Origin of the sequence: Pseudomonas sp. DC1.2 (genome assembly GCF_034351645.1) — a bacterium.
In the GTDB taxonomy this organism is placed as follows: Bacteria; Pseudomonadota; Gammaproteobacteria; order Pseudomonadales; family Pseudomonadaceae; genus Aquipseudomonas.
Genome location: NZ_CP133782.1, coordinates 1,671,753 through 1,786,716 on the forward strand (window position 1 = coordinate 1,671,753; position 114,964 = coordinate 1,786,716).

Below are 114,964 nucleotides of genomic sequence, written 5' to 3' on the forward strand. Positions count from 1 at the left end.
TTCGAGGCGATTGCCGGCGTGTTCGGCGTCAAGCGTGTAGGGCTGATGCCCAGTGAACGTCGGCACATGGAGCTCAATGCGTTGCTTGGTGCTCTGGAGTTTCCGGTGCTGTCCATCGACATGGGCGGCTCCATCGTTGCTGCCAACCGCGCGGCGGCACAGTTGCTTGGGGTGCGCGTGGACGAGGTGCCGGGGATTCCATTGTCCCGGTACGCCGAAGATTTCGACGTGCCGGAGTTGGTGCGCGCCAACAAATCGCGGATCAACGGGTTGCGGGTGAAAGTCAAAGGCGACGTATTTTTGGCTGACATCGCGCCGCTGCAATCGGAACACGACGACAGTGAGGCCATGGCCGGCGCAGTGCTGACGTTGCATCGGGCTGACCGGGTAGGTGAGCGTATCTACAACGTGCGCAAGCAAGAACTGCGAGGGTTTGACAGCATCTTCCAGAGTTCGAAGGTGATGGCCGCGGTAGTGCGCGAAGCCCGACGCATGGCGCCGCTGGATGCGCCGTTATTGATCGAAGGTGAGACCGGCACCGGCAAAGAGCTGTTGGCTCGCGCCTGTCATCTGGCCAGCCCGCGCGGTCAATCGCCGCTGATGGCGCTCAATTGCGCCGGGCTGCCTGAGTCCATGGCCGAGACTGAGTTGTTCGGCTACGGCCCCGGCGCTTTTGCCGGAGCGCGGGCCGAAGGTAAGCTTGGGCTGCTGGAGCTGACGGCGGGCGGCACGTTATTTCTCGACGGTGTTGGTGAAATGAGCCCGCGCCTACAGGTGAAATTGCTGCGCTTTCTGCAGGACGGATGCTTCCGTCGTGTCGGCAGTGATGAAGAGGTTTATCTGGATGTGCGGGTGATCTGCGCGACGCAGGTTGACCTTTCGGAGCTGTGCGCCCGAGGCGAGTTTCGTCAGGATTTGTATCACCGTTTAAACGTGCTCTCGCTACACATTCCGCCGTTGCGCGAATGCCTGGACGGTTTGACGCCGCTGGTGGAGCACTTCCTCGATCAAGCCAGTCGGCAGATCGGTTGCCCGTTGCCAAAACTGGCGCCCGCCGCCATGGAACGTCTCAGTCACTACCATTGGCCGGGTAATGTGCGGCAGTTGGAGAACGTGTTGTTTCAGGCGGTTTCTCTGTGCGAAGGCGGCACGGTCAAGGCCGAGCATATCCGCTTGCCGGATTACGGCGTGCGCCAGCCGTTGGGCGATTTTTCGCTGGAGGGTGGGTTGGAGGCGATTGTCGGGCGTTTCGAGAAAGCGGTGCTGGAGCGTTTGTATTCCGAGCATCCCAGCAGCCGGCAGTTGGGCAAGCGGTTGGGGGTTTCGCACACGACCATTGCCAATAAATTGCGCGAGTACGATGTCGGCAAAGCGTAGAGCGCCGATCCCACAATGTTTGTGTCGGCTGCAAAGGCCGGCACTTGCCACTTACCGGCATAACACCGCCGGTTTTTCGACTTCGACACAATGCCCTTATTCCCTCTGAGCCCCTCAAGCCCTTTGTTTGCCGGGTTACGGGCCGTCATAAAAAAGTTGGTCTGCAAATTGCTTAAAGCTCAGCAGTACAGCGGTGGGCGGCAAACGTCCGGCATGCAGAGGAAAGAGTGTGGACAAGTACCTTTATGTGGCAATGACCGGCGCCAGCCAGAATGCACTGGCGCAGAAGGCTCATGCGAACAACCTGGCGAACATCTCCACCAACGGTTTTCAGAAGGACCTGGAGCAGGCGCGTTCGATGCCGGTGTTCGGCGACAGCTTTCCGTCGCGTGCCTATGCGATGACCGAACGTCCGGCCACTGACTTCTCTCCGGGTTCGATGGTGCAGACCGGTCGAGACCTCGACGTAGCGGTGACGGGCAATGGCTGGATCGCCGTGCAGAGCCCTGATGGCAGCGAAAGCTACGTGCGCACCGGCAGTCTGAACGTGGACGCGTTGGGCGTGCTGCGGGCTGGCAACGGGATGCCGGTGATGGGCAATGGTGGTCCAATTGCCGTGCCGCCCGAGCAGCAAGTCGAAGTCGGCGAAGACGGCACTATCAGCATCCGTGCGATGGGGGAAGGCCCGCGTGTGATGGCCGAAGTCGACCGCATCAAGCTGGTCAACCCTGACCTGAAGAACATGACCAAAGGCCTGGATGGTTCGATCCACACCAAAGATGGCAAGCCGGCGCAAGCCGATGCGAGCGTCAAACTGGTGTCCGGGTTCCTTGAGTCGAGCAACGTCAATGCCGTGGAAGAAATGACCTCGGTACTGTCTTTGTCCAAGCAGTTCGAGCTGCACATCAAAATGATGAACACCGCCAAAGACGATGACCAGGCCATGGCTCGGGTCTTGCAGATCAGCTAATTATTAGTACGTCGCGCCGTAAAACAGGCGCACGAGGAGAATCGAATGCTTCCGGCTCTATGGGTTGCCAAAACAGGTCTGTCCGCTCAGGACACTAACCTCACCACCATTTCCAACAACCTGGCGAACGTTTCGACCACGGGTTTCAAACGTGATCGCGCCGAGTTCCAGGACTTGCTGTATCAGATCAAGCGTCAGCCAGGCGCCCAGTCGACCCAGGACAGCGAATTGCCGTCGGGTCTGCAAGTGGGCACCGGTGTGCGCATCGTCGGTACGCAGAAAAACTTCACCGCTGGCAGCCTGCAAACCACCGAACAGCCGTTGGACTTGGCAGTCGATGGTCGCGGTTTCTTTCAGATTCTGCAGCCGGACGGCACCACGTCCTACACCCGTGACGGCACGTTTCACCTCAGTTCCACTGGTCAGGTGGTGAACGCCAGCGGCTTCGCCCTGGAGCCGGCCGTTATCATTCCGGCCAACGCCCAGACCTTTACGGTCGGTCGCGACGGCACTGTGTCCATCACTGTTGCCGGCACCGCCGCTTCCCAGGTGATTGGTAACCTGCAAACTGCCGATTTCATCAACCCGGCGGGTCTGCAAGCAGTGGGTAACAACCTGTTCCTTGAAACTGCCGCCAGCGGAGCGCCACAAATCGGTACGCCAGGCCTGAATGGTTTTGGCACCACGCTGCAGAACACGCTGGAAACGTCCAACGTCAGCACCGTTGAAGAGATGGTCAACATGATCACCACGCAACGCGCTTATGAGATGAACTCCAAGGTGATCTCCACCGCCGACCAGATGCTCTCGTTCGTAACGCAGAATCTGTAATCAAGTCTACGAGGCGGCATGAAGCCGCCAGCAACACCGTGAGGTAGGGTCATGAAACGCTTTGTATCTGTTCTGGCACTGAGTGGGGTCGCCGTGCTTGCGGGCTGCGTCGCCCCGACGCCTAAGCCCAATGACCCTTACTACGCGCCGGTGTTGCCGCGCACGCCTTTACCGGCGGCTGCCAATAATGGCTCGATCTATCAGGCCGGCTTCGAACAGAACCTGTATGGCGACCGCAAGGCGTTCCGGGTCGGTGACATCATCACCATCACCTTGAACGAGAAGACCCAGGCCAGTAAGGGCGCCAACTCGCAGATCGGCAAGACTAGCAAGACCACTATTGGTCTTACGTCTTTGTTCGGCGGTGTTCCCAATACCAATAACCCGCTGGGCAGCGGCGACCTGAGTCTGGATGCCGGTTACAGCGGCGACCGTGCCACTAACGGGACCAGCAAGTCCGGTCAGAGCAACAGCCTGACCGGTTCGATCACTGTGACCGTCGCTGATGTCTTGCCTAACGGCATCATTGCCGTGCGCGGCGAGAAGTGGATGACCCTCAACTCTGGCGATGAGCTGGTCCGGATCGCCGGGCTGGTGCGTGCCGATGACATCGCCACCGACAACACCGTTTCGTCGACTCGCGTCGCTGATGCGCGCATCACCTACTCGGGCACCGGTGCGTTTGCCGATGCGAGTCAGCCAGGCTGGTTCGACCGTTTCTTCCTCAGTCCGCTGTTCCCTTTCTAGGTGGCTACGTTGAACCTCAAAAGTCTCATGGTGGCCGCCCTATTGCTGTCCGCAGCCTTCAACGCTCAAGGCGAGCGGTTGAAGGACATCGCCAGTATTTCTGGCGTGCGGACCAACCAATTGATCGGTTATGGCCTGGTGGTTGGGCTTAACGGTACCGGTGACCAGACGACCCAGACCCCGTTCACCCTGCAGACTTTCAACAACATGCTTTCGCAGTTCGGTATCAAGGTGCCGGCGGGTTCGGGCAACGTGCAGTTGAAAAACGTGGCGGCGGTGTCGATCAGTGCCGACTTGCCGGCATTCGCCAAACCGGGCCAATTGGTGGACATCACGGTGTCGTCCATCGGTAACTCCAAGAGCCTGCGCGGCGGCACCCTGTTGATGACGCCGCTCAAAGGTATCGACGGTAACGTCTACGCCATCGCCCAGGGCAACCTGGTAGTGGGTGGTTTTGATGCCGAAGGGCGTGACGGTTCGAAGATTACCGTCAACGTTCCATCGGCCGGCCGTATTCCGGGCGGTGCTTCCGTCGAGCGTTCGGTGCCGAGCGGTTTTAACCAAGGCAACAGCTTGACCCTGAACCTCAACCGCTCGGACTTCACGACCGCCAAGCGTGTTGTCGACAAGATCAATGACATGCTCGGCCCTGGCGTCGCACAGGCCATCGACGGTGGTTCGATCCGTGTCACTGCACCACTGGATCCGAGCCAGCGGGTCGACTACCTGTCGATCCTCGAAAACCTTGAAGTCGATCCGGGTCAGGCGGTGGCGAAAGTCATCATCAACTCGCGCACCGGCACTATTGTGATCGGCCAGAACGTGAAAGTGTCCCCGGCCGCCGTGACCCACGGCAGCCTGACGGTGACCATCACTGAAGACCCGATCGTCAGCCAGCCAGGTCCTCTGTCCAATGGGCAGACAGCGGTTGTGCCACGCTCGAGGGTCAACGCTCAGCAGGAAGCCAAGCCGATGTTCAAATTCGGCCCGGGCACTACGCTCGACGAAATTGTGCGTGCGGTGAACCAGGTCGGCGCGGCGCCGGGTGACTTGATGGCGATCCTCGAAGCGCTGAAACAGGCCGGCGCGTTGCAAGCCGATCTGATCGTGATCTGAGGACGGCGACCATGGACATGCACAAGAGCGGTGCCGTCAGCAGCAGCGACTCGGGTTCCTATTCGGACCTCAATCGCCTGAACCAGCTCAAGGTCGGCGACAAAAACAGTGACTCGAACATGCGCAAAGTGGCGCAGGAGTTTGAGTCGCTGTTCCTCGGTGAAATGCTCAAGTCCATGCGTTCGGCTACTGAAGCGCTGGGCAAGGACAACCCGCTCAATACGCCGGCGGCCAAGCAGTATCAGGAAATGTACGACCAGCAGTTGGCCGTTTCCCTGTCCCGTCAGGGCCGCGGTATTGGTCTGGCAGACGTGTTGATGCGTCAGATGTCGAAAAACAAACCGCTGGCGCCGGGTGAGGCCGAGGCGATGTCTGTCGCTAAGCAAGAAGCCGCGAAAGCGGCGAAAACCGGGGTTCCGACCCCGGTGGCTGCCGGCACCACGGCGACCAATGGTCCGCTTTCGCGGCTCAATGGAGAGCGTCCGTTGTGGGCTTCGCGCTCGGTCAAGGGATCGCAAGCGGTCAGTGATCACAGCAATGACGTGGCGTTGCTTAACCAGCGCCGACTGGCATTGCCGCCGAAACTGGCGGATCGCTTGCTCGCGGGGCTGGTCCCCTCGACATCGGCCCGTGCTGCAACCACGACGGTCGCCACCACTGCGCTCAACAACGTTCAGGTGCCAGAAAACACCAAAACCGGTGTCGGTCCGCTGTTCAACGGCGACTGGCTGGCCTCACAAACGGATACTGCGTCCAGCGGGCAGATGCAGATTTACGGTCGTGCCATGGCGCAGATCCCTCTTGCGCCGGCGAAAAAAACCTTCAGCTCGGCAGACGAATTCGTCAACACCATGATGCCGATGGCCAAAGAAGCAGCCGACCGTATCGGCGTCGATCCGCGTTACCTGGTGGCCCAGGCTGCTCTGGAAACCGGTTGGGGCAAATCGGTCATGCGCGCTCAGGATGGCTCCAATAGCCACAACCTGTTCGGTATCAAGGCCACCAGCAGTTGGAAGGGCGATTCGGCGCGAGCGATCACCAGCGAGTTCAGAAATGGCGCGATGGTCAAGGAGACGGCGGAGTTCCGTTCCTACGACTCCTACAAGGACAGCTTTCATGACCTTGTGACGTTGCTGCAAACCAACAATCGCTATCAAGATGTTGTGAAGTCGGCCGATAACCCAGAACAGTTTGTACGCGAGTTGCAAAAGGCCGGTTACGCAACCGACCCGGACTACGCAAGCAAGATTTCGCAGATAGCCAAGCAGATGACGAGTTATCAAAACTACGCTGCGGCGGGCGTTTCCACCACGCCTTTATAGGCACAAGGCATAAGGTCTGAACCATGAGTTTGCTCAATATCGGGATGTCGGGTCTGGCAGCAAGCCAATCCTCTTTGGCGACGACGGGTAACAACATTGCCAACGTCGACACCGCCGGTTATTCGCGTCAGCAAACCGTGCAGGGCACCAACGCTTCGCAACAGTACGGTAGCGTCTTCATCGGCACCGGTACGACACTGGCCGATGTTCGCCGGGTGTATAACTCCTACCTCGATGCGCAGTTGCGGACCGCCACCTCGCTCAATAGTGAATCCACTTCGTATTCGGCTCAGGCAACCCCGCTGGACGCTACGCTTTCGGACACCAACACCGGTTTGACCGGTGTCTTGCAGAAATTTTTCACGTCGATGCAAGGTGTCTCGACGTCGGCGACTGACGACACCTCTCGCCAGTCGGTGTTGACCGGTTCCCAGGCCCTGACCAGTCGTTTCAACAGCATTGCCAAGCAACTGAACGATCAGAACACCACCCTCAACGGCAGCCTGTCGGACATGGCGACGCAAGTGAACAAACTTGCTACCACCATTGCCACGCTCAACCAGAGGATTTCCGAGGTCAGCTCTGGCGGCGGCCAGCCGAACGATCTGCTCGACAACCGTAACGAAGCAGTGCGCCAATTGTCCGACATGGTCGGCGCGCAGGTGGTTGAGCGCGGCAGCAACTACGACGTTTACGTAGGCAGCGGTCAGCCGTTGGTCGTCGGCAACACCACCAATACCCTGGAAACCGTCCCGAGCAAGGATGATCCGTCGCGCATGGCGCTGCAGATGAACCGTGGCTCCAGCACCATCGACATTACCTCGGTGGTCAGTGGTGGCCAAATTGGTGGTTTGCTCAGCTATCGCAAGGAAGTGCTCGACCCTTCGCTTAATGAGCTGGGGCGTGTAGCGCTGGTGGTGGCGGATCAGGTCAATCGGCAGCAGGCGCAAGGCATCGATAAGAATGGTGACTTTGGTGCGGCGATTTTCAACAACATCAACAGTGCTGCACTGATCAGCCAGCGCAGTATTGCCAAGGCCGGCAACAGCAGCGGTTCGGGCAATCTCGATGTCACGATCCAAGACACCGGCAAGCTGACTTCCCGCGACTACCAGGTCACGTTCAGCAGCGCGACCGATTACAGCGTCAAGCGCTCCGACGGCACCGACATGGGCGCTTTCAGTACCACGACCACGCCGCCTCCGGTGATCGACGGGTTCACCCTCGCGCTGAATGGCGGTGCCCTGAGTGCCGGCGATTCTTTCAAGGTAACCCCGACTCGTGGCGCGGCGACCAGCATCCAGACGGTGCTCACCGACCCGAAAAAAATTGCCGCAGCGGCGCCGTTGACCGGTGTCACCAGCGCTAACAACACCGGTACTTACACCCAGCCGACGCTGACCAGCACCATCAATATCTACAACCCGGCGTCGCAGGCCGAAATGCAGACCGCGCTCAAGTATTCGACGCCGGTCAAAATGGTCTTCGGTGCCGCCAGCGGTGGTAGCCAGAGCTACAACCTGGTGGATGCCAAGGGCAACTCCATGGGCACCGGGAACATTGTTCCGGGGCAGAGCAACACCGTGAACCTGAACGTGAACATGGTCGATGCCAACGGCAATGCGGTCATGGACAACAGCGTCGTCCCGCCGGTCCAGAAAACCTTCACCGTGCAGACCACCGTGGGCGGAACACCGGCGACCAATGAAAGCTTCACGATTTCCCTGACCGGCGCGGCGTCCTCGGACAACCGCAACGCTCAGGCTCTGGTGGCGCTGCAAACCAAGCAGACGGTGGACACCGGTTCGGCGAGCAAGGGCATCAGCCTGACTGACGCCTACAACACGCTGGTCACTAACGTCGGTGCCAAGGCGGCGCAGGGCAAGTCTGACAGTACCGCTACCACGGCGATTCTGACCCAGGCCAAAGGTGCTCGTGATTCAGTCTCCGGGGTCGACCTGGATGAGGAAACGGGTAACCTCGTCAAATACCAGCAGTACTACACCGCCTCTTCGCAGATCATCAAAGCTGCGCAGGAAACTTTCAGCACGCTGATCAACAGCCTTTAAGGAGTCGTAATTCATGCGCATATCCACCGCTCAGTATTACGAAACAACCGCTGCCAACTATCAGCGCAACTTCAACAAGGCTGTCGCCACCAGTGCCGAAGCCAGCAGCCTGACGCGCATCAACACCGCCTCCGATGATCCGATCGGTGCCGGGCGTTTGCTGCAACTGGGTCAGCAAAGTGCGCTGCTTGATCAGTACAACGGCAACATCAGTTCGATCAAGAGTGGGTTGAGTTTGCAGGAAACCACCCTGACGTCGATTGGCACCGCTTTGCAGCGGGCCAAGGAAGTCGCCCTGAGCGCTAGCAGCGGCAATGCTACCGACGCTGACCGCAAAGCCTATGCGTCGGAATTGGGTCAGATTCAACAGCAAGTCCTGGGCTTAATGAACTCCAAGGATTCAGCCGGTAGCTATCTGTTCTCCGGTTCGAAAACCGACACCCCACCGTACTCGCAAAATTCCGACGGCACCTACACTTATAGCGGTGACCAGACCAGCATCAACCTGGGCATCGGCGATGGACTGTCGGTGGCAACCAACACCACCGGCTGGGATGCTTTTCAGCAGTCCATCAATACCAGTCGTACCCAAGTCAGCATGACGGCACCGGCAACGGATGATGGTCGGGTGACGTTGTCCAACGGCGAAGTCAACAGCAGTACGACCTTTAACGCCAAATTTGCCTCAGGACAGCCGTATACCGTGAGTTTCGTCAGCAGCACTCAGTTGAAAATCACTGATGGCTTGGGCAATGACGTGACAGCCGAGGCGAGCCAGGGCGGCGTGGTCAGCAACGCCAATGGTTCGAACCAGGCGGTTAGCTTCCGCGGTATCAACATGAATCTGAACATCAACCTCGGCGCCAGCGATACCAATCCGGATGCGGTGATTGCCGGGCACAGTTTTCAGTTGTCGGCCAAACCTGACAGCTTCAACACCTCGCGCAGTCCTGGCAACGGTTCGACAGCGGTCGTCACCGCAACGAGCGTTACTAATTCGACGGCCTATAACAATGCATTTCCGGCGGGCGGGGCGATTCTCAAGTTCACCAGCGCCACCAACTATGATCTGTACGCTGCCCCGGTCACCACTGACAGCAAGCCGGTATCTTCGGGGACCATGGTCGGCAGTAATGCGACTGCCGCTGGCGTCACGTTTACCCTGGGCGGCGCACCGGCAGCGGGCGATCAGTTCACTGTTCAGTCCAACAATCATCAGACCCAGAACGTCCTCGACACACTGGGCCAGATGGTCAACGCCATGAACGTGCCGATCGATAATAATGCGGTGGCCAAACAGAAGTTTCAGGCCGCGATTGATTCGGGTATCAACAACCTGGGCAGTGCCACCGACCAATTGGGCACCGCCATTACGTCTATCGGTGCGCGGGGCAACTCGCTCGATGATCAGTCCGCGACTAACCAGAGCTTGACCTTGGCGAACACGACGACTCAATCGTCGATTCGCGACTCCGATCCGGCTGAAGTCATGACCCGTCTGACCTTGCAGCAAACCATGTTGCAAGCCGCGCAACTGGCGTTCAGCAAGATCACGTCGCTGGGCCTGTTCAACAAGATTTGACGGTGTCCGGGCGTCTTGGCGCCCGATTGCCCTGACCTTTCAATATTTATTGTCTTTTTTTGCGGTTTCAGAGCGCTCGCTGTCCTGGGCGGGCTCCCGCCGCTTGCGAGCCCGTCTTGAACTCATTGCCCCTTGTCAGCCTTGTCATTCCCGCCTTCAATCCGCGCTTTTTCAGTCGCGCATTGCTTTCTGCGGTCGGGCAGGGTTATGGCAATCTTGAAATCATTGTCTGCGATGACAGTCGCGGTGACGAGATCAAGATCCTTGTTGATCAGGTGGTTGAACAGGGCGGTGTCGCCGTCCGCTATGTGCGTAATTCGAAAACACTCGGTCTGGTGGGTAACCTGCATGCCTGTCTTGAGCAGGCCCAAGGCGAATTCATCAAATTCCTTTGCGACGATGATCAACTGTTTGCTTCGTGTATCGAGCGCCAGGCTTACATATTGAGTGAGCGCGCCGAAGTCAATTTGGTGCTGGCCCAGCGTTTGTTCTGGGATGCCGATGATATGCAGCTGCCTTCGAGACTCGAGAATACACCGCTGTCACCGTTGTGCGGGCTGTTCAAAGGTGATGACCTGCTGGCGATTTTTGAGCGTTTTCCGGCCAATATTCTCGGTGGTTTCAGCAACGCTCTGTTCCGTCGTGCGGACGTACAGGCCTTGCTTCCGGCTCTGACTCAGGTGGGCCATTGTTTTGTGGCGACCCTCGATTTTGCATTGTTCGTATGCTTGATGCGCCGTGGCAATACGGTCGTTCTCAATCATGTGCTGAGCGTCGAGCGGCTGTATCCGGAGCGTCTGAGCGGTCAGCAGGCGATGAAAGACGCTGTAGAGGCCGAGCGCGAGTGGTTGTTGCAGATGCTCAAGGCGCGCAGTGGAGAATCGGCGCCGGCGTCCGGCTGGGTTCGCTACCTACCGGTGACGCGGCTCGACGAGTCACCCAGGGTCTGGGAAGAGCTGCCGCTCATTCGAACGCTGGGGACCAAGCAAAGCACCCAGGAATGGCACGTAGGTATCAATAGCGTCAGCTTTTGCGAGTTGTACGCGCAGTGGCTTGCGTGTCGCACGCTGACTCAGCCGCAGCGATTGCTGTTGCCGGATACATTGGCGAGGTGGTCCTGGCAGCCGAAGATCGTGCCGATCATCATCGATGAGCAAGGCAGCCGTTCTACGCTGGACCTGACCCTGGAAAGTCTCGCCGGGCAGCTCTATGCGCCTGAGTTGATCTTGGTGTTATCCAGCGCTTGTGAAGAGGCTGAGCTGGATGGACGGGTTTTTCGTCTACCGTTGCAGGGCGATTGGCAGCAGCAGATCAATGAACTGTTGCCACAACTGGACGGGGCTGACTGGTTCTACTTGCTGCGGGCCGGTGATCGTCTGGTGGAGCCGGCTTTACTGGTCATGGCGGAGCGCATAGCCGTCTCGGCAAGCGTGTCCTGTCTTTATAGCGATGAAGGTGGTTTGTTTCAGGGCGAATCGACGGAGCCGGCCTTCAAGCCCGACTTTAACCTGGACCTCTTGCGCAGTTATCCCTATGTCGGCCGAGCGCTGGCATTCGAGCGTAAACGTTTCCTGGCACTGGGCGGTCTGGATTCGCTTTACGGCGAACTCGCGCCTCACGATGTGCTCTGGCGCATGGTCGAGGAGGAGGGCGCCAATGTTGTGGGGCACATTGCGGAAATCTTGCTGGAGTCGGCGCAGAGCCTGTCGAAATGGCTCGCATCGCCGGAGGTGGTGGAAGGCAACGCGCCGTTAGTGCAAGGGCATCTTCTGCGCATGGGGATTGCCCATGAGATTCAGGCGGGCAGTGCGCCGCTGCTCAATCGTATCGACTACCGGCATGATCGTCGTCCGCTGGTCTCGATCATCATCGTCAGCAAGGACCAAACAGTTGCTTTGCAACGTTGTGTCGAGAGCCTGCTGGAGAAAACCGCCTACAGCGAATATGAGCTGCTGCTAGTCGATCATGGCAGTGAGAGTGTCGAGGCCCGTACCTGGCTGGCCGGTATGGCGCAACTGGGCAGTGACCGGGTACGCGTGCTGGAATATGCGCAGCAAGGCAATGCAGCGGCGGTGCGCAACTTCGCCATCGGACAGGCCCGTGGCGAGTATGTGTTGATGCTCAACCCTTACGCGGTGATTACGCAGGGAGACTGGCTGCACGAGATGCTCAATCATGGTCAGCGGCCTGAAGTCGGTGTGGTGGGTGCCAAACTGTTCAATCCTGACGGTCGTGTATTGCACGCCGGTCTGATTCTTGGCTTGCGCGGCCCTGCCGGGTTGCCGTTTTACGGCGAGCCCCTGCATTGCGCCGGCTATATGTTCCGGTTGCAGGTGGTTCAGGATTTAAGTGCCGTCGGCGCCGATTGCCTGATGGTTCGAAAAGCGGTTTTTGACAGTGTTGGTGGTCTGGATGAACAAGATCTTGCCAGCACCCTGCATGAGGTCGATCTGTGCCTTAAGATCGGTCAAAACGGCTATCTGGTGGTTTGGACTCCTTATGCACAGCTGGCGCTCGGCGCGCAACCGGATGTCAGTGATCACGCCGATACGCAGGCTTTGCAGGGCAAAGAACAAGAGGTGTTCTACACGCGGTGGTTGCCGATCGTGGCGCGTGATCCGGCCTACAACACCAACCTGGCGTTGCAGGCGCTCAGTGGTTCGAGTTTCAATCTGGAGCCGGGCTTACGCGCCGGTTGGAGTCCTTTTTCCAAGCCGCAGTTGCCGACAATTCTCGCATTGCCTGTCAACGCTTCCGCTATTGGACATTACCGGGTGACTCAGCCGCTGATTGAGCTGGAGGCTGCCGGCAGGGCGCAAGGGCGCATTCACTACAACCTGCCGACCATGATTGAAGTCGAGCGTCAGTCGCCTGACGTGATCATTTTGCAGGGGCGTTATTCCGAAGGTCCGATCAATGAAATTCCAGGTCTGCAAAAGTATTCCAGTGCCCGTCGAATCTATGAACTGGATGATTTTGTGATCAACGTTCCCCATCGTAATGCGCATATCCGCAACATGCCGGGCAAGGACGAGATGGAAAAACTGGTTCGGCGTGCGATTGGCATGTGTGACCGGGTAGTGGTGTCTACTGAGCCCCTGGGTAACGCCTTGTCTGACATGCATCACGACATCCGCGTCGTACCGAACATGCTGGCCAAGCACCTCTGGAGCGATTTGCGCAGCCAGCGCCGAACCTCTAAAAAGCCTCGGGTCGGCTGGGGTGGCGGTACCAGTCACCACGGCGATCTGGCGGTCATTGCCGACGTGGTCCGCGAGCTGGCCAATGAAGTCGACTGGGTGTTCTTCGGCATGTGCCCGGATGATTTACGTCCGTATATGCATGAGTTTCATGGCGTCATCGACCTGGACATCTACCCGGCGAAGCTGGCCAGCCTGAATCTGGACCTGGCCCTTGCCCCACTGGAGTTCCACATCTTCAACGACTGCAAGAGCAACCTGCGGCTGCTGGAGTACGGTGCTTGTGGTTATCCGGTGATTTGCACTGATACCGAGGCGTATCGCGGGTACTTGCCATGCACCCGAGTCAAGACCAACTCCACTGATGAATGGTTGCAAGCTATTCGTATGCATTTGGCTGACGCCGATGCCAGCTATCGAATGGGTGACGAGCTACGTGAGATCGTTCTGCGCGATTACATGTTGCGCGGCGATAACCTGCGTTATTGGGAGAACGGTTGGTTGGCGGATTGATCGTTTCACGCTTCCCCCCCCCTCCCTGAACAGGCGACCTTGAGTCGCCTTTTTTTCGCACGCACGTGGCAGCTTGGCGGACTTAAATAGCTGGCGCGTTTCCTGCAAGTCCTCCTTTATATCGCCATAAAACGAGCACTGGTGTCGTCAGGCGTGTCATGAACCGCGTCGCGTTTTATCCAGATGGCCCGTAAAGCTTTGTACAGCTTGGCTGAGCCCTGTGAAGAACAAGAGGGGAAGAGGATGAAGGCAGTTATTTTGGCGGGTGGTCTGGGCACGCGAATCAGCGAAGAGTCGCACCTCAAGCCAAAGCCCATGATTGAAATTGGCGGCAAGCCAATTCTCTGGCACATCATGAAGCAGTACTCCGCCCACGGAATCCACGATTTCGTGATTTGTCTTGGCTATAAGGGTTATGCGATCAAGGATTTTTTCGCCAACTACTTTCTGCACACCTCTGATGTCACCTTTGACATGTGTAACAACCGCATGGACGTGCATCAGAACTACAGCGAACCCTGGCGTGTCACGCTTATTGATACCGGTGAAGAGACCATGACCGGTGGGCGTTTGCGGCGCGCCAGCCGTTACGTTGAAGACGAAGAAGCCTTCTGTTTTACCTACGGTGACGGCGTGTCGGACTTGAACATCGGCGCATTGGTGGATTTTCATCTGGAACACGGCAAGTTGGCGACGGTGACTGCCGTTCAGCCGCCCGGTCGATACGGTGCGTTGAATCGCGATGGCGATCAGGTCCTGGGTTTCACCGAAAAGCCTCGTGGCGATGGTGGATGGATCAACGGAGGGTTCTTTGTCTTGTCACCCAAAGTGTTGTCCTTGATCGAGGGTGACAGCACCTCCTGGGAGTCCGGACCGCTTGATGGGCTTGCCGAACGCGGTGAACTTATGGCCTTCCAGCACGATGGCTTCTGGCAGCCGATGGACACCCTGCGCGATAAGAATCACCTCGAAGCCCTTTGGCAGAGCGGGGAGGCCCCATGGAAACAATGGGACTGAGCACCGCGTTCTGGCGCGGCAAACGGGTTCTGGTCACCGGCCATACCGGTTTCAAAGGCAGTTGGCTGACGTTGTGGTTGCAAAGCCTCGGCGCTGAAGTCAGCGGGTTTTCCCTTGACCCGTCCACTGATCCGAGCTTGTTCGAGCTGGCGCGTGTGCATGAAGGCATCAACGATCAGCGCGGTGACTTGCGTGACTTGGGCGCCTTGCTGGAGGTCATCGCCGACACCGAGCCGGAGATCGTTTTGCACCTGGCGGCGCAACCGCTGGTGCGTGAAGGTTATCGCGACCCGCTAGGCACCTACTCCAGCAACGTCATGGGCACCCTCAACGTGTTGGAGGCCATCCGTCAGGTCGGTTGCGTGCGCGCCTGCGTGCTGGTGACCACCGACAAGGTCTACGCCAACAAGGAATGGCTGTGGCCGTACCGCGAGAACGAAGCCCTTGGCGGGCACGATCCTTACAGCAGCAGTAAGGCCTGCTGCGAGTTGCTTGCGCAATCCTATGCGGCTTCATTCTTCTCGGCCGAACGCTACGACGAACATGGGCTGGCCCTGGCGACTGCGCGTGCCGGTAACGTGCTGGGCGGCGGAGACTTTGCCCCGGAACGGTTGATCCCGGACGTGCTCAAGGCGTGGTCGGCTGATGCGCCAGTGACCTTGCGCTGTCCACAGGCCGTGCGCCCCTGGCAGCATGCGTTGGAGCCGCTGGCCGGTTATCTGCAACTGGCTGCCGGCCTTTACGAGCAAGGCCCGGAATACGCCGGTGCGTGGAATTTCGGGCCGAGCGAGGCCGACATGTGCAGCGTCGGCGAAGTGGTCGCGCTGCTGGCTAGCCGCTGGCCGCAAGCGCCGGGATTGCTCATCGAACCGAGTGAACTGCATGAGGCCGGCCTGTTACGCCTGGACAGCAGTCGCGCACGTCAACTGTTGGCCTGGCAGCCACGCTGGTCGTTGCAACAGTGCCTGGCTCAGACCCTCGACTGGCACCTGGCGTGGCAAAACGGCGATGACATGCGTGCCGTCACCCTTGGGCAGTTGAACCTGTACCGAGGCGCGCTGTGAGCGAATTTTTGCTGAAAGCGTTGCCGCTCAATGGCCTGTTCAGCGTGCAGCACAAACGCGCCGAAGACGATCGTGGGCATTTCGCGCGGCTGTTCTGCGAAGGCAGCCTGAGTGCTTTCGACCAGCCATTTCATATTCGTCAGATCAATCACTCTTGCACCCGCGAACGCGGGACGGTCCGTGGCTTGCATTACCAGAATGCCAGCGCCCCGGAAGCCAAATTGATTACCTGCCTGCGCGGTGAAGTCTGGGACGTGGCAGTAGACTTGCGCCCCGAGTCCGAAACTTTCCTGCACTGGCACGCCGAACACCTGCGGGCCGGCGACGGGCGCAGTCTGTTGATCCCGGCCGGGTTCGCCCATGGTTTCCAGACCCTGACCGACGATGCCGAGTTGCTCTACCTGCACAGCACCGATTACACCCCGGCGCATGAGGGCGGTTTGTCGGTGAACGAGCCACGGCTGGCCATTGCCTGGCCGTTGCCTGTCAATAATCTGTCGGCCCGGGACGCCAGTCATCCCTTGCTCGATGAACACTTCGCCGGAGTGCGTCTATGAACTGTCGTGGTTGCGCTGCGCCGCTGGCCTTGCCACTGATCGACCTCGGTACTTCGCCGCCGTCCAACGCCTATGTCCGCGTCGATCAATTGGAACAGGCCGAGCAATGGGTGCCATTGAAGGTGGCGGTATGTCAGCAATGCTGGCTGGTGCAGACCGAGGACTACAGCAGCGCCGAGAGTCTGTTCGACGCCGAGTACGCCTATTTCAGCTCCTTCTCGAGCACCTGGCTGGCGCATGCCGAGCGTTATGTGGCCGAGATGGTCGAGCGCTTCGGCCTGACGTCCGAAAGCCGCGTGGTGGAAATTGCTGCCAATGACGGTTACTTGTTGCAGTACGTGGCCGCGCGCAGCATTCCTTGCCTGGGCGTCGAACCGACCCGCAGCACTGCCCAGGCGGCGCGGGAAAAAGGCCTGGAGATTCGTGAACTGTTCTTTGGTCGAGAAACGGCATCGCAGTTGGTGGCTGAAGGCTGGTCTGCCGACCTGATGGCCGCCAACAACGTGCTGGCCCACGTGCCGGACATCAATGATTTCCTCGGTGGTTTTGCAACCCTGCTCAAACCAACGGGCGCGGCGACCTTCGAGTTTCCGCAACTGCTGACGTTGATGGCTGGTCAGCAGTTCGACACGCTGTATCACGAGCACTACTCCTACCTGTCCCTGACCGCCGTGCAAACCTTGTGCGAGCGCAATGGTCTGGAAGTGTTCGACGTCACTCATTTGCCGACCCACGGCGGCTCGCTGCGCGTCTTCGTTCAGCGCACTGACGGCGTTCGCCGCGACGTACAGCCCGCGGTCATGCAGCAGTTGCACGCAGAACTCGCTGCGGGTGTGAAAACCCCTGAGTACTACGCGACCCTGGCCCCGGCGGCTGAACGCATCAAGCACGACTTGTTGCGCTTCCTGTTGCAGGCCAAGGCTGATGGCAAGCGTGTCGTGGGGTATGGCGCGGCGGCCAAGGGCAACACTTTGCTCAACTATGCTGGCGTCAAACCGGACCTGCTGGCTTGGGTCGCCGATGCCAACCCACACAAACAGGGCAAGTACCTGCCGGGCAGCCGCATTCCAATTGTGTCGCCCGAACGCATTGCGATAGAGAAACCTGACTACGTGCTGGTGTTGCCGTGGAACCTGCTGGATGAGATCACCCAGGCCTTCACCGGTATTCGTGCATGGGACGGTCGTTTTGTGATCGCCATTCCTGAGTTGATTATTCGATGAGCAGAATTCATTACACCAAACCCAGTGTCGGTGAACTGGAAGCGCGTTACGCCCTCGATGCTGTACAGAACGGCTGGGGTGAACGCTGCTACGAATACCTCACGCGTTTCGAAAAATCTTTCGCCGAGCACGTGGGCACGTCCTACGCGATCGCGACCTCCAGTTGCACTGGGGCGCTGCACATGGGGATGGCTGCGCTGGGTATCGGCGCCGGCGACGAGGTGATCCTCGCCGACACTAACTGGATCGCCTCCGCCGCGCCCATTACTTATCTCGGTGCGACCCCTGTGTTTGTTGACGTGCTGGCGGACAGCTGGTGCCTCGACCCGCATCAGGTTCGACGAGCAATCACGTCGCGGACCAAAGCCATTCTCGCGGTACACATTTACGGCAACCTCTGTGACATGGACGAGTTGTTGGCCATCGGCCGCGAGTTTGGTTTACCGGTCATCGAAGATGCGGCCGAAGCGATTGGCTCGCAGTGGCGGGGCCATGCCGCTGGATCGCTGGGCACGTTCGGGGCATTTTCCTTCCACGGCACCAAGACGATGACTACGGGTGAGGGCGGTATTTTCGTCACCTCGGACAAAGCGTTGTATGAGCGGGTATTGACCCTGTCCAACCATGGTCGGGTGGCCGGCAGCAGCAAGCAGTTCTGGCCGGATTTCATTGGCTTCAAATACAAGATGAGCAACCTGCAAGCGGCCGTCGGCTGTGCCCAGGTTGAGCGGATAGAGACACTGATCGAGCGTAAGCGAGCGATCTTCGCCTACTACGCCCAAGCGTTGGCAGGCTTGCCGGGTGTGTCGATGAACCCTGAGCCCGAGCACGGGCGTAACGGCTATTGGATGCCGACCGTAGTGTTTGACCGCGAACTGGGGATCACGCGGGAGATCTTGATGGCCGCGTTCCAGGCCGCCGACATCGATGCGCGGGTGTTCTTTTGGCCGCTGTCTTCCTTGCCGATGTTCAGTGACGTCAAGGCCGACTCGCCAGTGGCGTATGCGCTGCCCGAGCGGGCGATCAATCTGCCGAGTTACCACGACATGACTGATGACGATCAGCAACGTGTCATCGAAGTGCTGAGTGCCCTGTTGCACAAAAGGACGCAGCTATGAAGGTGTACTTGCTGGGCGCGGCCAATCCTGAAGCGGTACGGATGATCCTGACCCTGCAACGCCGCCAGCCGGATGTGCAGTTCGCGTTCCTTGATAACGATCCGGCGAAACAAGGCACGCTGTTTCATGGCGTGCCGGTGGTGGGCGGCACCGACAAAGTGGCCGAGCTGAAAGGCCCCGATACGCGGTTCGTCAACCTGATCACCGGCAGCACGGCGCTGCGGTATCAGACCACCTGCGAGATCGTCGAGGCCGGTGGCACCCTGGGCAACTTTATCCATCCTGGGGTCGACCTGACGATGATCAGCATGGGCGTCGGCACCTATTTGCAAGAGGGCGTGATCATGCAGGCGCAAGTTAGCCTGGGTGATAACACCAGTATCAGCGCCGGTAGCGTGGTCGGCCATGAGGGGCAGATCGGTCACTCGGTGTTCATGGCTCCTGGGGTCTGCATCGCTGGTTGTGTCGAGATCGGCGACGGCACCTTCATCGGCACCAACGCCACGATCCTGCCGCGTTTACGCATCGGTCGCTGGGTCACCATCGGCGCAGGTGCCGTGGTGATCAACGATATTCCTGACTACGCGGTCGTGGTGGGCAGTCCCGCCAGGACCATCAAGACCAACCCTGTTTCCTTTCAAGACGGTCGGGTTTTCAAGTAACCACCGCGGCTATTTTCTGGAGAGTGTGTGATGAATCCTCATGAGCAGTTTCGTGAAGAAGTAAAAGAAAATATCGAAGGCTTGCAACAGGACAAAGCCCTGCAAGCCACGTCGCTGGACTGGGTTGGCACAACCGCCCGGCACAAATACACCTATAACTTCAGCTGGATGGGGCGCCCGATTATTCAGTTCCCCCAGGACATGGTTGCCATGCAGGAGATCATTTGGTCACTGCGTCCGGACATCATCGTTGAAACCGGTATCGCCCACGGCGGCTCCCTGGTGTTCTACGCGTCGATGCTGGAGTTGGCCGGCCATGGTGAGGTGTTGGGCATCGATATCGATATTCGTCAGCACAACCGTGAGGCGATCGAAGCACACCCTATGAGCAAGCGGATTGAAATGATTCAAGGGTCGAGTATTGATCCGGCAATCGTCGATCAGGTTCGCCAGCGCATTGCGGGCAAGAAAGTGCTGGTCGTCCTGGACTCCAACCACACGCATGAGCATGTACTCGAAGAGCTCCGGGCGTATGCGCCAATGGTCTCGGTGGGTAGTTACTGCGTGGTCATGGACACGGTGGTTGAAGACATGCCCGAAGATGCGTTTCCGGATCGTCCCTGGGGCAAGGGTGATAACCCAAAAACTGCGGTATGGGCCTATCTGAAAGAAAATAGTGATTTCGAAATCGACCAGGCCATTCACAGCAAACTACTCATCACCGTCGCGCCGGACGGTTATCTGCGTCGTGTGCGTTAAGCAACAACATTGTTGAGTTCATTCGGCTACGGGCCGGTTGTGGGGAAATATATGCAAGGCAAGTCCAGTTCTGAACACGGGTCGGCACTCAACGAACAGTTGACCGTGGTGCTGATTTCTCACGAGCGGCCAGCGTTTCTGCGACGGGCGGTACGTTTTTACAGCAGCTTGCCGTGCAAAATTTTAGTGCTGGACTCATCGGTTGATCCTCAGCCGGGTATGAGTGGTCAGTTCCCTAACGTGGATTATCAGCACCTGCCGCAGTTCGGTTACTGGGGAATCCGTGCCAAGTTGGCCCATGGCATTGAGCAAGTCACGACACCTTTCATGGTGTTCGCTGCTGACGATGACTTCCTTGTACATGACGCTTTGCACGAAGCCGTGGCGTTCATGGGTGCCAACCCCGATTACAGCATGTGTCATGGCTACAGCATGATGTATCTGGCATTGGTCAACAGCGTGAGTTACTACCGACGCGATAAGAAAGTCTGTGAAGACTATTCGTCAGAGCACGTCCAGGACCGCGTGCAGGACTATATGCAGCAGTACATCCCGCCGTTTTATGCCGTACAACGCACTGCACTTTTGCGTGACTGGTATCACGTCATGCCTCACGACACGATCTTTCAATGGCAGGAAGTCGGTCACACGTATTACATGCTGGCTCGGGGCAAAGTACGGATTCTGCCGATCGCTTATGTGGTGCGTGAAATCAACTACGTGGAATCCGATCACAAGACCGAGATTTATCACTCCCTTGCTTTTACCGATGCCAAATCAGTCGCCGAACGCGAAGCCTTTGCCGGTTTTCTGGCCGGGCTGCCGACTCAAATTCGTGACCTCGATGCGGAGCAGGGCAAACAGTTCGTGCTCCAAAGCTTTGAGGCACTGGCCGATAGCTTGCGCACGGGCCGGGCGCTGTGCGCCGAGCTGATTTTTGAATCGTCCTGGACGAATGCTCAAGGGGGGCCGCAGCGCCGGTTCGGTCCCAAGCAATACGTCGAAATGCCTTTTTATAACCAGGCATTTTTTGATCAGTTGACCCAATTCGAGTTTCTGCTGCATGCCATGCCGGCCGGACGTGTTCAGTTGCAAGGGCTGGAAGGTATCTGGACGCGTCAACAGGACTTGATGCGGCCGCACAATAACGACACGCCTGAAAGCATCGTCGACCGTTTGTGGCTGGCTCACGAGCGCAATGCGTTCAACCGCACGGTGGTCAAGCGTCTGGCGGCGCAACTGGCGCTGCTTGGCCAAGACGAAGAGGCGCAGGCGATGCATGACTGGATCGCTCGTCTTGAGGCGGTGTCGCTCCTGGACCATCACCCAACGTTCGACAAAATGCTCAGTGGCCGTCTGCTCAATTGGTTGGCGTCGCGCGAACCCACTCCCCAGGAGGCCGAGTCGATTACCCAGTATCTGGCGGCCAATGGCGGTGGTCCGCAGTTCGGTATCTTCTTACTCGACCTCGACAACAACATCGACAAGTTGCAAGTCACCCTCGACAGTCTGCTCGAAGGTCACAGCAAGGCGTTCAAAATCGTAGTCTTTACCACTGGCGAAGCACCCGCGGCCACCACGGCGCAAAACACCCTGCACTTTGTTCGTGTCACGCCAAGCAACGTTGTCGACAAGCTGAACCTGAGCGCGCGTCAATCGCCTTGCGATTGGCTGCTACTGGCTGAAGCGGGTGATGAATTCACTGCCGCCGGCCTGTTACGTGCGAGCCTGGAGTTGATGTCGGCGCCTGATTGCCGCGCGGTAGCCACCGACGAAATTCAGCGCACGGCTGAAGGCGCACTGGTGAATATGTTTCGTCCGGGCCTCAACCTTGACCTGCTGCAAAGCCTGCCAGCAATGATGGCGCGGCACTGGCTGATCCGTCGCGAGGTCATGCTCGAGGTGGGCGGTTATCAGGCCGACTTCAGCAAGGCCCTGGAATTCGATTTGCTGCTCCGCATCATCGAGCAGGGCGGCCTTAATGGGCTGGCGCACCTGGACGAACCGTTGCTGATCACCCCGGCGCCGCGGCTGGAGGAAAACGCCCATGAGCGCCAGGCGTTGTTGCGTCACTTGGGTAACCGTGGTTACAAGGCTCAAATCACCTCGACGGTGCCTGGCACCTACCAGGTCGATTACCGTCACGTCGAGCGTCCGCTGGTCTCAATCATCGTGCCGGCCGGAGACGATCTACCCGTGCTGCAACGTTGTTTGGACGGGATGCTGCTCAGAACCCGCTACACCCGCTATGAAGTGCTGATCGCTGCCAACCCGAATCAGTCTGCCGCTGTTAACGATTGGCTTGGCACGTTGCAGAACGCCAGGGTGCGTGTGTTGTATGCCGAGCAACCGCTGAGCGACGTGGCCTTGTGCAACGCCGTCAGCCAGGAGGCTCAGGGCGAGTACCTGGTGCTGCTGGCTGCCGACAGTGAAGTGGTCAATCCGAACTGGATCGAATCGCTGCTCAATCACGCTCAGCGTCCTGAAGTCGGCGTCGTGGGGGCCAAGTTGGTCGATCGTGACGGCAACATCACGCATGCCGGCTTGATCCTGGGGATGAATGGCGGTGTCGGCTCGGCCTTTGTGGGCGAGCGGCATGATGCCAGCGTGCCGCTGCATCGCCTGAGCCTGGAGCAGAATTACTCTGCGGTGTCGAAGGCCTGCCTGATGGTGCGTAAAGCGCTGTTCGATGACATCGGTGGTCTGGATGACGTCGTGTTTGCCGAAGGCTTGAGTGATGTTGATCTGTGCCTGAAGGCCAGTCAGGCCGGTTACCTCACCGTATGGACGCCGCTGGTTCAGGTCATTCATTCGGGTGAGTTGCCGCCAGTGCCACAGGCGCTCGATGCCTTGCGTGAAAAATGGGCTGCTGCGTTTGCTCAGGATCCGTCCTACAACGCCAACCTGGCGTTGAATGGCAAGGGTTTTACCCTGGGTGAAAGCGCCCCGGTGAACTGGGCGCAGTTGCTCGCATAAGCCTGGCTGACAGGTAAAAGGACTCACGGTATGTTCAACGGCAAATCGATTTTTATCTCCGGTGGCACCGGTTCGTTCGGGCGCAACTTCATCCGCCGCTTGCTGGAGCAATACCAGCCCAAGCGTGTCGTGGTGTTCTCGCGCGATGAACTCAAGCAATACGAAATGCAGCAAACGTTCAACGCGCCGTGCATGCGCTACTTCCTGGGTGATGTGCGCGATGCTGAGCGTTTGCGTCAAGCCATGCGTGGCATCGATTACGTGGTGCATGCTGCCGCCCTGAAGCAAGTGCCGGCGGCGGAATACAACCCCACCGAATGCATTCGTACCAACGTCAACGGCGCGGAAAACATCATCGCTGCCGCTATCGACAACGGCGTCAAACAAGTGGTCGCGCTGTCCACCGACAAGGCGGCCAGCCCGATCAATCTGTACGGCGCCACCAAGCTGCTGTCGGACAAACTGTTTGTGGCTGCCAACAACATTGCTGGCGAACAGCAGACCCGTTTTGCCGTGGTTCGATACGGTAACGTCGCCGGTTCGCGAGGATCGGTTGTGCCCTTTTTCAGCAAGCTGATTGCCGAGGGCGCCACGGAGCTGCCGATCACTGACGAGCGCATGACCCGTTTCTGGATCACCCTCGATCATGGCGTGCAATTTGTGCTGGACAGCTTTGCCCGGATGCACGGTGGTGAAGTGTTTGTGCCGAAGATTCCGTCGATCCGCATTGTCGATCTTGCGCGTGGCATGGCCGCGCATCTGCCACACAAAAACGTCGGTATTCGTCCGGGGGAAAAACTCCATGAGTTGATGGTGCCGCTGGACGATGCACGCATGACCCTGGAATTTACCGACCACTACACCATCCAGCCGTCGATCCGCTTCACCAGCGTCGATGTGGATTTCGCCGTGGACAAACTGGGCGAGCAGGGCAAGCCCGTCAGCGAAGACTTTGAGTACCGTTCCGACACCAACCCGCAGTTCCTTTCGGTCGGCCAGATCACCGACCTGCACGCGGAACTGTCGGCATGATTCCCTACGGTCGGCAGAGTCTCGATCAGGCGGACATTGACGCCGTGGTCGCCGTGTTGCAGTCCGACTGGCTGACCCAGGGGCCGACCATCGAGCGTTTCGAGCAGGCCATGGCTGAACGTTGTCAGGCCGATTTCGCGGTCGCGGTGTGTAACGCCACGGCGGCATTGCACATTGCCTGCCTGGCAGCCGGACTCGGGCCGGGCGATCGCCTGTGGACCACGCCAAATACCTTTCTGGCCTCGGCCAACTGCGGTCGCTACTGTGGCGCCGACGTCGATTTTGTCGACATCGATCCGCTGACCTGGAACCTCGATGCCTATGCCCTGAAGGCCAAGCTGGAAGTTGCCGAGGACAACGGCACGCTACCCAAAGTGCTGGTGGCGGTGGCGTTTGCCGGACAGAGTTGCGATATGCGGATGATCGCCGAGTTGGCCGAACGCTATGGTTTCACGGTCATCGAGGATGCCTCCCATGCGGTCGGCGCGAGCTATGCCGGGCGTGCGGTGGGCTGTGGTGATTTTGCGGCGATGACGGTGTTCAGCTTTCACCCGGTGAAAATCATTACCAGTGCTGAGGGCGGCATGGTCCTGACCAATCGCCGTGACCTGGCCGAGCGCCTGCAACGCCTGCGCAGCCATGGCATGACCCGCGACCCGGAGCAGATGACCGAGTCCAGTCATGGGCCCTGGTACTACCAACAGGTTGAGCTGGGCTTCAATTACCGCATCACCGATCTGCAAGCGGCCCTCGGTTTGTCGCAACTGAACAAACTGGATGAGTTTGTTGCGCGTCGGCGTGAGCTGGCTGCGCGTTATGACCGATTGCTGGCGTATTTGCCGCTGACGCTGCCCAGCGCACAGCCTGAAGCTGAATCGGCGTGGCACCTGTACGTGGTGCGCTTGCAGCTCGACCGGATCAATCGCAGTCATCGACAGGTGTTCGAAGGGTTGCGGTCCGCCGGGGTCGGGGTGAATCTGCACTATATTCCACTGCATTTGCAGCCTTACTACCGAGACTTGGGCTTCGCCGAGGGCGACTTTGCCCAGGCCGAGCGCTACTACGCTGAGGCCATCAGCCTGCCGCTGTTTCCGTTGCTCAGCAATGAACAACAGGATTACGTGGTCGAGCAACTGCAACGGCTGATTGAATAAACGCTGCTACAGGCGGCAGATGGGAATGAGCAATGCGTGAACTGAGTGAGCAGGAAAAATTCTGGCAGGGCGATTTCGGTAATCAGTACGTCGACCGTAACCTTGGGCAGCCGCTGGTGGCGGCCAACCTGGCGTTGTTTGCCAAGGCGCTGACGCGAGCAGGGCAGATTGACAGCTTGCTGGAACTGGGGACCAATGCCGGCAACAATTTGCAGGCACTGCGTCAACTATTGCCGCAGTGCGAATTGTATGGCGTAGAAATCAATAGCAGCGCACAGGCCCAGGCCCAGGCGCTGGGGATTGCCCAGGTCTGGCACGGTTCGCTGTTTGATTTTCCTTGTCTGCGAACCTTTGATTTGACCCTGAGCAAGGGGGTGCTGATTCATCTGGCGCCGACGTTGTTGCCCGCCGCCTACGCGCAGCTTTATGCGTTGAGCCAGCGCTATATTCTGCTGGCCGAGTATTACAACCCGGCGCCGGTCGAGGTGTCGTATCGCGGTAACAACGGCAAGCTGTTCAAGCGCGATTTTGCCGGTGAAATGCTTGACCGCTATCCCGACCTGCAACTGGTGGATTATGGTTTTGGTTATCACCGCGACCCGCAATTCCCGGTGGACGACATCACCTGGTTTCTTCTGGAAAAACGCCGTTGAACAACGTTGCAATCATCCCGGCTCGCGGTGGCAGCAAACGCATACCGCGCAAAAACCTCAAACCGTTCCTCGGTGTGCCAATGATTGCGCGCTCGATTCAGAGCGCTCTCGACTCAGGGTTGTTCGCCCGCGTAGTGGTCAGTACCGACGACGACGAGATCGCCGAGCTGGCTCTAGCCTGTGGCGCACAGGTGCCATTCATGCGGCCGGCCAACCTGGCCGATGACTTCACAGGCACGGCGGCGGTGATTGGTCACGCGCTGCAAGAACTGCATCGCCAGGGCCTGAGTTTTGAGTACGTCTGCTGCGTCTACGCGACCGCGCCGCTGTTGCAAACGCGGTTTTTGCAACAAGGGCTGGACGTGTTGGCGCACCACCCGGACAAGTCCTTTGCATTTTCGGTGTGTGACTTCGGTTTTCCGGTGCAGCGTGCCTTGACCCTTGACGATCAGGGCGCCTTGACCGCGTTGTACCCACAGTTCCGGGACACGCGTTCCCAAGACCTGCCGGCGGCTTATCAGGACGCCGGACAATTTTACTGGGGCCGCAGCGCGGCTTGGTTGCGCGGTGAGGCGTTGTATTCGCCGCAAAGCCTGCCGGTGATCCTGCCACGCTATCTGGTGCAAGACATCGACACTGAGGAAGACTGGAAGCGCGCCGAATATTTGTTTGCCGCGTTGAAGGCCGGCGGTGAGTTGCAATGAGAGTGTTGATCCGCGCCGACGCCTCACCGACCCTCGGCAGCGGCCACATTGCCCGCTGCCTGACGCTGGCCAAGGTTTTGCAGCAGCAGGGCGCGCACGTGGCGTTTGCCTGTCGCCAGTTGCCGGGCCATCGGCTCGACAGCCTTGCTGGCGAAGGCTTTGAAACCTTCGTGCTGCCGGATCGCTATCCCGAAGAAGACCCGCAGCAAGCCATTGAAGCCATGTTGCCTTGGCAGGCAGACATTGCCGCCTTGGGTCAGGCGCTGGAAAATCAGCAGGCTTTCGACTGGATCATCGTCGACCACTACGGACTCGATCATCACTGGCAGACTGCGGCTCGCTGCTGGGCGCCAAGGATTGCAGCGGTGGATGACCTGGCGACGCGAACCTACAGCGTCGATCTGCTACTCAACCAGAATTTGTCGGGCACGCCAGAGGCCTATGCCTCACTGCTAGCGCCACATTGTCGGCGCTTGCTGGGGCCGCGTTTTGCGCTGCTTCGGGATGAGTTCTGCTGCGCGGCGATTGAAATCAAGCCCCAGGCCAAGCGGGTGCTGGTGAATTTTGGCGGCTTTGATGCCGCGCGGCAGACTCATCACGCGATGCTCGCATTGGCGGATTTTCCTGATCTGGAGGTCGACTTCGTTGCCGGTGCCAATAACCCGGCTTGGGAGGCAATGCAGGCGCTGGCGGCCCATCGACCGAACTGGCGCTTACACGCTTTTGTCAGCGATTTTTATCGATTGATGACTGAGGCCGATGTCTTTGTCGGCGCCGGTGGCGGCACCAGTTGGGAGCGCGCGGCCATGGGGCTGCCGACAATCTGTATTGCGGTGTCGAATAACCAGCAAGCCAACGGCGAGGTCATGGCGACCTCGGGTGCGCATGTGTTTCTAGGCCCGCGCGAGCAGGTCAGCGTCGAGCAACTGCGTCAGGCCATTGGGTTTGTTGCGAGCAATCAGGGGCTGCGTCAGAGCCTGGCCGAACGCTCTCGGCAATGGGTCGATGGCCGTGGCGCGCAACGCGTAGCGGCGGCGCTGGCCGGCGCGGTGTTATCGGTTCGCAAGGCGAGCGATGAGGATGCGCGATTGTTGTTCGAGGGGCGCAATGCCGATTCGGTTCGGCGCTGGTCGCTGGACAGTCAGCTTATCGAGTGGCCCGCACATCAGGCTTGGCTGGCGGCGAGCTTGAGCAATGAGCAACGTTTACTGTTGATCGCCGAGTCCAGTGATGGCCCGGTCGGCGCGCTGCGTTACGACCTGCACGGGGCCAGCGCTGAAGTCTCTATTTATCTGTTTGAAGGCCGTTTCGGTCTCGGCTGGGGCAAGGCGCTATTGGCTCGCGGCGAGGCCTTTGTGAGCGGCCACTGGCCGCTGCTGCAAACCATTACCGCTCAAGTATTGCCTGCCAACCAGCCGTCGCTGAGCTTGTTTCGCGAAGCCGGTTTCAACCAGAGTGCTTGCGCGTTCACGCGCGTACTGAAGGATCATCGCAATGACTAGCTTCAAAATTGGCCGCCACACGATCGGTGCCGATGCGCCGCCGTTTATCATTGCCGAGATGAGCGGCAACCATAACCAGTCCCTGGACGTGGCGTTGCAAATCGTCGAAGCCGCGGCCAAGGCCGGCGCTCATGCGTTGAAACTGCAAACCTACACCGCCGAGACCATGACGCTGGACCTCGATGAGGGCGAGTTTTTTATCAAAGACCCCAATAGCCTGTGGGCAGGGTCGTCGCTGTATGCGCTGTATGAAAAGGCCCATACACCTTGGGAATGGCATGCGCCGATTTTTGCACGGGCCAAAGAGCTGGGCTTACTCGCGTTCTCAACGCCTTTTGATGACAGCGCCGTGGATTTCCTCGAAAGCCTGGACGTGCCTGCGTACAAGATCGCCAGTTTCGAGAACACCGATTTGCCGCTGATTCGTCGGGTCGCCGCCACCGGCAAACCGCTGATCATTTCCACCGGCATGGCCAGCGTCGCCGAGCTTGACGACACCGTGCGTGCCGCACGCGAGGCCGGTTGCAAGGATCTGGTCCTGCTTAAATGCACCAGCACGTACCCGGCGACCCCCGCTAACAGCAACGTGCGGACGATTCCTCACTTGCGGCAGTTATTTGGCTGTGAAGTTGGGTTGTCCGATCATTCCATGGGCGTCGGCGTGTCTGTCGCCGCGGTGGCGCTGGGCGCGACGGTGGTGGAAAAACATTTCACCCTCGACCGTGCCGCTGGAGGGGTGGACGCCAGTTTCTCCCTGGAGCCGGCAGAACTGGCCAGCTTGGTGATTGAAACCGAGCGCGCTTGGCAGGCAATGGGCCAAGTGCATTACGGCGTAACCGAGGCTGAGCGCAAGTCGCTGGTTTACCGCCGCTCGCTCTATGTCACTCTGGACATGGCCGCCGGTGAACCGTTCACGCTGGCCAATCTGCGGGCCATTCGTCCGGGGCTGGGTCTGGCGCCCAAACACGCTGAAAACCTTCTGGGCCGCCACGCTCGCCATGCCATTAAACGCGGTACGCCGCTTGACTGGTCGTTGGTCGAATAACCCTTAAGGGGCGGATTTGGCAAAATAGCGTGACCTGTGAGTCATAACGCGCATCTTCACTGTATTGTATTGACCGGGAAGATGGCGCCTGGCCCTCTGGTTGGCTCAGTTTTAGCCCTTTACGCTTCCCGTCTTCGCCTGTTGCTGGCGAGTCATAATCTCTGTTTGTCGGCGCCCCTCGATTCCTTGCGAGCGGTGGTATTGGGCTGTTTATTATTGGGAAGCCGTAATGATTGGCATAAAAAGCATTGCGAGCTACGTTCCTGTAGCCGGCGTGGACAATTACGCGCAAGGTGCAAAGTTTGAAAAGGATGAAGACTTCATTCTGGGCAAGATCGGTTCAGCCTTCCTGCCGCGTAAAGACGCTGAGCAGGAAACCTCGGACCTGTGTGTCGAAGCCGTCAATGCGCTGTTCGCCAACAACCCAGGTCTGAAACGTGAAGCGATCGACGTGCTGATCGTTGTCACTCAAAACGGTGATGAAGAAGGTCTGCCACACACTGCCGCCATTGTTCAGGACAAGCTGGGCCTGCCGACCACTGTGGCGGCGTTCGACATCTCCCTGGGTTGCTCTGGTTACGTCTACGGTATTTATGCGATCAAAGGTTTCATGGAGGCCACGGGGCTGAAAAACGGCCTGTTGGTGACGGCCGATCCCTATTCCAAAATCGTCGATCCGGAAGACCGCAACACCACTATGTTGTTTGGCGATGCGGCTACCGCGACCTGGATGGGTGAAGACGCACCGTGGCAACTGGGCAAGGCCAAGTTCGGCACTGACGGTTCCGGCGCGCCGCACCTCAAAGTTACCGATGGCGTGTTCTATATGAACGGTCGTCAAGTGTTCAACTTTGCGTTGCTCAAAGTCCCGGCGCACTTGCGTGAACTGCTGGATGAGTCGGGGCTGACGGCTGACGATGTCGATGCCTTTTGCATTCATCAGGGCAGTGCGGCGATTGTTGACGCCGTGGCGCGACGCTTTGAAGGCGAACCAGAAAAATTCATCAAGGACATGGTCGAGACCGGCAACACAGTGTCGTCGAGCATTCCGTTGCTGCTGGAAAAACACGTCCTCGACTCGAGCTGGAAGCGCGTGGCGCTGAGCGGTTTTGGCGTGGGATTGTCTTGGGGCTCAGCGATCATCTATCGTCCTTGAGCCGGGGGCTTTAAGTCAGCACAAGCCCATACAAAAAATAGCGTTCAAGGGTTAACCTTGAACGCTATTTTTTTGTCCGTAGAAAGAGCGAGGCAGCATGAGCGAGAGCTTTGAAGACAATGCTCAGGTGCTAGAACGGCGCTGGCCGGCACTGCGCGCGCGATTGATGCTCGAAGACAGTTCGTCGGTTCAGGCTGAACTGTTGCAAGGGCTGGGTTCGACGCTGAGCGTAGGCGGTATTCAGCTCACCAGCCGCCATGATCGCGTTCGCGAAGCCCGAGTACAGGCCGCGAGTCTGCCCGCTGATCAGGCGCAGTTGCATGTCTACGGCACGGGCCTCGGGGATTTACCCATGGTCCTGCTGGAGCGTCCTGAGCTGAAGCGGCTGTATGTGCATATTCTGAATGGGGCTCTGTTCGCGCTGGTGTTGCAGTTGCTCGACCAGCGGCAATGGCTTGAGGACTCTCGCGTCGAATTGCGCTATGCCGGTGATTTGCCAGACATCTGTACGCCCTTTTTTGCGCTGCCATCGGAGATGCTACTGGCGGACGATTTCAACGCCAAGATTCGAGATCGTCTGGTCAGCGAAGTGCATTTGAGTTTCAACAATCGCGAATTCGATCCGCAGTCGCCGCACATTCTGCGTCGCTTGCAGGACACTCTTGAAGTCTTGCTTGGCGATGATGATATTGCGCAACTGTTTGGTACTTGCCCCGGACAGGAAATCTACGTGATCGGCACCGGGCCCAGCCTTGAAGGGCATTTCGAGCAGTTGGCAGCGGTGCGAGGGCACGCGCAGCGGCCGCTGTTCATTTGTGTCGACACCGCCTATCGGCCGTTGCGCGAGCACGGGATCAAGCCTGACCTGGTGGTGAGCATCGATCAGCGCATCAGCTTTCGACATTTGCCTTCGGAGGAATCCGATGGCATCCCGCTGGTGTACTTTCCCATGAGCGATCCGCAGGTGCTGAAGGCCTGGAAAGGCAAACGCTACGGTGGCTACTCCGCCAGCCCGATCTACGCGGCGTTGCGCAGCCAGCATGCCAGGGCAGAACTGTACGCTGGCGGCAGCGTGATTCATCCCGCCGTGGACCTGGCGGTGAAGATGGGCGCCGAGCGTATTACCTTGTTCGGGGCCGACTTTGCCTTCCCTATGAACAAGACTCATGCCGGTTGGAACGACGGTGATTTGGGGCCAGCGGTGAGTCAGGCCAAGCATTGGGTGCGTGATGGGCACGGGCAGCAGGTCAGGACGCAGTTGAATTTTCGCAGTTACCTGTGTGATTTGGAGCGCTACATTGCCAGGCATCCAGAGGTGCGTTTCTTTAACAGCAGTCGAGCGGGGGCAATGATTGCCGGCACCCAGTTCAATCGGGAGTTCGTGCAATGAGCGCGCGGGTGCAATGTGTGAACGGCTGCCGGCAGTGTGCCGTGCTGTTTCGTCTGGGCTGCGATGTAGAGGCGGCGCTGATCATGGTTGATGTGTTCGACGAGGCGCAGCGGCTGTTACTGATGGAACCTCAAGCTGTCCAGCATGCATGGGCCCAAGTGCTCACCCAGATGCTGGCCTGTCAGGAGCGTCAGGATTGGCTGGGACTTGCCGACTTCATGGAGTACGAGCTGATTGGTTTGTTGGAAGACGGGCAGGCGTGAGCGTGGGTTTGAGGCATTGGCCAGACTGCGTGCGTGGCGGACGGTTTTATGACGTCATTTTTTTTGCTGGTGAAGGCAGGCCAGGCCTTTGTTTTCCGGGGGGTGGCAGGGTGATGGCAATATTTTTCAAAAAAGCCCTCAAGCAACCAGCAATCCCGACGATAACTATTACGAAGGTTCTCTAGGCCACACCCGGCGCTTGCCAGGGCCGGAAGCCGCAGTACCCAACTAACGAGGATTTCGTCATGGCTTTAACAGTAAACACTAACACTACATCTCTGGCCGTTCAGATGAACCTGAACCGTGCAGCTTCTGCCCTGTCGACTTCGATGACTCGTCTGTCTTCCGGCCTGAAAATCAACAGCGCTAAAGACGACGCTGCCGGCCTGCAAATCGCCACTCGCATGAGCAGCCAGATCCGCGGCCAGAACGTTGCAGTAAAAAACGCCAACGACGGCATCTCGATGGCTCAGACCGCTGAAGGCGCTCTGCAAGAATCGACCAACATTCTGCAACGTATGCGTGAACTGGCTGTACAGGCACGTAACGGCACCAACGGTACTGCTGACCAGACGGCGACTAACTCTGAATTCTCGCAGATGTCTGACGAATTGACCCGTATCTCGGCGTCGACCAACCTGAACGGCAAAAACCTGCTCGACGGTTCGGCTGGCACCATGACCCTGCAAGTAGGTTCGAACACTGGTACGGCCAACCACATCGACCTGACCCTTAGCTCCAAGTTCGACGCCGTCAGCCTGTCGGTTGGCAGCGGTACTACTGTTTTGACTGGTGCTACCAGTGCCGCCGCCGCTACCAACATCGATAACGCGATCACCGCGATCGACGCTGCAATCGCTTCCATCGGTGCAACCCGTGCAAACCTGGGTGCTTCGCAAAACCGTCTGACCAGCACCATCTCCAACCTGCAAAACATCACTGAAAACGTTACTGCTGCACAAGGTCGCGTACAAGATACCGACTTCGCCGCAGAAACCGCTAACCTGACCAAACAGCAAACTCTGCAACAAGCTTCCACCGCTGTTCTGGCCCAGGCTAACCAGCTGCCATCCGCTGTACTGAAACTGCTTCAGTAATATCGGATTGAGTTTTGGCGGGGGAGTGCGCTTGCGTGCTCTCTCGCTTTTTCAGTTTAAGAGGTGATGGTCATGGACATGAGCGTTAAGCTGAATTTGTCTTACCCGGCCGTGAAGCCGGTGGTCAGTGCTGGCGATAAAACGGCTGGAACGCCTCGAACCGATGCGACTCCGCCGGTCGCTGCAAGCAGCGGATCGGATTCGGATTCGGAAAACTCGGATAAGTTAAAGATGGCCGTTAAGGAGATCGAAAAGTTCGTTCAGTCGGTCAAGCGTAATCTGGAGTTCTCCATTGATGAAACGTCCGGCCAGGTCGTTGTCAAAGTAATCGCCAGTGAGTCCGGTGAAGTGGTGCGACAGATTCCATCAGCCGAGGCTCTGAAACTGGCTGAAAGCCTGCACAACGCAAGCAACGTCTTGTTCGACGCCAAAGCCTGACACTGGCATGAAACGTGTTTGTACGATCATTGACCGCGTTTAATGGTCAAAAGATCGTCAGCGCACAGAGAGGGAGATACACATGGCAAGTCCAATTTTACCGGGCTCCGGGCTGGGGTCAGGCCTCGACATCGGTGCGATCGTCACGGCATTGGTCAACTCTGATAAGGCTGCCAAACAGGGCCAGATCACGAGTCAGACCTCGGTCACCACGTCGAAAATTTCTGCGACGGGTGCGTTAAAATCTGCTTTGGCTGCCTTCCAGACAGCCATGGACGGTCTTAGCAAAACGGGAACGCCATCCTTTTCGGGCTTTTCGGCCACTTCAAGTGCGCCTACAACCCTGACGGTAACCTCGGACAACACCGCGGTTAACGGTAGCTACAATGTCATCGTGAATAATCTGGCCACGGGCTCGAAAGTTGCCAGTGCAGCCTTTTCCGGCGGTGCCAGCAGTGCCATTCCGACTGGTACCCTGAAAATCAGTCAAAATGGTATTGACTACCCTGTCACGATCCCATCTGGTGCGACGTTGCAGTCAACCCGAGATGCAATTAACACCACGCTGCAAACTCAAGGAATCACGGCCAACATCGTGACCGACGCGAACGGTTCGCGGCTGGTTGTGGGCTCGACTACCACCGGCGCTGGCTCTGATATTTCCCTCAGTGGTATCGCCGGGCTTGAAGTCAATGGCACTACCAAGATGGACGGCACTGCGACGGGCGCTGGCTTCATCAATAATCTGGCTGCGAGCGCCTCGTACAGCGTCGATGGTCTGGCGATGACCAGCAAAAGCAACACGATCAGTGGCGCTGTCGGTGGTCTCAACATGACCCTGCTGGCCGCCACGGCGCCTAACGTGCCGGTGGTTGTCACGGTCGGGACTAACAGCGACGGTCTGAAAGCAAATCTTCAGACATTCGTTGATGCCTACAACAAGGTGATCAACACGCTGACCAGCTACACAACGCCGAGTCTGGACAGCGCGGGTCGTCCTACCGTCTCGAATGCGATGACCGGCGATTCTTTGCCGCGTAACCTGATCGAGGCCATGCGTAATCAACTGACCAATGTGCCCTCGGGTTCCGGTGGTAGTCCGTTGGCGGTGTTGGCGCAATTGGGGATTCAGACGGATCAGAAGACCGGTGCATTGAGCATTGATAGCACCAAATTCACCAAAGCGATGGCGAGTGGCTTGAGTGGTTCGGTGCAGGCACTGTTCAGTGGCACCACGACGACTAACGGTCTGATATCGCGTATGAGTGCTGCGATCACGCCTTACTCTCAGACTGGCGGCATCCTCGATCAGCGCACCACCAGTCTGAACAAGACCCAAAGGGATTTGACCAGTCAGCAGTCGGCGCTTGACCTGCGAGTCGCCAACTTGACAGCCTCCCTAACCGCGAAATACAACGCGATGGATTTGTTGGTAGGCCAGATGAAAGCCACCTCCACCAGCATTACCAGCTTCTTTACGTCGTTGAACGCTCAGAAGTCAGGCGGCTAGTTCTGACCTGACGCCAAAAACCCGGCTACACTTTCAGGTGCGCCGGGTTTTTGTCTTCTGAACTAAAGTTTTTTAACTCCCAGGCGATACAGTGGTTATACGAGTCACTGTGACAATGAGGTAGAACATGAATCCGATGTTAGCCCTTCGGCAATATCAGAAGGTGGGGGCGCAAGCCCAGACGTCCGAAGCCAGCCCGCATCGCTTGGTGCAGATGCTGATGGAAGGTGGTCTGGATCGTATCGCTCAAGCCAAAGGCGCCATGGAGCGCAAGGACATTCCCGGCAAGGGAAGTTCTATCAGCAAGGCCATTGGGATTATTGGTGGTCTGCGCGAAGGCCTGGATCTTGAGACATCGGCCGACACGGTTGGTGAGCTGGATCGTCTCTACGCCTACATGATGAAGCGTCTCGCCGAGGCGAACATCAAGAGTGACCCGCGTATTCTCGACGAAGTTGCCGGTTTGCTTCGCACGGTGAAAGAAGGCTGGGATGCCATCGCCGCGCCAGGTCTGGAGTTTTAAGGAGGTCATCATGAGTCTTGTCTTGCAGCGAATCGAACACACCCGTGAAGCGTTGGTCGGTGCCTTAGCCGAGCGCAACTGGGAGGCTATCGGTCAATTGGACCTTGATTGCCGTTCCTGCATGGAAGACGTTTTGAGTGAGGCTTCTTTGGATGAAGTGGCGCTGCGCGACAACCTTGAGGAGTTACTGCAGGTTTATAAGCAGCTTCTTGAGGTGGCAATGGGGGAGCGGCAGGCGATAGTCGACGAGATGTCGCAGATCCACCAAGCACAGAACGCGGCAAAGGTTTACCATCTGTTTGGTTAATTGACACTCGGTTAAACCAAGCAAGTGCGCCATAAATTTGACTGTGCACGGTTTTTTGACTTAACTAGTGGCTGGTTGCAGATTTCAGGCGTCTACAGGCATATACGTGCCTGCAAGCGTCTAGCTTGCCCCATCATTTCGGGCATTGAGTTGACTAGGGAAGTTGCTATTGCATGTGGCGTGAAACCAAAATTCTGCTGATTGATGACGATAGCGTCCGCCGCCGTGACTTGGCGGTGATTTTAAATTTTCTTGGCGAAGAAAATTTACCCTGCGGTAGCCACGACTGGCAGCAGGCGGTCGGCTCTCTGTCATCAAGTCGTGAAGTGATCTGTGTGCTAATCGGCACTGTAAATGCTCCCGGCGCACTGCCAGGCTTGCTTAAGACACTCTCAACCTGGGATGAGTTCCTTCCGGTTTTGTTAATGGGCGATAATTCTTCCGTTGACTTGCCCGAAGACCAGCGTCGGCGAGTGCTTTCGACCCTGGAAATGCCCCCCAGCTACAGCAAGTTGCTCGACTCTCTGCACCGTGCCCAGGTCTATCGCGAGATGTACGACCAGGCCCGTGAGCGCGGTCGTCATCGTGAGCCTAATCTTTTCCGTAGCCTTGTCGGCACCAGTCGCGCGATTCAGCATGTGCGGCAGATGATGCAGCAAGTGGCTGATACCGATGCCAGTGTGCTAATTCTTGGCGAGTCAGGCACAGGCAAGGAAGTGGTCGCGCGTAACCTGCACTACCATTCCAAGCGCCGTGACGCGCCGTTCGTTCCAGTCAATTGCGGGGCGATCCCGGCCGAGTTGCTGGAAAGCGAGCTGTTCGGTCATGAGAAAGGTGCATTTACCGGCGCTATCACTAGCCGTGCCGGGCGTTTCGAACTGGCCAACGGCGGTACGCTGTTCCTCGATGAAATCGGCGACATGCCGCTGCCAATGCAGGTCAAGCTGCTTCGCGTGTTGCAGGAGCGCACCTTCGAGCGCGTGGGCAGCAACAAGACCCAGAGCGTTGATGTGCGGATCATCGCGGCGACCCACAAGAATCTCGAAAGCATGATTGAGATAGGTACGTTCCGCGAAGACCTTTACTACCGCCTGAACGTATTCCCGATCGAAATGGCGCCGTTGCGCGAACGTGTCGAAGACATCCCGTTGCTGATGAACGAGTTGATTTCGCGCATGGAGCACGAAAAGCGCGGTTCGATCCGTTTCAACTCTGCTGCAATTATGTCGCTGTGCCGCCACGGCTGGCCGGGCAACGTTCGCGAGCTGGCCAACCTGGTGGAGCGCATGGCAATCATGCATCCATACGGGGTGATCGGCGTGGTCGAGTTGCCGAAGAAATTCCGTTACGTCGATGACGAAGACGAGCAACTGGTCGATAGCCTGCGCAGTGATCTTGAAGAGCGGGTCGCCATTAACGGTCATGTGCCTGACTTCAGCGCGAATGCATTGCTGCCACCGGAAGGTCTTGACCTCAAAGACTACCTCGGTGGTCTGGAGCAAGGGCTGATTCAGCAGGCGCTGGACGATGCCAATGGGATTGTGGCGCGTGCCGCCGAACGCCTGCGCATTCGTCGTACCACCTTGGTGGAGAAGATGCGCAAGTACGGTATGAGTCGTCGTGACGGTGATGAACAGGCGGATGATTGACGCCTGTTTTTCAACTCTTTCATTCTTAAGCAGTTTTTTTTAGGCACGGGTATTGCTACATCCCTCGCAACGTTCCGTTTCACTGACGGTCAGCCAAGCGAGAGAGCACGATGCCCCAAGCCGCCCAGATGTCTCCTGTCCCAGACGCTTTGGGTCAATCGTCGTCCGTAGAGCAGGCAAGCCGGCTTGGTCTTGAGCAGGCGTTTGCCTTGTTCAGCCAGATGTCGAGCCAATTGACTGACTCCTACAGCATGCTTGAAGCCCGGGTCTGCGAGCTCAAGGGCGAATTGGCGGTGGTCAGCGCTCAGCGCATGCAGGAGCTGGCGGAAAAAGAACGCCTGGCCAATCGGCTGCAAAACCTCCTCGATCTATTGCCTGGCGGTGTGATCGTCATCGACGCCCAGGGGATAGTGTGCGAAGCCAACCCTGCCGCGTGCGAACTGCTCGGTCTGCCTCTCGAAGGAGAGTTGTGGCGTCACGTGATCACTCGCTGCTTCGCGCCCCGTGAAGATGACGGTCATGAAATCTCCCTCAGGGACGGGCGGCGTTTGTCCATTGCCACGCGTTCACTGGATGCCGAGCCGGGTCAGTTGGTGTTGCTCAACGACCTGACTGAAACCCGTCAGTTGCAGGGACAGCTGGCCCGCCACGAGCGCTTATCGTCCCTTGGTCGTATGGTCGCGTCCCTGGCCCACCAGATTCGTACACCGCTGTCGGCCGCGCTGCTTTACGCCAGCCATTTGACTGAGCAAGAGCTGCCGGTCGCCACCCAGCAGCGTTTTGCCGGTCGCTTGAAAGAGCGGCTGCACGAGCTGGAGCATCAGGTGCGTGACATGTTGATCTTCGCCCGTGGCGAGCTGCCGCTGACTGATCGCGTGACGCCCAAGGTATTGATGCAGTCGCTGCAAGCGGCAGCGTTGACCCATGTGCATGAGTTGCCGCTGCGCTGGCAGTGCGACAGCCATGAGGGTGAACTGCTGTGCAATCGCGACACGCTGGTCGGTGCCATCCTGAATTTGATCGAGAACGCCATCCAGGCCAGTGCTGGTGATGTGCGTTTGAAAGTCCACCTGTATACCCGTGATAACAACCTGCGCATCTGCGTCAGCGACAGCGGCAGTGGTATCGAAGCTGAAGTGCTGGCGCGTCTGGGTGAGCCGTTTTTTACCACTAAAACCACGGGTACTGGTCTCGGGCTGACCGTGGTCAAGGCGGTGGCCCGTGCTCATCAGGGAGAATTGCTATTGCGTTCACGGCTGGGTCGCGGCACTTGCGCACAGGTGATCTTGCCGCTTTTTTCTGGGGTAAAACCCGGCGCACAGGAAGCGGAGTGAGGGATATGGTAATCAAGGTTTTGCTGGTCGAGGATGACCGCGCGTTACGTGAAGCGCTGGCCGATACATTGCTGCTGGCCGGGCACGATTTCAAAGCGGTCGGCTCGGCGCAAGAGGCGCTGACGGCGGTAGGCGTCGAGGCGTTCAATCTGGTGGTCAGCGACGTCAATATGCCTGGCATGGACGGTCATCAATTGCTCGGATTGTTGCGCGCCCGGCAGCCGCAATTGCCCGTGTTGCTGATGACGGCGCACGGTGCCGTAGAGCGGGCCGTCGATGCAATGCGTCAGGGGGCGGCGGATTACCTGGTCAAGCCATTTGAGCCCAAGGCATTGCTGGAGCTGGTGGCGCGTCATGCGCTGGGCAGTCTCGGCGCGCCGGAGGCTGAAGGTCCGATAGCCTTTGAACCGGCCAGCGCGCAATTATTGGAGCTGGCGGCGAGGGTCGCGCGCAGCGATTCCACGGTACTGATCTCCGGCGAGTCTGGCACCGGCAAAGAAGTCCTGGCGCGGTACATTCATCAGCATTCAAGGCGGGCCAGTCAGCCGTTCATCGCCATCAACTGTGCGGCGATCCCTGACAACATGCTGGAAGCGACCCTGTTCGGTCACGAAAAAGGCTCGTTTACCGGTGCTATTGCCGCTCAGGCTGGCAAGTTCGAACAGGCGGACGGTGGGACCATCCTGCTCGATGAGATTTCTGAAATGCCCCTCGGCTTACAAGCCAAGTTGCTGCGTGTGCTTCAGGAGCGGGAAGTGGAGCGGGTTGGGGCGCGCAAGCCGATCACCCTCGACATACGGGTTGTGGCGACCACCAACCGTGACCTCGCCGGTGAAGTGGCAGCAGGGCGGTTTCGTGAAGACCTGTTCTATCGACTGTCGGTTTTTCCGCTCGCCTGGCGTCCGCTGCGTGAGCGCACCGCCGACATTCTGCCGCTGGCTGAGCGTCTGTTGACCAAGCACGTCAATAAAATGAAGCATGCCGCCGCCAGATTGTCGCCAGAGGCGCAGGCGTGTCTGATCGGCTATCCATGGCCCGGCAATGTCCGTGAGCTGGACAACGCTATCCAGCGCGCATTGATTCTGCAGCAGGGAGGTTTGATTCAGCCGCAGGACTTTTGCCTGTCCGGGCCGGTCGCCTGCGCGCCACTGCCCACGCTGGCGCCCGCACCGCTGCGTAGTCTCGACGTCGAGGCCGAATCGGCAGGCGCCCTGGGCGATGACCTGCGCCGCCGCGAGTTCCAGATGATCATTGATACCTTGCGCGCCGAGCGCGGCCGGCGCAAAGAGGCGGCCGAACGCCTGGGTATCAGCCCGCGTACCTTGCGCTACAAGCTGGCACAAATGCGCGACGCCGGCATGGATGTGGAAGCGTGTCTGTTCGCCACTTGATTGGTTAGCCTGCAAAGCCCTGGAAGGGCTTTTGTGAAACAAGGCCCCGGAGCTGGCACCCTTGTTGCTAACACCTCATTACCCGCCGAGTGAGTGTCAAAAAATTGCGGGTCGTCAAAGAGAGTAGTCCATGAGCCAAGGTATTGAATTTAATCGATTGATGCTGGACATGCGTTCCATGCAAATGGATGCCATGTCGGCGCCTAAATCGACTGCGGCAGTTCCCGAAATGGGTGGCAGCAGCTTTGCTGACATGCTCGGTCAGGCCGTCAATAAAGTGAACGACACCCAGCAGGCGTCCAACCAGCTGTCCAGTGCGTTCGAAATCGGCAAGAGTGGCGTAGACCTGACGGACGTGATGATTTCCTCGCAGAAGGCCAGTGTGTCTTTCCAGGCGTTGACCCAAGTACGTAACAAGCTGGTTCAGGCTTACCAAGACATCATGCAGATGCCGGTTTAAGGACGAGATTGAGTCATGGCAGAAGCAGTCGCCGATAATGTTCCGGCCAAGGGCACTCCAATAGACGGTAAACCGCCGCTGTTTGGGTTGTCTTTCCTGGAAAACCTCTCCGAGATGACCATGTTGCGTCAGGTGGGCCTGTTGGTCGGCCTGGCTGCCAGCGTGGCGATTGGCTTCGCCGTGGTGTTGTGGTCCCAGCAGCCGGACTACCGGCCTCTGTACGGCAGCCTTGCCGGTATGGACGCCAAGCAAGTTATGGAAACCTTGGCTGCCGCAGACATTCCCTACACCGTTGAACCCAATTCCGGAGCCTTGCTGGTCAAGGCCGATGATGTCGCGCGCGCGCGGCTCAAGCTTGCGGCAGCTGGTGTCACTCCCAGCGACGGCAACATCGGTTTCGAGATCCTCGACAAGGACCAGGGGCTCGGCACCAGCCAATTCATGGAAGCGACCCGTTATCGTCGCGGCCTCGAAGGCGAGCTGGCTCGCACCATCTCTAGCCTGAACAACGTCAAGGGTGCCCGTGTGCATCTGGCGATTCCGAAAAGCTCGGTGTTCGTGCGCGATGAACGCAAACCCAGCGCTTCGATTCTGGTTGAACTCTACTCCGGTCGCTCGCTGGAGCCAGGTCAGGTGCTGGCGATCATCAACCTCGTTGCCACCGCCGTACCCGAACTCAGCAAGTCGCAGATCACCGTGGTTGACCAGAAGGGCAACCTGCTGTCCGACCAGGCGGAAAACTCCGAGCTGACCATGGCGGGTAAACAGTTCGATTACAGCCGCCGCATGGAAAGCATGCTCACTCAACGTGTGCATAACATCCTGCAACCGGTGCTGGGCAATGACCGCTATAAAGCCGAAGTCTCGGCCGACGTGGATTTCAGCGCCGTCGAATCGACGTCCGAGCAGTTCAACCCGGATCAACCGGCGTTGCGCAGCGAGCAATCGACCTCTGAACAACGCACCGCCAGCAATGGCCCGCAAGGTGTGCCGGGCGCCCTGAGCAACCAGCCGCCATCGCCGGCCTCGGCGCCGCAAACCACCGGTGGCGCTACCGCGTCGGCCGGCATGATACAGCCAGGTCAGCCGTTGCTTGATGCCAATGGTCAGCAAATCATGGACCCGGCCACCGGGCAGCCTATGCTTGCTCCCTATCCGGCGGACAAGCGTCAACAATCCACCAAGAACTTCGAGCTTGATCGGTCCATCAGCCACACCAAACAGCAGCAGGGTCGTTTGAATCGCCTGTCGGTGTCGGTGGTGGTGGATGATCAGGTCAAGGTCAACGCGGCCAATGGTGAAGTCACCCGTGCGCCGTGGAACGCCGACGAATTGGCGCGTTTCACTCGTCTGGTACAAGACGCCGTCGGTTTTGACGCCAGCCGTGGTGACAGTGTCAGCGTGATCAACATGCCGTTCTCAGCTGAACGTGGTGAAGTGATCGCCGAGATCCCGTTTTACTCCCAGCCGTGGTTCTGGGACATCGTCAAGCAGGTGCTGGGTGTGTTGTTCATCCTGGTGCTGGTATTCGGTGTGCTGCGTCCGGTGCTCAACAACATCACTGGCGGCGGCAAAAGCAAGCAACTGGCCGGTCTGGGCAGCGACGTCGAGTTGGGAGGCATGGGCGGCCTGGATGGCGAACTGTCCAACGACCGCGTCAGCCTGGGCGGTCCACAAAGCATCCTGCTGCCGAGCCCAAGCGAAGGCTATGACGCACAGTTGAATGCAATCAAGAGTCTGGTGGCAGAAGATCCGGGTCGCGTGGCTCAGGTCGTGAAAGAGTGGATTAACGCAGATGAGTGATAACCGAGCCGCTGTCGCCAAACTGACCAAGGTCGATAAAGCCGCGATTCTGCTGCTGTCCCTGGGTTCTACAGATGCTGCCCAAGTGCTGCGCCACATGGGGCCTAAAGAGGTCCAACGGGTCGGCGTGGCGATGGCGCAAATGGGTAACGTACACCGCGAGCAGGTCGAGCAGGTGATGAGTGAGTTCGTCGATATCGTCGGCGACCAGACCAGCCTCGGCGTCGGCTCCGACGACTACGTGCGCAAAATGCTTACCCAGGCCTTGGGCGAAGACAAAGCCAACGGCCTCATCGACCGCATCCTGCTCGGCGGCAACACCAGCGGCCTCGATAGTCTGAAGTGGATGGAGCCGCGTGCCGTTGCCGATGTGATTCGTTTCGAGCACCCACAGATCCAGGCGATCGTGGTGGCTTACCTCGACCCGGATCAGGCCGGTGAAGTGCTCGGCAACTTCGACCATAAAGTGCGACTGGATATTATCCTGCGGGTGTCGTCGCTGAACACCGTGCAGCCGGCTGCTCTTAAAGAACTGAACCAGATTCTCGAGAAGCAGTTCTCCGGCAACTCGAACGCCTCGCGCACCACGTTGGGTGGCATCAAGCGTGCGGCAGACATCATGAACTTCCTCGACAGCTCGATCGAAGGTCAGTTGATGGACTCGATTCGCGAAGTCGACGAAGACCTGTCCGGTCAGATCGAAGACCTCATGTTCGTCTTCAACAACCTGTCCGATGTGGATGATCGCGGGATTCAGGCGTTGCTGCGCGAAGTGTCTTCCGATGTGCTGGTGCTGGCCCTCAAGGGTTCGGACGAGGGCGTCAAAGAAAAAATCTTCAAGAACATGTCCAAACGGGCGGCCGAACTGCTGCGCGACGATCTCGAGGCCAAAGGCCCGGTGCGCGTCAGCGACGTGGAAACCGCACAGAAAGAAATCCTCACCATTGCCCGCCGTATGGCCGAAGCCGGAGAAATCGTTCTCGGCGGCAAGGGCGGCGAAGAAATGATCTAAGGTCACTATGTCGTCCAAACATGATGAGTCCAATACCGACCTGATCCGTGGCAAGGGTGTCGGCGGTTTCGACGTCTGGTCGTTGCCCAGTTTCGATCCGTTTGTGCCGGAGCCCGAGCCAGAACCTGAGTCTGAGCCGCCGGAAATGGAAGAAGTGCCGCTGGACGAAGTCCAGCCACTGACCCTTGAAGAACTCGAAAGTATTCGTCAGGAGGCCTACAACGAAGGCTTCGCCACTGGCGAGAAAGAAGGCTTTCACAGTGCCACGCTCAAGGTCCGCCAGGAGGCCGAAGTGGCTCTGACGGCGAAAATTTCCGGGCTGGAACAGTTGATGGCCAATCTGTTCGAGCCGATCGCCGAGCAAGATACCCAGATTGAAAAGTCGTTGGTTGACCTTGTACAGCACATCACCAAACAGGTAATTCAGCGCGAACTGGCGATTGACTCGACGCAGATCGAACACGTCATGCGTGATGCCCTCAAGCTCCTGCCGCTGGGCGTGAACAACGTGCGGCTGTACATCCATCCGCAAGATTTTGAGCAGGTCAAAGCCCTGCGTGAGCGCCATGAAGAAACCTGGCGCATCGTCGAGGATGAGGCGCTGTTGCCCGGTGGTTGTCGTGTCGAGACTGAACACAGTCGCATTGATGCGACGGTGGAAACCCGTGTCTCCCAAGTCATGGCCAAGCTCTTCGATCAGTTGCATGAGCAGGCCCTGCATCCGGCCGAGCCTGACCTGAACCTTGATTTGCCGATCGACGCCAAGCCAGACATCGCGCCGGCCGAGCCTGCGCCGGACGCTCCTGATGCGCCTTGAACGCACCAGTTTCGCCAAGCGCCTGAGCGGTTACGCCGAGGCAACGGAACTGGCCGGCGCGCCGATCCTTGAAGGACGCCTGCTGCGCATGGTCGGTTTGACCCTCGAAGCAGAAGGCTTGCGCGCCGCGATGGGTAGCCGCTGCATGGTGATCAACGACGACAGTTATCACCCGGTGCAGGTCGAAGCAGAAGTCATGGGTTTCTCCGGCAGTAAAGTCTTCTTGATGCCCGTGGGCAGCGTCGCCGGCATCGCGCCCGGCGCCCGTGTTGTGCCGATGGCCGACACCGGCCGTCTGCCGATGGGCATGAGCATGCTGGGACGGGTACTCGACGGTGCTGGCCGTGCGCTGGACGGCAAGGGCGGCATGAAAGCCGAAGACTGGGTGCCGATGGACGGCCCCACCATCAACCCGCTCAAGCGCGACCCCATCAGCCAGCCTTTGGACGTGGGGATTCGCAGCATCAACGGTTTGTTGACGGTCGGTCGCGGTCAGCGGCTCGGCCTGTTCGCCGGTACCGGCGTGGGCAAGAGCGTGCTGCTGGGGATGATGACCCGCTTCACTGAAGCCGACATTATCGTCGTCGGCCTGATCGGCGAGCGGGGGCGAGAGGTCAAGGAATTCATCGAGCACATCCTCGGCGAAGAAGGCCTCAAGCGCTCGGTCGTGGTCGCCTCGCCAGCGGACGATGCACCGCTGATGCGTTTGCGCGCGGCCATGTATTGCACGCGCATCGCCGAATACTTTCGCGACAAGGGCAAGAATGTCCTGTTGCTGATGGACTCCCTGACCCGATTCGCCCAGGCCCAGCGCGAAATCGCCCTGGCCATCGGCGAACCGCCCGCGACCAAGGGCTACCCGCCCTCGGTGTTCGCCAAGTTGCCAAAGCTGGTGGAACGCGCCGGTAACGCCGAGAAGGGCGGCGGTTCGATTACCGCGTTCTACACCGTATTGTCCGAAGGCGACGACCAGCAGGACCCGATTGCCGATGCGGCGCGAGGCGTGCTTGACGGGCACATCGTGCTCTCGCGGCGTCTGGCCGAAGAAGGGCATTACCCGGCCATCGATATCGAAGCGTCTATCAGCCGGGTCATGCCATCGGTGGTGACGCCCGAGCACATGATGCGCGCTCAATACTTCAAACAGCTGTGGTCGCGTTACCAGCAGAGTCGCGACTTAATCAGTGTCGGCGCCTACGTGGCCGGCGGTGACCGCGAAACCGACCTGGCGATTGCGTTGCAGCCGCAGTTGGTCAAATACCTGCGTCAGGGCCTGAACGACAGCATCAGCCTGGGGGAAAGCGAGGCCTACCTCGGCACGATCTTCGCCCCTGCGGCTGGCGGCTAATTCGTCATGGCGCTGAGTCGGGCTGGGCGGCTGGCACCCGTAGTGGACATGGCCGAAAAGGTCGAAAAAGCCGCGGTCCAGCGCTTGGGGCACTTTCAGGGTCAAGTCCGTCTGGCAGAAAGCAAGCTCGCCGACCTTGAAGCGTTTCGCCTCGATTACCAGGAGCAATGGATCGTGCGCGGCAGCGGCGGCGTTTCGGGGCAGTGGTTGCTGGGCTATCAGGGTTTTCTCGCACAACTGGGCACCGCCATCGATCAGCAGCGCCAGAGCCTGGCCTGGCACCAGAACAATCTGAACAAGGGGCGCGAAACCTGGCAGCAAGCATTTGCTCGCGTCGAAGGGCTGCGTAAGCTGGTTCAGCGTTACGCGCAGGAAGCGCGGCAACTGGAGGACCGGCGCGAGCAGAAGTTGCTGGATGAGCTGTCCCAGCGCTTGCCGCGCCATGATCCTTACTAATCGAGGTCTGTCGCGTAGTCGTTCTTCGCGAGCCGGCTCGCGAAGGGCTGCACCTATTCACCGCTGCATTGGCGAACAACTGATGCTTTCTCGCCTTGCCGCGACCTCCGCCAAGTGCTAAACCTTTTGTACGTTCGTCAATGACAAGGAAGCCGATACATGTCAGTCGCTACAGAAATATCCCCCGATGGGCAAAAGCTGACGATTTCGATCAAGGGGCGCTTCGATTTCGCCAAGCATCAAGAGTTTCGTGAATCCTACGAGGACAGGAACCTCGCTTCAGTGGTGGTTGACTTAAAAGAGACGACTTACCTCGACAGCTCTGCACTGGGCATGTTGCTCTTGCTGCGTGATCACGCCGGTGGCGACAACGCCGATATTCGTGTGGTCAACAGCAGTTCTGACGTGAAAAAGATTCTCGCCATCTCTAACTTCGACAAACTGTTCGACATTAGTTGATCGCCATGCAGTCGCCATTTGAGTTGCTGACGATTCTGGTCGCTGAAGACAGTGCGGCTGATCGTATGCTGCTTTCCAGTATCGTGCGTCGCCAAGGGCATGAAGTGCTCACGGCCGCCAACGGTGCCGAGGCGGTCGACGCGTTTCGTCGGCAGCGGCCGCAGTTGGTGCTGATGGACGCCATGATGCCGGTGATGGATGGTTTCGAGGCGGCGCGGCAGATCAAGGCGCTGGCCGGAGAAACACTGGTACCGATTATCTTCCTGACCTCGTTGACCGAAACCGAAGCCCTGGTTCGTTGCCTGGAGGCCGGTGGCGATGACTTTTTGGCAAAGCCTTACAACCAGGTCATTCTCGCCGCGAAGATCAAAGCGATGGATCGTTTGCGACGTTTGCAAGCCACCGTGCTTGAGCAGCGTGACCTCATCGCCAAGCACCATGACTACTTGCTCAACGAGCAGCGGGTGGCCAAAGCGGTGTTTGACAAGGTGGCCCACTCCGGTTGCCTGAACGCGCCTAACATTCGCTACCTGCAATCGCCTTATGCGCTGTTCAACGGCGATCTGCTGCTCGCGGCCTATACCCCGGCCGGCGATATGCATGTGCTGCTCGGCGATTTCACCGGTCACGGCTTGCCGGCTGCCGTCGGCGCCATGCCCCTCGCCGAAGTGTTTTACGGCATGACCGCCAAGGGCTACGGCATGCCCGAAACCCTGCGCGAGATGAATGCCAAGCTCAAGCGTATCTTGCCGGTGGACATGTTCTGTTGCGCGACGCTGCTGTGCCTGAGCTTTCAGCGCCGTTCGGTGGAGGTCTGGAATGGCGGGATGCCGGACGGTTATTTGCACAGCCTGGCCACCGGCGAACGTACCCCCCTGACCGCGCAGCACCTGCCGTTGGGGGTGTTGAGCCCACAAACTTTTGATGACCGCACTGAAGTGTTCCCGATGGCGTTGGGCGACCGGGTGTTCCTGTTCTCCGACGGGGTTATCGATACTTGTGATGCCAACGAGCAATTATTTGGCGTGGAGCGATTGCAGCAAGTGTTTGCCGCCAATCGCAAGCCAGACTCGTTATTCCAGGAGATCGAACAGGCTCTGCGAGATTTTCGGGGTGAAGCCCGGGACGACGTGAGCATGGTCGAGGTCAGCCTGCTGGATGCGGCACAGCTGAGTCTACCGGCGGTGGTGTACTCCGACAGTGGCCAGTCGTGCCCGCTGGACTGGTCGGTGACTTTCGAGTTTCGCGCCGCCACCCTCAGACGTTTCAATCCTCTGCCGTTTCTCCTGCAATTGCTGCTTGAAGTCCATGGTCTGCGGGCTCAGAGTGGCGCGTTGTACAGCGTATTGGCGGAGCTTTACTCCAATGCCCTGGAGCATGGAGTGTTGGGCCTCGACTCAAGCCTCAAGCGAAATGCCTCGGGTTTTGCGCGTTATTATCAAGAGCGTAATGCGCGCCTGGAGCAATTGCAGGACGGCTATGTGCGCGTTCACTTAGAGGTGACGCCCGAAGGTGAAGGAGGGTGCCTGACGGTTCGGGTTGATGACAGCGGTCAGGGGTTTGATGTGGCGCGCGTGATGGACCGGCCTCTTGATGGCATCCTTCTGTCGGGGCGCGGCGTGAGCCTGATCCGCCAATTGAGTCACAATGCGAGCTGGTCTGACCAGGGGCGAAGTGCTCGCGTGGAGTTTTTTTGGGGGGCTCTGGCATAATCCCCGAATTCTTGATCAAGGAGTGAGCAAGTGGCTGACACACATCTGGACCACAATGTTTTGAGTGCGCTACAGGACGTGATGGAAGAAGAGTACCCCGTCTTGCTGGATACCTTTCTGAGTGACTCCGAAGAGCGTTTGCTGGCGTTGCGCAAGGCCGGCGATGCCGAGCAGTTGGGTGCAACGGCGCACAGTTTCAAAGGCAGCAGCAGCAATATGGGCGCGCTTAGGCTCGCCGAGTTGTGCAGTCAACTTGAGCAGCGAGCCAAGACCCTCTCGTTGGCTGATGTTGAACAACTGGTGGCAGACATTGACGGCGAGTTCGCGATTATTCGTCCCCTTTATGAGGCTGAACGCCAGCGTTCCCTTGCGCACACCGCAACCGTTCGGCGTTTTTAACGACTATTGGGTCGACATGGCTCGACCCTTGCAGCCAACTCCGCAACTGTACCCATGATCCCAGTGCAGCGGAGATCGCTTTATGCCCGTTTCGCCCAACATACTGCTTCAGGCCGCCGCGACGGCCAAGGCTCAAGCCGCCCCCGTCAATACGCCGGTGGTGGCCGCTGCGCCTGCGGACAAAGCGTCCAGCTTTGCCAGCGTCTACGCCAAGCAGGCTCAGAGCAAACCCGCGGCATTGGCTGAGGGACCGGTGAAGCCGGCCCGTGAAAAAGCGTCGGACAGCACCGGTAAAAAGGACGTTAGCAAAGACAAGTCTGCCGCCCCTGAGCCGACTGTTGCCGATAGCGGCAAATCCTTGCCCGCCGATAAACCGGCGTCCAGTGATGGTAAAACTGCCAGCGACACGGCACCGGACGCTAGTCAGGCGCCGGTAGCAGATGCCCCTCCGATCGATCCGGCACTTGATCCTGCGCTGATGCAGGCGGTGCAGCCGGTGGTGCCCACGCCTGAGCCGGCTACCCCGCCAGTGACGATTGCTACAGAATCGCCGCCACTCGCCGCGCCTGTTGCCGCTGCCGTTGCTGCGCCCGCTGTTGCTCCCGCGCCGGTCTCCGGCAGCGTTTTCGATCCTGAGGCGGACCCACTCGACGCGCTTCCGGCCCTGCGTTTGGCCATGGAGCAGGGTGGCCATGTTTCCGCTTCAAGCCAGGTCCAGACCAAAGCGGCATCGACGGATGCTCAGCCCGACGGTGAGTTGACGTCGGCACAGAATTTCACCACCGGTATGGCGAGCATGCTCGATGTCCAGGCCGACAAAGACAGCACCAGTCAGGGCGGCGACAAAGCGTTCGGTGGTCTGATCCAGGACGGTCTGAAAGATGTGAAGTCCGCCAGTAGCGATACCCGTGTCGACGATTTCGCCAACCGTCTGGCGGCACTGACCCAGGCCGCTACTCCGAAAACCGCCAACGCTACACCGGTGAATCAGCCGATCGCCATGCATCAGAGCGGCTGGACTGACGAAGTGGTAAACCGGGTCATGTACCTGTCCAGTGCCAACCTCAAATCTGCCGACATCCAATTGCAGCCGGCGGAACTCGGGCGCCTGGATATTCGGGTGAACATGGTCCCGGATCAGCAGACCCAAGTGACGTTCATGAGCGCTCATCCGAGCGTCCGTGAGGCGCTGGACGGGCAGATGCATCGTTTGCGTGACATGTTTGCGCAGCAGGGCATGGGCCAGGTCGATGTCAACGTCTCCGACCAGTCGCGTGGCTGGCAGGGGCAAGGTCAGGATCAGCAGGCACAGCAGGGGCAGGGCGGGCGAGCCGGCGCCAGTGGTGGTCGGGTTGATGGCATGGATGAAGAACTTGCACCGACGGTCGCTGAAGTAGCGGCAAGCACGACCCGGGTCATCGGCTCCAGCGCCGTAGACTATTACGCCTGATCAGACGTGTGGGAGTGAGCAGGCTCGCTCCCACCTTTGTTTTTCGCCCGCCGTTCAGTCACTGTCTCCTCTACCTTGCGCCACTTCTGGCATAACACTTGCTCTTGCCTTGCCGTGCGACTGTGAAAACCTGAATAGTGACGGATTATTGGCATGGCGAAGAGCGAAGCAGAAGTAGCAGTAAAAGACCCCGCAACCAAAGGCAAACTCAAGCTGATCATTATGATCGTGGTGGCGGTGCTGCTCGCGATCGGTCTGTCTGTGGGGGCAACCTGGTACTTCATGCACAGTGCCCAGAGTAAACCTGCCGCAGCGGCTGAAACAGCCCCGGCCGGCAAGCAGGCAGCGGTCTTCGAACCAATGGCGCCAGCCTTCGTCGCCAACTTCAACCAGAACGGCCGTCAGCGCTACCTGCAAGTGAGCATTACCCTGCAGGGCCGTAATCAGGCCGACATGGACGCGCTCAAGGTTCACATGCCGGTTATCCGCAATAACCTCGTGATGCTGTTTTCGGGCCAGGATTTCGCCACGCTGGCGACCCCGGTCGGCCAGGAAATGTTGCGTCAGAAGGCCACGGCCAGCGTTCAGGAAGTGGCGCAGAAAGAACTCGGCAAAGTGGTGATCGAACAGTTGCTTTTCACTAATTTCGTACTGCAGTAGGAACACGACATGGCCGTGCAGGACCTGCTGTCCCAGGATGAGATCGACGCGCTGTTGCATGGTGTCGATGATGGTCTGGTACAGACCGATAACGCCGCCGAGCCAGGCAGCGTCAAAAGCTACGACCTGACCAGTCAGGATCGCATCGTCCGTGGACGCATGCCGACCCTGGAAATGATCAACGAGCGTTTCGCCCGCTACACCCGCATCAGCATGTTCAACATGCTGCGCCGCTCGGCGGACGTTGCGGTCGGGGGCGTGCAGGTCATGAAGTTCGGTGAATACGTACACTCTCTGTACGTGCCGACCAGTCTCAATCTGGTCAAGATCAAACCATTACGCGGCACCGCCCTGTTCATCCTCGACGCCAAACTGGTGTTCAAACTGGTGGATAACTTTTTCGGCGGTGACGGCCGGCACGCGAAGATCGAAGGGCGTGAATTCACCCCCACTGAACTGCGTGTGGTGCGCATGGTGCTGGAGCAGGCCTTCGTTGATTTGAAAGAAGCCTGGCAAGCGATCATGGAAGTGAACTTCGAGTACATCAACTCGGAAGTGAACCCGGCCATGGCCAACATCGTCGGCCCGAGCGAAGCGATTGTGGTGTCCACATTCCACATCGAACTCGATGGCGGTGGCGGTGATCTGCACGTGACCATGCCGTACTCGATGATCGAGCCAGTACGTGAAATGCTCGATGCTGGCTTCCAGTCCGACCTCGACGACCAGGACGAACGCTGGATCAACGCCCTGCGTCAGGACGTACTCGACGTTGATGTACCGATTGGCGCCACGGTTGCCCGTCGCCAACTGCGCCTGCGGGACATCCTGCACATGCAGCCGGGGGACATTATCCCGGTGGAAATGCCGGAAGAAATGATCATGCGCGCCAACGGCGTGCCTGCGTTCAAGGTCAAGATGGGCTCGCACAAAGGCAACCTCGCGTTGCAAGTGATCGAGCCGATTGAGCGCCGTTGACCGGCGCTCCACACCTTTGACTTTTAACTGACTGCTTCTCACTGAATTTTTGCCCGCCGAGGACAAATGATGAACGATGAAATGAACGCCCAGGACGACCAGGCGCTGGCTGATGAATGGGCTGCGGCCCTGGAAGAAACCGGTGATGCCAGCCAGAGCGACATTGATGCCTTGTTGGCTGCCGATGCTGGCCACTCGTCGTCCAACCGTCTGCCGCTGGAAGAGTTTGGCAGCGTGCCGAAAAACAATAACCCGGTGACCCTGGACGGCCCTAACCTGGATGTGATCCTCGACATCCCGGTATCGATTTCCATGGAAGTGGGCAGCACCGACATCAACATCCGCAACCTGCTGCAACTCAACCAGGGTTCGGTGATTGAGCTGGACCGTCTGGCCGGCGAGCCGCTGGATGTTTTGGTCAACGGTACACTCATCGCCCACGGTGAAGTGGTGGTGGTCAACGAGAAGTTCGGTATCCGCCTGACTGACGTGATCAGCCCAAGCGAACGCATCAAGAAGCTGCGCTGAGTGAAAAGGTTACTGGGGTTTGCGCTGGCATTGCCGTTCAGCGTACTGGCTGGCGAGCCGGTCGCGACAGCCATTGTGAGTGCCACCGCCGCACCCGCTGTCAGTGCGGGTGTGGGTGGGCAGTTGACGCAACTGGTGTTCGGCCTGCTGCTGGTGCTGGGGTTGATCTTCTTCCTCGCCTGGTTGCTACGCCGTGTGCAGCAGGCCGGACCTGCCGGCAAGGGGCACGTGATCGAGATTGTCGGCGCCCGCGCACTGGGCCCGCGTGACCGCTTGATGCTGGTGCAGGTCGGCAACGAGCAGATTCTGCTTGGCCTGAGCCCTGGCACCATCACGGCGTTGCATGTGCTCAAGGAACCGGTGCAGGTGCCGAGTGGGACTGAAAAGTCGACCCCGGAGTTTGCTCAGCGCCTGATGGAGCTGATGGGCAAGGATCAGAAGGATAAGAAGTAATGGGTGCGTTACGCATCGTCTTGACGCTGGCACTGATGCTGGCCGCACCGCTGGTATTGGCTGCCGATCCGTTGTCGATTCCGGCCATCACGTTGGGCACCAATGCCAACGGTGCCCAGGAATACTCGGTCAGCCTACAGATTCTGCTGATCATGACCGCGCTGAGCTTCATTCCAGCGTTCGTCATGCTGATGACCAGTTTCACCCGGATCATCATCGTGTTTTCGATCCTGCGTCAGGCCCTGGGCCTTCAGCAGACCCCGTCGAACCAGATTCTCACCGGCATGGCGTTGTTCCTGACCATGTTCATCATGGCCCCGGTGTTTGATCGGGTGAACAACGACGCGTTGCAGCCGTACCTGGCGGAAAAGCTCACCGCCCAGGATGCCGTGGCCAAAGCTCAAGTGCCGATCAAGGACTTCATGCTGGCCCAGACCCGCACCAGCGATCTGGAGCTATTCATGCGCCTGTCCAAGCGCACGGACATAGCCACGCCGGATCAGGCGCCGCTGACCATTCTGGTGCCGGCCTTCGTCACGTCGGAGCTTAAAACCGCGTTCCAGATCGGTTTCATGATCTTCATTCCATTCCTGATCATCGACCTCGTCGTGGCCAGTGTGCTGATGGCCATGGGCATGATGATGCTCTCGCCGTTGATCATTTCCCTGCCGTTCAAAATCATGCTGTTCGTGCTGGTCGATGGCTGGGCGTTGATCATAGGCACCCTGGCGAGCAGTTTCAGCGGAGTGTCGCCATGACGCCGGAAGTTGCCGTCGATATCTTTCGTGAAGCGCTGTGGCTGACCACCATGATGGTCGCCGTGCTGGTGATCCCGAGTCTGCTGGTGGGGCTGCTGGTCGCGATGTTCCAGGCAGCGACCCAGATCAACGAACAGACGCTGAGCTTCCTGCCGCGTCTGTTGGTCATGCTGGTGACACTGATCGTGGCGGGTCCTTGGCTGGTCCAGACCTTCATGGAATATATCCTCCAGTTGTACGGCAATATTCCTATGGTCATCGGCTAAGGCATGTCACTGCTTCAGTTGACCGACACCCAGATCAGTAGCTGGGTGGCTTCGTTCATGTTGCCGCTGTTTCGCGTCGGTACGTTGCTGATGCTCATGCCGATTTTCGGCACAACCCTGGTGCCCCGGCGTGTGCGGGCGTATATGGCGCTGGCGATTACGGTGGTCATTACGCCGGCCCTGCCGCCGATGCCCCCGGTCAATCCACTGGACCTCAGCGGGCTGCTACTAATCGGCGAGCAGATCATCATCGGCGCGGTGATGGGCTTCTCCTTGCAGCTGTTCTTCCAGGCGTTCGTGGTGGCGGGACAGATCGTTGCGATTCAGATGGGCATGGGCTTCGCCTCGATGGTCGACCCCACCAACGGGGTGTCGGTGGCCGTCATCGGGCAATTCTTCACCATGCTGGTGACGTTGTTGTTCCTGTCCATGAACGGCCATCTGGTGGTCTTCGAAGTCCTCACCGAAAGCTTTACCACGCTGCCGGTCGGCAGCGGGTTTATGGTTAATCATTTCTGGGAACTGGCTGGCAAGCTCGGCTGGGTGCTGGGCGCGTCGCTGGTGTTGGTGCTGCCCGCGATCACCGCGTTGCTGGTGGTCAACATTGCGTTTGGCGTGATGACCCGGGCGGCGCCGCAACTGAACATCTTCTCCATTGGCTTTCCACTGACCCTGGTGCTCGGGATGTTCATCTTGTGGGTCAGCCTCGGCGACATCCTCAACCAGTTTCAACCCATGGCCTCTGAGGCCTTGCAGTTTTTACGTGAACTGGCACAGGCGCGCTGAGCATGGCTGAGAGCGAAAGTGGTCAAGACAAAACAGAAGACGCCACCGACAAGAAGAAAAAAGACGCCCGTGACAAGGGTGAGGTGGCGCGCTCCAAGGAACTCAACACCCTGGCGATCATGCTCGTCGGTGCCAGCGCCCTGCTGATTTTCGGCGGGGCGTTGGCTCAGGACATGATGGAGTTGATGCGCCTGAACTTCTCGCTGCCCCGTGAGGTGATTCTGGATCAGCGCTACATGAGCACCTACCTGATGCATTCGGGGCAGATTGCCCTGTGGGCAATTCAGCCGATCATGATTTCTTTGGTGCTGGCGGCAATTATCGGTCCGATTTCCCTGGGCGGCTGGCTGTTCGCGGCAGACTCCATGGCGCCCAAGTTCAGCCGAATGAACCCGCTCAGCGGCCTTAAGCGGATGTTTTCCAGCAAGGCGCTGGTGGAACTGCTCAAGGCCTTGGCCAAATTCATCATCATCCTGTTCGTGGCGCTGGCGGTGTTGTCGTCAGACATCGACGACCTGCTGCGTATCGCCCATGAACCGCTGGATCAGGCGATTATTCACAGCCTGCAAGTGGTCGGCTGGAGCACCCTGTGGATGGCCTGCGGGCTCATCATCATCGCGGCGGTGGACGTGCCGGTGCAGTTGTGGGAAAGCCACAAAAAACTGCTGATGACCAAGCAGGAAGTGCGTGACGAGCACAAGGATCAGGAAGGGCGGCCCGAGGTCAAGCAGCGCATTCGTCAGCTTCAGCGCGAAATGTCCCAGCGCCGAATGATGGCTGCGATCCCGGATGCCGACGTGATCATCACCAACCCGACCCACTACGCGGTTGCGCTCAAGTACGACCCGGAGAAGGGCGGGGCGCCGATGCTGGTTGCCAAGGGCAGCGACTTCCTGGCGTTGAAAATTCGCGAAATCGCGGTGGCCAATAACGTCATGCTCCTCGAATCGCCGGCTCTGGCGCGTTCGATTTATTACTCCACCGAACTCGATCAGGAAATCCCCGGCGGGCTGTACCTGGCGGTGGCGCAGGTACTGGCCTACGTCTACCAGATCCGCCAACACCGCGCCGGCAAGGGCAAGCGCCCGGACCCGCTCAAGGGCGACTTGCCGATCCCGCCGGATTTGCGCCGCGATTCTTGAGGGTGGTCTCGGTAATGCTGGGCGATGGCCGCTTTTTTTTACGCTGTTGTCCCGGCGCCAACAACTCGAAACCTTTGGCATCATTGAAAGACTTCACCGCCTCTCTGGACATGATCAGTGCTCCGCTGCCCGGTTTTACCGGGCCTGGTACACCCCATCGAATACCCAAAAGCTCACGCTGGCTACTGTTAGAACTAACAGGCGCTGGGGCAGTTCGGCTGCGCGTCAATCCCGATAAGACAAACCCCGCCCGATTCACCGGCAGCTCACCGAGCATGATGATCTGCGGGATCGCCGGCGTCGTGTTGTGCTGTGTGCTTTTTCAGGCGTAGAGGTGTTGCGGCCTGGCTCTCAACGAGCAGCGATGCTTCGCGCGAATCAAAAAAATATCCAGCGTCAGACTGTCGGTCTGTTCGCCCTGGCGTGACTCTATTTCGGTGGTCGGCAAAAGTTGGAAGGCTTCTTGCACTAGTCGCTTTGCGTCTGCTTCAGGCGTCAAAAGTTTTGCTTTAAAGGAACGAGGAAAGCCGGTGGATCGCTCTCAGCTAATCAACAGTGCTCGCACAAACGTCGCCGACTTGAGTCGGGGCAATCTGGGTGTGCCGCTGCTGCTGCTGGTCATGCTGGCGATGATGATGTTGCCGGTGCCGCCGTTCCTGCTGGACGTGTTTTTCACGTTCAACATCGCCTTGTCGATTGTCGTGTTGCTGGTCTGCGTCTACGCCTTGCGGCCGCTGGATTTCGCGGTGTTCCCGACGATTCTGCTGGTGGCGACGCTCATGCGCCTGGCGCTGAACGTGGCCTCCACGCGGGTCGTAATGCTCCACGGTCAGGAAGGGCACGCCGCCGCCGGCAAGGTGATTCAGGCCTTCGGTGAGGTGGTGATCGGCGGTAACTACGTGGTGGGTATCGTGGTTTTCGCGATCTTGATGATCATCAACTTCGTCGTTGTGACCAAGGGCGCCGGGCGGATTTCCGAGGTGAGCGCGCGTTTCACCCTCGATGCGATGCCCGGCAAACAAATGGCGATTGACGCCGACCTTAACGCCGGCCTGATTGATCAGCCCCAGGCCAAGCTGCGCCGCATGGAAGTGGCTCAAGAGGCCGAGTTTTATGGCTCCATGGACGGTGCCAGCAAGTTCGTGCGTGGTGACGCCATCGCCGGCCTGCTGATTCTGTTCATCAACCTGATCGGCGGCATGGCGGTGGGTATCTTCCAGCACGGCATGAGCTTCGGCGACGCCGGCAGGGTTTACGCCTTGTTGACCATCGGTGACGGTTTGGTGGCGCAATTGCCATCACTGTTGTTATCCACAGCGGCGGCGATCATGGTGACCCGTGCTTCCGGTTCGGAAGACATGGGTAAACAGATCGGTCGTCAGATGTTCGCCTCACCCAAGGCGCTGGCGGTGGCGGCAGGCTTGATGGCGGTCATGGGCCTGGTGCCCGGCATGCCGCATTTCTCCTTTCTCAGCATGGCGGCGCTGGCAGCGGGCGGCGCGTACCTGTTCTGGAAGAAACAAAACGTGGTCAAGGTGCAGGCGCTGCAAGAGGTCAAGCGTCAGCAGGAACTGTTGCCATCGCCTGCCCGTGCTCAGGAAACCAAAGAGCTGGGCTGGGACGATGTAACGCCTATCGACATGATTGGCCTGGAAGTGGGTTATCGCCTGATTCCGCTGGTGGATCGCAACCAGGGTGGTCAGTTGCTCGCGCGGATCAAGGGAGTGCGTAAAAAGCTCTCCCAGGATTTGGGCTTTTTGATGCCGACTGTGCATATCCGTGACAACCTCGACCTGGCGCCAAGCGCCTATCGCTTGACCCTGATGGGCGTGATCCTGGCCGAAGCCGAGATTTACCCGGACCGTGAGTTGGCGATCAACCCAGGGCAGGTCTACGGCACGCTCAATGGCATTACCGCCAAAGATCCGGCTTTTGGTCTGGAGGCGGTCTGGATCGAAATCAGTCAGCGTGCCCAGGCGCAATCCCTGGGTTACACCGTGGTCGATGCCAGTACGGTAGTGGCAACCCACTTGAACCAAATTTTGTACAAACACTCTAGTGAGCTGATTGGCCACGAAGAAGTGCAGCAACTCATGCAATTGCTGGCCAAAAGCTCGCCAAAACTGGCCGAAGAGCTGGTGCCAGGCGTGGTGTCGCTGTCGCAGTTGCTCAAGGTATTGCAGGCGCTGCTGGCTGAACAGGTGCCGGTTCGTGACATACGCAGCATTGCAGAAGCCATCGCTAACAATGCCGCCAAGAGTCAAGATACTGCCGCTCTGGTGGCGGCTGTGCGCGTCGGCGTATCCCGCGCAATCGTCCAAAGCATTGTAGGGACTGAGGCGGAGCTACCAGTTATCACTCTGGAGCCAAGGTTGGAACAGATATTGCTCAATAGTCTGCAGAAGGCAGGACAAGGCTCGGAAGAGGGCGTTCTGCTGGAGCCAAGCATGGCAGAGAAGCTGCAGCGCTCGTTGATCGAAGCCGCGCAGCGTCAAGAGATGCAAGGTCAACCGGTGATTCTGCTGGTGGCCGGTCCGGTTCGCGCGATGCTTTCGCGATTCGGTCGGCTGGCAGTGCCGGGTTTGCACGTGTTGGCTTATCAGGAAATTCCTGACAACAAGCAAGTGACCATCGTTGCGACAGTAGGGCCCAACGGCTGAGGTAGTGGTTTATGCAAGTTAAGCGTTTTTTCGCCGCCGATATGCGTCAGGCCATGAAACTGGTTCGTGATGAGTTGGGGGCTGATGCCGCCATCATTGGTAATCGCCGGATCGCTGGCGGTGTCGAACTAACGGCTGCCCTGGATTACAAGCTGTCGGCGCTGGCGCCGCGTGTTCCGAACATTGAACTCGAAGATGAATTGCGCAAGACGCAGTCGCGGATCGTCACTGCCCAGGCCGAGCTGAGCCTGCGTGGCGAGGGCGAAACCGAAGGCGACCAGACCACCAATCGCCAACTGTTTGCCGGTCTGCCGTTGACCGCCGCTGAGCCGCTGGTCGAGCCGACTTACACTCAGCCGCGGCGCCCTGCGCCGGCCCCGGCCTACGCCGCTGGCGGTGTCGATCCGCGAGCATTTGACTCGATGCGTTTCGAACTCAATAGCTTGCGCGAGTTGATGGAAGTACAGCTTGGCTCCCTGGCCTGGAATCAACTGCAAGGCAGTCGCCCCGCCCAGGCTAATCTCTGGCGTCGCTTGCAACGCATAGGCCTGTCTGGCCCGCTGTCGCGCGATCTGCTGGCGATGATTTCTGACATTGAAGAACCCCGTCAGGCCTGGCGCATGTTGTTGGCGCACCTGGCGCGGATGATCGCCACCCCCGAAGTCGAACCTCTGGAAGAGGGTGGCGTGATTGCGATGGTCGGCCCTGCGGGCATGGGCAAGACGACGACGCTGGCCAAACTGGCGGCCCGTTATGTACTCAAGTACGGCGCGCAGAGCATCGCGCTGGTGAGCATGGACAGCTACCGCATTGGCGCTCAGGAGCAACTCAAGACCCTGGGCCGGATTCTCAATGTGTCGGTGACCCACGTCGATCCGGGTCAGTCCCTGGCGCAGGCGCTGGATCCACTGTTGCGCAAACGCGTGGTGCTGATCGACACCGCCGGCCTCCAGGCCAGCGACCCGGCGCTGCGCATGCAACTTGAAAGCCTGGCCGGCCGTGGCATCAAATCGAAGAATTATCTAGTGCTGGCAACCACCAGCCAGAAGCAGGTCCTGGCGGCCGCTTATCACAGTTACAAGCGTTGCGGTCTGGCTGGGTGCATCCTGACTAAATTGGATGAAACGGCGAGTCTGGGCGAGGTGTTGAGCCTGGCCATCAGTCATGAATTGCCGGTGGCGTATCTCACCGACGGCCCGCGGATTCCGGATGATTTGCATCTGCCGCGTCGTCACCAGTTGGTCAGTCGCGCGGTGAGCGTGCAAATGCAGGAAGAGCCCAGCGAAGAAGCTATGGCTGATATGTTCGCTGATATCTACCACAGCCCGACCAAACAGGTCGGCTGAGGTATTCATCAACAGTTTTTGTACCTACATCGATGGCCTGCCATGCATTGTTCCGATGGTGAACGCGCAGCCAGTAATGTGGCCTCCGTCTAAGTAAGACAAGGTAAAGAAATAACATGGGCAGCATGCATCCCGTACAGGTGATCGCGGTGACCGGCGGCAAAGGTGGCGTCGGGAAGACTAACGTGTCAGTAAACTTGTCCCTGGCTCTAGCTGAGCTTGGCCGACGGGTCATGCTGCTGGACGCTGACTTGGGATTGGCCAACGTCGACGTTCTACTGGGTCTCACACCCAAACGGACGCTGGCCGACGTGATTGAAGGTCGCTGCGAGCTGCGCGACGTTTTGTTGCAGGGCCCTGGCGGTATTCGGATCGTTCCCGCGGCGTCCGGCACGCAGAGCATGGTGCATCTGACACCGGCCCAACACGCCGGCCTGATTCAGGCGTTCAGCGATATCGGTGACAACCTTGACGTCCTGGTGATCGACACGGCCGCAGGCATTGGTGACTCGGTCGTCAGTTTCGTGCGCGCTGCGCAAGAAGTGCTGCTGGTGGTCTGTGACGAGCCGACCTCGATCACGGATGCCTACGCCTTGATCAAACTGCTAAACCGCGATTACGGCATGAACCGCTTCCGGGTCCTGGCCAACATGGCACAGAGCCCGCAGGAAGGTCGCAACCTGTTCGCCAAGTTGACCAAGGTCACAGACCGTTTCCTTGACGTCGCCTTACAATACGTCGGCGCCGTGCCTTATGACGAAAGCGTGCGCAAAGCCGTGCAGAAGCAGCGCGCCGTCTACGAAGCCTTTCCGCGTTCCAAGTGCTCACTGGCGTTCAAAGCCATTGCACAAAAGGTCGACACTTGGCCGCTGCCCGCCAACCCGCGCGGCCACCTGGAGTTTTTTGTCGAGCGTCTCGTGCAACAAACCGCAGGGCCCGTCCTATGACATCAAGTGGCTACAACCTCTACAAGAAGTCTGCACGTGACTCACAATACGAGCTGATTGAGCGTTACGCGCCACTGGTCAAACGCATTGCTTACCATTTGCTGGCGCGTCTGCCGGCCAGTGTCCAGGTCGAAGACCTGATCCAGGCCGGTATGATCGGGCTACTGGAAGTCTCAACCAAATACGACGCCAGCAAAGGTGCCAGCTTTGAGACCTACGCGGGCATTCGAATCCGCGGCGCGATGCTTGATGAAGTCCGCAAGGGCGACTGGGCACCACGTTCCGTTCACCGCAATACGCGAATGGTGAGCGACGCAATTCGTTCTATTGAAGCTAAAACCGGCCGTGACGCTAAAGATCACGAGGTTGCGGCCGAACTCCAATTGAGTCTCGACGATTATTACGGGATTTTGAACGATACCTTGGGCAGTCGGCTCTTCAGTTTTGACGACCTGTTGCAGGACGGCGAACACGAAGGACTGCACGAGGATGGCGCCAGTGCTCATACGGAGCCGTCACGTGATCTGGAAGATGAACGGTTCCAGGCCGCGCTGGCGGACGCGATTGCCAATTTGCCGGAGCGTGAGCGGCTGGTGTTGGCGCTGTACTACGACGAAGAGCTGAACCTCAAGGAAATCGGTGAGGTCCTGGGGGTCAGCGAATCGCGGGTCAGCCAGTTACATAGCCAGTGCGCGGCCCGTTTGCGGGGGCGTTTGGGGGAGTGGCGAGCGCGCTGAAGGCAGTGTGGGGGACACTGCGAACGAGGCTGGTGCGGTGATGAACGGCACCGGTCTTGCTCTGTTGTGCTCCACGCAGTCATCGAGTGCTTTGCCGGATTGATTGAAATGGCGCGTCCAGGTGCTGGGCGCGTTTAAGACTGCTTGGAGGTCGAATTGGACAAGAACATGAAAATCCTCATCGTTGATGACTTCTCAACGATGCGGCGGATCATTAAAAACCTGTTGCGTGACCTTGGGTTCACCAACACGGTCGAGGCTGACGATGGCATTACTGCCATTCCGGTTCTCAACAGCGGGAGCATCGACTTTCTGGTAACGGACTGGAACATGCCTGGCATGACCGGTATCGATCTGCTGCGTCATGTACGTGCCGATGAAAAGCTCAAGCACCTGCCGGTGCTGATGGTGACCGCTGAAGCCAAGCGCGAGCAGATCATCGAAGCGGCCCAGGCCGGTGTTAACGGCTATGTGGTCAAACCCTTCACGGCCCAGGCGTTGAAAGACAAAATCGAGAAAATTTTCGAACGCATCGGTTGAGAAACTGCGCCACGGGGGAGCTATGGAGCATAACGAATCTTCACAGGGCGATTTTGAATCGACCCTGAAAAAACATGCGCGCGAACTGGTCGACAGCCTTGAAAAAGGTAAATTCGGCGATGCTGTGCAACTGATCCATGAGCTCAATCAGACCCGTGACCGAGGCCTGTATCAGGAAGTGGGTAAGCTCACTCGTGAGCTGCATAGCGCGATTGTCAATTTTCAGATCGATCCGCACATGCCGCAAGCCGAGGAAGTGTCACAGATCACGGACGCCACCGAGCGTTTGGGTTACGTGGTCAAGCTGACTGAGGCCGCCGCTAACCGCACCATGGACCTGGTGGAAAACGCCACGCCGCTGGTCAATGGTCTGAGCCAGGAAGCTCAGGCGTTGAGCACCGACTGGGGACGGTTCATGCGTCGCGAAGTCGGGGCCGAAGAGTTCCGCGAGCTGGCTCGGCGAGTCGACGGTTTCCTGACACGCAGCAGCGAAGACAATCGCGTGGTGTCGAGCAACCTCAACGACATTCTGCTGGCCCAGGATTACCAGGACCTCACCGGTCAAGTGATCAAGCGCGTCACCCAACTGGTCACCGAAGTCGAAAGTAATTTGCTCAAACTGGTGCTCATGGCAAGTCAGGTAGACCGCTTTGCGGGCATCGAACATGACCGTGATGCGATGCTGGCTGAAAAAGATCCACAAAAACATCTCTCTCAGGGTGAAGGTCCGCAGATTCATGCCGATAAAAGAGAAGACGTTGTGTCCGGTCAGGACGATGTGGACGATTTGCTTTCCAGCCTTGGATTTTAGGTTTTTAAACCTGTAGGAGCACCCCATACATGAGCTTCGGCGCCGATGAAGAGATCCTTCAGGATTTCCTGGTTGAGGCCGGCGAGATTCTAGAGCTACTGTCCGAACAACTGGTCGAACTTGAAAGCCGACCGGATGATGCAGACTTGCTCAATGCAATTTTTCGCGGTTTTCACACTGTAAAAGGGGGCGCCGGCTTCCTCCAGCTCAACGAGCTGGTGGAGTGCTGTCACATCGCCGAGAACGTGTTCGATATCCTGCGCAAGGGTGAACGTCGCGTCGACTCGGAACTGATGGATGTGGTTCTCGAAGCACTGGATGCGGTGAACGGCATGTTCACTGAAGTCCGCGAGCGCGGCCCGATCACGGCCGCCACTCCAGAGTTGCTTGCAGCGTTGGCCCGTCTGGCCGAGCCGCAAAGCGCCGACGAAGTAGCACCTGTTGCCCACGTGGCCGAAGAACCGGTGGCCGAAAGCGAATCAGGTGACATCACTGATAACGAATTCGAACAACTGCTGGACTCGCTGAACGCCGTCAAGGCCCAGGCCGAGGCCCCGACAGCTGCGCCAACCCCCGCCAGCGCCGAGGTGGGTAGCGACGAAATCACTGATGCCGAGTTCGAGTCGTTGCTCGATCAACTGCACGGTAAAGGCCAGTTCGCTGTCGATGCGGTGACCGCACCTGCTGCGCCTGTCGCCTCCGCGCCGAAAGTGGCAGGCGACAGTTCGGACATCACCGACGACGAATTCGAGGCATTGCTCGATCAGCTGCATGGCAAGGGCAACTTTGCCGTGGAGGCGCTGGAGTCGGCGATTGCTTCGGCTCCGACACCGGCTGCGCCAACCGCCAAAGCGGCGGGCGGCGATCTGATCACCGACCACGAATTCGAGTCGCTGCTCGACGAATTGCACGGTAAAGGCAAGTTCACTGAGGTAGGCACCGGTTCTGCGTCGTCTTCGGTGGCGGCTCCAGTGGCCAAGGCGCCTGCGCCGAAACCCGTGGCCAAAGCGCCTGAGCCTAAAGCCGAGGCGCCGAAACCGGCCGCTGCTGCTCCGGCACCTGCCCGCGCTCCCGCCACGCCGTCACCGGAAAAACCGGCCAGTGAAGCCGAGACCACCGTGCGGGTTGATACCGCGCGTCTCGACGAAATCATGAACATGGTTGGCGAGCTGGTACTGGTGCGTAACCGCTTGGTACGCCTGGGCCTCAACAGCGGCGACGAAGCCATGTCCAAGGCTGTGTCGAACCTTGATGTGGTCACGGCTGACCTGCAAACCGCGGTGATGAAAACCCGGATGCAACCGATCAAGAAGGTCTTCGGGCGCTTCCCGCGTCTGGTTCGCGACCTGGCCCGCCAGCTCAAGAAAGAGATCAACCTGGAGCTGGTCGGCGAAGAAACCGACCTCGACAAGAACCTCGTCGAGGCCCTGGCCGACCCGCTGGTCCACTTGGTGCGCAACGCGGTCGACCATGGCATCGAGTCGCCGGAAGAGCGCGAAGAGTCTGGCAAGGCTCGCGGTGGCAAGGTGATCCTGGCTGCCGAACAGGAAGGCGACCATATCCTGCTGTCGATTTCCGATGACGGCAAAGGCATGGACCCGCACGTCTTGCGTGCCATCGCGGTAAAACGCGGGGTGATGGACAAGGATGCGGCAGATCGGTTGAGCGATACCGAGTGCTACAACCTGATTTTCGCACCGGGCTTTTCGACCAAAACCGAGATATCCGATGTGTCCGGTCGTGGCGTGGGCATGGATGTGGTGAAAACCAAGATTTCCCAGCTCAACGGTTCGATCAACATCTACTCGACCAAGGGCCAGGGTTCGAAGATCGTCATCAAGGTGCCACTGACCCTGGCGATCATGCCGACGCTGATGGTCATGCTCGGCAACCAAGCGTTTGCGTTCCCTCTGGTGAACGTCAACGAGATCTTCCACCTCGACCTGTCACGCACCAACGTGGTGGACGGTCAGGAAGTGGTGATCGTGCGGGACAAGGCACTGCCGTTGTTCTACCTCAAACGCTGGCTGGTCAGCTCCGCGGCTCACGAAGAGCAGCGCGAGGGCCATGTGGTGATCCTTTCGGTGGGCACTCAGCGGATCGGTTTTGTCGTCGATCAACTGGTCGGCCAGGAAGAAGTGGTCATCAAGCCATTGGGCAAAATGCTCCAGGGAACCCCGGGCATGTCCGGCGCCACCATCACCGGTGACGGCCGTATTGCACTGATTCTGGATGTCCCGAGCATGCTCAAGCGTTACGCCGCACGGCGTATTTGATTCTGGTGGGGCGGGGCGACTGAGCCTCGCTCCGTCTAACGGAGTGTTTATGGTAGTCAAAGTCCTGGTGGTGGACGATTCGGGGTTTTTCCGCCGCCGCGTCTCGGAAATTCTTTCAGCGGATTCGAATATCCAGGTTGTCGGTACGGCAACCAACGGAAAAGAGGCGATCGATCAGGCGCTGGCCCTCAAGCCAGACGTGATCACCATGGACTACGAGATGCCGATGATGGATGGCATCACGGCGGTGCGGCACATCATGCAGCGCTGCCCGACACCGGTCTTGATGTTCTCTTCGCTGACGCACGAAGGCGCCCGGGTCACCCTGGATGCGCTGGACGCTGGTGCGGTGGATTTCCTGCCGAAGAATTTCGAAGACATCTCGCGTAACCCGGAGAAGGTCAAGCAACTGCTGTGCGAGAAGATTCTGAGTATTTCGCGCAGTAACCGTCGCGCCAGTACCTACAGCGCCCCGGCCCCAGCGCATGTGCCCGCTCCAGCGCCGGCGCCTTCGAGCACCAGCAGTTACGTCAGCACCGCGCCGGCACGTCCGGCACCCGCACCGATCCCGGCGCGCATGCCTGCACATGCTCCAGCGTCGTCAGGTTCCTTGTCGCACGCGCCAAAACGCAAAGCCTACAAGCTGGTCGCCATCGGCACGTCCACTGGCGGCCCGGTCGCGCTGCAACGGGTGCTGACCCAATTACCGGCCAACTTCCCGGCGCCAATTGTGTTGATCCAGCACATGCCGGCTGCTTTCACCAAGGCCTTTGCCGAGCGTCTGGACAAGCTGTGCCGCATCAGCGTCAAGGAAGCCGAGGACGGTGACATCTTGCGTCCGGGGCTGGCACTGCTGGCACCGGGTGGCAAACAGATGATGATCGATGGCCGTGGCGCGGTGAAAATCCTGCCCGGTGACGAGCGTCTGAATTACAAGCCTTGCGTAGACATCACCTTTGGCTCGGCCGCTAAATCCTACGGCGACAAAGTTCTGGCGGTGGTGTTGACCGGCATGGGCGCCGACGGTCGCGAAGGCGCGCGTCTGCTCAAGCAGGGCGGTAGCGCAATCTGGGCTCAGGATGAAGCCAGTTGCGTGATCTACGGCATGCCGATGGCCATCGTCAAAGCCGACCTCGCGGACGCGATTTACAGCCTGGACGATATCGGCAAGCACTTGGTCGAGGCGTGTCTCTGATGGATGTGCTCAGCCTTATCGGGATCATCATGGCGTTTGTCGCCATCATTGGCGGCAACTACCTTGAAGGCGGTCACCTCGGCGCTCTGGCTAATGGCCCGGCGGCGTTGATCGTACTCGGTGGGACTGTCGGTGCGGCGCTGTTGCAATCGCCGATGAGCGCTTTCAAGCGCGCCATGCAGATTCTTGCCTGGATCCTGTTTCCACCGCGTGTGGATTTGGCCGGGGGCATTGATCGGGTGGTGAACTGGAGCCTGACCGCGCGCAAGGAAGGTTTGCTTGGGCTTGAAGGCGTGGCCGATGCCGAACCTGACAGTTACTCGCGCAAAGGCCTGCAATTGCTGGTGGACGGCGCTGAACCGGAAGCGATTCGCAGCATCCTGGAAGTTGATTTCTATACCCAGGAAAGCCGCGACATCGAAGCCGCGAAAGTCTTTGAAAGCATGGGCGGTTATGCACCGACCATTGGCATCATCGGCGCCGTGATGGGCCTGATTCACGTCATGGGCAACCTCGGCGATCCGTCCCAACTGGGCAGCGGTATTGCTGTGGCGTTTGTGGCCACCATTTACGGTGTGGCCAGCGCCAACCTGGTGTTGCTGCCAGTAGCGTCCAAACTCAAGTCCATCGCGTTGCGTCAGTCGCGTTATCGCGAAATGTTGTTGGAAGGGATTCTGTCGATCGCCGAAGGTGAAAACCCTCGCTCCATTGAGTTGAAGCTTCAGGGCTTCATGGACTAAGGGAATAACCTCATGGCTCGTCGTCGCCAACCTGAAGAACACGTCAATCACGAACGCTGGCTGGTGTCCTATGCCGACTTCATCACGTTGCTGTTTGCGTTCTTCGTGGTGATGTACTCGATCTCTTCAATCAACGAAGGCAAGTACAAAGTGGTTTCGGAAGCATTGATTGGTGTATTCACTGATTCGGATCGCGCGCTCAAACCGATCCCCATTGGTGACGAACGACCGAAGACGGTGACCCCGGCCCAACCGCTGGTTCAGGACAGCGAGCAGATCGACGCGGGTATTGCCGGTGGCAGCGACCCGCTCAAAAGCATTGCCGACGACATCAGTGCCGCGTTCGGTGACCTGATCAGTTCCAATCAGATGACCGTGCGCGGCAACGAACTGTGGGTTGAAATCGAGCTCAACTCCAGTCTGTTATTCGGCAGCGGCGACGCCATGCCCAGCGACACCGCTTTTAATATCATCGACAAGGTTGCGGCGATCCTCAAACCGTTCGACAACCCGATTCACGTTGAAGGCTTTACCGACGATCAACCGATTCGTACCTCACAGTTCCCGACCAACTGGGAGCTGTCATCGGCTCGCTCGTCGAGCATTGTGCGCATGTTGGCGATGCAGGGCGTGAACCCTGGGCGTTTGGCCTCGGTCGGTTACGGGGAGTTTCAACCGGTGGCTAATAACGCCACCGCCGAAGGTCGGGCGCGCAACCGTCGCGTTGTGCTGGTGGTGTCGCGAAACCTTGATGTACGCCGCAGCCTCACGGGCACTGGGACCGCGAATGCGCGCCCGGACGCCGCATTGAAGCGTGCTGGCACACAAACTGCACCGGCACCGGTCAAGTCGCCGGGACGAGAGAGCGCCGTCAATTCTCCGTCACCCGCATTAATACGTTGAGCTATTTCTCGGTTGAGCTAATCGATCGGGAGGAACAATCCGAATGAGAGTCTGGGCAGTTGCCAATCAAAAGGGTGGTGTTGGTAAAACCACTTCCTCTATCGCTTTAGCCGGGTTGCTGGCCGAGGCGGGCAAGCGCGTGGTTGTGGTCGACCTCGATCCCCACGGCTCCATGACCAGTTATTTCGGTTACGACCCCGACAGCCTGGAACACAGCAGCTACGACCTGTTTTTGCACAAAGGCAGCGTGCCGCAGGGCTTGCCCGGTCAGTTGTTATTGCCGACCAGTCATGAACACATCTCCCTGTTGCCGTCGAGCACCGCACTGGCGACCCTTGAACGCCAGTCTCCGGGGCAGAGTGGGCTGGGTCTGGTAATCGCCAAGAGTCTGGCGCAATTGTGGCAAGACTTCGATTACGCGGTGATCGACAGCCCGCCGTTGCTCGGTGTGTTGATGGTCAACGCCTTGGCCGCAAGCCAGCAGTTGGTGATTCCGGTGCAGACCGAACACCTGGCGGTCAAAGGCCTGGAGCGCATGGTTAACACCTTGGCGATGATCAACCGCTCACGCAAACAGGCACTGCCGTTCACCATCGTGCCGACCTTGTTCGACCGCCGCACACAAGCTTCTCTCGGTACGCTGCGAGTGCTGCGTGACATGTACCCGGAGGATATCTGGCAAGGCTACATCCCCGTGGACACTCGCTTGCGCGACGCCAGCCGGGCCGGTGTCACGCCTTCGCAGTTCGACGGCAAGAGCCGTGGGGTGCTCGCGTACCGGGCGCTGCTCAAACATTTGCTGGCCGCTCAACTTGTACCGCAGGTGGCCTGACGTGAACCGCCCGGTAAAAATCACCTCGCGTCCGCAACTGGCGCTCCAGTCTTATCTGGACAGCTTGCTGCAAGACGCTACCGAAGAATTGTCGGTGGAAATCCAAGCGCGTCCTCCGGTTGTAGAGGCCGTGGCAGTTGCTGAAATTGTCGATGCTGAAGGTGCGCTGGATGAGTTCCAGGCTGCCGTGCTCGAAGAACAGGCCCGCGATGCGCGTCAGCACGCTAGCGCTGCACCAGCGGTGGTGGCGGTTACGAATTCGCCGTTGGCGGTGATCGAAGCCCCGGCGCCGATCCTGGCTTCGGTATCGACCCTCGCGCCCCTGCTGCAAGCGCTGGTGCCGCCGGTCGTTGAAGTTCACCTGCCGCCGAGTAACACACCGCCGCCGGTGGAAACCGATGGTCGGCCGTCCTGGGCGGCCGAACCGTTCGAGTGCCTGTTGTTCGACGTTGCCGGGCTGACATTGGCGGTGCCTTTGGTGTGCCTGGGCTCGATTTACTCACTGGCCGGCCATGAGCTGACGCCATTGTTCGGCCAACCGGAGTGGTTCCTCGGGATTCTGCCGAGCCAGGCCGGCAATCTGAAAGTATTGGATACCGCGCGTTGGGTCATGCCAGACCGCTACCGCGACGACTTCCGTCAGGGACTGCAATACATTATTTCGGTTCAGGGCTACGAGTGGGGGCTGGCGGTGCATCAGGTCAGCCGCTCGTTACGCCTGGACCCGAACGAAATCAAATGGCGCAGCCACCGTGGTCAACGACCCTGGTTGGCGGGCACGGTGATTGAGCACATGTGTGCTTTGCTGGACGTGTCCGAACTGGCCGAATTGATTGCCAGCGGCGGGGCCAAACACATGAACCTCGCCAAGCCGGCGCACAAACCGACATAACAGCTGCATCACAGACACGTGACGGCACATGGATTGCCGTCGCACAGAACACATACCGCCAAGGGCGGTTTTTCGAGGGGTCAGGGTATGAATGATAAGGCGTCGTCTGCAAAGGGTTCCGAAGATCCGATCCTGCAATGGGTAACCTTCAAGCTGGACAATGAAACCTACGGCATCAATGTGATGCGCGTTCAGGAAGTCCTGCGCTACACCGAAATCGCCCCGGTCCCCGGTGCCCCGAGCTACGTGCTGGGCATCATCAACCTGCGCGGTAACGTGGTCACCGTGATCGACACCCGTCAGCGCTTCGGCCTGATGAATGCCGAAATCAGCGACAACACTCGTATCGTCATCATCGAGGCCGACAAGCAAGTGGTCGGGATCATGGTCGACAGCGTGGCTGAAGTGGTTTACCTGCGTCAGTCGGAAATCGAAACCGCCCCGAACGTTGGTAACGAAGAGTCCGCCAAGTTCATTCAGGGTGTGTGCAACAAGAACAATGAACTGCTGATTCTCGTCGAGTTGGACAAGATGATGAGCGAAGAAGAGTGGTCGGATCTGGAGAGCATCTGATTGATTCTTGAGGTTGCGGTCATTGTCCTGTTCCTCTTTTGGGCAGGCACTTTGGCGATGTTCCTGGCGTACATTCGCGGCCAGCGGTTGATCGCCGCGCAGCAGGCCCAGGGCGATGCGCTGCGCGATCAGCGCATCAAAGACCTGGGCAAACGCGTCGATAACTATCAAAGCGGCAATGTGCGCATGGGTGAAGACCTGCACGAACTGCGCGCTGTGGTCGGGCCATTGCCGGACAAACTGGCTCAGCTTGAGCAACGTGACCCGTCAAGCCTGTCGTTTGCCCAAGCGGCGCGACTGGTCGGGATGGGCGCCACCGTTGATGAGCTGACTCAGGCCTGCGGGTTGACCCAGGCTGAGGCGGAGTTGATGCGCAAGTTGCACAAGAACTGACGCCTGTCAGAGATTGTTCCCACGCAGAGCGTGGGAACGATCAGTAGTCATCCCCGCGTTCTGTGATGTCTTTCTCCGGCATGACCGCCTCCGGGTCCTGCCCCGCAGGAAACTTACCCTTCAGATTCCAGGCAAACGCAATGATCTCGGCGATCGTGCGGTACAACTCTTCCGGAATACTGTCCCCAAGCTCCATCCTGGCCAGCAGTTTCACCAGCTCTGGGTTTTCGTAGATCGGTACTTCGCATTCGCGGGCAATCCGCAAAATCTCTTCCGCCAGTTCGTCGTCGCCTTTGGCGGTAAGGATCGGGGCGTGGTTGCCGTCGTATTTGAACGCTTTGTGGCAAGGCTGCAATCGAACTGAAGGTGGCAGCTTTATTGATAGCGATACGGAAGCGAAATTAATTGAAGTTCAGATTCGTTGCCCGTCATCAGACCAAAATTACACTGTCCCAGTCCATTTCCTACAGTTTTGTGGGATCTCGCCGGCTTGTGCTAGTTGCTAGTCGTCGGTAATTTAATAACTCATTGAGTAGCTCTGTTCTTCTTAGCGGACTTGGCTAATAACGCTTCTTGAATAAAAGCCTTATGTTGAGCTGTGGCTTCTAAATAAATTGGCGCGTGGCTGTTTTAGTAAGGTTGTCTGATTTTTTCTGTGTTGAACTAATATTTACTATGTAAACAGCATCCATAGCCGTGTATTGAGAAAGCAATAAGGAACGTTATGTACCTCGCCAAGGTTAAAGAAATCGCTGCGAATATACTTTTTCTAGATTCTTCAGATGATATTGAAAGTGACGCATCATTTGAAGAAATAGGCTTTTCTTCCATCGACTTCATTGATTTTTGTTATGAGGTCAAGGCGCAGATAAATCCAAATGTTGAACCACATGATATATGGCCATTTACCAGGTTGCTGAACGATCCGCAGTTTTATACTGAAGGGTGCTGGACTGAGGTTGGTAAAGAGCTTGTTAATGAGATATTGGGAGTAGACAGCAGTGTTGAGGTAAATCCCAAATCGCTGGATAAATACTGGACGCCAAAATTCTGTGCACAACGAATCGAGACGGTTCTAAATGCCTAATCTATTCATCACCGGTTATGGCATTGAACAGGCAGCGTTGAACACGTATGACTTGGTTCAATGTCTGACTGAACTCCCGGACGATTTGCCAGACAACCAGCCAGGAGAGGCGAGGTTGTTAGCGGCGATTGTTCCGTGCATCGCTCGCGAAGATCGGGCCATGCTGACCTCTCAAGCAATTTGTAGCCTTAATGTCGCTTTCTCGGCTATGAACATGGCTGAGAAAAACGTTGGCTTCACGCTGGATGAAAAAGATGCCATGTGCGTGTACACCACCTATGAAACGGTCCGTGACTTCCATGAGGTGGTCTGGCAATTCAAATCGTCCAGCGAGTGCTACACCGATAAGGCTACTTTGCTCGCCCACCTAGGGAAAATGGCCAGTGCCGTGCATCCTTTGCGGCTGTTTCGCAAGCTCCCTACCAATGGTCTCTACCATTTATCAAAGTTCTTCGGGCTTCGCGGTGGCGGCTATCCATTGCGCAAGATGTCGTTGGGCGGGCTCTCATTGCTTGAGGAGGCTTTCTATAACTTGCCGTGCAGCGAGTCGAGGGGGGCGTTGATCTGTGCTTATGGTGATATGTCCAAAGCCGATAACGCCCAGGTGTTTAAAAAAATGGGTTTGATCGATGTCAGGGAGTCACATCGCTCAAGCGTTCAGGGAACCAGTGGCGCAGTGTCGCTGGTTGTCGAAACCCCGGATCGGGTTTCACGGGAGCAAGTCCAGCCACTGGCAGAAGTATTTTTGGCGGTCAGTCGATTCTCCACCAGCATGTTCGCAACTCGGCAGGACTGGGTCGAGGCCTATGCACAACTGGAACCCTGGGTCAGAGACAGTCATCCGGTAGTGGTGCTTTACGACAACGGTGCCCCCGGCATCGGCGATGCGGAGGTGCAGGCGTTGGAGAGCTGTTTGAACACTTTCGAATTACGTCGATATAAAACCAGGTCGCGGTATGCGGTGGCCACGAGCGGCTTGGTCGATCTGGTTTGCGCGTTGGCCGACCCGTCTATCGAGCCGGGCCGGGTGATCATCATCCATGGCGAAGGTGCAGGGATGGGCTTGGGCTTGATCGTGTTGCGCAAGTCATCAACGCCAACACAGAGGGTGTCGTCATGAATCAGCAAAAGGTTGTCATCAGTGGTTTCGGTTGTTGCACGCCGTTGGGCGATCACTATGCAGCTATTGAAGAAGCGCTATGTGATGGCCGCTCCGGTGTGAGAAAAATCGCCAAATATGATACCGCTACGTTTAAGAGTCATTTTGCAGGAATCCCTGAGTCAGGAAACTTTCCGACCCCGGGCGAAAGGAGGCGATTCAGTCATGATGAGTTCTACACCCGTAAGGCCATGGAAAATCTGCTGGCGTCGGTGTCCTTCGACCCGGTCGCCATCGGTGAGCATCGGATCGGTTGTTTTCTGGGTGTCGACGAACCTGTGGTGGACATTCAGCAAACGATCAATTTGGCGTATGAACTGAACAAGGTTGGCGGGCAGTTTGCCAATCTTGATTTGGCCCTTGAGAAGCACTTTCGAGTGCAGGACTTTATTCGTTACGACCCAACCAATGCGCTGCGCTCCGTGCATAAGTTTGTACCGTTCAAAGGTCCGGCATCGGTACATCTGGGACTGTGTTCCGCTTCCTTGCAGGCTATCGGTACCGGTTTTCAAGCCGTGCGGCAGGGACGAGTAGATGCGGCGATCGTCGGTGGTATCTCGGCGAAGGTCACCCCCGAGCATTACATCGGCCTGGAGTCGGTCGATATTATCGCTACCGATGAACGACTTGATCCTATGGGCTTGTCACGGCCCTTCGATACGCGGCGTTCGGGTTATCTACCGGCGGAAGGTGCAGTGCTGTTTCTCGTGGAGTCTCTGGACTCGTGTCTGAAAGCGGGGCGTGAGCCGTTGATGGAACTGGTCGGTTTTGGCACCAGTACCAACGCCAGTCATATCGTCAAGCCGGCACCCGACAGCGCCGAAATGAAACTGGCCATGGTCCGGGCATTGAGTAACGCCGGGTTGCGAGCGCGTGATATCGGCATGGTCAATGCGCATGGGACTTCAACGATCCTGAATGACTATCACGAGTCTGCAGCCATTTGCACTGTGCTTGGAGAACAGGTACCCGTTACCGCCAACAAGTCTTTGCACGGGCACATGATTGCCGCTGCCGGGGCCATGGAAACCCTCAATACATTGATCAGCCTGCGCTCGGGTTTCATTCCCGGGACGATCAACCTTGAGTCCAGGGACCCCGATTGCTTGGTCAATGTTTCTCCTTTCACCCAGCAGCGTTCCGTAGATTACTGTCTCAAAAACTCCTTTGGTATGGGCGGCCTCGCCGCGTCGATGATATTTAAAAGAATCGGATAATGACTATAAAAAGCCGTACTTCGTTTGATATTGATAAGTTCAACAAGATGGTTGGCGAGTACGCCGAACAGGCTTACCCGCTGAATTTTCCCGCAGTCATGGGGTATGAAGATTTCGTGCAGAAATACCCGCCAATGAGCAAGAAAGCGCTCATGGACGTGAGTGATACGCTGATTGACTCCGACAAGCTTAAACAGTGCTACGTCATCTCTACGTCGGGCACCACATCGGCCCCTCTAGTGCTGGCCAGTCGTATTTTTCAGCATGTCACAGAGGACAGCTACCCATACCAGGTTCGCAGTTTCATGGCCGAGCATGTGTTTTGTGCCGACGATATCGTGGTGAATCTCTTGACCGCAGGATGCTTGGGTTACAACTACGAAGGCATGTGCCGGATGCTTGAGCCGATTGGCTCGACAGTGCTGCCGGTGGGGCGACCCGATGTAATGAACAACATGCCGTCATTGCTCGGCACCATGAAGCGTTTCAACGCAAACGTGTTGGTAGGTTCACCGACCGGGATCATCCAGATCGCGCAGGCAGCAGAAAAGCTCAACGTGGATCTGGCAATCACCAAGCTCGTGTTTGTGGGAGAGGCGTTCCATATGGGTAAGCGCGGATTCATTCAGCACTTATGGCCCAAAGCCCAGTTTTACAGTCTTTACGGAGCCACCGAACTGGGATTTGCGGCGGTGAATACACCGACAATGGAACCGCATCAGCACTTGATACTTTCTGACTGGTTTTTCATAGAGCAAACCGATGAAGGCGAGTTGCTCTTCACAGATCTGAAAGTTCCGATGGTGCCTATCATTCGCTACCGAATAGGTGATGTCGGTGAACTGACCCAAGGGAAAGACGAGCATTACTACCTCAAAATTGGGAAAAGAGTGGCCGAAGAGTTCAGCCTTGGCGGTCATTGCATCAGTCTGACCCTGGTTGAGCAGGTATTGAGTGCCGCTGGAGTGCCCGCGGAGGCATTTCAGGTGATCTTGTCGACCACCGATGCCGGCAAGGACTGCGTAACCGTGCTCGTCGATGTCGAGCCATCGGTCATTGATTCCGCCTGGACGGCAAGCCTGCAAGCGCAACTCTTAGTTGTCCCGAAGTTGAAGGAGGCGGTGACGCGTGGTGTAGCAGTGGTTAAGTGGGCAAGCAATGTAGATTTCTCCTATAACCCACGGGGCAAACTCAACCGTTTGCTCGACCGGCGCAATCAACTTCCTATCGCGGGCTGATGGGTAATGATTGTTTCGGGCACAGGCAGTGCCAAAGGGGTCTCTATGCTCGACATTTTGCGTGGTACACCACAGTGGGTTTACGCAGTTTTTTTTATCGTGACGTATTACGGCGTCATTGCCTGCTACAAGAATTATGAAACGAAAAAATCGCTGCTACTGACACCTGCAATATTCGTCGCTATTTCCGTGGCCTCGCTGAAAATCTCACAAGGGTTCTTGGTTCCGCTTTCGGTTTATGCACTGGGGTTACTGGTTGGGTGGTTGCTTGCCTTGCACTTTTACTCTTACCACACCGTGAAACGTAAGGGTGAGGAGCTGGTGCTGGATGGCTCTATCAAAGTACTGATTGTGTATTGGTGCTACTTCGCCTGGCGTTATTACGGCGGTTACCAGGAAGCGATGTATCCGGAACTGGCCAATGAAGTTTCGTTAGTGGCCTGGTCGTCACTGGGGGCTGGGTTTGTCAATGGTTTGATCGTTGGACGCAGCCTCAGGTTATTGCGTTTTTTCAAGTCCACTAATGTGCCAGCGGTATCTTCTAAATGACGGCCTATCTGGAAATGTGTCCCCCGGTAATTGAGTCGGAACACGGCTGGAGCAGTCGAGTGAACGAAGGGCGCCTTGGCCTTTACATCGAGCGCTACGGCTCGGTCGTGGTGCTCGTCGAATTGCTCAATCAGTTTGCCGTGCGTTGCGTGCGAGGGGCTTACGACACGACACGGTCCACGCATTACGTTCCTGCGTTGATTAGCGGGCTGCAAAGTTTGAACCCGCTGCGGATATCGCGATTGACGGGACGGGTCAGCCTCGACAGCGGCGCAGGGCGCGTCGAAGTGTTCGGTTCGCTTGGCTCGGACAATCGGAATTGCCTGTTGGCGACCATCACAGTTTTAAACCTCAAGGGGCAGCAGTCATGATCAAACTCATGATTCCATGGTTGTTGTTTCCCTACCTTCTTGACTGGCTCGATGGCAACTTTGCGAAAGCCGCACTGACTGTGGCCTTTTTGATATTCCTCCTCTGTTTCGACACCCTTCAAAAGGGCTTCGTGATTGAATGCACGTTGGTCATTTGTTTGCTCGGGATGGCGCTGATTTCCTTATATGTTCCGGGGCTCGCCACGTTCGAAATCATCAAGCCGCTTCTGTATGGGGTATTAGCCGTGGTGGGTTGGTGGAGTGTGGTTCGCAAACAGCCCTTTACCCTGCAATACAGCCGGGAAGGCGTGGCTGACAATGTCCGTCAGTCGAGCGAGTTTTTGGACATCAACAACACCATCACTAAGGCCTGGTGCATGACCTTCTCAATAAATTGGGGGTTGTCTAGCTTGAGTCTTGGGTTTGAAACGTACTGGCCGGTCTTTTTGATCGGCTCTTATACGAGCATTTTAGTGGCATCGGTTGTGACGGAAGTTTTCCCCGATGCCTACTTTAGAAAAAGGATTTCAGAGAATGCCTGAGTTGCAGATTTTTCAAGTGGATGCGTCTGTGGTCTCAGCGCAGCGCTTTGACGCTCGCCTGACCGTTAACGCGGTGGCGCCTATATTCGCAGAACATTTTCCCGATTATCCGATTGTGCCAGGCGCTTGCATCGTCGGTTTCGTTACTAACTGTATTGCCCGGATGAAAGGTGCGCACGTGGGCACGTTCACCATTCCTCGGGTTGCTTTTTTCGAGCCTATCACTCCACAGCAGCAGCTGTGCCTAGAGATCGACAAAAAGCCTGGACCTCAGAATCCCGATGACAATTACCATTTCAGATTCCATCACAAGGCCATCAACTATTGCCGCGGCGTGATAGCGCTGGAAGGGAAGAAGGCATGAATGGCATCGCAGTGGTGACTGGTGGCACCCGGGGGATTGGTCGTTGTATCGCCGAAAAATTGCTTGAGGCCGGTTATAAAGTGTTTGTCACTTATGCGCGTGATGAACGGGCCGCCGCCAGTTTCATGGCGGACTTTCCTGATCTTAGTGCCGTGCAGCTGGATGGTCGGAGTATTGATCAGGTGCAGGCGTTGCGTGACCGAATCCTCGCCGAGGGTGTCCTTTCGGTGCTGGTCAACAATGCCGGTATTACCGGAGACGGGATATTTTTGAACGCCAGCCATGAGGCGTTTAATCAAGTGATGGATACCAATTTTGGCAGTACCTTGAATTACTGCAATGTCTTCGCGCCCGCGATGGCCGCCGCCCGCTTTGGCAATATCATCAACATCAGTTCGGTGGCGGCTACCAAGGTAAAGCTCGGCAATACCGCCTACGGGTGTGCAAAAGCGGCCATTGAACGATTGACTCTCGGGTTGGCTCTGGAATTGGCAAGGTTTGATGTGAAGGTTAATAGCATTGCCCCTGGCTTTGTCGATACTGATATGTTCAAGGACTTTGCGCAGGGTAGCGAGCGCGATATTTTGAAGTCGATACCCGGCCGAAAAATTATGACGCCCGAGGAAGTATCCAACATGGTGGCTTTGTTGGTTTCCCGTCAGTTCAATACAACGGGTTCGATACTCAAAGTCGGCAATGGCGAGAACATCGGTTAACCAATTTTTTTGTTCAGGCCGCGTCGCGGATCTTTTCCCCTTCTATAGCTGGGCCCTCCCTATCTCCGCGAGGTTGCACCCGTGAATGCCGAAACAGTTTCATCGTGCGAGTGGGTTGTACGTGCGTCATTAATCCCAGACTGGCTGGCTCTTTATTTCCAGAGAATTAATCTGGCAGTCCCCACGGACACAAGTGCTGGAACGTTGGCCGACATCCATTTTGCTCACGTTAATGCTATTGCGTACGAAATGCTGGATGTCTTTCTAGGCATCGTGCCTTCCTTCCACATGACTCAGATCAGAGACAAACTTGCCTCCGGGCGCCGGGGCGGTGGATGTACCCAGATGAACGGTTTGCTGGCTGTGGTATTGGAAACGCTCGGTTTCAGAGTCCGGCGCAGCCTTTCGGCAGTATCCCGGGAGAACGGCGCCATGAATCTGTTCACGCATATGGTGCTGTTGGTGCGTGCCGATGACGAAGAGTGGATCTGTGACGTCGGATTCGGTTATCGGGGTTTTTTGTACCCCTTGCGCTTATTTCACAATGCGCAGGTAGCGCAGGGCGTTCATGAGTATCGGGTGCTTCGAGTCGCGGATCTGATGTGGGGTATTCAGTATAGGCGAGGTGTTCAATGGATAAATATGTACGTGCTGCGAGACGCCAGTTACGAAGTTGATGAGTTTGTTGTGGGGCAGTTTTTTAATGCCTATTCGCCATTGTCTCCATTCAAGAACAATCTAGTGTGTGCCAGGCCGTCTCTTCAAGGGGGGCGTTATTTAGTTAATAACGTTTTGATCTCCATTCAAGATTGCGTGCGTACTCGCCGTGTTGTTAGGTCGATGTGGGAGTTGGTGGAGGTGTTGGAAGAATATTTTGATATAGAAGTCGGTGTGGCGGAATTTATTGCTCCTCCTGTCGATTTGTTTGATGGTTTTCGGTAAGTAAAAGGAATAAAAATGCCGTCATGTTTGATTACTAATCCCGTTTCAAATGCCAATATTTTGGTGGATTATTTGAAAGATCGAGGGGTGGATTGTTACGCGATAATTGAACTCGATAAAGTGGCTCGGATCCCAAAGCTCAGTGCCAAGAAGAAGGGTGAATTTCAGGTCGAGTTGTATAAAGGCATTTTTACCTGCGAAGACCAATTGCCTCCTGTGGATAGTGGCTTGTTCGACGCCGTTATGCCGGGCAGTGAAAATGGTGTCTTTCTAGCGGAAAAACTTGCCGCCCTGTATTCACTGCCGGGTAATGACCCGGCCACATCATGCAGACGTCGGTACAAAGACCAGATGCAGCGCTCGCTGGCGGACGCGGATCTGGCATTTATTCCCACCACAGTCATCAACGGGAGAGAAGGTGTTCCGCCAGCGATGTCCCAGTGGGAACACTATCCCTGCATTCTTAAGCCTCGGTCGTCCGCCGGCGGCGAAGGTGTTCAGCGTTGCAACAGTCCCGATGAGTTGCAACAGGCATTGGAGAGCGCCTCCTGGAATACGTTTTCTGCGACCTGGACCGTCAACGACCACTTTCTGATACAGCCAATGATCGAAGGACCGGAGTACGTTGTTGATCTGGTGGCCTGTGCAGGTAGCTACGTTATTTCATCGGTTTGTCGCTATATCCGCACTGATGAACTGCACATTCGCGGGTGCGACTTCGTCAAGAAATTTACCTTCATGCTGCCTCTTGATACGCCAGTCAGCAAAGTCTTGAGCGATTATGCCAAGCGTGCCGCTAGAGCACTGGATGTGACTTATGGCGCAGTGCATATGGAGTTGGTCATGGGCGAGAAGGGGCCTGTGATGATCGAGGCTGGCGCCCGCATGCATGGCACCATCACCCCCAAGTTGTTTTCCGACTGTTACGACTCATCACTACTAGATCAGTTGTACGAGGCGTATTTCGGAGATAGCTGTAACCTGCGCGATGCAGTGCTTTTGGCGCCCGCGGTGGTTTCTGATGTCATTTGCATCGAGAACGGTATTTGCTCAATCAGCGAGTCCCTGCTGGAGCAAACCTTGACCGGCCTGATATCACTTAAGGGATATGCTTGTGCGATCGGTGAAGGAGACGAGTACGTGGTGACCCACAATCTTTTTTCATCACCGATGAACGCCTGTTTCTGCGACGTCGATACCGACCAGTTATGGGCTGATGTGACTGCCTTCGACCAGATGGCTGAGCGTCTGATGGACGGTGTCGCCTTCAGCGAAGACGACTGGCGATCCATTCGCCGGACCTATGAAGCTTACCTTGCAATCTGACGCGTCGAGGTTTGCCCAAGCCTCACGAATGGTGGGGATGGGCGCCACCGTTGATGAGCTGACTCAGGCCTGCGGGTTGACCCAGGCTGAGGCGGAGTTGATGCGCAAGTTGCACAAGAACTGACGCCTGTCAGAGATTGTTCCCACGCAGAGCGTGGGAACGATCAGTAGTCATCCCCGCGTTCTGTGATGTCTTTCTCCGGCATGACCGCCTCCGGGTCCTGCCCCGCAGGAAACTTACCCTTCAGATTCCAGGCAAACGCAATGATCTCGGCGATCGTGCGGTACAACTCTTCCGGAATACTGTCCCCAAGCTCCATCCTGGCCAGCAGTTTCACCAGCTCTGGGTTTTCGTAGATCGGTACTTCGCATTCGCGGGCAATCCGCAAAATCTCTTCCGCCAGTTCGTCGTCACCCTTGGCCGTGAGGGTCGGGGCGTGGTTGCCGTCGTATTTGAGGGCAATGGCCTGGCGCGGGGGATTGGTGTCTGTCATGCGGTTTCGTCGACCCAGCGTTGTTCGAGGCGGGTTTGCGCGCCTTGGGGAGGTTTGCCGAGGTGGCAGTCCAGATCGCCAACGTTCAGCCCGGACGCTAACAAACGCTCGCGTAAGGCCGTTAGATTGCTTTCGATCAGGCTGGCGGTGTAAGGGCGTTCGGCCCACAGCTGGCTGGACAGGTTGCCCTTAATCAGTTGGGCCTGAATCTGTAACGGGCCTAACGGCTCCATGTTGAACGCCAGTTCCACGCGCCACAGCGGTTGTTTGGCTTCGCGCTCCTCGCGGCGTTCGTTCTGGGGTGGTTTTTCCGGGTCTTCTTCGCGCTGGAATTTGACCTGCAACGGCACGATGTCCTGTAGGTTGCGCATCGGAATTTCAAGCTGCCAGGTGCTCAGCAACCGACCATCGTTGGTGACGCCGGTTTGCTCCAGACTCGACAGTTGATGACTTTGCAGGCGCGAGACGGCGGCGGCCGCCAGGCGTAACAGATGCTCAAGATCGCCTTCGCCTTCCTGGTTCTGCAACAGCCGTTCGGGCAGCGGAAAACCGGTTGGCTGCGATTTGGCGCTGACCTGTCCGAGCATTCCCAGCGCGCTGCGAACAAAACTCGGCATGGCTTGGGCCAAGGTGTTAGCGGCAATGATTGCGTTGAGATTGGTGTTGCCCGGCAGCCCAGGTGTCAGTTGTGCGATCAGTTTGAGCAGGTCTGCTTTCATGTCCGGGGCCAGTGTCGGATTCTGGCCAGTGAGCAGTTTGGCTTCAAGGAACAGGCCGCTGTTAAACAACGCCTGGGCCAGGCCTTTGGGGCTGCTTAACTGCTGGACGTCCGGCAGTCCGGCGAGCAATTTGTTTACGGCCGCGCGCAGGTCGTCGGATGTTTCATCGGACGCCGGCAAGCTTTGCAAGGCGCTGAGCAGGCTGTCGAGCGAGCCCTGGCGGCTTTGCTGGGTGTTCAATTGTTGAGCGACCGCCAACTGATCCTGGCGGCTGCTCAGCGGCAGGAACTTCAGGGTCTGGGTGTCTTGCACCAGTGCGCTCAGCAAGGTGCCGATGCGCAGCGGTTGCGGGCTGTCGATGCTCAGAGTGCTGCCGCTCAGGACCGTGTTGAGCAGGCTCACCAACGAGCGATAAACCGTCGGTTGGCCCGGCGTTTGCGGCATCACTTGCGAGGTCAGCACTTTGCCCTGCAGCAGTGTACCCGCGGGCAGTTGCGTGGTGTCGATGCGGGTGAGGGTGGCGACGTTGGAGGCAATGGCTTGCTGCACCGTGATCGCCAGGCTACTCGCCGACGGTTGGGTGATGGCAATACTGGTGCCTTGGGGTAGCGGTTGCAGGCTCGTCGCCTCGACCGTGGTTTGGCGGCCACTGTCGAGGGTCACTTTGAGCACCAGTTGAAAGCTTTGATCCGTTTGCTTAAGTGACACCACTTCGGCTTGGGCGGTCTGGCCCGAGCTGATCAGGCCATCCATCGGTGTCAGCAATTTGAGCACGTCGCCGCTGACCGCCAGCGGGCGTGTAGCGACCGGCGCGGTCTGGGGCAGCGGGAGGATGTTCATTTCGCCTGTCATACGCGGTCACAACCTTCGGAAAATGCGCTCTTTAGAGTAGGGCATGGCATGTATAATCCCGCCCCGTTACAACCGGGGCGCTGAAAACATTACAAATGTTTGACGTAGCTCTCTAGTTCGGGCCGCCAATGCATCTATTCTGCATCTCTTTAGCGGCCGCTCCACTGCCGACTTGAACCGTAAAGGCGCGTGATCTCTTGACCAGTCCTGTCCTGAAAACCGTTGACCTCGCCTGTGAGCGAGACCTTCGGCTGCTCTTCGAAAATCTCGAACTGAGCCTGTGCAGTGGCGAAATGGTACAGATCAGCGGCCCAAATGGCAGCGGCAAGACCAGTCTTTTACGCTTGTTGGCTGGCTTAATGCAGCCGACCGCAGGCCAGGTGCTGCTCAACGACCAGCCGCTGCACGAACAACGCAGTGAACTGGCGCGCATCCTGCTGTGGATCGGCCACGCCGCCGGGATCAAAGAATTGCTGAGCCCGGAAGAAAACCTCAGCTGGCTCTGCGCCCTGCACCAGCCTGCGACCCGAGAGGCTATCTGGCAAGCGCTCGACGCTGTCGGCCTGCGCGGATTCGAAGACGTCCCTTGCCACACCCTGTCGGCCGGTCAGCAGCGCCGCGTAGCGTTGGCGCGGTTGTACCTCGACAGCCCGCCCTTGTGGATTCTTGACGAGCCGTTTACCGCGCTCGACAAACAAGGTGTGGCGCAACTCGAAGAACACCTGGCGGCGCACTGTGAGCAGGGCGGCATGGTCATTCTCACCACTCACCACACGTTGACCCGCTTGCCGGCTGGCTACCGTGACATCGATCTGGGGCAATGGGCCGTATGAGTGTGTTCGGCTTGTTGGTTGCCCGTGAGGCTCGTCTGTTGTTTCGCCGCCCGGCGGAACTGGCCAATCCGCTGGTATTCTTCGCCATTGTGGTTTCCCTGTTCCCGCTGGCGGTCGGACCCGAGTCTCAATTGTTGCAAACTTTGTCTCCGGGACTGGTCTGGGTGGCGGCGTTGTTGTCGGTTTTACTGTCGCTGGACGGGCTTTTTCGCAGTGATTTCGAAGACGGTTCCCTGGAACAGTGGGTCCTTTCGCCGCACCCCCTGGCGCTTCTGGTGTTGGCCAAGGTGCTGGCACACTGGGTGTTTTCCGGCCTGGCCCTGGTGCTGCTCGCCCCCTTGCTGGCATTGATGCTGGGTTTGCCAACCGCCTGTCTGCCGGTGTTGCTGCTGTCTTTGTTGCTGGGGACACCCGTGCTGAGCTTGCTCGGTGCGGTGGGCGCGGCGCTGACGGTAGGATTAAAGCGCGGCGGCCTGTTGCTGGCTTTGCTGATCCTGCCGTTGTACATACCGGTATTGATTCTCGGCAGTGGCGCCCTGCAGGCGGCTTTGCTGGGCATGCCGGCGACTGGTTATCTCCTATGGCTGGGTAGCCTGACGGCCTTGGCGATAACCCTGACACCCTTTGCAATAGCTGCTGGCCTGAAGATCAGCGTCGGCGAATAATAATGAGGTCTGGTCGTTTTTTGATCGCTTTCTTTTGAAAAAAAGGCAGACCCTTGGCTCTTCATAGCGAAGAGCAACCGTGATGGAAACAGCAATGAACTGGACCTGGTTTCATAAGCTCGGCTCGCCCAAATGGTTTTACGGCATCAGTGGCAAATGGCTGCCGTGGCTGAGCGTCGCGGCGTTGCTGCTGATTAGCGTCGGCGTAGTCTGGGGTTTGGCCTTCGCGCCACCGGACTACCAGCAAGGCAACAGCTTTCGCATCATCTACATTCACGTTCCGGCCGCAATGCTGGCGCAGTCCTGTTACGTGATGCTGGCGGTGTGCGGCATTGTCGGGCTGGTGTGGAAGATGAAACTGGCCGACGTCGCCCTGCAATGCGCGGCGCCCATCGGTGCCTGGATGACTGCGGTGGCGCTGGTCACCGGGGCGATTTGGGGCAAACCGACCTGGGGTTCGTGGTGGGTCTGGGATGCGCGGCTGACCTCGATGCTGATTCTGCTGTTTCTGTATTTCGGACTGATTGCCCTTGGCAACGCCATCAGCAATCGCGACAGCGCGGCGAAGGCTTGCGCGGTATTGGCGATTGTCGGCGTGATCAACATCCCAATCATCAAGTACTCGGTGGAGTGGTGGAGCACCCTGCACCAGGGCGCGACCTTCAGCCTGACCGAAAAACCAGCGATGCCCGCCGAGATGTGGTTGCCATTGCTGTTCACGGTGCTGGGTTTTTACTGTTTCTTCGGTGCGGTGTTGCTGCTGCGAATGCGCCTTGAAGTGCTCAAGCGCGAATCGCGAGCGAGTTGGGTGAAGACCGAAGTACAGAACAGCCTGGAGGCCGCTCGATGAGTTTTGCTTCATTCGGCGATTTCCTCGCCATGGGCCATCATGCCCTGTATGTCTGGTCAGCCTATGGCATCTGCCTGGCGGTATTGGCCTTCAACGTGGCGGCGCCGATCCTGGCCCGCAAGCGGTATCTGCAACAAGAGGCGCGTCGTTTGCGCCGGGAGAACGGCAAGTGAATCCGCTGCGTAAAAAGCGTCTTATTATCATTCTCGCGATCCTGGTGGGGGTTGGCGCCGCTGTCGGCCTTGCCCTGAGCGCCCTGCAGCAGAACATCAATCTTTTTTATACGCCGACCCAGATCGCCAACGGCGAAGTCCCGCACGACACGCGCATTCGTGCTGGCGGGATGGTGGAGAAGGGCTCGCTGCAACGTACCGGCGACTCGCTGGACGTCACGTTCATCGTCACCGACTTCAACAAGTCCGTGACCATCACCTATCGCGGTATCCTTCCAGACTTGTTTCGAGAAGGTCAGGGCATCGTTGCTCTGGGCAAACTCAACGCTGACGGCGTGGTGGTGGCCGATGAGGTGCTGGCCAAACACGATGAGAAGTACATGCCGCCCGAAGTGGCCAAGGCCCTGAAAGACAGTGGCATGTCGGCTCCCGCACCTGCCAAAGAGGGTTAACTGATGACGTCTGCAATCTTCATCCCCGAATTGGGTCAACTGGCGATGATTCTGGCGCTGTGCTTCGCGGTGGTTCAGGCCATCGTGCCATTGCTGGGAGCCTGGCGCGGCGACCGCTTGTGGATGAGCCTCGCGCAACCGGCTGCCTGGGGCCAGTTTACGTTTCTGGTGTTTGCGTTTGGTAGCCTGACGTATGCCTTCATGACAGACGACTTCTCTGTCGCCTATGTCGCCAACAACTCCAACAGCGCATTGCCGTGGTACTACAAATTCAGCGCGGTCTGGGGCGCTCACGAAGGGTCGCTACTGCTCTGGGCGTTGATTCTCGGCGGCTGGACGTTCGCGGTTTCAGTGTTCTCCCGGCAGTTGCCGCAGGTGATGCTGGCGCGGGTACTGGCGGTGATGGGCATGATCAGCACTGGCTTCCTGCTGTTTTTGATCCTCACCTCCAACCCGTTCGCACGCATCCTGCCGCAGATTCCGGTGGACGGTCACGACCTCAACCCGTTGTTGCAAGACATTGGCCTGATCGTTCACCCGCCGATGCTCTACATGGGTTATGTCGGTTTCTCCGTGGCGTTTGCTTTTGCCATCGCCGCGTTGCTGGGGGGGCGTCTTGATGCGGCGTGGGCACGCTGGTCACGCCCTTGGACCATCGTTGCCTGGGCGTTCCTCGGTATCGGTATCACGCTGGGCTCCTGGTGGGCTTACTACGAACTCGGCTGGGGCGGCTGGTGGTTCTGGGACCCGGTGGAAAACGCTTCCTTCATGCCCTGGCTGGTGGGCACGGCGCTGATTCACTCGCTGGCGGTCACGGAAAAACGGGGTGTGTTCAAGAGCTGGACCGTGTTGCTGGCCATCGCTGCGTTTTCATTGAGCTTGCTGGGCACTTTCCTGGTGCGCTCCGGTGTGCTGACCTCAGTGCATGCGTTTGCGTCGGACCCTGAGCGCGGGGTGTTCATCCTGATCTTCCTGCTGTTCGTGGTCGGCGGCTCGCTGACGCTGTTTGCTCTGCGCGCACCGGTGGTCAAGAGCCATGTCGGCTTTAACCTCTGGTCTCGGGAGACCCTGCTGCTGGGCAACAACCTGGTGCTGGTGGTGGCGGCGTCGATGATTTTGCTTGGCACCTTGTACCCGTTGATCCTCGACGCGATGACGGGCGCCAAGATGTCGGTTGGCCCGCCGTACTTCAATTCCTTGTTCATTCCGTTGATGGCCTTGCTGATGGTGGTGATGGCCGTTGGCATGCTGGTGCGCTGGAAAGACACCCCGGTCAAATGGCTGGTGGGCATGTTGACCCCGGTGTTGCTCGGCAGCGCCGCATTGGCGGTTGTCGCGGGTATCGCTTATGGCGATTTCAACTGGGCGGTGATTGCGACGTTCATGCTCGCTGCCTGGGTATTGCTGGCCGGTGTGCGTGACATCGTCGACAAGACTCGCCACAAAGGCCTGATCAAAGGCCTGCCGACCCTGACCCGCAGTTATTGGGGCATGCAGGTCGCTCACCTCGGCATCGCCGTGTGTGCCCTCGGCGTCGTGTTGTCGAGCCAGAACAGCGCCGAGCGCGACTTGCGCCTGGCGCCCGGCGAGTCCATGGACCTGGCCGGTTATCACTTCGTGTTCGAAGGTGCCAAGCACTACGAAGGGCCGAACTTCACGTCCGACAAGGGCACCATTCGGGTGATCCGCAATGGTAAGGAAGTCAGCGTGCTGCACCCGGAAAAACGGCTCTATACCGTGCAGAACTCGATGATGACCGAAGCCGGGATCGACGCCGGTTTCACCCGTGACCTCTATGTCGCACTCGGTGAGCCACTGGGCGATGGCGCCTGGGCAGTGCGCGTTCACGTCAAACCGTTTGTGCGCTGGATTTGGTTCGGCGGATTGCTCACCGGTTTTGGCGGGTTACTCGCGGCGCTGGATCGCCGTTATCGGGTCAAGGTTAAAAGCCGCGTGCGTGAAGCGCTCGGCATGACGGGAGCCGTTGCATGAGACGTTGGTTGATGCTGTTACCACTGGCGATGTTTCTGGTGGTGGCTGTTTTTCTATATCGCGGTCTGTACCTGGACCCGGCCGAGTTGCCCTCGGCCATGATCGGCAAGCCTTTTCCGGAGTTTTCGCTGCCCGCAGTCCAAGGCGGCAAGACCCTGACCAAGGCGGATATCCTCGGTAAACCGGCGTTGGTCAACGTATGGGGCACCTGGTGCATTTCCTGCCGGGTCGAGCACCCGGTGTTGAACAAACTGGCGCAGCAGGGCGTGCTGATCTACGGCATCAACTACAAGGACGTTAACGCCGACGCCTTGAAGTGGCTGGTGGAATTTCACAACCCCTACCAACTGGACATCCGCGACGAGGACGGCTCCCTGGGCCTGAATCTCGGCGTGTACGGCGCCCCGGAAACCTTCTTTATCGACGCCAAGGGCATCATCCGCGACAAGTATGTCGGCGTCATTGATGAACAAGTCTGGCGCGAGAAACTGGCGGCCAAATATCAGGCACTGGTCGATGAGGCCACGCCATGAAGCGCTGGATAGCCGCCGCGGTGCTGGGGTTGAGCATGGCCGGCGTGGCACACGCAGCCATCGACACCTACGAGTTTGCCAAAGACGGTGATCGGGAGCGTTTTCGCGAGCTGACCAAAGAACTGCGCTGCCCCAAGTGTCAGAATCAGGACCTTGCCGACTCCAACGCACCGATTGCTGCCGATTTGCGCAAAGAGATTTTTCGCATGCTGGGCGAGGGCAAGGACAACCAGCAGATCATCGACTTCATGGTCGATCGTTATGGTGATTTCGTCCGCTACAAACCCGCTCTGAACACCACGACCGCCCTGCTCTGGTTTGGCCCCGCCGGCCTGTTGCTGGGAGGGGTGGTGGTCATCGCCGTGATCGTCCGCCGGCGTCGCGTACAACGCGATGACGTCCAGGATGAGCTTTCTGCCGAGGAGCGCGAGCGCCTCGACCACCTGTTGGATAAAAACCAAGAATGATTGATTTCTGGCTCGCTGCAGGTCTGCTACTTCTGGTTGCCCTGAGTTTTCTGTTGATCCCGGTTTTGCGTGGCCGTCGCGCTCAGCTCGAAGAGGATCGTACTGCCCTGAACGTCGCGCTCTATCAAGAACGTGTGGCTGAGTTGCAGACTCAGCAGGAAGAGGGTGTGCTTGACGCTGCGCAAATGGACACCGGTCGCGCTGAAGCTGCGCGCGAATTGCTGGCCGACACTGAAGGCGTCACTGCGCCGCGTGTGTCGCGCCTGGGCAAGCCGTTGCCGTTACTGGCGGCCATTTTGGTGCCGGTACTGGGACTGGGTTTGTACCTGCATTTTGGCGCCAGCGATAAGGTTGAGCTGACCCGTGAGTTCGCCCAGGCGCCTCAGTCAATGGAGGAGATGACCCGGCGCCTGGAACGTGCGGTAGCCGCGCAACCTGATTCGGCTGAAGGCTTGTATTTTCTTGGCCGCACTTATATGGCTCAAGATCGTCCTGGCGACGCGGCGAAGATCTTCGAGCGTACCGTCAACCTCGCCGGTCGCCAGCCGGAATTGCTCGGTCAATGGGCGCAGGCTCAGTACTTCGCTGATGGCAAGAAGTGGTCGGACAAGGTTCAAGCCCTTACCGACGAAGCATTGAAGGCCGATCCGAAAGAAGTGACCAGCCTTGGCCTGCTCGGCATTGCTGCATTTGAGAGCGAGCGTTACCAGGACGCTATCGACTACTGGAATCGCCTGCTGGTGCAATTGCCACCTGACGATAATTCGCGCAGCGCGTTGCAAGGCGGGATCGTGCGCGCCACCGAGAAACTTGAAGCCAGTGGCCGTCGGGTTGCCCAGGCGCCAGCGGCCAAAGTCGCGGCGCTGCTCAAGGTTCGAGTCGATCTGGCACCCGCCCTCAAGGCCAAGGTCCAGCCCGGCGACAGCGTGTTCATTTTTGCGCGCGCCACTTCCGGTCCTCCGGCACCGTTGGCGGCCAAGCGGTTGACCGTGGCTGATCTGCCGACGACCGTCGAACTGAGCGATGCCGACGCTATGATGCCGCAGTTGAAACTGTCTAACTTCCCTGAAGTCCAACTGGTTGCGCGCATTTCCCGTGCCGGTCAACCGACTGCCGGCGAATGGGTCGGTCGCAACCAGCCCCTGGCCAGCAGCACCACTGCGCCGCAACACCTGACCATCGACAGCCCGGATAAATAATAGGAATCAGCACCATGACCGCCATTGCTCGTATCACCCTGCTCAGTCTTGTCCTGGGGTTAAGCGCGTGTGCGGTCCATCGGCCACCTGAACAAACGCTGCCGCCGATCCCACCTTCAGGGCCGCGCACCACACCGGCCCCGACACCGGATCAGCCGACGACCCCCATCAAATCGTCCAAACCTGTACCGCGGACCTCTGCCAGCTTCGCGCCGCCACCGGGCGGTAGCAGTCACTGGGATGCCAAGCTGGGCGTCTATGTCCTTGAGGACCAGACCGATACCTTCTATCGCCAGCGCACTTATTACCGCTGGAGCGACGGCTGGAGCCGTTCGATCAGCCCCAACGGCCCCTGGGAAGCGACGGATATCCATGGCGTTCCGGCCGGGTTGGGACGCCTGCACCAGGATTGAGTAATGGCCTGAGCCTGCGCAGGTCAGGACCGCCTCTGCAACCGTCTCCGTTCAAGGGCTTGAACGACCGGGCCAGTCACTGGTGCGCAACCCATCGAGCGAGATGCCAGCATCCATCGGCGGCCTCTTCAGTCGCCGCCACCAGCCCTTCGCGCTGTACAGGCCTGCCCATCACACGCGGTAAAACAACCGGGCGTCGCGCTTTGGATTTTTGTGCTTGAGTAAATATAACTCTAGGGTTATTTTTGTTTGGGCCGGAGCAAGGAGGCGGATGGTGCAAAGTAGGTTATTGATGAAGGAATTGATGGAGGCGGGCTGGGTGCTGGACCGGGTTGTCGGCAGTCATCATATTTTTACTCACCGTTACAACCCTTACACGATCCCCGTCCCGCATCCAAAAAAGGATTTGCCGATCGGTACGGTCAAAAGCATCAGGAGGCGAGCGGGGCTCTATTGCCCGCAAGCCAGTTACGCAGGAGATCCATAATGCAATATCCAATCTGTATCGAATGGGGCGACGAGAGCACCGCCATCGGTATCCAGATCCCCGACATTCCTGGCGCTGTCACGGCCGGGGATTCGTTCGAAGACGCCTATAACGCGGCCGTCGAAATTGCCCACATTCTGTTGCAGGAAATAGTGGCGGACGGGGAGACGATTCCAATGCCGACCTCAGCCGCTGTGCATCGTGGCAATCCGGAGTTTGCCGAGATGGGCTGGGGGATGCTCGAACTGGACATTTCGCCCTACCTGGGCAAGACCGAGAAGGTCAACGTGACACTGCCCGGTTATGTGATTCAGCGTATCGACCGGTATGTGCGCGAGCACAACGTTAAAAGTCGCTCTTCTTTTCTGGCGGACGCGGCACTGGAGAAGCTGGTCAGGCACTGAAGGGTGTCAGCTACCTCGCCATCGCGGGCAAACCTTTGTGCTTAAAGGCTCAAAGCTCGCCCGCGATGTTTTTTATGCGTTAAGCCGTCGCCAGCGAAGGCTTCTGCGAAGCACTCAAAAAGCGCAGTAACGCCAGCAGTGGGAAGGCACTACCCACGATCACGATCCACAACCAACCGCCATGCTCATACACCGCACTGGCCAGCGACGAACCCAATGCCCCGCCGATGAAGATGCTGGTCATGTACAACGCATTCAGGCGGCTGCGACTTTTCGCGTCGAGGGCGTAGACCGCACGCTGGCCGAGGACCATGTTCATCTGCACGCAGAAGTCGAGCATGACGCCGGTCACTGCCAGGCCGATGACGCTGTAGAGCGGATGGATGAAGGCCGGTAGGAAACTCAGCGTGGCGAATATCAGGGCCAGCAGTGACGCGAGGCGGGTGTGCCCGGCATCAGCCAGTCGTCCGGCAATGGGCGCGGCGATGGCACCGATGGCCCCAACCAGAGCGAAGATTGCAATCTGGGTTTGGCTCAGACCATGGTTGCGCGCCAACTCCAGGGGCACGGCGGTCCAGAACAGGCTGAACGTGGCGAACATGCAACCCTGGTAAAACGCGCGCTGACGCAGCACCGGTTGCTGGCGCAGCAACGTCCAGAGAGACCCCAGTAGCTGGCCATAAGAAGCCTTGTGATCAGGCGTGCGCTTGGGAATGGTTAACGCAAGCACAATGCTGATCGCGGCCATCAATACCGCCGCAATTACAAACATTGCCCGCCAGCCAAAGTGGTCTGCCACCACGCTGGACACAGGGCGCGCGAGCAGAATCCCCAACAGCAAACCGCCCATGATCCCGCCGACCACACGGCCGCGAGACTCTTCCGGCGCCAGGTGTGCGGCCAGAGGAATCAGGATCTGCACCGAAACTGAGCTGAAACCAACGAGTAGCGAGATCAGTAAAAACACATTGGGCTGATCAGTGAACGCGGCGCCCAGCAAACTGACAATCGCCACCAGGGTGGTGATAATCATCAGCTTGCGGTTTTCCAGCAGGTCGCCCAGCGGCACCAGGAAGAACAGGCCTAGCGCGTAACCGATCTGCGTCAATGAAACAATGAAGCTGGCCATGGTGCTGGACAGACCAATGTCCGGCGCGATGAGGCCGATGATCGGTTGAGCGTAATAGATGTTGGCAACGATGGCGCCGCAGCAAAAGGCAAACAGCAGCACCATGCCGCGGGTCATTGTTACGGTGCTGGTGTGGGGCACCTGGGTCGCTGGATTCATAACGTGTCTCGCTGAACGGAGGAATGCGCGCAGGCTAAAGGGCTGGCCAAAACGGCGGAAGAGCGGATCGATTGATAGTCATCATTGCTCTGAGGAATGATCACGGAGCATTGTTGCGGCGGGTCGCGGATTTGCCCGTCCCGAGGAATGCCTGCGATGATACATTCACTTACATCCTGTTCGATAGCGTGCTTCTCTTTTCAACCTGCAGGTGTTTATCCCCCTGCGCTTTCTTAACGCTCCATTACCGGAAGCTATGTCCATGAATGTGAAGTTCCGTCACCTGATTCGCGGCGTCTCGGCGTTTACTTTGATCACCTTATTCACCTCCGGCCTGGCGCACGCCGAAGACGCACCCGGCATGCGCATCGGCGTGCGCGGCGAGATCACTGGCGTCAGCGCCGACGCCTTGAAAGTCCATGCCAACAGCGGCGAAAACGTGACCATCAACTTGACCAAGGACACCAAAGTCCGCGCCGTCACGCTGGCCAATATCGAAGACATCAAGCCAGGGAGCTACATTGGTTCTGCCGCTGTTCCTCAGGCCGACGGCACACTCAAGGCATTGGAAGTTCATGTATTCCCACCGGAACTGGCTGGCAGCGGGGAAGGCCATCGGCCTTTCGACCTGGCCAAAGGTAGCAGCATGACCAATGGCAGCGTCGGCGATCTGGTGGTCAGTAATGGCCGTACCTTGACCGTCAACTACAAGGGTGGCCAGCAGAAGATTCTGGTGCCGGAAGACGTGCCTATCGTCAACCTGATGCCCGGTGATCGCAGCCTGCTCAAGGTCGGGGCCAAGATCGTGATGTTTGTGACTCAAAGTGCCGACGGTACGCTCACGGCCCAGTCGATTTCTGCCGGCAAGGATGGCTTGAAACCGCCGATGTGACGGCGAGCAATTGCGGTCCACAAAAAAGGCGACCGTTGCAGGTCGCCTTTTTCATCGGTCTCAGCGCTTACTGCGCATAAATCTGATCGAAGATCCCGCCATCGTTGAAGTGCGTTTTCTGGACGGTGCGCCAGTCACCAAACGTTTTTTCGACTGACAGGAAGTCCACTTTCGGGAAGCGGTCCGTGTATTTGGCCAGCACCGCCGGGTCACGCGGGCGCAGGTAGTTCGCCGCCGCAATTTCCTGGCCTTCCGGCGACCAGAGGTATTTGAGATATTCCTCGGCCACCGCGCGGGTGCCTTTTTTATCGACGACTTTATCCACCACGCTCACCGGTGGCTCGGCCTCGGCGGAAACACTCGGGTAGATCACTTCAAACTGGTCGCGGCCAAACTCACGAGCAATCATTTCTGCTTCGTTTTCGAAGGTCACCAGTACGTCGCCGATCTGGTTAGTCATGAACGTGGTCGTTGCCGCGCGGCCACCGGTATCCAGCACCGGGGCTTGTTTGAACAGTTTGCCGACGAAGGCTTTGGCTTTGTTTTCGTCTCCGCCGTTTTTCAGCACATAGCCCCAGGCCGAGAGGTAGGTGTAGCGGCCATTACCTGACGTTTTCGGGTTTGGCACGATCACTTGCACGCCGTCCTTGAGTAGGTCGGGCCAGTCTTTCAGGGCTTTTGGGTTGCCCTTGCGAACGATGAACACGGTGGCTGAGGTGAATGGCGCGCTGTTATTCGGCAAGCGTGTCACCCAGTTTTCGGGTACCAGTTTGCCGTTGTCCGCCAGGGCGTTGATGTCGGTGGCCATGTTCATCGTAATGACGTCAGCCGGCAGGCCGTCGATGACTGAGCGCGCCTGTTTGCTGGAGCCGCCAAAAGACATCTGCAAGGTGATGTTTTCGTTGTGCTCGGCTTGCCAGTGTTTCTGAAAGGCAGCGTTGTAGTCTTTGTAGAAATCGCGCATCACGTCGTAGGAAACGTTGAGCAGGGTCGGTGCGGCCTGGGCCATGCTGGCCAGCGTAAGGCCGGCGGCAAGAAGTGAGGCGCCAAAGAATTTTTTCACTGCGCATTCCTTTGTTTTATAAATGTCAGGCCTGAAATTGAGGCAATTTGCCAGCGACTATAGCGGGTGCCTCAAAGTCCTTTAAAGATTAAAAAGTGCTGTGCTTATTCCATTTTTTTGAACAGTGCATTGCCGCACCGTGAGCAAAACGCTGCACTGGGTTCGTGGCTGCTTTTCTCGCATACCGGGCAGTTGTGTTGCTGTTGTTCGCCGCGCATCGCACTGGCCAGTTCAGCGGTGAAAATCCCGGTCGGGACGGCGATGATCGAATAACCGGTGATCATCACCATCGACGAAATTATTTGCCCCAGTACGGTCTTCGGCACGATGTCGCCATAGCCTACGGTGGTCAACGTGACGATCGCCCAGTAGATGCCTTTCGGGATACTGGTAAAGCCATGTTCCGGGCCTTCTACCACATACATCAAGGTGCCAAACACGGTCACCAGCGTGCAGACGCCGAGCAGAAACACGAGGATTTTCTGCTTGCTGCCCCGCAGGGCGTCGAGCAGGTAATGGGCCTGCTTCAGGTAGGGGCCGAGTTTGAGCACTCGGAAAATCCGCAACATCCGGATGATGCGAATGATCAGCAGGTACTGCGCGTCGCTGTAATACAGCGCGAGAATACCCGGCACGATCGCCAGTAAATCCACCAGCCCGTAAAAGCTGAAGGCGTAACGCAGCGGCTTGGGCGAGCAGTAAAGACGCAGGATGTACTCGCCCAAAAAGATGACCGTGAAACCCCACTCGATGTACGCCAACAGGTCGGCGTAGTTCTGGTGAACGGTGTCGATGCTGTCCATGATCACGATCACCAGACTGGCGAGAATGATCAGCAACAGAGTGCTGTCAAAGCGCCGGCCCGCCACCGTATCGGTCTGGAAAATCATCACATACAGGCGATTACGCCACGTGTCGTTGCGGTTCATGCCGTTCGCCTTGACCCTAAATCAGCGCAGCCTAGGTCGATTCTCCCCATGAACGCAAGGCGCGCTGTCTGCGGCCGACGCGTTGAGCACCCTAGCGCCGGCCCGAATCAGCCAGCAGGCGAGGATGAAGGGCGCGGTCAGTGTGCTCAGGCCCAGTGCCGAGAAGCCGGGTGTGAGCAACACCGCCAGCACAATGCCGAGCAGGGGCAGCCAGGGTTGACGCCGCACCTGGCTGAAGGCGAGGGCGGCGAGGACTGGGTTATAGCTGCTCAATCCCAACAGCGCGCTTCGGGTTTCGTGATTGAGCAGGGCGAAGCCCAGGCCCACGGCAGAACCCAGTAGCGCCCACAAAAAAGCCCTGCGGTCTGCAATCAGCAGTCCTGCCGCGATCAGTGCGCCGGCCAGAGGGTGACCGAGAAACATAACCTGGCCAAAGCCTTTCAATGACGCCGCGACCAGGTTGAGGGTGTTCAGCTCAATAAAAGGCACCGGGTGCCGCGGCACAGCAAACGCCAGCAGCAACCAGCCAAAACCGACGAAGGGCGCCGTGTAGGCCGGTAGGCTCTGATGGTTTCGAGCGCGCTTGAGCCATTGCTGGGTCAGCATTGCGCTCAGGCCGGCGCAAGCGATGATCAGCGGTGGCAGCAGGGCGGACCAATTGAAGTAAAGACTGAGCAGCAGGCCGAGCAGGACACCGTTGTAGCTGAATAACCCGGCCTGGCGATCAGCCTTCGGGTAGCCACGCTGCTGCGCGGTGAGCAGCCCTGCGACGCCGCCCAGCAGCGCGCCGCCGAGCAGTGCCGGAGCGCTGAATAGAATCGCCAACAGACACAACAGGCCGCACAGCGGATGGCGCTGAAGAAATATCTGGCTGAAACCGTTGAGCAGGGCGGTCGCCCAGTCGGGGCAGTGGGTGTTGAAGTGGTTGGCAGGCATGATGAAGTCTGTGGCGTGTCTGGAGGGATCGAATTGGCTCATTCGTGAGCAGGCTTGTTCCCACACTGAATCTTTGTTCAGTCGTCAGATTTGCAGACAGTACAAATCAACGGTGGGAGCGAGCCTGCGTGTGAAAGGGCCGCTAAAGGCGCTAAATCAACGTCTCGATTCGCAACGAATTCGTCGACCCCGGCTGTCCAAATGGCACGCCTGCGGTAATCAACAAGGTGTCGCCACGCTTAGCCATGCCCTGTGCCTGAGCAATTTCCAGCGCCGTCGAGCACACCTCGTCCACCTGCCGCAGCCGATCATTGACCACCGAATGCACGCCCCACGCCACGGTCAGGCGGCGAGCGGCTTGCAAGTTCGGCGTCAGGTTGAGGATGGGCACGGTCGGGCGCTCGCGCGCTGCACGCAGGCTGGAAGTGCCTGACTCGCTGTAATTCACCAGCACCGCCACTGGCAACACGTTACTGATACGGCGAATCGCGCAACTGATTGCATCGGAAACAGTGGCTTCGGCCTTCGGTCGGCTCACGTCCAGTTGGGCCTGATAGTCCGGGCCGTTTTCCACTTGGCGAATGATCTTGCTCATCATCTGCACGGCTTCCAGCGGGTAGTCGCCGGACGCGGTTTCCGCCGACAACATCACCGCATCAGCACCTTCGGCTACCGCATTGGCCACGTCGGTGACTTCCGCGCGGGTCGGCGCCGGGGAGAAACGCATCGATTCGAGCATCTGGGTCGCTACCACCACCGGTTTGCCCAGTTCGCGGCATATGCTGATGATGTTTTTCTGAATCTGCGGCACGCTTTCGGCCGGCACTTCCACACCTAAATCACCGCGAGCCACCATGATCGCGTCGCTCAACTCGGCGATTTCTCGCAGTTGAGTCACCGCCGACGGTTTCTCTATCTTGGCCATCAAAAACGCTTTGGCGCCGATCAATGCGCGAGCTTCTTGAATGTCTTCCGGACGCTGCACAAACGACAGCGCCACCCAGTCCACACCCAACTCCAGACCGAAGCTCAGGTCGCGACGATCTTTGGCCGTCAGTGGGCTCAGGTCGAGCACCGCTTGCGGCACGTTGACGCCTTTGCGGTCTGACAGTTCGCCGCCATTGAGCACCGTGGTGTCGATGGCGTCGGTGTACGTCGTCACTACCCGCAGGCGTAACTTGCCATCGTCCAGCAGCAGGTCCATGCCCGGCTTTAGTGCGGCAATAATTTCCGGGTGTGGCAGGTTGACCCGGCGTTCATCTCCCGGTGTTGGATCAAGGTCCAGGCGCAAGGCTTGGCCGCGATGCAGTTGCACCTTGCCCTCTGCGAATTTGCCGACCCGCAGTTTCGGGCCTTGCAGGTCCATCAGAATGCCCAGCGGGTAATTCAATTGGCGCTCGACTTCGCGAATCCACTGAAAGCGTTGCGCGTGGTCGGCGTGATCGCCGTGGCTGAAGTTCAGGCGAAAAATGTTCACGCCGGCCTGCACCAGTTCGCGGATGTCGTCGATACCCTGAGTGGCCGGACCGAGGGTGGCGAGTATTTTGACTTTTTTGTCAGGCGTCATAGTGGGGGCTCTCAAGAATCAGAATGGCGCGGAAGTCGTTGACGTTGGTGCGGGTCGGCTCGGTGACGATCAGGGCATCCAGCGCCTCGAAATAGCCGTAGCCATTGTTGTTATCCAGCTCATCGCTGGCGCTCAAACCGAGGGCGGCGGCGCGGGCGTAGCTGTCTGGGGTCATGATCGCGCCAGCGTTGTCTTCGGAGCCATCGATGCCATCCGTGTCACCGGCCAGGGCGTAAACGCCTGGCAGACCTTTGAGGCTGTCGGTCAAGCTGAGCAGGAATTCGGCATTGCGTCCGCCACGACCGTTGCCGCGCACGGTGACCGTGGTTTCGCCACCGGAGAGGATCACGCAGGGGGCTGCCAGCGGCTGACCGTGCAGGACAATTTGCCGAGCGATGCCGGCATGTACTTTTGCCACGTCCCGGGACTCACCTTCCAGGTCACCCAAAATCAATGGGCTGAAACCGGCCTGACGGCATTTCACGGCGGCCGCTTCCAGCGATTGCTGCGCACGAGCAATCAGTTGGAAATGACTGCGGGCCAGGCTCGGATCGCCGGGTTTGACGGTTTCCGATTCCGGACTTTGCAGCCAGGTGCGGATCGAGGTCGGGATTTCAATGTTGTAGCGTTTGAGAATCGCCAGGGCTTCGGCCGATGTGCTTGGATCGGCCACGGTTGGGCCGGAGGCGATGACCGTGGCGAGGTCGCCCGGAACATCGGAAATCGCGTAGGTATACACCGTGGCCGGCCAGCAGGCTTTGCCCAGGCGTCCGCCCTTGATCGCCGAAAGGTGTTTGCGCACGCAATTCATCTCGCCGATAGTCGCGCCGGATTTGAGCAGGTCTTTGTTGATCGATTGTTTGTCGGCCAGGGTGATGCCATCGGCTGGCAGGGCGAGTAGCGCAGAGCCACCGCCCGAGAGTAGGAAGATCACTCGGTCGTCTTCGGTCAGGTTGCTGACTAACGCCAGTACGCGTTTGGCAACGGCTAAACCTGCGGCATCCGGCACCGGGTGAGCCGCTTCAACCACTTCGATTTTTTCGCACGGGGCGCCGTGACCGTAGCGAGTCACCACTAACCCTGAGACGTCACCCTGCCAGCAACGCTCGACCACTTGGGCCATGGCCGCTGCGGCTTTGCCAGCACCGATGACGATCACCCGACCGCTGCGATCGTTGGGCAAAAAGGCTTCGAGAACGTGTTGCGGATGGGCCGCGTCGATGGCTGTGGCAAACAGCTCGCGCAGCAGGTGTTGCGGATCGACCGACATAGCGGGCTCCCGGGGATTTCTTGTTATTGGGTTTGACGTTGATCGTTTCCACGCTCCGCGTGGGAACGATCAGTGTCGAGCAGGGTTTATTTTTTATCGCGAATCGAGAAATTCGCCATGTGCTCCAGGCCCTTGATCAGCGCTGAGTGGTCCCAGTTGCTGCCGCCAATGGCGGCGCAAGTGCTGAACACTTGCTGGGTGTTGGCGGTGTTTGGCAGGTTGATGCCCAGCTCTTTGGCGCCTTGCAGCGCCAGGTTCAGGTCCTTCTGGTGCAGGCTGATGCGGAAGCCTGGGTCGAAGGTGCCTTTGATCATGCGCTCGCCGTGTACTTCGAGGATTTTCGACGACGCGAAACCACCCATCAGTGCCTCACGGACCTTGGCCGGATCGGCGCCGTTTTTCGAGGCAAACAGCAGGGCTTCGGCCACGGCCTGAATGTTCAGCGCGACGATGATCTGGTTCGCCACTTTTGCGGTTTGGCCATCACCGTTGGCACCCACCAGGGTGATGTTCTTGCCCATGGCCTGGAACAGCGGCAGGGCACGTTCGAAGGCATTGGCGTCGCCGCCGATCATGATGCTCAGGGTCGCCGCCTTGGCGCCGACTTCACCACCGGACACGGGGGCATCGAGGTATTGCGCACCTTTTTCGTTGATCCGCGCGGCGAAAGCTTTGGTGGCGGTGGGCGAGATCGAACTCATGTCGATCACGACTTTGCCTTTGCCCACACCGGCTGCTACGCCGTCGGCGCGAAACAGCACGTCTTCGACCTGTGGAGTATCCGGCACCATGACGATGATGAATTCGGCTTCCTGGGCGACTTCTTTCGGGTTGGCCAGGGCGATGGCGCCAGCGGCGATCAGGTCAGCTGGTGCGGCGTCGTGATGCGCCGACAGGAACAGGCTGTGACCGGCTTTCTGCAGGTTCAATGCCATTGGATGGCCCATGATGCCGGTGCCGATAAATCCGATTTTAGCCATGAGAAATTCCTCTTGTTTTTAGTGCGGCTTCACGCAAATAGGGACGTGCTGCGTCAGATTGCGTTATGAGTTTTCAGCCAGCTCAAACCCGCTTCCGTAGTGGTCAGCGGTTTGTATTCGCAGCCGACCCATCCCTGATAACCGATGCGGTCCAGGTGTTCGAACAGGAAGCGATAGTTGATTTCTCCCGTGCCCGGTTCGTTGCGTCCTGGGTTATCGGCCAACTGGATGTGATTGATTTCACCCAAGTGCGCGGCCATGGTGCGGGCCAGGTCGCCTTCCATGATTTGCATGTGGTAGATGTCGTATTGCAGAAACAGGTTGGCGCTGCCGACCTGCTCGCGAATCGACAGGGCTTGCGCGGTGTTGTTCAGGTAAAAGCCTGGAATGTCGCGGGTGTTGATCGCTTCCATCACCAGTTTGATACCCGCCGCTTGAAGCTTGTCAGCGGCGTACTTGAGGTTGGCCACGAAGGTGTTTTTCGCGGTGGCCTCTTCGACGTCGGGAGGACGAATGCCGGCCAGGCAGTTGACCTGGGTGTTGCCCAACACCTTGGCGTAAGCAATCGCCAGGTCGACCCCAGCTCGGAATTCTTCGACCCGGTCTGGCAGGCACGCGATACCGCGCTCACCTTTGGTCCAGTCGCCGGCGGGCAGGTTGAACAGCACTTGGACCAGGCCGTTGGCGTCAAGCTTGGCCTTGATCTCGGCGGAGCTGAAGTCGTAAGGAAACAAGTATTCGACACCATTGAAGCCGGCCTTGGCGGCAGCGTCGAAACGGGCAAGAAAATCCTGCTCGGTGAACAGCACGGACAGGTTGGCTGCGAAACGCGGCATGGTGGTCTCCCGTATAGGTGTGAGGGCCCCTGTGGGAGCGAGCCTGTTTGCGACAGCGGTGTGTCAGACAACATGGATGTTGAATGTGCCGGCCTCATCGCGAGCAGGCTCGCTACCATAGGTGTATCGGTCAGCGGTTAATCGAGCAGCGAAATCGCGGTCGGCGCGTCGTTGCCGACCAGCGCCAGGTCTTCGAATTCGTTGACCGCGTTGATCTCGGTACCCATGGAAATATTAGTCACCCGCTCCAGAATAATCTCGACGATCACTGGCACCTTGAACTCTTCCATCAGTTCCTGAGCCTTGCGCAGGGCAGGCTGGATTTGTGCCGGTTCGAATACCCGCAGCGCCTTGCAGCCCAGGCCCTCGGCTACTGCGACGTGATCGACCCCGTAACCGTTGAGTTCCGGCGCGTTGAGGTTATCGAAGGACAGCTGCACACAGTAGTCCATGTCGAAACCGCGCTGAGACTGGCGAATCAGCCCCAGGTACGAGTTGTTCACCACCACGTGGATGTACGGCAGTTTGAACTGCGCGCCCACCGCCAACTCTTCAATCATGAACTGGAAGTCGTAGTCGCCCGAGAGTGCCACCACTTTGCGGGTTGGATCAGCCTTGACCACGCCCAGCGCTGCTGGAATGGTCCAGCCCAACGGGCCGGCCTGACCGCAGTTGATCCAGTGCCGCGGTTTGTAGACGTGCAGGAACTGCGCGCCGGCAATTTGCGACAGACCGATGGTGCTGACGTAGCAGGTGTCTTTGCCGAACACCTGGTTCATCTCTTCGTAAACGCGCTGCGGCTTGACCGGTACGTTGTCGAAGTGAGTCTTGCGGTGCAGGCTGGCTTTGCGCTGCTGGCAATCTTGCAGCCAGGCGCTACGGTTCTTCAGTTTGCCGGCGGCTTGCCACTCGCGAGCGACTTCGATAAAGACCGTCAGCGCCGCCGCTGCGTCTGAAACGATGCCCAGGTCGGGGGTAAATACGCGGCCGATTTGCGTCGGCTCGATGTCCACGTGGATGAACTTGCGGCCCTCGGTGTAGACGTCGATCGAACCGGTGTGGCGGTTGGCCCAGCGGTTGCCGAGACCCAGCACCACGTCGGATTTGAGCATCGTCGCGTTGCCGTAGCGGTGCGAGGTTTGCAGGCCAACCATGCCGACCATCAATGGGTGATCGTCCGGGATGGTGCCCCAGCCCATAAGGGTCGGGATCACTGGAATACCGGTCAGCTCGGCGAACTCCACCAGCAGTTCGCTGGCGTCGGCATTGATGATGCCACCACCGGCTACCAGCAACGGACGCTCAGCCTGGTCGAGCATGGCCAGGGCCTTTTCGATTTGCACGCGGTTAGCGGTGGGCTTGGCCAGCGGCAGTGGCTGGTAAGCGTCAATGTCGAATTCGATTTCGGCCATCTGTACGTCGAATGGCAGATCGATCAGCACAGGGCCAGGGCGGCCCGAGCGCATTTCGTAAAAGGCTTTCTGGAACGCGTAAGGCACCTGCCCTGGCTCCATGACGGTGGTCGCCCACTTGGTCACTGGCTTGACGATGGCGGTGATGTCGACTGCCTGGAAGTCTTCCTTGTGCATGCGGGCCCGCGGTGCTTGCCCGGTGATGCACAGAATCGGGATCGAGTCGGCCGAGGCGCTGTAGAGCCCGGTGACCATGTCAGTCCCCGCAGGACCGGAAGTCCCGATGCACACACCGATGTTGCCGGCTTTGGTGCGGGTGTAACCCTCGGCCATGTGCGAGGCGCCTTCAACGTGGCGAGCAAGGACGTGATCGATGCCGCCGACCTTCTGTAGGGCGGAGTACAGCGGGTTGATCGCGGCGCCCGGGATGCCAAAAGCGGTATCAACCCCTTCACGGCGCATCACCAGAACGGCGGCTTCGATTGCTCTCATTTTGCTCATGTTTTTGGTGCCTCTTACGTTTTGTAATTGTATACAAGTGGCTTTGCGCAGAGTTTATTCAAGGCGGACGGCGCAGGTCAATCCATTTTCTCAAGCAGCTGTTTCATTTGTCGGAAGCCTTTTCTTCGGCGGCTTTTCGTCGCATGTAGCGCTTTTCGGAAAATATTGTATACAAAAATATAAATCATTGTGTTCTATTTGTCGTATCCAGCTGCTCGATAAAAGCAGTCAAAAATCTTTTTAAAACAAAATGAGGGCGGCACCATGAGCGCTTTAACCTTGAAAGTCGCAGTCAACTTGGTCAGTCAGGCCATTGCGGCGGGACGTGCAATTTGCGCAGCCCCATTGACCATTGCGGTGTTGGATGCCGGTGGGCACTTGGTGGCCCTACAGCGCGAAGACGGCGCGAGCCTGCTGCGCCCGCAGATCGCCATCGGCAAAGCCTGGGGCGCTATTGCCCTGGGTAAGGGCTCACGTTTGTTGGCCCTGGACGCACAACAACGCCCCGCGTTCATCGCGGCACTTAATAGCTTGGGGCAGGGCAGCGTGGTACCAGCACCGGGCGGGGTACTGATCCGGGATCAGGAGGGCAACGTGCTCGGCGCGGTAGGCATCAGCGGCGATCTGTCGGATGTGGATGAACAGTGCGCGATCAGTGCGATTGAAGCGCAGGGGTTGCGGGCGGATGCGGGGGTGACTGCTTGATTTTATGATGAATGAACCACTGCTATCACGCGCAGGCTCACATCGACAGTGATCTTGGTAGGGACACCCAATCTGTGAACACCCTGAATCCACTGTGGGCGGTAGCCTGCTTGCGATGAAGTTGACTTGGTCTAGCGGTCCGGCTCACAGCCCTTCAGCACTAACCGGATAATCGTCTGCGCCGCTGCTTCGTAGTCCGCCTCATCCAGCTTGGCTTTGCCGGTCACGGCGGATATCTGCCAGTCGAAGTCTGCGTAGGTCTGGGTCGCGGCCCAGATACTGAACATCAGGTGATTGGGGTCGAGCGGCGCGATCTGGCCGCGGTCGATCCAGGTCTGGATGCAGTTGATGTTGTGCTTGGCTTGAGCATTGAGCCGTTCAACCAGGTCGGCACTCAGGTGCGGGGCGCCGTGCATGATTTCGCTGGCAAATACCTTGGACGCGAAGGGCAGGTCGCGGGAGATACGGATTTTCGAGCGGATGTAGCCACTCAGCACCTCACTGGGCATGCCGTCGGCGTTAAACGGCGTCGAAGCCTGCAAAATCGGCTCAATGATGCTTTCCAGGACCTCGCGATAGAGGTTTTCCTTGGATTTGAAGTAGTAGTAGACGTTGGGCTTGGGCAGTCCCGCCTTGGCCGCGATATCACTGGTTTTGGTCGCAGCGAAGCCCTTGTCGGCAAATTCCTCACTGGCGGCACGCAGGATCAGTTCTTTATTGCGCTCGCGGATAGTGCTCATAAACCAAGGGGTTCCTTGCCTGTTCTGGCGGTTGCGCATGGTAGCACCGGCCTCGCGCGAGGCTCAAGAATGCGGCGTGCGGCGCACGGCCGCGCTATGCTGCGCGGCATTCATTCAAGACGGAAACCTGGTTCATGGCAGGAAGCAGTTTGCTGGTGCTGATCGACGACATTGCTGTCGTTCTCGACGATGTGGCGTTGATGACCAAAATGGCCGCCAAGAAAACTGCTGGAGTGCTTGGCGACGACCTGGCACTGAACGCCCAGCAGGTTAGCGGTGTGCGTGCCGAGCGGGAAATTCCAGTGGTCTGGGCCGTGGCCAAGGGGTCGTTCCGGAACAAGTTGATTCTGGTGCCATCAGCCCTTGCCATCAGCGCGTTCGTTCCGTGGCTGGTGACGCCGCTGTTGATGGTCGGCGGTGCTTACCTGTGCTTTGAAGGTTTTGAAAAACTCGCCCACACCTTCCTGCACCGCGAAGTTCAAGACGAGGCGGGGCAGGCTCTACGGGTCGAAGCATTGGCCGATCCGGCTACCAATCTGGTGGCCTTCGAACAGGACAAGATCAAGGGCGCGATTCGTACTGATTTCATCCTTTCGGCAGAAATCATCGCGATCACCCTCGGCACCGTAGCCGACGCTACGCTGGCGCAGCAAGTGATCGTGTTGTCAGGGATTGCCATCTTCATGACCATCGGTGTCTATGGCCTGGTGGCGGGCATCGTCAAACTCGACGACGTGGGTCTGTGGTTGACCCAGAAGCCGGGGCGGATGGCCAAAAGCATCGGCGGAGCGATTTTGCGGACCGCTCCCTACATGATGAAAAGCCTTTCGGTGATCGGCACGGCGGCGATGTTTTTGGTCGGCGGAGGGATCCTCACCCATGGCGTACCGGTGGTGCATCACTGGATTGAAAGCGTCAGTGCCGCCGCAGGGGTTGGATTTATTGTGCCGACGTTACTCAATGCGCTGGCGGGGATTGTGGCCGGTGCGGTGGTGTTGGCTGCTGTGACGGTTGGCAGCAAAATCTGGAACGCGCTGAAAGGCTGAAGCGTTGGATAGCGCTTGAAGACACTGCCTGCCCCTCATTCGATGGGGAGCATGAAAAAGGCCATTCGAGTCGCCTCGAATGGCCTTTTTGTTGCGGATGTTTTTACTCGGCGATCTGCAACTTGCGCGCCTCGGTGTACACGTAACGCACCTTCTCGTACTCAAATGGCGAGTTCAACTGGCCGTAGCGGAAGCTGGTCTGGTAGCGCTTGTCGATGCCACGCAAAACCCAGATTTCCGGGTGGTTTTCGCTGACTTTTGACACGTTCAGGAAATTGATCGCTGATTCGCCGGTGTAGTCGACCAGCAGGCCGGTGGTGTCACGCAGGTTCGACGGGCCGAAGAGCGGCAGCACAAGGTAAGCACCACCGGGTACGCCGTAGAAGCCCAGGGTCTGGCCGAAGTCTTCGCTCTGGCGTGGCAGGCCCATGGCGGTGGCCGGGTCCCACAGACCAGCTATGCCGATGGTCGTGTTGAGCAGCAAGCGGCCGGTGGTTTCGAGTGAGCGATGCCCTTTGAACTGCAAGAGGCTGTTCAACAGGTTCGGCACATCCCCGAGGTTGTTGAAGAAGTTGCTCACGCCGGTGCGCAGGAAGCTAGGGGTGACGTAGCGATAGCCGTCAACCACGGGCAGGAACACCCACTGGTCGAAGCGATAGTTAAAGTGATAAACCCGACGGTTCCATTCTTCCAGAGGGTCGTAGACGTTCAGTGCGTTAAGCGTCGAGCGCTCGAACTCACGCTGATCCAGCCCTGGGTTGAATTTGAGTTTGGTCAACGGCTCCTTGAAGCCGTCCGAATCGATCACCACAGGTGCATTGGCTTTGCTGTTGTCGGCCTGGGCGACGCCTGCACAGAGGAACGCAGCGATAAGCAGGAGATATTTAGCCACGGAAGAACTCCAGCATGGCGTCGCTGTTGACGCGGTAGTTAAGGTTGCCGCAATGGCCGCCGTAAGGATAAACGGTCAAGCGATCGCCAAAGGTCTTGCGCAGGAAGCCGAGGTCGCCCGGGCCGAGGATCACGTCGTCGGCGTTGTGCATCACGGCGATTTTCGAGCTGTCGTGCAGATAGTCCTTCAGCGCGTACAGGCTCACTTGGTCCACCAGTTGCAGCAAGCTGCCACCGTCGGTGCGTGCGCGCCACATCGGGATGACCTGTTCGGCCAGGTAACAATCAAAGTCGCACTGCAATGCACGTTTGAGAAACGGCGTGAGGCTGGTGCCTTCGGTGATCGGGTACTTCGGCGGAGTGATCAGGCCTCGGCGGTTGATCAAGTCGGAGGTAAAGGCAATGTCGGCGGCGGAGAAACGGAACGAGGTGCCGATCAGCATGGCCATTTGTTCGTTGGTCAGGTGTTGCTTGGACTGCTGGAAGTCGTAGAGCAGCGCATCGTTGAGGTCGATGTAGCCCTTCTGCTGGAAGTAGCGGGTCAGTTTGTTCAACACCAGCTCATAGAACGTGGTGCTGTTGTTGATGCCCTTGACTTCAGTTTGTACAAGCTTGTCCAGGTTGGTGATCGAGGTATAGAGGTTGACCGGCGGGTTGAGCAGCAGGACTTTCTTGAAATTGAAGCTGCGACGGGTTTCGTCCAGGTGCGCAACGAAGGCCGCCTCGAGTGCGCCGAGGCTGTAGCCGGTCAGGTAGTACTCGGTCACGGGCAGTTTCGGGTTTTGTGCCCGTACCGCTTGCATGACGCGGTACATGTCTTCGGCGTCTTCTTTGGTGATGCCCGGCGTGGCAAAACGCGACGCCGCACTGATGAAGTCGAAGCTGGTCGGCGACGACAACTGCACCACGTGGTAACCGGCCTTGTAGTAAAGCTTTTTCAGGTATTCGTTGAGGCTGCTGTCGTAGCGTGCGCCAGTGCCGGCGATCAGGAAGATCAGTGGCGCAGCATGATCCTGCGTAGCAATACGATAGGTGAGCTTTTTCACGGCCCAGAAATTGTCCGGCAGGATGAACTCTCGCTCCGGGCGCAAGGTGACACTGCGGTCTGACTGATTGATGTCGTCGTTGGACGGCAGCTCCGGGCGCAGCTCCGGTGGCGTCGTGGCAATGGTTGCCTCGAACGGGTTGGTCAAGGGGTAGCCATAACTGGCGGCGTCGATATCGACCGCCAGTGCGGACGCACTCAAAATAAGGCCGCCAAACAGGGCGGCAAAGCGCAAGGAACGGAGCATGACTGGATCCCTTAGGAAAGGTGCCGAATGAGGTTCGCAGGCTATGACCATCGGCCGTGTGCCAAAGTGCCATGCCTCAGCACCAAACAGGCCAGAATTCGAAGTAATAGTAGCTGGACGATACACTTTGCAGCTATTCGACGGACAATTTTCTAGCTCGTGTGCTTGCTTACCGCTGGCGGGAGATTAAGCTGGCCGCCGTTTTCGTTTATTGGAGTGCTTCATGTCCCGCCGTCTGCCCGTGATTTTGCTGCTCGTTCTGCTGCCACTGTGGTTGGCCGCCAGTTATGGCGCGCGTTATGGCTTCATGGAAGATGCGCAATGGGTCGGCCTCTGCGCCGATGAAGCAAGCCGCTGGGAATGCGCTGTACGCTCCAACCTGGGGCTGATGATTCACTTCAAGGTGTTGGGTTATGCCGCGCTGGCGGCGGCGGTCTTCGGTTTTGTCGTGCCGGGCCGGGCCGGCTGGTGGCTGGCGGTGTTGGCGCTGGTGTTCGGCTTTCCGGCGTTGGCGTTGTACAACACGACGTTGGCAGTGTTTGCAGTGGTGATTGCGGGTTTGCGGTTGGTTCGGGCTTCTCGTAGCGCCTGAATAGTCAGCCATCGCGGGCAGGCCCGCACCCACAAGGATTGCATAAGCCCTTTAGGTGCAGCCGGCTCGCGATAAGGTCGGAGCAGGTGCCGACGATCAGCCCTTGCGAACCCGTAAACTGCGCCACAGTGCGGCAACCATCAGCCCGCTGACCAGCGCCCAACCCCAGGCTTGCTGGTTCTGCAGCCCTTCGCTATACAACTGCGGCGCAATCCCGGCGCCAATGATGAACGCCAGCAGGGCGATTTCCCGGCGCGGTACGTTCACCGGGTGGCAAACGTAAACCACCGCCGGCAGAATAAACGCGGCACTCGGGAAACTGCGGTAGCGCGCGTCGAACACCAGCTCCAGCATCATCACCGCGGCGGCAAACCCGGCCGCTGCCAGCCACCAGCCTGCGCGACTTTCCAACGCATTGAACGCTCGCTCACGCCAGCCAGTGCGAGCACTGAGCGTCAGTGCGGCATGGACCAGCACCAGCAAGTTCAAGACAGTCAGCAAACCGACCCACAGCCATTCGCTGGCAAACCGGGTGGTGATAAACGCCAGTTCACCCCATGCGCCAATCGAACACGCCGCCAGCGCACCCAACAACGGCAAGACTAACGCTGCCCGCGTACTGCGAACCCGCCCGCCCAGCAACAACGTGCCGAGGAAAATCAACCCGCCCACCGCCAACCATTGCGACCAGTGCGGCACGTTAGATACGGGGCCTGCCAGTACGCCCTTGTCCTGACGGTCTGCATCGAACAGCCCCCAGTAACCCCCCACTGCGCCTTCGCTGGCCCGTTTCCACGGCTGGTCGAACGCTTCGATCAGGTTGTAATGCCAGCCTTGCTGTTCGGCCATGGCAACAAAACCGCGAATGAACTTGGCTTCGTTGACCCGGCTTGGCAGGGCGGTTTCGCGCTGGCGGCCTTCGCTGGGCCAGCCGGTTTCGCCAATCATCACGTCCTTGGGGGCGAATTTATTGCCAAACACTTGGCGCACCTGCGCCACATGCTGCAACGCGGCGTCGATGTTCGACGGATCATCTTCCCAGTACGGCAGCAAATGAATGGTCAGGAAGTCCACCGCAGGAGCGATTTCCGGATGCTTGAGCCAGAACTCCCAGACGTCGGCATACGTGACCGGCTGCTTGACCTGGCTTTTAACCTTGTTAATCAGCTTCGCCAACTGCGGGCCAGTGACTTCCTTGCGCAACAGCGCTTCGTTACCAACGATCACCGAGGTCACGACGTCTGCGTTGGCGTTGGCCGAAGCGATCAGCAGATCGACTTCTTTGTCGGTGTCCACGGGGTTGCTGTTGACCCAAGCGCCGATCATCAGTTTCAGGCCATGCTTGCGGGCAAGATCAGGCAGGGCTTCCAGGCCTGTCATGGAGTAAGTACGAATGCACTGGAAACGCGTCGCCAGCAGGGCGAGGTCGGCGTCCATGCGCTCGGGGCGCAATTTGAAGGGCTGGTCGAACGGCGACTGATCCTTGTCGAACGGTGTGTAGGAGGCGCATTGCAGTTTGTGCGTCGCGCTGGCCGCGTCCGGGAGAATGACCGGTTTGCCCACCCCGTACCAGAAGCCGCCAAGGGCAAATAGCGCGAGCAGGCAAGCGAAGAGATAAGCCATAAAGGGAAAGCGTGATGTCGCGGGCATGGTCAGGCCGTCTGGAAGCAAAGGCGCGCATGTTACCTGCATTTTCCCTACGCTTGGTGCCCTGCATGGTTTTGACATGCAAAGATCGGGCGGATTGGTCATCAGTCTTTTCTTTCGCACGATTAATGGCGTTCTGATGTCGTTTCTCGGTGCCTTGAGGTCGCTGACAGAGCAGGTCGGCATTGGCGTCAGGTTGATTATCGAAGCGTCAGTGTTCTCATTGAGACATCGCGCTGATGATCGAACGAGTTTGCGGTGAGGCGTGATGGGGCGCAGTGCACCATAACAATACGTTGACGCTGCTCGGCATCCGTCGGGCGCAGCACTTTCGGGGAAGTAACGATGAAGATGCGACGACTTTTAGGCGCGAGTGCCGCTCTGGTGCTTGCGATTGGCTCCACATTCGCCAATGCCGAGAGCAAAACCCTGAGCATCGGCTATGTCGACGGTTGGTCCGACAGTGTCGCGACCACGCATGTGGCCGCCGAAGTGATCAAACAGAAGTTAGGTTATGACGTGAAGCTGCAAGCAGTCGCCACCGGGATCATGTGGCAAGGTGTGGCCACCGGCAAGCTGGACGCCATGCTCTCGGCCTGGCTGCCGGTGACTCACGGTGATTACTGGGCCAAGAACAAGGATCAGGTCGTCGATTACGGCCCGAACTTCAAGGACGCGAAAATTGGCTTGATCGTACCGGAGTACGTCAAAGCCAAAAGCATTGAAGACCTGAAAACCGACGACAGCTTTAAGGGGCGCATCGTCGGCATCGATGCCGGTTCGGGCGTCATGCTTAAGACTGACCAGGCGATCAAGGACTATGGTCTGACCAACTACACCCTCAAAGCAAGTTCCGGCGCGGGTATGATTGCCGAGCTGACCCGTGCCGAGAAAAAGAACGAATCCATTGCCGTCACCGGTTGGGTACCGCACTGGATGTTCGCCAAGTGGAAACTGCGCTTCCTGGACGACCCGAAAAGCGTGTATGGCGCAGCTGAAACGGTGAACAGCATTGGCAGCAAAGAGCTGGCCACTAAAGCCCCAGAGGTGGCGAAATTCCTGAAGAATTTCCAGTGGGCGTCGAAAGACGAAATTGGCGAAGTCATGTTGGCAATTCAGGACGGTGCGAAACCTGAAGTCGCGGCGAAAGATTGGGTGGCAAAACACCCGGAGCGTGTTGCCGAATGGATCAAGTAAGTTGATCAAAAGCGTCTAGTCAGCACCTTTCAGGGCCCCGTGGCATTTATGCCTCGGGGCCCTTTGTATTTCAGGCAGATAAAGGTTGTATGACTGTGATTTTTTTATCGGCTAAAAATTGGCGAAAACGTCATGTCGTTCTAATACTAAGGTCGTCTGGAACCTGTCCTTGAGCCGCATAGAGTGGATAACGTTCTAACAATAATCTGTGCTGCGAGGATAAAAACAATGAACGACAGCATTTACCTCTCGATTCAAAACAGCCCGCGCTTCAAGGAGCTGGTCAGTAAACGAGAAAAGTTCGCCTGGATTCTTTCGGCGATCATGCTTGGGCTTTACTCCGGATTCATCCTATTGATTGCTTACGGGCCGCATATTCTGGGTGCAAAAATCAGTCCTGAATCTTCGATCACCTGGGGGATACCGATTGGTGTAGGTCTTATTCTCTCGGCCTTTGTCCTGACTGCAATCTACGTAAGACGCGCCAATGGCGAATTTGACGACCTGAACAATCTGATTCTCAAGGAGGCTCAGCAATGATCCGGCGTCTAATGGCTCTATTGAGCATCGCAGCCTTTGCACCGGGTGCCTGGGCATCTGAGGCCCTGACCGGCGAAGTACACAAACAACCGCTCAACGTTTCCGCGATTTTGATGTTCGTGGCGTTTGTCGGTTTGACCCTATGCATTACCTATTGGGCTTCGAAGCGCAACAATTCGGCGGCCGATTACTACGCAGCTGGCGGCAAAATCACTGGCCTGCAAAATGGTTTGGCGATTGCCGGCGACTACATGTCGGCAGCGTCCTTCCTGGGTATTTCTGCATTGGTCTACGCCTCTGGCTACGACGGCCTGATCTACTCGATCGGCTTCCTGGTGGGTTGGCCGATCATTTTGTTCCTGATCGCTGAGCGCCTGCGTAACCTGGGTAAATACACCTTTGCCGATGTGGCGTCCTACCGCCTCGGGCAAACCCAGATCCGCACGCTGTCCGCTTGCGGTTCGCTGGTGGTGGTTGCGTTCTACCTGATCGCGCAAATGGTCGGTGCCGGCAAGTTGATTCAACTGCTGTTCGGTCTCGACTACTACGTGGCGGTGATCCTGGTTGGCATTTTGATGTGCATGTACGTGTTGTTCGGCGGCATGCTGGCCACCACTTGGGTACAGATCATCAAGGCGGTGCTGTTGCTGTCCGGTGCTTCGTTCATGGCGCTGATGGTGATGAAACACGTCAATTTCGATTTCAACATGTTGTTTTCCGAAGCGATCAAGGTTCACCCTAAAGGTGACGCGATCATGAGCCCCGGTGGGTTGGTGAAAGATCCCGTCTCGGCGTTCTCCCTAGGCCTGGCACTGATGTTCGGTACCGCGGGCTTGCCTCACATTCTGATGCGCTTCTTCACCGTGAGTGACGCAAAAGAAGCTCGCAAGAGCGTGCTGTATGCCACCGGTTTCATCGGCTACTTCTACATCCTGACGTTCATTATCGGCTTCGGCGCGATTCTGTTGGTCAGCACTAACCCGGCCTTTAAAGATGCAGCTGGCGCGCTGTTAGGCGGCAACAACATGGCAGCGGTGCATCTTGCCAATGCGGTGGGTGGCAGTATCTTCCTGGGCTTCATCTCGGCGGTAGCGTTCGCGACCATTCTGGCAGTGGTTGCCGGTCTGACCCTGGCAGGTGCAACGGCGGTGTCTCACGACCTCTACGCCAGCGTGATCAAGAAGGGCAAGGCCAACGACAAGGATGAGATCCGCGTCTCGAAAATCACCACTATCGCTTTGGGCGTGTTGGCGATCGGTCTGGGCATTTTGTTCGAAAGCCAGAACATCGCGTTCATGGTGGGCCTGGCGTTCTCCATCGCGGCAAGCTGTAACTTCCCGGTGCTGCTGCTTTCCATGTACTGGAAAAAGCTGACCACCCGCGGCGCGATGATCGGTGGCTGGATGGGGCTGATCAGTGCGGTGGGCTTGATGGTGCTTGGGCCGACCATTTGGGTGCAGATTCTGCATCACGAGAAGGCGATCTTCCCTTACGAGTACCCGGCGCTGTTCTCCATGGGGATCGCGTTTGTCGGGATCTGGTTCTTCTCGATCACTGATAAATCGGTTGCCGCTGACAAGGAGCGGGCGCTTTTCTTCCCGCAATTTGTGCGGTCGCAGACTGGTTTGGGGGCGAGTGGGGCGGTTTCGCACTAAGGTTTTGGGCTTGTCTATATAAGCTGCGTTAAACAGAAATGCCCTGGTCGAAAGATCAGGGCATTTTTATTGGGCGTTGGCTTTGCCTTTGTAAGCGCGAGGCTTACCCATGAAGGCGGTCTGATAGCCGACCTGTGCTTTGAGGTGTACCTGTTCATTTCTGCGGTAACGGTCGCTTAAGGGGGGGCTCCCTTGCAGCAACTCAACTTGTGCTCGGCAGGGGCGCCATCCTGAAGGTGAAAGTCTTCTCTGGAGCTAGCCGCGGCGCTTTTGCCAGGGTCGGCATTCCGGATGTTCGCAAGTGACTTGTTGTAAGAGCGAAATCCTAAGCTGCCGTTAGCGGAAAATGGATCAGTACACATACCGCACAAACAAAAACGGCCCCTACATAAATAGAGGCCGTTCCCGGTACAACTTAAGACGTTATCGCAAGACAGGTCTTATTTGCGATCTTCCAGCTTGGTGATGTCACGCGACTTGTAGCCGGTGTACAGCTGGCGTGGGCGACCAATCTTGTACGGGCTGGAGAGCATTTCTTTCCAGTGGGATATCCAGCCGACGGTCCGCGCCAAAGCGAAGATCACGGTGAACATGCTGGTTGGAATGCCGATCGCCTTGAGGATGATCCCCGAGTAGAAGTCGACGTTCGGGTACAGCGAGCGTTCGATGAAGTACGGGTCGGTCAGGGCGATCTCTTCCAGGCGCATGGCCAGTTCGAGTTGCGGATCGTTCTTGATGCCCAGTTCTCTCAATACTTCGTCACACGTCTGCTTCATCACAGTGGCGCGTGGATCACGGTTTTTGTAAACCCGATGACCGAAGCCCATCAACTTGAACGGATCGTTCTTGTCTTTGGCTTTGGCGATGAACTTGTCGATGTTCGACACATCGCCGATTTCATCCAGCATGCTCAGAACAGCTTCGTTGGCGCCGCCGTGAGCAGGGCCCCACAGTGCGGCGATACCGGCGGCGATACAGGCGAACGGGTTGGCGCCCGAAGAGCCTGCCAGACGAACGGTAGAGGTCGATGCGTTCTGCTCGTGGTCGGCATGGAGGATGAAAATCCGGTCCATGGCCTTGGCGAGCACCGGGCTAATCGGTTTGATCTCGCACGGGGTATTGAACATCATGTGCAGGAAGTTTTCCGCGTAAGTCAGGTCGTTGCGCGGGTACATCATGGGTTGACCCATGGAGTACTTGTAAACCATCGCTGCCAGGGTAGGCATCTTGGCAACCAGACGGATCGCGGAAATTTCGCGATGCTGCGGGTTATTGATGTCCAGGGAGTCGTGGTAGAAGGCCGAGAGGGCGCCGACTACACCGCACATGACGGCCATGGGGTGGGCGTCGCGGCGAAAGCCGTTGAAGAAGGTCTTCAATTGCTCGTGAACCATGGTGTGGTTCTTGACGGTGCTGACGAACTGGGCCTTCTGTTCTGCGGTCGGCAATTCGCCGTTGAGCAGCAGATAGCAGGTTTCCAGGTAGTCTGACTGTTCGGCCAGTTGTTCGATCGGGTAGCCTCGATGCAGCAGAATGCCGTTATCGCCGTCGATATAGGTAATCTTCGACTCGCAAGAGGCGGTCGACATGAACCCTGGGTCAAAGGTGAAGCGGCCCGTGGCCGTGAGGCCCCGAACATCGATTACATCGGGACCAACGGTGCCGGTTAAAATGGGCAGCTCGACGGGGGCTGCGCCCTCGATGATCAACTGCGCTTTTTTGTCAGCCATGTGGCCTCCTATTTATGCTTGAAATCATCAGACAGACCCCCCACGCAGGGCCCGCACCACTATAGTGAGATAAATTCGAATGTCAATTTGCCTAAAGTCTTGCTCCAGAAGGCTTTAACCGTACTTTTTCCTCTAAATTACCTGCCATTTACGCCTTTTATCGCACTTGCGCAATGCGCTATTAGGGGGAGGTGATTGCGTTGTCATTAGTAGCCTAACTGTCTATACTCGGCCTCCGACCGCCAGGGGCTTTTGGGCCTGCTTTGCTGGGGGTCGCACTCCCTGGGTGGTGGGTACCTGACCAGTGCACTCCCCAACAACTTTGCCCTGATTGTTAGGGGCTCTTCAGTGTGAAAAAAAGCCGTGAATAGCCAACGACCTGTAAACCTAGACCTAAGGACCATCAAACTCCCAGTCACTGCTTACACGTCCATTCTTCACCGAATCTCCGGTGTCATCCTCTTTGTCAGCCTGGCCATCATGCTTTTTGCATTGGACAAGTCGCTGAGTTCCGAGGAAGGCTTCGGTCAGGTGAAAGCGTGTCTGACCAGTCCGCTAGCGAAGCTAGTGATTTGGGGCATCCTGTCCGCCTTGCTGTATCACTTGGTTGCCGGTGTGCGCCACTTGA

At 58.1% G+C, this 114,964-nt stretch carries 114 protein-coding genes and 1 pseudogene (2 of these 115 only partly in view); 98 read left to right on the forward strand and 17 right to left on the reverse strand.

Translation table 11 applies throughout. From position 1 onward, the window contains the following. From RHM68_RS07540 to RHM68_RS07865, 66 genes are all read left to right on the forward strand, one after another. Positions 1–1,377, forward strand: partial view of a sigma-54-dependent transcriptional regulator gene (locus tag RHM68_RS07540; protein WP_322221479.1) — the 3' portion only. It extends 177 nt beyond the left edge of the window; 1,377 of the gene's 1,554 nt are visible here — the last part of the coding sequence; its start codon lies beyond the left edge, outside the window; the stop codon is at positions 1,375–1,377. A gap of 229 nt (positions 1,378–1,606) precedes the next feature. Beyond that, positions 1,607–2,347: a flagellar basal body rod protein FlgF gene (locus RHM68_RS07545; protein ID WP_322221481.1), complete on the forward strand. Its 741-nt coding sequence runs from the start codon at positions 1,607–1,609 to the stop codon at positions 2,345–2,347. A 45-nt stretch (positions 2,348–2,392) separates the two neighbouring features. After that, positions 2,393–3,178, forward strand: coding sequence for a flagellar basal-body rod protein FlgG (flgG, locus tag RHM68_RS07550; protein ID WP_322221484.1), 786 nt, complete (start codon positions 2,393–2,395; stop codon positions 3,176–3,178). 51 nt (positions 3,179–3,229) lie between these two features. Then, positions 3,230–3,925 (forward strand): flagellar basal body L-ring protein FlgH, encoded by a 696-nt coding sequence (gene flgH / locus RHM68_RS07555; protein WP_322221486.1) that lies wholly within the window; start codon positions 3,230–3,232, stop codon positions 3,923–3,925. A 27-nt stretch (positions 3,926–3,952) separates the two neighbouring features. Then, positions 3,953–5,041 carry a flagellar basal body P-ring protein FlgI gene (locus RHM68_RS07560; RefSeq protein ID WP_322223727.1) on the forward strand — a complete coding sequence of 363 codons (1,089 nt, stop codon included), beginning with the start codon at positions 3,953–3,955 and terminating at the stop codon, positions 5,039–5,041. A gap of 11 nt (positions 5,042–5,052) precedes the next feature. Then, the gene (gene flgJ / locus RHM68_RS07565; RefSeq protein WP_322221488.1) at positions 5,053–6,363 is read left to right on the forward strand and encodes a flagellar assembly peptidoglycan hydrolase FlgJ; all 1,311 of its coding nucleotides are present in this window, start codon (positions 5,053–5,055) and stop codon (positions 6,361–6,363) included. Positions 6,364–6,386: 23 nt separating this feature from the next. After that, the gene (flgK, locus tag RHM68_RS07570) at positions 6,387–8,432 is read left to right on the forward strand and encodes a flagellar hook-associated protein FlgK (RefSeq protein WP_322221490.1); all 2,046 of its coding nucleotides are present in this window, start codon (positions 6,387–6,389) and stop codon (positions 8,430–8,432) included. Positions 8,433–8,445: 13 nt separating this feature from the next. Further along, positions 8,446–10,014 carry a flagellar hook-associated protein 3 gene (locus RHM68_RS07575; RefSeq protein WP_322221492.1) on the forward strand — a complete coding sequence of 523 codons (1,569 nt, stop codon included), beginning with the start codon at positions 8,446–8,448 and terminating at the stop codon, positions 10,012–10,014. A 116-nt stretch (positions 10,015–10,130) separates the two neighbouring features. Next, positions 10,131–13,727: a glycosyltransferase gene (locus RHM68_RS07580; protein ID WP_322221494.1), complete on the forward strand. Its 3,597-nt coding sequence runs from the start codon at positions 10,131–10,133 to the stop codon at positions 13,725–13,727. A gap of 243 nt (positions 13,728–13,970) precedes the next feature. Beyond that, positions 13,971–14,744: a glucose-1-phosphate cytidylyltransferase gene (gene rfbF / locus RHM68_RS07585; protein ID WP_322221496.1), complete on the forward strand. Its 774-nt coding sequence runs from the start codon at positions 13,971–13,973 to the stop codon at positions 14,742–14,744. Next, positions 14,726–15,808, forward strand: a complete 1,083-nt coding sequence (gene rfbG / locus RHM68_RS07590; RefSeq protein WP_322221498.1) for a CDP-glucose 4,6-dehydratase — start codon at positions 14,726–14,728, stop codon at positions 15,806–15,808. Before rfbF ends, rfbG begins: the two co-directional genes overlap by 19 nt. Continuing rightward, on the forward strand, positions 15,805–16,365 hold the full coding sequence (locus RHM68_RS07595) for a dTDP-4-dehydrorhamnose 3,5-epimerase (RefSeq protein ID WP_322221500.1): 561 nt from the start codon (positions 15,805–15,807) through the stop codon (positions 16,363–16,365). The genes rfbG and RHM68_RS07595 overlap by 4 nt, the downstream gene beginning before the upstream one ends. Then, positions 16,362–17,588, forward strand: coding sequence for a class I SAM-dependent methyltransferase (locus RHM68_RS07600; RefSeq protein ID WP_322221502.1), 1,227 nt, complete (start codon positions 16,362–16,364; stop codon positions 17,586–17,588). The genes RHM68_RS07595 and RHM68_RS07600 overlap by 4 nt, the downstream gene beginning before the upstream one ends. After that, complete coding sequence (locus RHM68_RS07605; RefSeq protein ID WP_322221504.1) at positions 17,585–18,706, forward strand: DegT/DnrJ/EryC1/StrS family aminotransferase; 1,122 nt, start codon at positions 17,585–17,587, stop codon at positions 18,704–18,706. Before RHM68_RS07600 ends, RHM68_RS07605 begins: the two co-directional genes overlap by 4 nt. Further along, positions 18,703–19,368 (forward strand): NeuD/PglB/VioB family sugar acetyltransferase, encoded by a 666-nt coding sequence (locus RHM68_RS07610; protein WP_322221506.1) that lies wholly within the window; start codon positions 18,703–18,705, stop codon positions 19,366–19,368. Before RHM68_RS07605 ends, RHM68_RS07610 begins: the two co-directional genes overlap by 4 nt. 30 nt (positions 19,369–19,398) lie before the next feature. Continuing rightward, a complete protein-coding gene (locus tag RHM68_RS07615; RefSeq protein WP_322221508.1) occupies positions 19,399–20,127 on the forward strand; it encodes a cephalosporin hydroxylase family protein in 729 nt (242 codons plus the stop codon). A 51-nt stretch (positions 20,128–20,178) separates the two neighbouring features. Beyond that, the gene (locus RHM68_RS07620; protein ID WP_322221510.1) at positions 20,179–23,103 is read left to right on the forward strand and encodes a TIGR00180 family glycosyltransferase; all 2,925 of its coding nucleotides are present in this window, start codon (positions 20,179–20,181) and stop codon (positions 23,101–23,103) included. Between the two features lie 30 nt (positions 23,104–23,133). Next, complete coding sequence (gene pseB / locus RHM68_RS07625) at positions 23,134–24,135, forward strand: UDP-N-acetylglucosamine 4,6-dehydratase (inverting) (protein ID WP_322221512.1); 1,002 nt, start codon at positions 23,134–23,136, stop codon at positions 24,133–24,135. Beyond that, on the forward strand, positions 24,132–25,289 hold the full coding sequence (gene pseC, locus RHM68_RS07630) for a UDP-4-amino-4,6-dideoxy-N-acetyl-beta-L-altrosamine transaminase (RefSeq protein ID WP_322221515.1): 1,158 nt from the start codon (positions 24,132–24,134) through the stop codon (positions 25,287–25,289). Before pseB ends, pseC begins: the two co-directional genes overlap by 4 nt. A gap of 32 nt (positions 25,290–25,321) precedes the next feature. Next, positions 25,322–25,942, forward strand: a complete 621-nt coding sequence (locus tag RHM68_RS07635) for a pseudaminic acid biosynthesis-associated methylase (RefSeq protein ID WP_322221517.1) — start codon at positions 25,322–25,324, stop codon at positions 25,940–25,942. Next, entirely contained in the window at positions 25,939–26,646 is a 708-nt protein-coding gene (pseF, locus tag RHM68_RS07640) for a pseudaminic acid cytidylyltransferase (protein ID WP_322221519.1), read from the forward strand. The genes RHM68_RS07635 and pseF overlap by 4 nt, the downstream gene beginning before the upstream one ends. Continuing rightward, a complete protein-coding gene (gene pseG / locus RHM68_RS07645; protein ID WP_322221521.1) occupies positions 26,643–28,148 on the forward strand; it encodes a UDP-2,4-diacetamido-2,4,6-trideoxy-beta-L-altropyranose hydrolase in 1,506 nt (501 codons plus the stop codon). Before pseF ends, pseG begins: the two co-directional genes overlap by 4 nt. Further along, the gene (pseI, locus tag RHM68_RS07650) at positions 28,141–29,193 is read left to right on the forward strand and encodes a pseudaminic acid synthase (RefSeq protein ID WP_322221523.1); all 1,053 of its coding nucleotides are present in this window, start codon (positions 28,141–28,143) and stop codon (positions 29,191–29,193) included. The genes pseG and pseI overlap by 8 nt, the downstream gene beginning before the upstream one ends. A 229-nt stretch (positions 29,194–29,422) precedes the next feature. Then, entirely contained in the window at positions 29,423–30,349 is a 927-nt protein-coding gene (locus RHM68_RS07655; RefSeq protein WP_322221525.1) for a ketoacyl-ACP synthase III, read from the forward strand. 97 nt (positions 30,350–30,446) lie between these two features. Beyond that, complete coding sequence (locus tag RHM68_RS07660) at positions 30,447–31,739, forward strand: motility associated factor glycosyltransferase family protein (RefSeq protein ID WP_322221527.1); 1,293 nt, start codon at positions 30,447–30,449, stop codon at positions 31,737–31,739. Next, entirely contained in the window at positions 31,736–32,002 is a 267-nt protein-coding gene (locus tag RHM68_RS07665) for a hypothetical protein (protein WP_322221529.1), read from the forward strand. The genes RHM68_RS07660 and RHM68_RS07665 overlap by 4 nt, the downstream gene beginning before the upstream one ends. 245 nt (positions 32,003–32,247) lie before the next feature. Continuing rightward, entirely contained in the window at positions 32,248–33,099 is an 852-nt protein-coding gene (locus tag RHM68_RS07670; protein ID WP_322221531.1) for a flagellin domain-containing protein, read from the forward strand. A gap of 72 nt (positions 33,100–33,171) precedes the next feature. After that, positions 33,172–33,537: a flagellar protein FlaG gene (locus RHM68_RS07675; RefSeq protein ID WP_322221533.1), complete on the forward strand. Its 366-nt coding sequence runs from the start codon at positions 33,172–33,174 to the stop codon at positions 33,535–33,537. An 82-nt stretch (positions 33,538–33,619) separates the two neighbouring features. After that, the gene (gene fliD, locus RHM68_RS07680) at positions 33,620–35,047 is read left to right on the forward strand and encodes a flagellar filament capping protein FliD (RefSeq protein WP_322221535.1); all 1,428 of its coding nucleotides are present in this window, start codon (positions 33,620–33,622) and stop codon (positions 35,045–35,047) included. 127 nt (positions 35,048–35,174) lie between these two features. Then, the gene (gene fliS / locus RHM68_RS07685) at positions 35,175–35,570 is read left to right on the forward strand and encodes a flagellar export chaperone FliS (protein WP_322221536.1); all 396 of its coding nucleotides are present in this window, start codon (positions 35,175–35,177) and stop codon (positions 35,568–35,570) included. A gap of 10 nt (positions 35,571–35,580) precedes the next feature. After that, on the forward strand, positions 35,581–35,877 hold the full coding sequence (locus RHM68_RS07690) for a flagellar protein FliT (RefSeq protein ID WP_322221538.1): 297 nt from the start codon (positions 35,581–35,583) through the stop codon (positions 35,875–35,877). A gap of 173 nt (positions 35,878–36,050) precedes the next feature. After that, positions 36,051–37,526, forward strand: a complete 1,476-nt coding sequence (locus tag RHM68_RS07695; RefSeq protein ID WP_322221540.1) for a sigma-54 dependent transcriptional regulator — start codon at positions 36,051–36,053, stop codon at positions 37,524–37,526. Between the two features lie 128 nt (positions 37,527–37,654). Then, a complete protein-coding gene (locus RHM68_RS07700; protein ID WP_322223729.1) occupies positions 37,655–38,860 on the forward strand; it encodes a sensor histidine kinase in 1,206 nt (401 codons plus the stop codon). 5 nt (positions 38,861–38,865) lie between these two features. Continuing rightward, positions 38,866–40,251 carry a sigma-54 dependent transcriptional regulator gene (locus tag RHM68_RS07705; RefSeq protein WP_322221542.1) on the forward strand — a complete coding sequence of 462 codons (1,386 nt, stop codon included), beginning with the start codon at positions 38,866–38,868 and terminating at the stop codon, positions 40,249–40,251. A gap of 130 nt (positions 40,252–40,381) precedes the next feature. Next, positions 40,382–40,711 carry a flagellar hook-basal body complex protein FliE gene (gene fliE / locus RHM68_RS07710; protein ID WP_322221544.1) on the forward strand — a complete coding sequence of 110 codons (330 nt, stop codon included), beginning with the start codon at positions 40,382–40,384 and terminating at the stop codon, positions 40,709–40,711. Between the two features lie 15 nt (positions 40,712–40,726). After that, complete coding sequence (gene fliF, locus RHM68_RS07715; RefSeq protein ID WP_322221547.1) at positions 40,727–42,514, forward strand: flagellar basal-body MS-ring/collar protein FliF; 1,788 nt, start codon at positions 40,727–40,729, stop codon at positions 42,512–42,514. Continuing rightward, positions 42,507–43,526, forward strand: coding sequence for a flagellar motor switch protein FliG (fliG, locus tag RHM68_RS07720; protein WP_322221549.1), 1,020 nt, complete (start codon positions 42,507–42,509; stop codon positions 43,524–43,526). The genes fliF and fliG overlap by 8 nt, the downstream gene beginning before the upstream one ends. Before the next feature lie 7 nt (positions 43,527–43,533). Next, positions 43,534–44,343: a flagellar assembly protein FliH gene (gene fliH, locus RHM68_RS07725; RefSeq protein WP_322221551.1), complete on the forward strand. Its 810-nt coding sequence runs from the start codon at positions 43,534–43,536 to the stop codon at positions 44,341–44,343. Next, entirely contained in the window at positions 44,333–45,691 is a 1,359-nt protein-coding gene (gene fliI, locus RHM68_RS07730; protein WP_322221553.1) for a flagellar protein export ATPase FliI, read from the forward strand. Before fliH ends, fliI begins: the two co-directional genes overlap by 11 nt. A gap of 6 nt (positions 45,692–45,697) precedes the next feature. Beyond that, on the forward strand, positions 45,698–46,147 hold the full coding sequence (gene fliJ / locus RHM68_RS07735; RefSeq protein ID WP_322221555.1) for a flagellar export protein FliJ: 450 nt from the start codon (positions 45,698–45,700) through the stop codon (positions 46,145–46,147). 159 nt (positions 46,148–46,306) lie between these two features. Beyond that, positions 46,307–46,606: an STAS domain-containing protein gene (locus RHM68_RS07740; RefSeq protein WP_322221557.1), complete on the forward strand. Its 300-nt coding sequence runs from the start codon at positions 46,307–46,309 to the stop codon at positions 46,604–46,606. Between the two features lie 5 nt (positions 46,607–46,611). Next, positions 46,612–48,318: a fused response regulator/phosphatase gene (locus RHM68_RS07745; protein ID WP_322221559.1), complete on the forward strand. Its 1,707-nt coding sequence runs from the start codon at positions 46,612–46,614 to the stop codon at positions 48,316–48,318. 30 nt (positions 48,319–48,348) lie between these two features. After that, positions 48,349–48,717 (forward strand): Hpt domain-containing protein, encoded by a 369-nt coding sequence (locus RHM68_RS07750; RefSeq protein WP_322221561.1) that lies wholly within the window; start codon positions 48,349–48,351, stop codon positions 48,715–48,717. Between the two features lie 82 nt (positions 48,718–48,799). Beyond that, a complete protein-coding gene (locus RHM68_RS07755; protein WP_322221563.1) occupies positions 48,800–50,167 on the forward strand; it encodes a flagellar hook-length control protein FliK in 1,368 nt (455 codons plus the stop codon). Between the two features lie 153 nt (positions 50,168–50,320). Next, the gene (fliL, locus tag RHM68_RS07760; RefSeq protein ID WP_322221565.1) at positions 50,321–50,827 is read left to right on the forward strand and encodes a flagellar basal body-associated protein FliL; all 507 of its coding nucleotides are present in this window, start codon (positions 50,321–50,323) and stop codon (positions 50,825–50,827) included. Positions 50,828–50,836: 9 nt separating this feature from the next. Further along, positions 50,837–51,805, forward strand: coding sequence for a flagellar motor switch protein FliM (gene fliM, locus RHM68_RS07765; RefSeq protein ID WP_322221567.1), 969 nt, complete (start codon positions 50,837–50,839; stop codon positions 51,803–51,805). 69 nt (positions 51,806–51,874) lie between these two features. Beyond that, positions 51,875–52,333 (forward strand): flagellar motor switch protein FliN, encoded by a 459-nt coding sequence (gene fliN / locus RHM68_RS07770; protein ID WP_416195228.1) that lies wholly within the window; start codon positions 51,875–51,877, stop codon positions 52,331–52,333. Then, positions 52,334–52,786, forward strand: coding sequence for a flagellar biosynthetic protein FliO (gene fliO, locus RHM68_RS07775; protein WP_322221571.1), 453 nt, complete (start codon positions 52,334–52,336; stop codon positions 52,784–52,786). Then, positions 52,786–53,544 carry a flagellar type III secretion system pore protein FliP gene (fliP, locus tag RHM68_RS07780; protein ID WP_322221573.1) on the forward strand — a complete coding sequence of 253 codons (759 nt, stop codon included), beginning with the start codon at positions 52,786–52,788 and terminating at the stop codon, positions 53,542–53,544. The genes fliO and fliP overlap by 1 nt, the downstream gene beginning before the upstream one ends. Continuing rightward, positions 53,541–53,810 carry a flagellar biosynthesis protein FliQ gene (gene fliQ, locus RHM68_RS07785; RefSeq protein WP_322221575.1) on the forward strand — a complete coding sequence of 90 codons (270 nt, stop codon included), beginning with the start codon at positions 53,541–53,543 and terminating at the stop codon, positions 53,808–53,810. The genes fliP and fliQ overlap by 4 nt, the downstream gene beginning before the upstream one ends. A gap of 3 nt (positions 53,811–53,813) precedes the next feature. Then, on the forward strand, positions 53,814–54,596 hold the full coding sequence (gene fliR / locus RHM68_RS07790) for a flagellar biosynthetic protein FliR (RefSeq protein ID WP_322221577.1): 783 nt from the start codon (positions 53,814–53,816) through the stop codon (positions 54,594–54,596). Positions 54,597–54,598: 2 nt separating this feature from the next. After that, positions 54,599–55,738: a flagellar biosynthesis protein FlhB gene (flhB, locus tag RHM68_RS07795; protein WP_322221579.1), complete on the forward strand. Its 1,140-nt coding sequence runs from the start codon at positions 54,599–54,601 to the stop codon at positions 55,736–55,738. 530 nt (positions 55,739–56,268) lie between these two features. Beyond that, positions 56,269–58,398 carry a flagellar biosynthesis protein FlhA gene (gene flhA, locus RHM68_RS07800; protein WP_322221581.1) on the forward strand — a complete coding sequence of 710 codons (2,130 nt, stop codon included), beginning with the start codon at positions 56,269–56,271 and terminating at the stop codon, positions 58,396–58,398. Between the two features lie 11 nt (positions 58,399–58,409). Continuing rightward, entirely contained in the window at positions 58,410–59,744 is a 1,335-nt protein-coding gene (gene flhF, locus RHM68_RS07805) for a flagellar biosynthesis protein FlhF (RefSeq protein ID WP_322221583.1), read from the forward strand. 116 nt (positions 59,745–59,860) lie between these two features. After that, entirely contained in the window at positions 59,861–60,691 is an 831-nt protein-coding gene (gene fleN, locus RHM68_RS07810; RefSeq protein ID WP_045058906.1) for a flagellar synthesis regulator FleN, read from the forward strand. Further along, on the forward strand, positions 60,688–61,428 hold the full coding sequence (gene fliA, locus RHM68_RS07815; RefSeq protein WP_322221585.1) for an RNA polymerase sigma factor FliA: 741 nt from the start codon (positions 60,688–60,690) through the stop codon (positions 61,426–61,428). Before fleN ends, fliA begins: the two co-directional genes overlap by 4 nt. A 168-nt stretch (positions 61,429–61,596) precedes the next feature. Next, entirely contained in the window at positions 61,597–61,968 is a 372-nt protein-coding gene (locus tag RHM68_RS07820) for a chemotaxis response regulator CheY (RefSeq protein ID WP_008072643.1), read from the forward strand. 22 nt (positions 61,969–61,990) lie between these two features. Continuing rightward, complete coding sequence (locus RHM68_RS07825) at positions 61,991–62,779, forward strand: protein phosphatase CheZ (protein ID WP_322221589.1); 789 nt, start codon at positions 61,991–61,993, stop codon at positions 62,777–62,779. A 29-nt stretch (positions 62,780–62,808) separates the two neighbouring features. After that, the gene (locus RHM68_RS07830) at positions 62,809–65,055 is read left to right on the forward strand and encodes a chemotaxis protein CheA (protein ID WP_322221591.1); all 2,247 of its coding nucleotides are present in this window, start codon (positions 62,809–62,811) and stop codon (positions 65,053–65,055) included. Positions 65,056–65,104: 49 nt separating this feature from the next. Continuing rightward, a complete protein-coding gene (locus RHM68_RS07835) occupies positions 65,105–66,250 on the forward strand; it encodes a chemotaxis response regulator protein-glutamate methylesterase (protein ID WP_322221593.1) in 1,146 nt (381 codons plus the stop codon). Next, entirely contained in the window at positions 66,250–66,990 is a 741-nt protein-coding gene (locus RHM68_RS07840) for a flagellar motor protein (RefSeq protein ID WP_322221595.1), read from the forward strand. Before RHM68_RS07835 ends, RHM68_RS07840 begins: the two co-directional genes overlap by 1 nt. Positions 66,991–67,002: 12 nt before the next feature. Further along, positions 67,003–67,893: a flagellar motor protein MotD gene (gene motD / locus RHM68_RS07845; protein WP_322221597.1), complete on the forward strand. Its 891-nt coding sequence runs from the start codon at positions 67,003–67,005 to the stop codon at positions 67,891–67,893. A gap of 43 nt (positions 67,894–67,936) precedes the next feature. Then, positions 67,937–68,725, forward strand: a complete 789-nt coding sequence (locus RHM68_RS07850; RefSeq protein ID WP_322221599.1) for a ParA family protein — start codon at positions 67,937–67,939, stop codon at positions 68,723–68,725. A 1-nt stretch (position 68,726) separates the two neighbouring features. Next, positions 68,727–69,617 (forward strand): CheW domain-containing protein, encoded by an 891-nt coding sequence (locus RHM68_RS07855; protein ID WP_322221601.1) that lies wholly within the window; start codon positions 68,727–68,729, stop codon positions 69,615–69,617. 87 nt (positions 69,618–69,704) lie between these two features. Continuing rightward, entirely contained in the window at positions 69,705–70,190 is a 486-nt protein-coding gene (locus RHM68_RS07860; RefSeq protein ID WP_322221603.1) for a chemotaxis protein CheW, read from the forward strand. Further along, a complete protein-coding gene (locus RHM68_RS07865; RefSeq protein ID WP_322221605.1) occupies positions 70,191–70,583 on the forward strand; it encodes a DUF2802 domain-containing protein in 393 nt (130 codons plus the stop codon). Positions 70,584–70,623: 40 nt separating this feature from the next. Here the strand turns inward: RHM68_RS07865 and RHM68_RS07870 are convergent, their stop codons facing one another. Continuing rightward, the gene (locus tag RHM68_RS07870) at positions 70,624–70,938 is read right to left on the reverse strand and encodes an EscU/YscU/HrcU family type III secretion system export apparatus switch protein (protein ID WP_322221607.1); all 315 of its coding nucleotides are present in this window, start codon (positions 70,936–70,938) and stop codon (positions 70,624–70,626) included. Between the two features lie 369 nt (positions 70,939–71,307). Between RHM68_RS07870 and RHM68_RS07875 the strand changes: the two genes are divergently transcribed. The 12 genes and pseudogenes from RHM68_RS07875 to RHM68_RS07930 all read left to right on the forward strand — a co-directional run. After that, complete coding sequence (locus RHM68_RS07875) at positions 71,308–71,670, forward strand: acyl carrier protein (protein ID WP_322221609.1); 363 nt, start codon at positions 71,308–71,310, stop codon at positions 71,668–71,670. Further along, a complete protein-coding gene (locus tag RHM68_RS07880; protein WP_322221611.1) occupies positions 71,663–72,790 on the forward strand; it encodes a hypothetical protein in 1,128 nt (375 codons plus the stop codon). The genes RHM68_RS07875 and RHM68_RS07880 overlap by 8 nt, the downstream gene beginning before the upstream one ends. Next, a complete protein-coding gene (locus tag RHM68_RS07885; RefSeq protein WP_322221613.1) occupies positions 72,787–74,046 on the forward strand; it encodes a beta-ketoacyl-[acyl-carrier-protein] synthase family protein in 1,260 nt (419 codons plus the stop codon). Before RHM68_RS07880 ends, RHM68_RS07885 begins: the two co-directional genes overlap by 4 nt. Next, positions 74,046–75,284: a hypothetical protein gene (locus tag RHM68_RS07890; protein ID WP_322221615.1), complete on the forward strand. Its 1,239-nt coding sequence runs from the start codon at positions 74,046–74,048 to the stop codon at positions 75,282–75,284. The genes RHM68_RS07885 and RHM68_RS07890 overlap by 1 nt, the downstream gene beginning before the upstream one ends. 45 nt (positions 75,285–75,329) lie before the next feature. Beyond that, positions 75,330–75,833, forward strand: a complete 504-nt coding sequence (locus tag RHM68_RS07895; RefSeq protein WP_322221617.1) for a hypothetical protein — start codon at positions 75,330–75,332, stop codon at positions 75,831–75,833. Further along, positions 75,830–76,204, forward strand: coding sequence for a hypothetical protein (locus RHM68_RS07900; RefSeq protein WP_322221619.1), 375 nt, complete (start codon positions 75,830–75,832; stop codon positions 76,202–76,204). Before RHM68_RS07895 ends, RHM68_RS07900 begins: the two co-directional genes overlap by 4 nt. Continuing rightward, a complete protein-coding gene (locus tag RHM68_RS07905) occupies positions 76,201–76,746 on the forward strand; it encodes a hypothetical protein (protein ID WP_322221621.1) in 546 nt (181 codons plus the stop codon). The genes RHM68_RS07900 and RHM68_RS07905 overlap by 4 nt, the downstream gene beginning before the upstream one ends. Beyond that, positions 76,739–77,110, forward strand: coding sequence for a hypothetical protein (locus RHM68_RS07910; protein WP_322221623.1), 372 nt, complete (start codon positions 76,739–76,741; stop codon positions 77,108–77,110). Before RHM68_RS07905 ends, RHM68_RS07910 begins: the two co-directional genes overlap by 8 nt. Beyond that, positions 77,107–77,826 carry an SDR family oxidoreductase gene (locus RHM68_RS07915; RefSeq protein ID WP_322221625.1) on the forward strand — a complete coding sequence of 240 codons (720 nt, stop codon included), beginning with the start codon at positions 77,107–77,109 and terminating at the stop codon, positions 77,824–77,826. Before RHM68_RS07910 ends, RHM68_RS07915 begins: the two co-directional genes overlap by 4 nt. 81 nt (positions 77,827–77,907) lie before the next feature. After that, on the forward strand, positions 77,908–78,768 hold the full coding sequence (locus tag RHM68_RS07920) for an arylamine N-acetyltransferase family protein (RefSeq protein WP_322221628.1): 861 nt from the start codon (positions 77,908–77,910) through the stop codon (positions 78,766–78,768). Positions 78,769–78,783: 15 nt separating this feature from the next. Further along, a complete protein-coding gene (locus RHM68_RS07925) occupies positions 78,784–80,094 on the forward strand; it encodes an ATP-grasp domain-containing protein (protein ID WP_322221630.1) in 1,311 nt (436 codons plus the stop codon). A gap of 10 nt (positions 80,095–80,104) precedes the next feature. Continuing rightward, positions 80,105–80,218 (forward strand): annotated as a pseudogene (locus tag RHM68_RS07930) (DUF2802 domain-containing protein); the annotation flags it as partial. A gap of 40 nt (positions 80,219–80,258) precedes the next feature. Here RHM68_RS07930 and RHM68_RS07935 read toward each other — a convergent pair. Both RHM68_RS07935 and RHM68_RS07940 read right to left on the reverse strand, forming a co-directional pair. Then, positions 80,259–80,588, reverse strand: coding sequence for an EscU/YscU/HrcU family type III secretion system export apparatus switch protein (locus tag RHM68_RS07935; RefSeq protein WP_322221632.1), 330 nt, complete (start codon positions 80,586–80,588; stop codon positions 80,259–80,261). Next, entirely contained in the window at positions 80,585–82,159 is a 1,575-nt protein-coding gene (locus RHM68_RS07940; RefSeq protein WP_322221634.1) for a flagellar hook-length control protein FliK, read from the reverse strand. Before RHM68_RS07940 ends, RHM68_RS07935 begins: the two co-directional genes overlap by 4 nt. Before the next feature lie 197 nt (positions 82,160–82,356). Here RHM68_RS07940 and ccmA point away from each other — a divergent pair, with 197 nt between their 5' ends. The 12 genes from ccmA to RHM68_RS08000 all read left to right on the forward strand — a co-directional run bounded on the left by ccmA (position 82,357) and on the right by RHM68_RS08000 (position 90,627). Beyond that, on the forward strand, positions 82,357–82,992 hold the full coding sequence (gene ccmA, locus RHM68_RS07945) for a cytochrome c biogenesis heme-transporting ATPase CcmA (protein WP_322221636.1): 636 nt from the start codon (positions 82,357–82,359) through the stop codon (positions 82,990–82,992). Then, positions 82,989–83,657 (forward strand): heme exporter protein CcmB, encoded by a 669-nt coding sequence (ccmB, locus tag RHM68_RS07950; protein WP_322223731.1) that lies wholly within the window; start codon positions 82,989–82,991, stop codon positions 83,655–83,657. The genes ccmA and ccmB overlap by 4 nt, the downstream gene beginning before the upstream one ends. Positions 83,658–83,751: 94 nt before the next feature. Continuing rightward, positions 83,752–84,507: a heme ABC transporter permease gene (locus tag RHM68_RS07955; RefSeq protein ID WP_322221638.1), complete on the forward strand. Its 756-nt coding sequence runs from the start codon at positions 83,752–83,754 to the stop codon at positions 84,505–84,507. After that, positions 84,504–84,680: a heme exporter protein CcmD gene (ccmD, locus tag RHM68_RS07960; protein WP_149657003.1), complete on the forward strand. Its 177-nt coding sequence runs from the start codon at positions 84,504–84,506 to the stop codon at positions 84,678–84,680. Before RHM68_RS07955 ends, ccmD begins: the two co-directional genes overlap by 4 nt. Beyond that, positions 84,677–85,132 carry a cytochrome c maturation protein CcmE gene (ccmE, locus tag RHM68_RS07965; RefSeq protein WP_322221639.1) on the forward strand — a complete coding sequence of 152 codons (456 nt, stop codon included), beginning with the start codon at positions 84,677–84,679 and terminating at the stop codon, positions 85,130–85,132. The genes ccmD and ccmE overlap by 4 nt, the downstream gene beginning before the upstream one ends. 3 nt (positions 85,133–85,135) lie before the next feature. Beyond that, positions 85,136–87,124 carry a heme lyase CcmF/NrfE family subunit gene (locus RHM68_RS07970; RefSeq protein WP_322221640.1) on the forward strand — a complete coding sequence of 663 codons (1,989 nt, stop codon included), beginning with the start codon at positions 85,136–85,138 and terminating at the stop codon, positions 87,122–87,124. Beyond that, complete coding sequence (locus tag RHM68_RS07975) at positions 87,121–87,657, forward strand: DsbE family thiol:disulfide interchange protein (RefSeq protein WP_322221641.1); 537 nt, start codon at positions 87,121–87,123, stop codon at positions 87,655–87,657. The genes RHM68_RS07970 and RHM68_RS07975 overlap by 4 nt, the downstream gene beginning before the upstream one ends. Beyond that, entirely contained in the window at positions 87,654–88,124 is a 471-nt protein-coding gene (locus tag RHM68_RS07980) for a cytochrome c-type biogenesis protein (protein ID WP_322221642.1), read from the forward strand. The genes RHM68_RS07975 and RHM68_RS07980 overlap by 4 nt, the downstream gene beginning before the upstream one ends. Beyond that, positions 88,121–89,323, forward strand: coding sequence for a c-type cytochrome biogenesis protein CcmI (ccmI, locus tag RHM68_RS07985; protein WP_322221643.1), 1,203 nt, complete (start codon positions 88,121–88,123; stop codon positions 89,321–89,323). Before RHM68_RS07980 ends, ccmI begins: the two co-directional genes overlap by 4 nt. Positions 89,324–89,337: 14 nt before the next feature. Next, the gene (locus tag RHM68_RS07990) at positions 89,338–89,736 is read left to right on the forward strand and encodes a hypothetical protein (RefSeq protein ID WP_322221644.1); all 399 of its coding nucleotides are present in this window, start codon (positions 89,338–89,340) and stop codon (positions 89,734–89,736) included. A 274-nt stretch (positions 89,737–90,010) separates the two neighbouring features. Then, positions 90,011–90,223, forward strand: a complete 213-nt coding sequence (locus RHM68_RS07995; RefSeq protein ID WP_322221645.1) for a type II toxin-antitoxin system HicA family toxin — start codon at positions 90,011–90,013, stop codon at positions 90,221–90,223. Continuing rightward, positions 90,223–90,627, forward strand: a complete 405-nt coding sequence (locus tag RHM68_RS08000; RefSeq protein WP_322221646.1) for a type II toxin-antitoxin system HicB family antitoxin — start codon at positions 90,223–90,225, stop codon at positions 90,625–90,627. Before RHM68_RS07995 ends, RHM68_RS08000 begins: the two co-directional genes overlap by 1 nt. A gap of 79 nt (positions 90,628–90,706) precedes the next feature. On the opposite strand, the gene RHM68_RS08005 is transcribed toward RHM68_RS08000, so the two are convergent. Beyond that, a complete protein-coding gene (locus RHM68_RS08005) occupies positions 90,707–91,915 on the reverse strand; it encodes an MFS transporter (protein ID WP_322221647.1) in 1,209 nt (402 codons plus the stop codon). 262 nt (positions 91,916–92,177) lie between these two features. Here RHM68_RS08005 and RHM68_RS08010 point away from each other — a divergent pair, with 262 nt between their 5' ends. Next, on the forward strand, positions 92,178–92,807 hold the full coding sequence (locus RHM68_RS08010; protein ID WP_322221648.1) for a DUF5666 domain-containing protein: 630 nt from the start codon (positions 92,178–92,180) through the stop codon (positions 92,805–92,807). Between the two features lie 67 nt (positions 92,808–92,874). Here the strand turns inward: RHM68_RS08010 and RHM68_RS08015 are convergent, their stop codons facing one another. The 8 genes from RHM68_RS08015 to gcl form a co-directional block, all read right to left on the reverse strand. Next, complete coding sequence (locus RHM68_RS08015; protein WP_322221649.1) at positions 92,875–93,870, reverse strand: sulfate ABC transporter substrate-binding protein; 996 nt, start codon at positions 93,868–93,870, stop codon at positions 92,875–92,877. Positions 93,871–93,974: 104 nt separating this feature from the next. Then, positions 93,975–94,799: an ion transporter gene (locus RHM68_RS08020; RefSeq protein WP_322221650.1), complete on the reverse strand. Its 825-nt coding sequence runs from the start codon at positions 94,797–94,799 to the stop codon at positions 93,975–93,977. 21 nt (positions 94,800–94,820) lie between these two features. Beyond that, on the reverse strand, positions 94,821–95,735 hold the full coding sequence (locus tag RHM68_RS08025) for an urea transporter (protein ID WP_322221651.1): 915 nt from the start codon (positions 95,733–95,735) through the stop codon (positions 94,821–94,823). A gap of 151 nt (positions 95,736–95,886) precedes the next feature. Continuing rightward, a complete protein-coding gene (gene pyk, locus RHM68_RS08030) occupies positions 95,887–97,302 on the reverse strand; it encodes a pyruvate kinase (protein ID WP_322221652.1) in 1,416 nt (471 codons plus the stop codon). Continuing rightward, positions 97,292–98,572 (reverse strand): glycerate kinase, encoded by a 1,281-nt coding sequence (locus tag RHM68_RS08035; RefSeq protein WP_322221653.1) that lies wholly within the window; start codon positions 98,570–98,572, stop codon positions 97,292–97,294. Before RHM68_RS08035 ends, pyk begins: the two co-directional genes overlap by 11 nt. A gap of 86 nt (positions 98,573–98,658) precedes the next feature. Further along, positions 98,659–99,552: a 2-hydroxy-3-oxopropionate reductase gene (locus RHM68_RS08040; RefSeq protein ID WP_322221654.1), complete on the reverse strand. Its 894-nt coding sequence runs from the start codon at positions 99,550–99,552 to the stop codon at positions 98,659–98,661. Positions 99,553–99,605: 53 nt separating this feature from the next. Next, entirely contained in the window at positions 99,606–100,388 is a 783-nt protein-coding gene (hyi, locus tag RHM68_RS08045) for a hydroxypyruvate isomerase (RefSeq protein WP_322221655.1), read from the reverse strand. A gap of 137 nt (positions 100,389–100,525) precedes the next feature. Then, positions 100,526–102,301 carry a glyoxylate carboligase gene (gcl, locus tag RHM68_RS08050; protein ID WP_322221657.1) on the reverse strand — a complete coding sequence of 592 codons (1,776 nt, stop codon included), beginning with the start codon at positions 102,299–102,301 and terminating at the stop codon, positions 100,526–100,528. 264 nt (positions 102,302–102,565) lie between these two features. Between gcl and RHM68_RS08055 the strand changes: the two genes are divergently transcribed. Continuing rightward, the gene (locus RHM68_RS08055; RefSeq protein ID WP_322221658.1) at positions 102,566–103,006 is read left to right on the forward strand and encodes a heme-binding protein; all 441 of its coding nucleotides are present in this window, start codon (positions 102,566–102,568) and stop codon (positions 103,004–103,006) included. Between the two features lie 131 nt (positions 103,007–103,137). Here RHM68_RS08055 and RHM68_RS08060 read toward each other — a convergent pair whose 3' ends face one another. Then, positions 103,138–103,746 (reverse strand): TetR/AcrR family transcriptional regulator, encoded by a 609-nt coding sequence (locus RHM68_RS08060; protein ID WP_322221660.1) that lies wholly within the window; start codon positions 103,744–103,746, stop codon positions 103,138–103,140. 134 nt (positions 103,747–103,880) lie between these two features. On the opposite strand from RHM68_RS08060, the gene RHM68_RS08065 reads away from it, so the two are divergent. Beyond that, complete coding sequence (locus RHM68_RS08065) at positions 103,881–104,792, forward strand: DUF808 domain-containing protein (protein WP_322221662.1); 912 nt, start codon at positions 103,881–103,883, stop codon at positions 104,790–104,792. Between the two features lie 103 nt (positions 104,793–104,895). On the opposite strand, the gene RHM68_RS08070 is transcribed toward RHM68_RS08065, so the two are convergent. Both RHM68_RS08070 and RHM68_RS08075 read right to left on the reverse strand, forming a co-directional pair. Further along, positions 104,896–105,684 (reverse strand): VacJ family lipoprotein, encoded by a 789-nt coding sequence (locus tag RHM68_RS08070; protein ID WP_322221664.1) that lies wholly within the window; start codon positions 105,682–105,684, stop codon positions 104,896–104,898. After that, entirely contained in the window at positions 105,677–106,975 is a 1,299-nt protein-coding gene (locus tag RHM68_RS08075; protein ID WP_322221666.1) for a serine/threonine protein kinase, read from the reverse strand. The genes RHM68_RS08070 and RHM68_RS08075 overlap by 8 nt, the downstream gene beginning before the upstream one ends. 223 nt (positions 106,976–107,198) lie before the next feature. Between RHM68_RS08075 and RHM68_RS08080 the strand changes: the two genes are divergently transcribed. Continuing rightward, entirely contained in the window at positions 107,199–107,567 is a 369-nt protein-coding gene (locus RHM68_RS08080) for a hypothetical protein (protein WP_322221668.1), read from the forward strand. 96 nt (positions 107,568–107,663) lie between these two features. On the opposite strand, the gene RHM68_RS08085 is transcribed toward RHM68_RS08080, so the two are convergent. Further along, entirely contained in the window at positions 107,664–109,259 is a 1,596-nt protein-coding gene (locus RHM68_RS08085; protein WP_322221669.1) for a glycosyl hydrolase family 17 protein, read from the reverse strand. A 300-nt stretch (positions 109,260–109,559) separates the two neighbouring features. Here RHM68_RS08085 and RHM68_RS08090 point away from each other — a divergent pair, with 300 nt between their 5' ends. The 3 genes from RHM68_RS08090 (at position 109,560) to RHM68_RS08100 (ending at position 112,606) form a co-directional block, all read left to right on the forward strand. Continuing rightward, positions 109,560–110,411, forward strand: coding sequence for a glycine betaine ABC transporter substrate-binding protein (locus RHM68_RS08090; RefSeq protein WP_322221671.1), 852 nt, complete (start codon positions 109,560–109,562; stop codon positions 110,409–110,411). A 228-nt stretch (positions 110,412–110,639) separates the two neighbouring features. After that, entirely contained in the window at positions 110,640–110,951 is a 312-nt protein-coding gene (locus RHM68_RS08095) for a DUF485 domain-containing protein (RefSeq protein ID WP_131061562.1), read from the forward strand. Continuing rightward, the gene (locus RHM68_RS08100) at positions 110,948–112,606 is read left to right on the forward strand and encodes a cation acetate symporter (RefSeq protein WP_322221674.1); all 1,659 of its coding nucleotides are present in this window, start codon (positions 110,948–110,950) and stop codon (positions 112,604–112,606) included. The genes RHM68_RS08095 and RHM68_RS08100 overlap by 4 nt, the downstream gene beginning before the upstream one ends. A 440-nt stretch (positions 112,607–113,046) precedes the next feature. On the opposite strand, the gene gltA is transcribed toward RHM68_RS08100, so the two are convergent. Next, positions 113,047–114,336: a citrate synthase gene (gene gltA, locus RHM68_RS08105; protein ID WP_322221676.1), complete on the reverse strand. Its 1,290-nt coding sequence runs from the start codon at positions 114,334–114,336 to the stop codon at positions 113,047–113,049. Positions 114,337–114,699: 363 nt separating this feature from the next. Here gltA and sdhC point away from each other — a divergent pair, with 363 nt between their 5' ends. Next, positions 114,700–114,964, forward strand: the 5' portion of a protein-coding gene (gene sdhC / locus RHM68_RS08110; protein ID WP_322221678.1) for a succinate dehydrogenase, cytochrome b556 subunit. It continues 110 nt past the right edge of the window; the window shows 265 of its 375 coding nt (coding positions 1–265); its start codon is at positions 114,700–114,702; its stop codon lies beyond the right edge, outside the window.

Coding starts and splice junctions, on each gene's coding strand:
- flgG (WP_322221484.1), top strand. CDS start 2,393: ATGCTTCCGGCTCTATGGGTTGCCAAAACAGGTCTGTCCGCTCAGGAC.
- flgH (WP_322221486.1), top strand. CDS start 3,230: ATGAAACGCTTTGTATCTGTTCTGGCACTGAGTGGGGTCGCCGTGCTT.
- RHM68_RS07560 (WP_322223727.1), top strand. CDS start 3,953: ATGGTGGCCGCCCTATTGCTGTCCGCAGCCTTCAACGCTCAAGGCGAG.
- flgJ (WP_322221488.1), top strand. CDS start 5,053: ATGGACATGCACAAGAGCGGTGCCGTCAGCAGCAGCGACTCGGGTTCC.
- flgK (WP_322221490.1), top strand. CDS start 6,387: ATGAGTTTGCTCAATATCGGGATGTCGGGTCTGGCAGCAAGCCAATCC.
- RHM68_RS07575 (WP_322221492.1), top strand. CDS start 8,446: ATGCGCATATCCACCGCTCAGTATTACGAAACAACCGCTGCCAACTAT.
- rfbF (WP_322221496.1), top strand. CDS start 13,971: ATGAAGGCAGTTATTTTGGCGGGTGGTCTGGGCACGCGAATCAGCGAA.
- rfbG (WP_322221498.1), top strand. CDS start 14,726: ATGGAAACAATGGGACTGAGCACCGCGTTCTGGCGCGGCAAACGGGTT.
- RHM68_RS07600 (WP_322221502.1), top strand. CDS start 16,362: ATGAACTGTCGTGGTTGCGCTGCGCCGCTGGCCTTGCCACTGATCGAC.
- RHM68_RS07605 (WP_322221504.1), top strand. CDS start 17,585: ATGAGCAGAATTCATTACACCAAACCCAGTGTCGGTGAACTGGAAGCG.
- RHM68_RS07610 (WP_322221506.1), top strand. CDS start 18,703: ATGAAGGTGTACTTGCTGGGCGCGGCCAATCCTGAAGCGGTACGGATG.
- RHM68_RS07615 (WP_322221508.1), top strand. CDS start 19,399: ATGAATCCTCATGAGCAGTTTCGTGAAGAAGTAAAAGAAAATATCGAA.
- RHM68_RS07620 (WP_322221510.1), top strand. CDS start 20,179: ATGCAAGGCAAGTCCAGTTCTGAACACGGGTCGGCACTCAACGAACAG.
- pseB (WP_322221512.1), top strand. CDS start 23,134: ATGTTCAACGGCAAATCGATTTTTATCTCCGGTGGCACCGGTTCGTTC.
- pseC (WP_322221515.1), top strand. CDS start 24,132: ATGATTCCCTACGGTCGGCAGAGTCTCGATCAGGCGGACATTGACGCC.
- RHM68_RS07635 (WP_322221517.1), top strand. CDS start 25,322: ATGCGTGAACTGAGTGAGCAGGAAAAATTCTGGCAGGGCGATTTCGGT.
- pseG (WP_322221521.1), top strand. CDS start 26,643: ATGAGAGTGTTGATCCGCGCCGACGCCTCACCGACCCTCGGCAGCGGC.
- pseI (WP_322221523.1), top strand. CDS start 28,141: ATGACTAGCTTCAAAATTGGCCGCCACACGATCGGTGCCGATGCGCCG.
- RHM68_RS07655 (WP_322221525.1), top strand. CDS start 29,423: ATGATTGGCATAAAAAGCATTGCGAGCTACGTTCCTGTAGCCGGCGTG.
- RHM68_RS07660 (WP_322221527.1), top strand. CDS start 30,447: ATGAGCGAGAGCTTTGAAGACAATGCTCAGGTGCTAGAACGGCGCTGG.
- RHM68_RS07665 (WP_322221529.1), top strand. CDS start 31,736: ATGAGCGCGCGGGTGCAATGTGTGAACGGCTGCCGGCAGTGTGCCGTG.
- RHM68_RS07670 (WP_322221531.1), top strand. CDS start 32,248: ATGGCTTTAACAGTAAACACTAACACTACATCTCTGGCCGTTCAGATG.
- RHM68_RS07675 (WP_322221533.1), top strand. CDS start 33,172: ATGGACATGAGCGTTAAGCTGAATTTGTCTTACCCGGCCGTGAAGCCG.
- fliD (WP_322221535.1), top strand. CDS start 33,620: ATGGCAAGTCCAATTTTACCGGGCTCCGGGCTGGGGTCAGGCCTCGAC.
- fliS (WP_322221536.1), top strand. CDS start 35,175: ATGAATCCGATGTTAGCCCTTCGGCAATATCAGAAGGTGGGGGCGCAA.
- RHM68_RS07690 (WP_322221538.1), top strand. CDS start 35,581: ATGAGTCTTGTCTTGCAGCGAATCGAACACACCCGTGAAGCGTTGGTC.
- RHM68_RS07695 (WP_322221540.1), top strand. CDS start 36,051: ATGTGGCGTGAAACCAAAATTCTGCTGATTGATGACGATAGCGTCCGC.
- RHM68_RS07700 (WP_322223729.1), top strand. CDS start 37,655: ATGTCTCCTGTCCCAGACGCTTTGGGTCAATCGTCGTCCGTAGAGCAG.
- RHM68_RS07705 (WP_322221542.1), top strand. CDS start 38,866: ATGGTAATCAAGGTTTTGCTGGTCGAGGATGACCGCGCGTTACGTGAA.
- fliE (WP_322221544.1), top strand. CDS start 40,382: ATGAGCCAAGGTATTGAATTTAATCGATTGATGCTGGACATGCGTTCC.
- fliF (WP_322221547.1), top strand. CDS start 40,727: ATGGCAGAAGCAGTCGCCGATAATGTTCCGGCCAAGGGCACTCCAATA.
- fliG (WP_322221549.1), top strand. CDS start 42,507: ATGAGTGATAACCGAGCCGCTGTCGCCAAACTGACCAAGGTCGATAAA.
- fliH (WP_322221551.1), top strand. CDS start 43,534: ATGTCGTCCAAACATGATGAGTCCAATACCGACCTGATCCGTGGCAAG.
- fliI (WP_322221553.1), top strand. CDS start 44,333: ATGCGCCTTGAACGCACCAGTTTCGCCAAGCGCCTGAGCGGTTACGCC.
- fliJ (WP_322221555.1), top strand. CDS start 45,698: ATGGCGCTGAGTCGGGCTGGGCGGCTGGCACCCGTAGTGGACATGGCC.
- RHM68_RS07740 (WP_322221557.1), top strand. CDS start 46,307: ATGTCAGTCGCTACAGAAATATCCCCCGATGGGCAAAAGCTGACGATT.
- RHM68_RS07745 (WP_322221559.1), top strand. CDS start 46,612: ATGCAGTCGCCATTTGAGTTGCTGACGATTCTGGTCGCTGAAGACAGT.
- RHM68_RS07755 (WP_322221563.1), top strand. CDS start 48,800: ATGCCCGTTTCGCCCAACATACTGCTTCAGGCCGCCGCGACGGCCAAG.
- fliL (WP_322221565.1), top strand. CDS start 50,321: ATGGCGAAGAGCGAAGCAGAAGTAGCAGTAAAAGACCCCGCAACCAAA.
- fliM (WP_322221567.1), top strand. CDS start 50,837: ATGGCCGTGCAGGACCTGCTGTCCCAGGATGAGATCGACGCGCTGTTG.
- fliN (WP_416195228.1), top strand. CDS start 51,875: ATGAACGATGAAATGAACGCCCAGGACGACCAGGCGCTGGCTGATGAA.
- fliP (WP_322221573.1), top strand. CDS start 52,786: ATGGGTGCGTTACGCATCGTCTTGACGCTGGCACTGATGCTGGCCGCA.
- fliQ (WP_322221575.1), top strand. CDS start 53,541: ATGACGCCGGAAGTTGCCGTCGATATCTTTCGTGAAGCGCTGTGGCTG.
- fliR (WP_322221577.1), top strand. CDS start 53,814: ATGTCACTGCTTCAGTTGACCGACACCCAGATCAGTAGCTGGGTGGCT.
- flhB (WP_322221579.1), top strand. CDS start 54,599: ATGGCTGAGAGCGAAAGTGGTCAAGACAAAACAGAAGACGCCACCGAC.
- flhF (WP_322221583.1), top strand. CDS start 58,410: ATGCAAGTTAAGCGTTTTTTCGCCGCCGATATGCGTCAGGCCATGAAA.
- fleN (WP_045058906.1), top strand. CDS start 59,861: ATGGGCAGCATGCATCCCGTACAGGTGATCGCGGTGACCGGCGGCAAA.
- fliA (WP_322221585.1), top strand. CDS start 60,688: ATGACATCAAGTGGCTACAACCTCTACAAGAAGTCTGCACGTGACTCA.
- RHM68_RS07820 (WP_008072643.1), top strand. CDS start 61,597: ATGAAAATCCTCATCGTTGATGACTTCTCAACGATGCGGCGGATCATT.
- RHM68_RS07825 (WP_322221589.1), top strand. CDS start 61,991: ATGGAGCATAACGAATCTTCACAGGGCGATTTTGAATCGACCCTGAAA.
- RHM68_RS07830 (WP_322221591.1), top strand. CDS start 62,809: ATGAGCTTCGGCGCCGATGAAGAGATCCTTCAGGATTTCCTGGTTGAG.
- RHM68_RS07835 (WP_322221593.1), top strand. CDS start 65,105: ATGGTAGTCAAAGTCCTGGTGGTGGACGATTCGGGGTTTTTCCGCCGC.
- RHM68_RS07840 (WP_322221595.1), top strand. CDS start 66,250: ATGGATGTGCTCAGCCTTATCGGGATCATCATGGCGTTTGTCGCCATC.
- motD (WP_322221597.1), top strand. CDS start 67,003: ATGGCTCGTCGTCGCCAACCTGAAGAACACGTCAATCACGAACGCTGG.
- RHM68_RS07850 (WP_322221599.1), top strand. CDS start 67,937: ATGAGAGTCTGGGCAGTTGCCAATCAAAAGGGTGGTGTTGGTAAAACC.
- RHM68_RS07860 (WP_322221603.1), top strand. CDS start 69,705: ATGAATGATAAGGCGTCGTCTGCAAAGGGTTCCGAAGATCCGATCCTG.
- RHM68_RS07875 (WP_322221609.1), top strand. CDS start 71,308: ATGTACCTCGCCAAGGTTAAAGAAATCGCTGCGAATATACTTTTTCTA.
- RHM68_RS07880 (WP_322221611.1), top strand. CDS start 71,663: ATGCCTAATCTATTCATCACCGGTTATGGCATTGAACAGGCAGCGTTG.
- RHM68_RS07885 (WP_322221613.1), top strand. CDS start 72,787: ATGAATCAGCAAAAGGTTGTCATCAGTGGTTTCGGTTGTTGCACGCCG.
- RHM68_RS07890 (WP_322221615.1), top strand. CDS start 74,046: ATGACTATAAAAAGCCGTACTTCGTTTGATATTGATAAGTTCAACAAG.
- RHM68_RS07895 (WP_322221617.1), top strand. CDS start 75,330: ATGCTCGACATTTTGCGTGGTACACCACAGTGGGTTTACGCAGTTTTT.
- RHM68_RS07900 (WP_322221619.1), top strand. CDS start 75,830: ATGACGGCCTATCTGGAAATGTGTCCCCCGGTAATTGAGTCGGAACAC.
- RHM68_RS07905 (WP_322221621.1), top strand. CDS start 76,201: ATGATCAAACTCATGATTCCATGGTTGTTGTTTCCCTACCTTCTTGAC.
- RHM68_RS07910 (WP_322221623.1), top strand. CDS start 76,739: ATGCCTGAGTTGCAGATTTTTCAAGTGGATGCGTCTGTGGTCTCAGCG.
- RHM68_RS07915 (WP_322221625.1), top strand. CDS start 77,107: ATGAATGGCATCGCAGTGGTGACTGGTGGCACCCGGGGGATTGGTCGT.
- RHM68_RS07925 (WP_322221630.1), top strand. CDS start 78,784: ATGCCGTCATGTTTGATTACTAATCCCGTTTCAAATGCCAATATTTTG.
- RHM68_RS07935 (WP_322221632.1), bottom strand. CDS start 80,588: ATGACAGACACCAATCCCCCGCGCCAGGCCATTGCCCTCAAATACGAC.
- RHM68_RS07940 (WP_322221634.1), bottom strand. CDS start 82,159: ATGACAGGCGAAATGAACATCCTCCCGCTGCCCCAGACCGCGCCGGTC.
- ccmB (WP_322223731.1), top strand. CDS start 82,989: ATGAGTGTGTTCGGCTTGTTGGTTGCCCGTGAGGCTCGTCTGTTGTTT.
- RHM68_RS07955 (WP_322221638.1), top strand. CDS start 83,752: ATGAACTGGACCTGGTTTCATAAGCTCGGCTCGCCCAAATGGTTTTAC.
- ccmD (WP_149657003.1), top strand. CDS start 84,504: ATGAGTTTTGCTTCATTCGGCGATTTCCTCGCCATGGGCCATCATGCC.
- RHM68_RS07970 (WP_322221640.1), top strand. CDS start 85,136: ATGACGTCTGCAATCTTCATCCCCGAATTGGGTCAACTGGCGATGATT.
- RHM68_RS07975 (WP_322221641.1), top strand. CDS start 87,121: ATGAGACGTTGGTTGATGCTGTTACCACTGGCGATGTTTCTGGTGGTG.
- RHM68_RS07980 (WP_322221642.1), top strand. CDS start 87,654: ATGAAGCGCTGGATAGCCGCCGCGGTGCTGGGGTTGAGCATGGCCGGC.
- ccmI (WP_322221643.1), top strand. CDS start 88,121: ATGATTGATTTCTGGCTCGCTGCAGGTCTGCTACTTCTGGTTGCCCTG.
- RHM68_RS07990 (WP_322221644.1), top strand. CDS start 89,338: ATGACCGCCATTGCTCGTATCACCCTGCTCAGTCTTGTCCTGGGGTTA.
- RHM68_RS08000 (WP_322221646.1), top strand. CDS start 90,223: ATGCAATATCCAATCTGTATCGAATGGGGCGACGAGAGCACCGCCATC.
- RHM68_RS08005 (WP_322221647.1), bottom strand. CDS start 91,915: ATGAATCCAGCGACCCAGGTGCCCCACACCAGCACCGTAACAATGACC.
- RHM68_RS08010 (WP_322221648.1), top strand. CDS start 92,178: ATGAATGTGAAGTTCCGTCACCTGATTCGCGGCGTCTCGGCGTTTACT.
- RHM68_RS08020 (WP_322221650.1), bottom strand. CDS start 94,799: ATGAACCGCAACGACACGTGGCGTAATCGCCTGTATGTGATGATTTTC.
- RHM68_RS08025 (WP_322221651.1), bottom strand. CDS start 95,735: ATGCCTGCCAACCACTTCAACACCCACTGCCCCGACTGGGCGACCGCC.
- pyk (WP_322221652.1), bottom strand. CDS start 97,302: ATGACGCCTGACAAAAAAGTCAAAATACTCGCCACCCTCGGTCCGGCC.
- RHM68_RS08035 (WP_322221653.1), bottom strand. CDS start 98,572: ATGTCGGTCGATCCGCAACACCTGCTGCGCGAGCTGTTTGCCACAGCC.
- RHM68_RS08040 (WP_322221654.1), bottom strand. CDS start 99,552: ATGGCTAAAATCGGATTTATCGGCACCGGCATCATGGGCCATCCAATG.
- hyi (WP_322221655.1), bottom strand. CDS start 100,388: ATGCCGCGTTTCGCAGCCAACCTGTCCGTGCTGTTCACCGAGCAGGAT.
- gcl (WP_322221657.1), bottom strand. CDS start 102,301: ATGAGCAAAATGAGAGCAATCGAAGCCGCCGTTCTGGTGATGCGCCGT.
- RHM68_RS08055 (WP_322221658.1), top strand. CDS start 102,566: ATGAGCGCTTTAACCTTGAAAGTCGCAGTCAACTTGGTCAGTCAGGCC.
- RHM68_RS08060 (WP_322221660.1), bottom strand. CDS start 103,746: ATGAGCACTATCCGCGAGCGCAATAAAGAACTGATCCTGCGTGCCGCC.
- RHM68_RS08065 (WP_322221662.1), top strand. CDS start 103,881: ATGGCAGGAAGCAGTTTGCTGGTGCTGATCGACGACATTGCTGTCGTT.
- RHM68_RS08075 (WP_322221666.1), bottom strand. CDS start 106,975: ATGCTCCGTTCCTTGCGCTTTGCCGCCCTGTTTGGCGGCCTTATTTTG.
- RHM68_RS08080 (WP_322221668.1), top strand. CDS start 107,199: ATGTCCCGCCGTCTGCCCGTGATTTTGCTGCTCGTTCTGCTGCCACTG.
- RHM68_RS08085 (WP_322221669.1), bottom strand. CDS start 109,259: ATGCAGGTAACATGCGCGCCTTTGCTTCCAGACGGCCTGACCATGCCC.
- RHM68_RS08090 (WP_322221671.1), top strand. CDS start 109,560: ATGAAGATGCGACGACTTTTAGGCGCGAGTGCCGCTCTGGTGCTTGCG.
- RHM68_RS08095 (WP_131061562.1), top strand. CDS start 110,640: ATGAACGACAGCATTTACCTCTCGATTCAAAACAGCCCGCGCTTCAAG.
- RHM68_RS08100 (WP_322221674.1), top strand. CDS start 110,948: ATGATCCGGCGTCTAATGGCTCTATTGAGCATCGCAGCCTTTGCACCG.
- gltA (WP_322221676.1), bottom strand. CDS start 114,336: ATGGCTGACAAAAAAGCGCAGTTGATCATCGAGGGCGCAGCCCCCGTC.